Annotated in this window: 95 protein-coding genes and 1 pseudogene (1 of these 96 cut by a window edge); 38 read left to right on the top strand and 58 right to left on the bottom strand. The window is 70.7% G+C overall.

The annotated features are described in order from the left end of the window. Positions 1-52: 52 nt before the first annotated feature. From Q0Z83_RS48975 to Q0Z83_RS48960, 4 genes are all read right to left on the bottom strand, one after another. Positions 53-1,060, bottom strand: coding sequence for a hypothetical protein (locus Q0Z83_RS48975; protein WP_317790436.1), 1,008 nt, complete (start codon positions 1,058-1,060; stop codon positions 53-55). A gap of 118 nt (positions 1,061-1,178) precedes the next feature. After that, positions 1,179-6,626 (bottom strand): peroxidase family protein, encoded by a 5,448-nt coding sequence (locus tag Q0Z83_RS48970; RefSeq protein ID WP_317790435.1) that lies wholly within the window; start codon positions 6,624-6,626, stop codon positions 1,179-1,181. A gap of 145 nt (positions 6,627-6,771) precedes the next feature. Next, positions 6,772-7,509, bottom strand: coding sequence for a hypothetical protein (locus tag Q0Z83_RS48965; RefSeq protein WP_317790434.1), 738 nt, complete (start codon positions 7,507-7,509; stop codon positions 6,772-6,774). After that, a complete protein-coding gene (locus Q0Z83_RS48960) occupies positions 7,509-9,179 on the bottom strand; it encodes a multicopper oxidase family protein (RefSeq protein ID WP_317790433.1) in 1,671 nt (556 codons plus the stop codon). The genes Q0Z83_RS48965 and Q0Z83_RS48960 overlap by 1 nt, the downstream gene beginning before the upstream one ends. Before the next feature lie 133 nt (positions 9,180-9,312). On the opposite strand from Q0Z83_RS48960, the gene Q0Z83_RS48955 reads away from it, so the two are divergent. Continuing rightward, entirely contained in the window at positions 9,313-11,028 is a 1,716-nt protein-coding gene (locus Q0Z83_RS48955) for an AfsR/SARP family transcriptional regulator (protein ID WP_317790432.1), read from the top strand. 85 nt (positions 11,029-11,113) lie between these two features. On the opposite strand, the gene Q0Z83_RS48950 is transcribed toward Q0Z83_RS48955, so the two are convergent. The 4 genes from Q0Z83_RS48950 to Q0Z83_RS48935 all read right to left on the bottom strand — a co-directional run bounded on the left by Q0Z83_RS48950 (position 11,114) and on the right by Q0Z83_RS48935 (position 16,674). Beyond that, a complete protein-coding gene (locus Q0Z83_RS48950) occupies positions 11,114-13,237 on the bottom strand; it encodes a PKD domain-containing protein (RefSeq protein WP_317790431.1) in 2,124 nt (707 codons plus the stop codon). Between the two features lie 256 nt (positions 13,238-13,493). Beyond that, a complete protein-coding gene (locus Q0Z83_RS48945; protein WP_378078782.1) occupies positions 13,494-14,333 on the bottom strand; it encodes a carbohydrate ABC transporter permease in 840 nt (279 codons plus the stop codon). An 11-nt stretch (positions 14,334-14,344) separates the two neighbouring features. Next, positions 14,345-15,325 carry a carbohydrate ABC transporter permease gene (locus tag Q0Z83_RS48940; RefSeq protein WP_317790429.1) on the bottom strand — a complete coding sequence of 327 codons (981 nt, stop codon included), beginning with the start codon at positions 15,323-15,325 and terminating at the stop codon, positions 14,345-14,347. Between the two features lie 65 nt (positions 15,326-15,390). Continuing rightward, positions 15,391-16,674, bottom strand: a complete 1,284-nt coding sequence (locus Q0Z83_RS48935; protein ID WP_317790428.1) for an ABC transporter substrate-binding protein — start codon at positions 16,672-16,674, stop codon at positions 15,391-15,393. A gap of 283 nt (positions 16,675-16,957) precedes the next feature. On the opposite strand from Q0Z83_RS48935, the gene Q0Z83_RS48930 reads away from it, so the two are divergent. Then, positions 16,958-17,971 (top strand): LacI family DNA-binding transcriptional regulator, encoded by a 1,014-nt coding sequence (locus Q0Z83_RS48930; RefSeq protein ID WP_093618989.1) that lies wholly within the window; start codon positions 16,958-16,960, stop codon positions 17,969-17,971. Here the strand turns inward: Q0Z83_RS48930 and Q0Z83_RS48925 are convergent. Next, positions 17,968-20,439 (bottom strand): putative bifunctional diguanylate cyclase/phosphodiesterase, encoded by a 2,472-nt coding sequence (locus Q0Z83_RS48925; protein WP_317790427.1) that lies wholly within the window; start codon positions 20,437-20,439, stop codon positions 17,968-17,970. The genes Q0Z83_RS48930 and Q0Z83_RS48925 overlap by 4 nt on opposite strands. Positions 20,440-20,602: 163 nt before the next feature. On the opposite strand from Q0Z83_RS48925, the gene Q0Z83_RS48920 reads away from it, so the two are divergent. The 3 genes from Q0Z83_RS48920 to Q0Z83_RS48910 all read left to right on the top strand — a co-directional run bounded on the left by Q0Z83_RS48920 (position 20,603) and on the right by Q0Z83_RS48910 (position 23,933). Beyond that, entirely contained in the window at positions 20,603-21,004 is a 402-nt protein-coding gene (locus Q0Z83_RS48920) for a PH domain-containing protein (protein ID WP_317790426.1), read from the top strand. An 85-nt stretch (positions 21,005-21,089) separates the two neighbouring features. Next, the gene (locus Q0Z83_RS48915; RefSeq protein WP_378078779.1) at positions 21,090-22,226 is read left to right on the top strand and encodes a PQQ-dependent sugar dehydrogenase; all 1,137 of its coding nucleotides are present in this window, start codon (positions 21,090-21,092) and stop codon (positions 22,224-22,226) included. 48 nt (positions 22,227-22,274) lie between these two features. Further along, on the top strand, positions 22,275-23,933 hold the full coding sequence (locus Q0Z83_RS48910) for a metallophosphoesterase family protein (RefSeq protein ID WP_317790424.1): 1,659 nt from the start codon (positions 22,275-22,277) through the stop codon (positions 23,931-23,933). A 56-nt stretch (positions 23,934-23,989) separates the two neighbouring features. Here Q0Z83_RS48910 and Q0Z83_RS48905 read toward each other — a convergent pair whose 3' ends face one another. Both Q0Z83_RS48905 and gatB read right to left on the bottom strand, forming a co-directional pair. Continuing rightward, the gene (locus tag Q0Z83_RS48905; protein ID WP_317790423.1) at positions 23,990-24,964 is read right to left on the bottom strand and encodes a hypothetical protein; all 975 of its coding nucleotides are present in this window, start codon (positions 24,962-24,964) and stop codon (positions 23,990-23,992) included. 321 nt (positions 24,965-25,285) lie between these two features. Continuing rightward, positions 25,286-26,785 (bottom strand): Asp-tRNA(Asn)/Glu-tRNA(Gln) amidotransferase subunit GatB, encoded by a 1,500-nt coding sequence (gatB, locus tag Q0Z83_RS48900; protein ID WP_317790422.1) that lies wholly within the window; start codon positions 26,783-26,785, stop codon positions 25,286-25,288. A gap of 95 nt (positions 26,786-26,880) precedes the next feature. Between gatB and Q0Z83_RS48895 the strand changes: the two genes are divergently transcribed. Beyond that, on the top strand, positions 26,881-28,323 hold the full coding sequence (locus Q0Z83_RS48895; RefSeq protein ID WP_317790421.1) for a M1 family metallopeptidase: 1,443 nt from the start codon (positions 26,881-26,883) through the stop codon (positions 28,321-28,323). 36 nt (positions 28,324-28,359) lie between these two features. Here Q0Z83_RS48895 and gatA read toward each other — a convergent pair whose 3' ends face one another. From gatA to Q0Z83_RS48850, 9 genes are all read right to left on the bottom strand, one after another. Continuing rightward, positions 28,360-29,823: an Asp-tRNA(Asn)/Glu-tRNA(Gln) amidotransferase subunit GatA gene (gene gatA, locus Q0Z83_RS48890; RefSeq protein WP_317790420.1), complete on the bottom strand. Its 1,464-nt coding sequence runs from the start codon at positions 29,821-29,823 to the stop codon at positions 28,360-28,362. A gap of 3 nt (positions 29,824-29,826) precedes the next feature. Further along, positions 29,827-30,126: an Asp-tRNA(Asn)/Glu-tRNA(Gln) amidotransferase subunit GatC gene (gatC, locus tag Q0Z83_RS48885; RefSeq protein WP_317790419.1), complete on the bottom strand. Its 300-nt coding sequence runs from the start codon at positions 30,124-30,126 to the stop codon at positions 29,827-29,829. Then, positions 30,099-32,168 carry a putative bifunctional diguanylate cyclase/phosphodiesterase gene (locus Q0Z83_RS48880; protein ID WP_317790418.1) on the bottom strand — a complete coding sequence of 690 codons (2,070 nt, stop codon included), beginning with the start codon at positions 32,166-32,168 and terminating at the stop codon, positions 30,099-30,101. The genes gatC and Q0Z83_RS48880 overlap by 28 nt, the downstream gene beginning before the upstream one ends. 125 nt (positions 32,169-32,293) lie before the next feature. Then, positions 32,294-34,588 (bottom strand): NAD-dependent DNA ligase LigA, encoded by a 2,295-nt coding sequence (ligA, locus tag Q0Z83_RS48875; protein WP_317797334.1) that lies wholly within the window; start codon positions 34,586-34,588, stop codon positions 32,294-32,296. Positions 34,589-34,629: 41 nt separating this feature from the next. Beyond that, positions 34,630-35,625, bottom strand: coding sequence for a uroporphyrinogen decarboxylase/cobalamine-independent methonine synthase family protein (locus tag Q0Z83_RS48870; RefSeq protein WP_317790417.1), 996 nt, complete (start codon positions 35,623-35,625; stop codon positions 34,630-34,632). After that, entirely contained in the window at positions 35,618-36,706 is a 1,089-nt protein-coding gene (gene mnmA / locus Q0Z83_RS48865; protein ID WP_317790416.1) for a tRNA 2-thiouridine(34) synthase MnmA, read from the bottom strand. Before mnmA ends, Q0Z83_RS48870 begins: the two co-directional genes overlap by 8 nt. Before the next feature lie 9 nt (positions 36,707-36,715). Beyond that, positions 36,716-37,891, bottom strand: coding sequence for a cysteine desulfurase family protein (locus Q0Z83_RS48860; RefSeq protein ID WP_317790415.1), 1,176 nt, complete (start codon positions 37,889-37,891; stop codon positions 36,716-36,718). Positions 37,892-38,144: 253 nt separating this feature from the next. After that, positions 38,145-39,077: an electron transfer flavoprotein subunit alpha/FixB family protein gene (locus tag Q0Z83_RS48855; protein ID WP_317790414.1), complete on the bottom strand. Its 933-nt coding sequence runs from the start codon at positions 39,075-39,077 to the stop codon at positions 38,145-38,147. 20 nt (positions 39,078-39,097) lie between these two features. Then, complete coding sequence (locus Q0Z83_RS48850) at positions 39,098-39,874, bottom strand: electron transfer flavoprotein subunit beta/FixA family protein (RefSeq protein WP_317790413.1); 777 nt, start codon at positions 39,872-39,874, stop codon at positions 39,098-39,100. Between the two features lie 412 nt (positions 39,875-40,286). Here Q0Z83_RS48850 and Q0Z83_RS48845 point away from each other — a divergent pair, with 412 nt between their 5' ends. Genes Q0Z83_RS48845 through Q0Z83_RS48835 form a run of 3 tightly spaced genes read left to right on the top strand, consistent with a single transcriptional unit; the run spans position 40,287 to position 41,392 of the window. Further along, complete coding sequence (locus tag Q0Z83_RS48845) at positions 40,287-40,661, top strand: YidH family protein (protein WP_317790412.1); 375 nt, start codon at positions 40,287-40,289, stop codon at positions 40,659-40,661. Beyond that, entirely contained in the window at positions 40,662-41,015 is a 354-nt protein-coding gene (locus Q0Z83_RS48840; protein ID WP_317790411.1) for a DUF202 domain-containing protein, read from the top strand. Positions 41,016-41,053: 38 nt separating this feature from the next. After that, complete coding sequence (locus tag Q0Z83_RS48835) at positions 41,054-41,392, top strand: PLDc N-terminal domain-containing protein (RefSeq protein WP_317790410.1); 339 nt, start codon at positions 41,054-41,056, stop codon at positions 41,390-41,392. A 37-nt stretch (positions 41,393-41,429) separates the two neighbouring features. On the opposite strand, the gene Q0Z83_RS48830 is transcribed toward Q0Z83_RS48835, so the two are convergent. Together Q0Z83_RS48830 and Q0Z83_RS48825 are read right to left on the bottom strand one after the other, a co-directional pair. Beyond that, positions 41,430-43,709 carry an Hsp70 family protein gene (locus Q0Z83_RS48830; protein ID WP_317790409.1) on the bottom strand — a complete coding sequence of 760 codons (2,280 nt, stop codon included), beginning with the start codon at positions 43,707-43,709 and terminating at the stop codon, positions 41,430-41,432. A 42-nt stretch (positions 43,710-43,751) separates the two neighbouring features. Then, entirely contained in the window at positions 43,752-44,525 is a 774-nt protein-coding gene (locus Q0Z83_RS48825; RefSeq protein WP_317797333.1) for an enoyl-CoA hydratase/isomerase family protein, read from the bottom strand. Between the two features lie 94 nt (positions 44,526-44,619). Between Q0Z83_RS48825 and Q0Z83_RS48820 the strand changes: the two genes are divergently transcribed. From Q0Z83_RS48820 to Q0Z83_RS48795, 6 genes are read left to right on the top strand one after another with little or no spacing between them, the layout of a single operon-like run. Then, positions 44,620-45,081, top strand: a complete 462-nt coding sequence (locus Q0Z83_RS48820; RefSeq protein WP_317790408.1) for a DUF6232 family protein — start codon at positions 44,620-44,622, stop codon at positions 45,079-45,081. After that, the gene (locus Q0Z83_RS48815) at positions 45,078-45,431 is read left to right on the top strand and encodes a DoxX family protein (RefSeq protein WP_317790407.1); all 354 of its coding nucleotides are present in this window, start codon (positions 45,078-45,080) and stop codon (positions 45,429-45,431) included. Before Q0Z83_RS48820 ends, Q0Z83_RS48815 begins: the two co-directional genes overlap by 4 nt. Positions 45,432-45,482: 51 nt before the next feature. Further along, positions 45,483-46,025 (top strand): PAS domain-containing protein, encoded by a 543-nt coding sequence (locus Q0Z83_RS48810; RefSeq protein ID WP_317790406.1) that lies wholly within the window; start codon positions 45,483-45,485, stop codon positions 46,023-46,025. Beyond that, positions 46,022-46,942, top strand: a complete 921-nt coding sequence (locus Q0Z83_RS48805) for a methyl-accepting chemotaxis protein (protein WP_317790405.1) — start codon at positions 46,022-46,024, stop codon at positions 46,940-46,942. Before Q0Z83_RS48810 ends, Q0Z83_RS48805 begins: the two co-directional genes overlap by 4 nt. 36 nt (positions 46,943-46,978) lie before the next feature. Further along, on the top strand, positions 46,979-47,521 hold the full coding sequence (locus Q0Z83_RS48800; RefSeq protein ID WP_317790404.1) for a PAS domain-containing protein: 543 nt from the start codon (positions 46,979-46,981) through the stop codon (positions 47,519-47,521). Beyond that, positions 47,518-48,540 carry a methyl-accepting chemotaxis protein gene (locus Q0Z83_RS48795; RefSeq protein WP_317790403.1) on the top strand — a complete coding sequence of 341 codons (1,023 nt, stop codon included), beginning with the start codon at positions 47,518-47,520 and terminating at the stop codon, positions 48,538-48,540. Before Q0Z83_RS48800 ends, Q0Z83_RS48795 begins: the two co-directional genes overlap by 4 nt. 75 nt (positions 48,541-48,615) lie before the next feature. Here Q0Z83_RS48795 and Q0Z83_RS48790 read toward each other — a convergent pair whose 3' ends face one another. From Q0Z83_RS48790 to Q0Z83_RS48780, 3 genes are all read right to left on the bottom strand, one after another. Beyond that, positions 48,616-49,509 carry a ribokinase gene (locus Q0Z83_RS48790; protein WP_378078777.1) on the bottom strand — a complete coding sequence of 298 codons (894 nt, stop codon included), beginning with the start codon at positions 49,507-49,509 and terminating at the stop codon, positions 48,616-48,618. Continuing rightward, entirely contained in the window at positions 49,509-50,384 is an 876-nt protein-coding gene (locus Q0Z83_RS48785; protein WP_378078776.1) for an ABC transporter ATP-binding protein, read from the bottom strand. The genes Q0Z83_RS48790 and Q0Z83_RS48785 overlap by 1 nt, the downstream gene beginning before the upstream one ends. Positions 50,385-50,499: 115 nt before the next feature. Beyond that, entirely contained in the window at positions 50,500-51,678 is a 1,179-nt protein-coding gene (locus tag Q0Z83_RS48780; protein WP_317790401.1) for an ROK family transcriptional regulator, read from the bottom strand. A gap of 172 nt (positions 51,679-51,850) precedes the next feature. Between Q0Z83_RS48780 and Q0Z83_RS48775 the strand changes: the two genes are divergently transcribed. Then, a complete protein-coding gene (locus Q0Z83_RS48775; protein ID WP_317790400.1) occupies positions 51,851-53,347 on the top strand; it encodes a glycoside hydrolase family 3 N-terminal domain-containing protein in 1,497 nt (498 codons plus the stop codon). A gap of 311 nt (positions 53,348-53,658) precedes the next feature. Here the strand turns inward: Q0Z83_RS48775 and Q0Z83_RS48770 are convergent, their stop codons facing one another. Next, on the bottom strand, positions 53,659-58,533 hold the full coding sequence (locus Q0Z83_RS48770; RefSeq protein ID WP_317790399.1) for an NAD-glutamate dehydrogenase: 4,875 nt from the start codon (positions 58,531-58,533) through the stop codon (positions 53,659-53,661). Positions 58,534-58,699: 166 nt separating this feature from the next. Here Q0Z83_RS48770 and Q0Z83_RS48765 point away from each other — a divergent pair, with 166 nt between their 5' ends. Continuing rightward, positions 58,700-60,607, top strand: a complete 1,908-nt coding sequence (locus Q0Z83_RS48765) for a penicillin-binding transpeptidase domain-containing protein (protein ID WP_317790398.1) — start codon at positions 58,700-58,702, stop codon at positions 60,605-60,607. 2,084 nt (positions 60,608-62,691) lie between these two features. Here the strand turns inward: Q0Z83_RS48765 and Q0Z83_RS48760 are convergent. The 4 genes and pseudogenes from Q0Z83_RS48760 to Q0Z83_RS48745 form a co-directional block, all read right to left on the bottom strand. Next, positions 62,692-63,595, bottom strand: a pseudogene (locus tag Q0Z83_RS48760) (arginase family protein); the annotation flags it as partial. 29 nt (positions 63,596-63,624) lie between these two features. After that, positions 63,625-64,590, bottom strand: a complete 966-nt coding sequence (locus Q0Z83_RS48755) for a tetratricopeptide repeat protein (protein ID WP_317790397.1) — start codon at positions 64,588-64,590, stop codon at positions 63,625-63,627. A gap of 153 nt (positions 64,591-64,743) precedes the next feature. Continuing rightward, entirely contained in the window at positions 64,744-66,417 is a 1,674-nt protein-coding gene (locus Q0Z83_RS48750; RefSeq protein WP_317790396.1) for an acyl-CoA mutase large subunit family protein, read from the bottom strand. Between the two features lie 185 nt (positions 66,418-66,602). Beyond that, on the bottom strand, positions 66,603-67,808 hold the full coding sequence (locus Q0Z83_RS48745; RefSeq protein ID WP_317790395.1) for an FAD-dependent oxidoreductase: 1,206 nt from the start codon (positions 67,806-67,808) through the stop codon (positions 66,603-66,605). A 53-nt stretch (positions 67,809-67,861) separates the two neighbouring features. On the opposite strand from Q0Z83_RS48745, the gene Q0Z83_RS48740 reads away from it, so the two are divergent. Further along, positions 67,862-68,443 (top strand): PadR family transcriptional regulator, encoded by a 582-nt coding sequence (locus tag Q0Z83_RS48740; protein WP_317790394.1) that lies wholly within the window; start codon positions 67,862-67,864, stop codon positions 68,441-68,443. Between the two features lie 3 nt (positions 68,444-68,446). On the opposite strand, the gene meaB is transcribed toward Q0Z83_RS48740, so the two are convergent. Further along, complete coding sequence (gene meaB / locus Q0Z83_RS48735; RefSeq protein ID WP_317790393.1) at positions 68,447-69,454, bottom strand: methylmalonyl Co-A mutase-associated GTPase MeaB; 1,008 nt, start codon at positions 69,452-69,454, stop codon at positions 68,447-68,449. Continuing rightward, on the bottom strand, positions 69,451-70,641 hold the full coding sequence (locus Q0Z83_RS48730) for an acetyl-CoA C-acetyltransferase (protein ID WP_317790392.1): 1,191 nt from the start codon (positions 70,639-70,641) through the stop codon (positions 69,451-69,453). The genes meaB and Q0Z83_RS48730 overlap by 4 nt, the downstream gene beginning before the upstream one ends. Positions 70,642-70,717: 76 nt before the next feature. On the opposite strand from Q0Z83_RS48730, the gene mce reads away from it, so the two are divergent. From mce to Q0Z83_RS48710, 4 genes are all read left to right on the top strand, one after another. Continuing rightward, positions 70,718-71,185, top strand: coding sequence for a methylmalonyl-CoA epimerase (gene mce / locus Q0Z83_RS48725; protein WP_317790391.1), 468 nt, complete (start codon positions 70,718-70,720; stop codon positions 71,183-71,185). A gap of 279 nt (positions 71,186-71,464) precedes the next feature. Continuing rightward, the gene (locus tag Q0Z83_RS48720; protein WP_317790390.1) at positions 71,465-72,805 is read left to right on the top strand and encodes a coiled-coil domain-containing protein; all 1,341 of its coding nucleotides are present in this window, start codon (positions 71,465-71,467) and stop codon (positions 72,803-72,805) included. A 243-nt stretch (positions 72,806-73,048) separates the two neighbouring features. Next, a complete protein-coding gene (locus Q0Z83_RS48715; protein ID WP_317790389.1) occupies positions 73,049-74,449 on the top strand; it encodes a Laminin subunit beta-1 in 1,401 nt (466 codons plus the stop codon). Positions 74,450-74,529: 80 nt separating this feature from the next. After that, on the top strand, positions 74,530-75,660 hold the full coding sequence (locus tag Q0Z83_RS48710) for an AI-2E family transporter (protein WP_317790388.1): 1,131 nt from the start codon (positions 74,530-74,532) through the stop codon (positions 75,658-75,660). Here Q0Z83_RS48710 and Q0Z83_RS48705 read toward each other — a convergent pair. Further along, a complete protein-coding gene (locus Q0Z83_RS48705; RefSeq protein WP_317790387.1) occupies positions 75,657-76,439 on the bottom strand; it encodes an alpha/beta hydrolase in 783 nt (260 codons plus the stop codon). The two genes, Q0Z83_RS48710 and Q0Z83_RS48705, sit on opposite strands and share 4 nt — an antisense overlap. 55 nt (positions 76,440-76,494) lie before the next feature. Beyond that, positions 76,495-76,755, bottom strand: a complete 261-nt coding sequence (locus Q0Z83_RS48700) for a hypothetical protein (RefSeq protein ID WP_378078781.1) — start codon at positions 76,753-76,755, stop codon at positions 76,495-76,497. Between the two features lie 119 nt (positions 76,756-76,874). Between Q0Z83_RS48700 and Q0Z83_RS48695 the strand changes: the two genes are divergently transcribed. Genes Q0Z83_RS48695 through Q0Z83_RS48685 form a run of 3 tightly spaced genes read left to right on the top strand, consistent with a single transcriptional unit; the run spans position 76,875 to position 80,509 of the window. Then, positions 76,875-78,368, top strand: a complete 1,494-nt coding sequence (locus Q0Z83_RS48695) for an aldehyde dehydrogenase family protein (protein ID WP_317790386.1) — start codon at positions 76,875-76,877, stop codon at positions 78,366-78,368. 9 nt (positions 78,369-78,377) lie between these two features. Then, on the top strand, positions 78,378-79,028 hold the full coding sequence (locus Q0Z83_RS48690) for an ABC transporter ATP-binding protein (RefSeq protein ID WP_317790385.1): 651 nt from the start codon (positions 78,378-78,380) through the stop codon (positions 79,026-79,028). Beyond that, a complete protein-coding gene (locus tag Q0Z83_RS48685) occupies positions 79,025-80,509 on the top strand; it encodes a DUF6297 family protein (RefSeq protein WP_317790384.1) in 1,485 nt (494 codons plus the stop codon). The genes Q0Z83_RS48690 and Q0Z83_RS48685 overlap by 4 nt, the downstream gene beginning before the upstream one ends. Positions 80,510-80,597: 88 nt before the next feature. Here the strand turns inward: Q0Z83_RS48685 and nucS are convergent, their stop codons facing one another. Further along, positions 80,598-81,257: an endonuclease NucS gene (gene nucS, locus Q0Z83_RS48680; RefSeq protein ID WP_317790383.1), complete on the bottom strand. Its 660-nt coding sequence runs from the start codon at positions 81,255-81,257 to the stop codon at positions 80,598-80,600. Positions 81,258-81,328: 71 nt separating this feature from the next. On the opposite strand from nucS, the gene Q0Z83_RS48675 reads away from it, so the two are divergent. From Q0Z83_RS48675 to Q0Z83_RS48660, 4 genes are read left to right on the top strand one after another with little or no spacing between them, the layout of a single operon-like run. Beyond that, positions 81,329-81,949 carry a DUF4126 domain-containing protein gene (locus Q0Z83_RS48675; RefSeq protein WP_317790382.1) on the top strand — a complete coding sequence of 207 codons (621 nt, stop codon included), beginning with the start codon at positions 81,329-81,331 and terminating at the stop codon, positions 81,947-81,949. Continuing rightward, the gene (locus Q0Z83_RS48670; RefSeq protein WP_317790381.1) at positions 81,946-83,283 is read left to right on the top strand and encodes a hypothetical protein; all 1,338 of its coding nucleotides are present in this window, start codon (positions 81,946-81,948) and stop codon (positions 83,281-83,283) included. Before Q0Z83_RS48675 ends, Q0Z83_RS48670 begins: the two co-directional genes overlap by 4 nt. 38 nt (positions 83,284-83,321) lie before the next feature. After that, positions 83,322-85,784: an FtsK/SpoIIIE domain-containing protein gene (locus Q0Z83_RS48665; RefSeq protein WP_317790380.1), complete on the top strand. Its 2,463-nt coding sequence runs from the start codon at positions 83,322-83,324 to the stop codon at positions 85,782-85,784. A gap of 39 nt (positions 85,785-85,823) precedes the next feature. Next, complete coding sequence (locus Q0Z83_RS48660; protein WP_317790379.1) at positions 85,824-86,579, top strand: hypothetical protein; 756 nt, start codon at positions 85,824-85,826, stop codon at positions 86,577-86,579. 113 nt (positions 86,580-86,692) lie between these two features. Here Q0Z83_RS48660 and Q0Z83_RS48655 read toward each other — a convergent pair whose 3' ends face one another. Next, a complete protein-coding gene (locus tag Q0Z83_RS48655) occupies positions 86,693-87,541 on the bottom strand; it encodes a 3-hydroxyacyl-CoA dehydrogenase family protein (protein WP_317790378.1) in 849 nt (282 codons plus the stop codon). A 118-nt stretch (positions 87,542-87,659) separates the two neighbouring features. Here Q0Z83_RS48655 and Q0Z83_RS48650 point away from each other — a divergent pair, with 118 nt between their 5' ends. Further along, positions 87,660-87,995, top strand: a complete 336-nt coding sequence (locus Q0Z83_RS48650) for a hypothetical protein (RefSeq protein WP_317790377.1) — start codon at positions 87,660-87,662, stop codon at positions 87,993-87,995. A 5-nt stretch (positions 87,996-88,000) separates the two neighbouring features. On the opposite strand, the gene murA is transcribed toward Q0Z83_RS48650, so the two are convergent. Beyond that, a complete protein-coding gene (gene murA, locus Q0Z83_RS48645; protein ID WP_317790376.1) occupies positions 88,001-89,287 on the bottom strand; it encodes a UDP-N-acetylglucosamine 1-carboxyvinyltransferase in 1,287 nt (428 codons plus the stop codon). A 42-nt stretch (positions 89,288-89,329) separates the two neighbouring features. Between murA and Q0Z83_RS48640 the strand changes: the two genes are divergently transcribed. Beyond that, a complete protein-coding gene (locus Q0Z83_RS48640) occupies positions 89,330-89,908 on the top strand; it encodes a cob(I)yrinic acid a,c-diamide adenosyltransferase (protein WP_317790375.1) in 579 nt (192 codons plus the stop codon). Next, positions 89,905-90,288 carry a VOC family protein gene (locus Q0Z83_RS48635; protein ID WP_317790374.1) on the top strand — a complete coding sequence of 128 codons (384 nt, stop codon included), beginning with the start codon at positions 89,905-89,907 and terminating at the stop codon, positions 90,286-90,288. Before Q0Z83_RS48640 ends, Q0Z83_RS48635 begins: the two co-directional genes overlap by 4 nt. 13 nt (positions 90,289-90,301) lie before the next feature. On the opposite strand, the gene Q0Z83_RS48630 is transcribed toward Q0Z83_RS48635, so the two are convergent. From Q0Z83_RS48630 to Q0Z83_RS48565, 14 genes are all read right to left on the bottom strand, one after another. Further along, positions 90,302-91,117 (bottom strand): PhzF family phenazine biosynthesis protein, encoded by an 816-nt coding sequence (locus tag Q0Z83_RS48630; protein WP_317790373.1) that lies wholly within the window; start codon positions 91,115-91,117, stop codon positions 90,302-90,304. Between the two features lie 65 nt (positions 91,118-91,182). Continuing rightward, positions 91,183-91,650 carry a DUF2550 domain-containing protein gene (locus Q0Z83_RS48625; RefSeq protein ID WP_317790372.1) on the bottom strand — a complete coding sequence of 156 codons (468 nt, stop codon included), beginning with the start codon at positions 91,648-91,650 and terminating at the stop codon, positions 91,183-91,185. Between the two features lie 8 nt (positions 91,651-91,658). Further along, positions 91,659-91,940 (bottom strand): F0F1 ATP synthase subunit epsilon, encoded by a 282-nt coding sequence (locus Q0Z83_RS48620; RefSeq protein WP_317790371.1) that lies wholly within the window; start codon positions 91,938-91,940, stop codon positions 91,659-91,661. A 115-nt stretch (positions 91,941-92,055) separates the two neighbouring features. Continuing rightward, positions 92,056-93,150 carry an LCP family protein gene (locus tag Q0Z83_RS48615; protein ID WP_317797330.1) on the bottom strand — a complete coding sequence of 365 codons (1,095 nt, stop codon included), beginning with the start codon at positions 93,148-93,150 and terminating at the stop codon, positions 92,056-92,058. Positions 93,151-93,294: 144 nt separating this feature from the next. Next, complete coding sequence (gene atpD / locus Q0Z83_RS48610) at positions 93,295-94,737, bottom strand: F0F1 ATP synthase subunit beta (protein ID WP_378078771.1); 1,443 nt, start codon at positions 94,735-94,737, stop codon at positions 93,295-93,297. After that, positions 94,737-95,672 (bottom strand): F0F1 ATP synthase subunit gamma, encoded by a 936-nt coding sequence (locus tag Q0Z83_RS48605; protein ID WP_317790369.1) that lies wholly within the window; start codon positions 95,670-95,672, stop codon positions 94,737-94,739. The genes atpD and Q0Z83_RS48605 overlap by 1 nt, the downstream gene beginning before the upstream one ends. Positions 95,673-95,674: 2 nt before the next feature. Further along, the gene (atpA, locus tag Q0Z83_RS48600) at positions 95,675-97,222 is read right to left on the bottom strand and encodes a F0F1 ATP synthase subunit alpha (RefSeq protein WP_317790368.1); all 1,548 of its coding nucleotides are present in this window, start codon (positions 97,220-97,222) and stop codon (positions 95,675-95,677) included. Between the two features lie 75 nt (positions 97,223-97,297). Further along, positions 97,298-98,122 carry a F0F1 ATP synthase subunit delta gene (locus tag Q0Z83_RS48595; RefSeq protein ID WP_317790367.1) on the bottom strand — a complete coding sequence of 275 codons (825 nt, stop codon included), beginning with the start codon at positions 98,120-98,122 and terminating at the stop codon, positions 97,298-97,300. Further along, positions 98,122-98,667, bottom strand: coding sequence for a F0F1 ATP synthase subunit B (locus tag Q0Z83_RS48590; protein ID WP_317790366.1), 546 nt, complete (start codon positions 98,665-98,667; stop codon positions 98,122-98,124). Before Q0Z83_RS48590 ends, Q0Z83_RS48595 begins: the two co-directional genes overlap by 1 nt. Before the next feature lie 26 nt (positions 98,668-98,693). Then, on the bottom strand, positions 98,694-98,927 hold the full coding sequence (locus tag Q0Z83_RS48585) for an ATP synthase F0 subunit C (protein WP_317790365.1): 234 nt from the start codon (positions 98,925-98,927) through the stop codon (positions 98,694-98,696). 77 nt (positions 98,928-99,004) lie between these two features. Continuing rightward, positions 99,005-99,790 carry a F0F1 ATP synthase subunit A gene (atpB, locus tag Q0Z83_RS48580; RefSeq protein WP_317790364.1) on the bottom strand — a complete coding sequence of 262 codons (786 nt, stop codon included), beginning with the start codon at positions 99,788-99,790 and terminating at the stop codon, positions 99,005-99,007. 15 nt (positions 99,791-99,805) lie between these two features. After that, positions 99,806-99,967 carry an AtpZ/AtpI family protein gene (locus tag Q0Z83_RS48575; protein WP_317790363.1) on the bottom strand — a complete coding sequence of 54 codons (162 nt, stop codon included), beginning with the start codon at positions 99,965-99,967 and terminating at the stop codon, positions 99,806-99,808. Between the two features lie 280 nt (positions 99,968-100,247). Next, a complete protein-coding gene (locus Q0Z83_RS48570; RefSeq protein ID WP_317790362.1) occupies positions 100,248-100,679 on the bottom strand; it encodes a hypothetical protein in 432 nt (143 codons plus the stop codon). Positions 100,680-100,819: 140 nt separating this feature from the next. Beyond that, complete coding sequence (locus tag Q0Z83_RS48565) at positions 100,820-102,130, bottom strand: serine hydroxymethyltransferase (protein ID WP_317790361.1); 1,311 nt, start codon at positions 102,128-102,130, stop codon at positions 100,820-100,822. Positions 102,131-102,211: 81 nt separating this feature from the next. Between Q0Z83_RS48565 and Q0Z83_RS48560 the strand changes: the two genes are divergently transcribed. Then, on the top strand, positions 102,212-103,672 hold the full coding sequence (locus Q0Z83_RS48560) for an SDR family oxidoreductase (RefSeq protein WP_317790360.1): 1,461 nt from the start codon (positions 102,212-102,214) through the stop codon (positions 103,670-103,672). A 19-nt stretch (positions 103,673-103,691) separates the two neighbouring features. Here the strand turns inward: Q0Z83_RS48560 and Q0Z83_RS48555 are convergent, their stop codons facing one another. Genes Q0Z83_RS48555 through prmC form a run of 4 tightly spaced genes read right to left on the bottom strand, consistent with a single transcriptional unit; the run spans position 103,692 to position 106,808 of the window. Beyond that, positions 103,692-104,657, bottom strand: coding sequence for an L-threonylcarbamoyladenylate synthase (locus tag Q0Z83_RS48555; RefSeq protein WP_317790359.1), 966 nt, complete (start codon positions 104,655-104,657; stop codon positions 103,692-103,694). Next, positions 104,654-105,250: an arsenate reductase/protein-tyrosine-phosphatase family protein gene (locus tag Q0Z83_RS48550; RefSeq protein WP_317797329.1), complete on the bottom strand. Its 597-nt coding sequence runs from the start codon at positions 105,248-105,250 to the stop codon at positions 104,654-104,656. Before Q0Z83_RS48550 ends, Q0Z83_RS48555 begins: the two co-directional genes overlap by 4 nt. 1 nt (position 105,251) lies before the next feature. Next, the gene (locus Q0Z83_RS48545; RefSeq protein ID WP_317797328.1) at positions 105,252-105,896 is read right to left on the bottom strand and encodes an L-threonylcarbamoyladenylate synthase; all 645 of its coding nucleotides are present in this window, start codon (positions 105,894-105,896) and stop codon (positions 105,252-105,254) included. 24 nt (positions 105,897-105,920) lie between these two features. Continuing rightward, positions 105,921-106,808, bottom strand: a complete 888-nt coding sequence (prmC, locus tag Q0Z83_RS48540) for a peptide chain release factor N(5)-glutamine methyltransferase (RefSeq protein WP_317790358.1) — start codon at positions 106,806-106,808, stop codon at positions 105,921-105,923. Between the two features lie 67 nt (positions 106,809-106,875). On the opposite strand from prmC, the gene Q0Z83_RS48535 reads away from it, so the two are divergent. Further along, positions 106,876-108,378: a GGDEF domain-containing protein gene (locus Q0Z83_RS48535; RefSeq protein WP_317790357.1), complete on the top strand. Its 1,503-nt coding sequence runs from the start codon at positions 106,876-106,878 to the stop codon at positions 108,376-108,378. Then, on the top strand, positions 108,375-109,742 hold the full coding sequence (locus Q0Z83_RS48530; RefSeq protein ID WP_317790356.1) for an outer membrane protein assembly factor BamB family protein: 1,368 nt from the start codon (positions 108,375-108,377) through the stop codon (positions 109,740-109,742). Before Q0Z83_RS48535 ends, Q0Z83_RS48530 begins: the two co-directional genes overlap by 4 nt. Here the strand turns inward: Q0Z83_RS48530 and prfA are convergent. Together prfA and rpmE are read right to left on the bottom strand one after the other, a co-directional pair. Next, the gene (gene prfA, locus Q0Z83_RS48525; RefSeq protein WP_317790355.1) at positions 109,726-110,817 is read right to left on the bottom strand and encodes a peptide chain release factor 1; all 1,092 of its coding nucleotides are present in this window, start codon (positions 110,815-110,817) and stop codon (positions 109,726-109,728) included. The two genes, Q0Z83_RS48530 and prfA, sit on opposite strands and share 17 nt — an antisense overlap. Before the next feature lie 79 nt (positions 110,818-110,896). Next, entirely contained in the window at positions 110,897-111,121 is a 225-nt protein-coding gene (gene rpmE, locus Q0Z83_RS48520) for a 50S ribosomal protein L31 (RefSeq protein ID WP_093619065.1), read from the bottom strand. 196 nt (positions 111,122-111,317) lie between these two features. Here rpmE and Q0Z83_RS48515 point away from each other — a divergent pair, with 196 nt between their 5' ends. Genes Q0Z83_RS48515 through Q0Z83_RS48505 form a run of 3 tightly spaced genes read left to right on the top strand, consistent with a single transcriptional unit; the run spans position 111,318 to position 113,886 of the window. Then, positions 111,318-112,364, top strand: coding sequence for an RNA ligase (locus Q0Z83_RS48515; protein WP_317790354.1), 1,047 nt, complete (start codon positions 111,318-111,320; stop codon positions 112,362-112,364). 6 nt (positions 112,365-112,370) lie between these two features. Further along, positions 112,371-113,267, top strand: coding sequence for a phosphatase domain-containing protein (locus Q0Z83_RS48510; protein WP_317790353.1), 897 nt, complete (start codon positions 112,371-112,373; stop codon positions 113,265-113,267). A gap of 1 nt (position 113,268) precedes the next feature. After that, positions 113,269-113,886 (top strand): RNA ligase family protein, encoded by a 618-nt coding sequence (locus Q0Z83_RS48505; protein ID WP_317790352.1) that lies wholly within the window; start codon positions 113,269-113,271, stop codon positions 113,884-113,886. Here the strand turns inward: Q0Z83_RS48505 and Q0Z83_RS48500 are convergent. Further along, positions 113,870-114,960: the 3' portion of a nitric oxide synthase oxygenase gene (locus Q0Z83_RS48500; protein WP_317790351.1), read on the bottom strand. 70 nt of this gene lie beyond the right edge of the window; the window shows 1,091 of its 1,161 coding nt (coding positions 71-1,161); the start codon falls outside the window, past its right edge — the gene reads right to left on this strand; its stop codon occupies positions 113,870-113,872. The genes Q0Z83_RS48505 and Q0Z83_RS48500 overlap by 17 nt on opposite strands.

Here is a 114,960-nt window from a genome sequence, read left to right as displayed (position 1 = left end):
TCCATGGGGCGACGTCACCGACGCCGACGTCTCCCCGGCCGCCTGAACCGGCTCACTTCCACTCGGGGAACGGCTGTCCCGGAATCTTCTGGGCCAGGTAGCGCAGCACCTCACGGCAGTCGATGTTCGGCGAGCTGTAGGTGTTGCCCTTCAGCGCCTCCAGCAGCGGACGGTCGCCGGACAGCTGGTCGTCCTCGTTGTGGCAGGTCAGTCTGGTGTCCACCGCCGACTGCGGGATGCGCATGACGTAGCGGGTGTCGGCGTGCAGGACCGTCACCCACTCGTCGGTCTCGGCGATCGGATAACCCACGAACCGGCTCTGCGGCACCACCTGGAGCTGGTTGACGCCGTCCGACAGGTTCTGGGTGGCGGGCACCACCGGGGTGTTGAGCAGGAACGCCTGCGCGGACACCCATGGCGCGTCGAGACTGTGCATGAACTGGAAGGCCAGCGCGGCGGCACCGACATAGACGACCGACAGGCCCCGCCAGCCGGCCATGGCCCGATGCCGGCGGGTCAGACGCTCGTCGGTGGAACCGGCCCACCGCCGGCGCAGATGGCGCATGGCCAGCTCGACGACGAGAGCGACGAGCACCACGGCCAGGCCCTGCAGAAGGTACCGGAACGGCGAGGCCAGAGCGGTCACACCGGCGACGATCAGGATCAGGGGCCAGAGAGCCGGCTGGATCCTGGCCCGGAACCGGACCGCGAACCACAGGGTCCCCAGCGCGATGGCGGGCAGGATGTAGTACGCGTAGATGGTGACCGTGCCCAGCGCCACCTGGATCGGTGTCGCCGCGAGCAGGGCCGTCGTGGTGGTCAGCGAATACCGCCCCACCCCGTAGATCTTGATCAGGAACAGCAGCAGGAGCAGGGCGGATCCGACCGCGAGCAGCTCCCGCGAGGTGATCTTCGGCTCCGGCCGCTCGACGGTCGCGTCGACATCGACCGGCGCGGCCGGATCGTCGTCGGCGGCGCGGCGTGGGGCCGGCAGCGGATTTCGCGGCTCGACGGGCGGACTGTACGGGTGGATACGGGAACGCTTCCGGGGGTTCGCCATCGCCGCACAGCCCTTCGTCAGCCCGGTGTCCGCGCGCCTAGCGTAGGCACCGCCGACAACGGCCGGAAACGCGGACGCCGCCGTCCGATGCGGACGGCGGCGCCTGCGTTCTCCGGGGTCAGCGGACGGTGGTGGACACCGCCGCTCCGGGGCCCGCCCCGGCCGCGTTCACGGCCTGGACGGTCGCCCGGTACCGGGTGTTCGTCGGGATCTCGGCCGGCGCGGTGAGGCTCGCCGACCCGGCCCCGGCCGGGACGGTGGTCACCACCGCCGCGCCCTGGGCGTTGCCCTTGGCGTTCAGGCGCTGCCAGGTGATCCGGTAGCCGGTGATCTTCGAACCGCCGGTGGCGGCGGGGGCGGTCCAGCGGATGGTGGTGGTCAGCTTGCCGCCCCTACCGCCGGGCTTGGCGGTCAGGTCACGGGCCTTTCCGGGTACGGTCCGCGGCGTCACCAGGGTGCTGGAGTCGGACCACGGGCCGGCGCCGAGCGCGTTGACCGCCCGGACCCGGAACCGGTAGGCCGTGCCGTTGACCAGATCGGTCACCGTCTGCACACCGGCCGCGGCCGGGGCCGTGCGCAGCGCGCCGGACTGGCGGCCGTCACCCTTCGACACCTGGATCTCGTAGCGCCGGATCGGGCTTCCGCCGTTGTCGATCGGGGCCGTCCACCTGACCACCGCGGCGCCCTCGGCGGGAGCCGGCCGGCCGATCCGGGCGGCGCCGGGCACGGTCCGGGTGTCCGGAGTGGAGCCGGGTCCACTCGGGGTCGGCGTGACACTGCCGGTGGGGCTGGGCGACGTCGGGCCGGGCGAGGTGGTGCGGGTCGGCGACACGGTCGGGCCGGGAGTGGCCGTGCGGGTCGGGGTGGGAGTCGGCGTGACGGTGGTGGTGACCGTGGGCGTCGGAGTGACCGGTCCGGTGGTGGTACCGGGGTTACCGGTACCCGGGTTACCAGTACCGGGATTGCCGGTACCGGGGTCGGTCGTGCCGGGGTCGGTGGTGCCAGGGTCGGTGGTACCGGGGTCCGTGGTACCGGGGTCGACCGAGGCGGCCGGGACGACCGTGTTGGAGATGCCGGAGTAGGCGCTGGCACCCGCCGCGTTCACGGCCCGGACCCAGAAGGCGTAGCCCATGCCGTTGGTCAACCCGGTCATGGTCATCTCGGTGGCTCCCGCGTCGGCCACGTCGACACCGATCACGATGCCGGTCTCCGCGTCCAGCGCCTGAACCTCGTACCCGTAGATCGGGGTTCCACCGTCGTAGAGCGGAGTGACCCAGCGGACCAGGGCACTCTCGTCCCCGCCGGTGGCCGCCCCGATGGCCGGAGCGTCCGGGGCGACGGGGGTGACCGGCCGAGGCGGCGTGACGACCGGCGGCGTGGTGGTCGGCGGCGCGGTGGTCGGGGTGACGACCGGCGGCGTGGTGGTGGGCGTGACGACCGGCGGGGTGGTGGTCGGCGTGACGACCGGCGGCGTGGTCGTCGGGACCGGGTTCGGAGCGGGCTCCTCCTCGTTCTCGCCGGGCTCGGCCGGGTCGTCGTCACCGGGGACGGCCGCGACCGGAGTGACCGGGCCGAACGGCGCGGTGAAGACGCCCGGGCCGGCCGCGGTGTCGGCGCGGACCCGGAACGTGTAGCCCTCGCCGTTGGTCAGTCCGGTGACGACCAGGCTGCGGGTGCTCGGGTCGAGGCTGGTCGACACGGTTCCGCCGGTGCCGGTGCGCTCCAGCGTGAGGCCGGTGATCGGCTCGCCGCCGGTGGCGTCCGGAACCGTTATCAGGACGGTGGCCCGACCGTCGCCGGCGAACGCGCTGACGCCCAGGAAGGCCGACATGCCGGCGATGTCCACGATCTCGTCGTCGAAGTGCAGCAGCTCGACGTTGCGGACGAGGTCGTTGCCGTCGGGGCCGGAGACGAGCACGCCACCGGAGATCGGGGTGATCGAGTACTCGGCCCGGGCTCCGGCGAAGACCGCGGTGTCCCGACCCGGCGTGGGCGAGGACGCGATCTCCCGTACCACCGTGATGTCGTTGGGGTTGATCTTGCCGGCGAAGACGTCGGCGCGGAGCTCGGCCAGTGAGGACGCGGTGATCGAGGTGCCCCGGACCGCGAGCCGGGCCGTCAGATGGCGGTCGCCGTCGATGATGTCGTCGCCGAGACGGCCCTGGATCAGGTCGTCGCCGGCGCCGCCGAGCAGGATGTTGCCCTCGCCCCAGACGTTGCCGATGAGGTCACAGGGACGGCCGGTGCGGTTGACGACACCGGTCGCGGGCATCGGCAATTCGGTGACCACCTGGTCGAGGCCGCGGATCCGGGCGATGCCGGTGGCGTCGAGGGCGTCGCAGCCGATCGCGCCGTCGGTGGCGGGCACCGAGTCGTCGCCGCGCAGGACGTCGTCGCCGGGGCCGCCGGAGAGCGACTCGACCTCGTCGTAGCGGTCGCGGACGCCGGTGTCGAGGCCGTCGAGGCCGAGAAGCGGCAGGTCGAGGTCGGAGTCGATGGTGTCGGTACCCGCGATGGACCAGTCCCAGCCGGAGCCGCCGGCGTTCTTCTCGATGCCGGGGCCCTGGACCCCGATGTCGTCGCCGCCCTCCATGTCGTAGTCGTCGTCGCCGCCCTGGCCGATCAGCACGTCGTGGCCGGGCTTGTTGGAGTCGTCCCGGAAGAACAGGTTGCCGCTGTCGCCGGAGAGCAGGTCGGGTGAGTCGCCGCCCTCCATCCAGTCGTGGCCCGAGTCACCGAACGCGCTGTCCTCGCCGTCCCCGGCGATGATCATGTCGTCGCCCTCGCCGCCGAACGTCTCGTTGGCGTTGGCGCCGCCGTTGGTGAAGTCGCGTCCATCGCCGCCGAGGATGATGTCGGCGCCGGGGCCGGCGTCGATCGCGTCGTTGCCGGGACCGCCCATGGAGAAGTCGGCGCCGCCGGAGTCGGTGAGGATGTCGTCGTCCTCGCCGCCGACCGTGACGTCGTCACCGGCGCCACCTTCGAGCACGTCGTCGCCCTCGGCACCCCAGATGGTGTCGTTGTCGTTGCCGGCCAGGATCCGGTCGGAGTTCTCGGTGCCGTTGAAGACCGACTGGGCGTTCATGCCCGCCTTGTCGACGCTGTTACGGGCCCGGTACGCGATGGTGCCGTCCGGGAGGCGCATCAGCAGAGCGCGTTCGTTGCACTCACTGGCCGGGTCGTCGTCGACCAGGTTGCCCTGCCGGCTGTACCCGTTCGTGGTGCCGTCGAGCGCGGCCATGTCGAACTTGCAGTCGGCGGTGGCGAAGACGTCGGCACGCAGGCCACCGGCGGTGGTGTTGCGGCTGATCAGCTCGGCGAACGTGTTGCCCTCGAGTTGGCCGCGCAGGTTCATGCCGGGGGTACGGGCCAGGTAGTACAGCCGGTCGCCGTTCTGCAGGGCGGTCAGCTGGGTCTCGAAGACGTAGTCGAAGGTGCTGCCGAGCAGCCCGCCGAACGGCTCGGTGGTCTCGGCGAGCCCGCCGATCCACAGGTCGATGTCGTCGAGCCCGGAGTTCGCCGTAGTCCAGGTGCCGGTGGCGTTCAGGAAGTCGGCGCCGGCCGGGGTCTCCAGCAGGTTCCGCGCGGCGGCCCGCTTCGCGTCCACCGTCGTCGCACCCAGAATCGACGGGTGCCGGCCGTACGCGGCCACGAAGTTGACGAGTGACTCGGGGTGCTTGAGGTGCTCACCGAAGTCGATCCAGCTGACGTACGGCCGCAGCCGCCCGTCGTTCGTCGTCGAGTGCAGCACCCGGCGCAGGTTGTTCAGTGTCGGGATGCCCTCGGACCGGCCGCGGGCGATGTTGATCGCGCCCAGGTCCATCGGCAGGCCGAGCAGGTTGCTGCGCAGCGTGTCGGTCATGAACTCGTCGAGGTCGTTGCCGACCTGCTCGGTCATGCCCATGACGATCTCGCCGGCCGCGGCCTCCGGGGACAGGGTGCCGCCATTGGTGAACGCGGGCGGGTTGAGGAAGCCGTCGAGCAGGGAGAGGTTCCCGGCGGTGGGCCGCTGGATGGTCTCGGTCAGCATCGAGTGGCCGAACCGGTAGACGGCGTGCGCGAACTCGGCGTAGACGGCCGGGTCGAGCTCGGTCTGGGTGAACGCGGCCGGCTGGAAGGGGTTGATCGCCGGCTGGATCTTGCGGGCGAACTCCTCGAAGACGAGATGCTGGTACTCCATCTCGTTGATGAACTTGGCGGCCTGGAAGATCCGCTCGCCGGTCCACTCCGGGTTCCCGTCGATGATCCGGGTGATGTCGCCGACCAGGCGGTTGTGCTCGGAGTGGAAGATCTGGTGCACCGCGGTGAGGCCGATGTTCTCGTTGGCCCGGCCGTCACCGGCGATGTAGTGGGCGGCGAGCATCTCGTCGTCGTAGGTGCCGGCCGGCTGAGACGCGAAGTCCGCCGAGGCGACCGTGTCGGAGTCCGGGGCGAGCGTCTTCGACGGGGTGGCGTTGTGCGCGATGTCGGTGAGGAACGGGGTGTCGAAGTGCACCACGTCCGCGGGCACCGCCACCGGGTTCGCGAGGTCGCCCTCGACCAGGCCGGTCGCGGTGACGTACTGCGGGAGGCCGCGGGCCGGGCCGGGGACGAGGTTGCCGTACGCGTCGGCGAGCACCATCGGCACGTTCAGAGCGTCCAGGTCGCTCAGCGCGAGACCGAGCACGTCACGGGCCTGCCGCTTGACGTCGGCCCAGGTGGGCAGACCACCGGCGGCACCGCCGAGCAGGTTGCCGGTGGCCTTCGCGCCGGTGCCGTATTCGCGCAGGAACACCTGGTGGGCGGCGTGCGACGTGTAGGTCTGCGAGTTGTCCACGTACGGGGTGTCGGTGTTCTTCGACGGGTTCGCGGCCCGGGTGAGCATCATGAACCGCATGGCCGGCGGTACGAACTTCGCGTCACCCGGCTTGGGGTCGTCGGCGGTCCCGGCGGTCCGGTCCGGTCCGGCGACCAGCGGGTCGTCGGCGCGCAGCGGCACCATCACGATGTCGTTGCCCTTGACCGTCTGGTCGATGCCGTGGTCGAAGAACTGCCCGAAGAGCGTGAACCACGAGTTGTACGGCGCGGACAGCCCGAAGTCGGTGGTGACGTTGGGGATGAACAGCGTGACGCCGTCGGTGTTGCCGCCGGAGACCGCGACCGCCGCCGGGTTGGCCGCGGTCTGGTCGGCGATGATGTTGCTGATCTGCCGCGGCGCCGCGTCGACCGGGCGGGTGCCCTGGTAGACGCCGCTGTACTGGGCCGGCGCGAGACGCGGGAACTCCTGGTCGGCCGCGCCGTACCTCTCCTGTCCCGGCGTGAGGTGGTTGCAGGTCCCGTCGACCGTGCGCAGGCCCATCGAGAGCATGGGGCTGCCGAGCTGGTCCAGCAGGGCTCCGCACGGACCGGTCTCGCTGGTGGTGCCGGCGACGTGCGCCTCAGCGATCTTGATCTGCTTGAGGATGTACGACAGATCGGCCTGGGTGATCGTGAAACCCTGGCCGATCGGGGCGGCCTGGGCGGGAACGACCATGACAGTGGTGGTGAGCAGCGCACCGAGCGCGGCGGCGGACCAGACTCTACGCAAGGGGGGACCTCATCCGGAGAGCGCGAGTGCCCGTTTAGGTGGGCTATTTCGGCATATGTTGGGGTGGCGAGCAGTGGTCCACCTGAAGAGATCCTGAAAACAGAAAAGGCCCCCTCTCAGCGAGGAGGCCTTTCCATCGGTTCGATCAATGTCCGCCGTGCGGTTCATCCGTGATGTCGGGTACGCCGTGCGACAGGTCCACACCCGGTCCGGGCAGGTTCGCCGTCACGTGGACCCGGTCCGGGGGCACCCCGGCGGCCCGCGCCATCGAATCCCGTACCGCGGCGATCTGCGGGTCGCCCAGCACCGCCCCGAAGTAGCGGACCGTCACCCCGTCCGGCTGCACATCGGTGACATAGCGGTTCAGCGAGTCGCTCAGCACACCCTCGTCGTCCTGCCGCTGCGACACCTGCGCCGGCGTGACCCCGTCGGCCGGAACCACACAGAACGTCAGGTCGTGCACGAGCACCGGCTGGACCAGGTAGAACGCGACACTGGCGGGCTGGTGGTCACGCATCAGCGCCTCGGCGTCGTAGACCCGGACGTCCTCGTCGAGCACGAACGTCATCTCCGGGACCAGGTACTCCAGCATGTCCGCGGAGAAGACCGCGAACGAGGCGTCGGTCAGCGAGCCGAGTTTCGCCTCGGTGGCCAGCGCCCGCAGCTCCTTCGCGATGGCGGCCCGGTCCGCGCCGGGCGCCGGGTGGATCGCGATGGCGGCCCGCCGGCGCACCATCGGGCCGTCGAAGGACGTGCCGGCCAGTTCGTCACCCTTGTCGCCGGCGACGACGTGGGCGACCGGGGTGGGCGGCTCGGCCGCGGGGTACGCGTACCACGCGACCCCCGCGGCGGCCACCAGCAGTCCGGCGAGAACCCGCCTCATCAGCTGCCCAGCGGGTAGCTCGGCGCGTACGCCACGGGCATCTCGGCCGAGTCGTCGGGGTAGGCCGGGTCGGCGTGGATCGGGTCGTTGTTCATCATGTCGCCGACCGCGAACTGGATCATCATGTCGCTGTCCTCGTGCACCAGGTTGTGGCAGTGCAGCATGTACCGGCCGCCGTCGTTGCCGTCGCCGGTGGTGAACTGCATGAGCACCGACGCGGTCTCGTTCTCGCCCAGGTAGAAGACGTCCTTCGGACCGTTCTCCCAGGCGAACGGCTTGTTGCCGGACGTGTTGTTGCGGGAGAGCAACTGCCCGTCGATCAGGTGGATGTGCACCGGATGGAACCAGCCACCCGACTCGTTGACCAGGTCCCAGATCTCCACGTCGTACGGCTTCGGGTTGCCGAGCACCCGCTTGAAGTCGCTCTTCTCGACGTCGTCCCAGGTCTCCCCGTTGACGGTCCAGAGGCCGTGCTTGCGCTCGACGCGCACGGTCCGGCGGGCCACCGCCATCTCCGGCTTCAGCTTCATCACGTCGAGCGCGCCCCGGTCGGCCCACGGCACCGGGCCGGCGTCCAGGGTCGTCGGGATCACGTACGTGTCCGGCGCCCCCGAGTCGGCGACCACCTCGAACTGCATCACCTTGTCGGTGTTCTTGAAGTCCTCGTTGTTCTTGTTGCTGAGGTTGCGCAGCTCGATCTTCTGTCCGACCTTGTACTTCCGGAAGTCGATCAGCACCTCGTACCGCTCGGCCGCGCCCTGCCGGAACGACTCGACCGCGGCCACCTTCGGCACCATGCCGCCGTCGGTGCCGACGACGTGGAACGGGTCGCCGGTGCTGAGTCGGAACCGGTACGAACGGGAGATCGACGACACCAGGAACCGGAAGCGGTAGACACGCGGCTTGACCCGCATCTTCGGCCACGGCACGCCGTTCACCATGATCACGTCGCCCATGAAACCGGCGTGGTCCTCGTCGTCGAAGGCCACCGAACCGTCCGCCTTGAACGCGATGTCGCTGACCACGATCGGTACGTCGTACTGGCCCTGGGGCAGCTGGGCGGCCTCGTACGCGTCGGTCAGGTGGTACTGGGCGGCCAGACCGGAGTAGGCGTTCGCCGCGGTGGTCCGGTGGTTGTGGTCGTGGTACCAGAGGGTCCGGGCCGGCTGCCAGTTCGGGTACTTGTACGTCTTGCACTGACCGGGGTGGGTGTGGTCGTTGGCGTATCCGTCGTACTGCGGCAGCGACGCCGAACCGTGCAGGTGGGTGACCGTGCTGAACGGCTGCCCGTTGATCTTGTTGACGGTCAGCGAGTTCTTGATCCGCACCTCGGAACGGGTGCCCCGGGGGACCCGGATGGTCGGGCCGGGGAAGATCCCGTTGTAGCCGGCGATCGTGGTGGTCAGTCCGGGCACCAGGCTCGCCTGCCCGAACTTCTGGGTGAGCCGGTACTTCTGGAACGGGCCCTGGTCGTCGGTGCCCTCCTCGTACGGCATCAGCACCGGCGGGCGGCGGAACATGTTGGTGAACGGCGTCGGTGTGTTCTTCGAGGCCAGGCTGCTCGACTGCGCGATCACCGCGCCACCGCCGGCCGCGATGACCAGGCCGCCACCACCGAGAGCGATCGCACCTTTGAGCAGGTCACGCCGGCTCAGACTTCCCCGTGTCATCGAACTCCCTCGCGCTTCTCGTCATCAGTCGGCAGCGAAGCTAGGAGCAGGCCCTTTGGTAATCCTGTGGAAAGCCTCAACCCGGTGCCGCCGAGCGCCGAAACGTCCTCGGAAGAACCCACGAGGAGGCCACATGCGCGTCAGCGTGCTCGGGCAGCTGACCGTCACCGGCGACTCCGGCGAGGCGCTGCCCGCCGGTGAACTGCCCCGCCGCGCCCGTCAGGTGCTCGCGGTCCTGGCCGCGCGACACGACCGGATCCAGTCGAAGGACGCGCTCGCCGACTCGGTCTGGGGCGACGACCTGCCCGGCAACCATGTGGCCGCGCTGGAGCACTACGTCTCGGTGATCAGGCGACGGCTCCAGCCGGACGGCAACTCGGCGAACTGGTTCATCGTCACCCGCAGCGGCGGGTACCTCTTCGACACCGCCCGGGCCGGTCTCGATCTGGCCGACCTGCGCACGCTGATCCGACGGCTGGACGCGCCCACCCCGGGTTCCCCCGAACGCCTGGCCGTGCACGCCGACATCCTGGCCCTGGCCCGGCAGTTGCCGTTCCCGGAGGACCCGTACGCCGAATGGGCCGAACCGGTCCGCACCGAGGTGCAGATCGCGGCCGTGAACGCGCTGCTCCAACACGCCGCGGCGACTCTCGGTGACGACCCGGCCCGGTCGCTGCGGCTGGCCCAGGAGGCGATCGAGCTCAACCCGTTCCTGGAGTCCGGCTATCGGGCGGCGATGACCGCGGCGATCGCGATGGACCGGCAGGACGACGCGCTGCGGATCTTCGAACGCTGCCGGCAACTCCTCGACGAGGAACTCGGCGTGGCACCGTCGGCCGACCTGGTCCGGTTGCAGCGTGAGGTGCTGGCCACCCGTACCGCTCCGGTCGAGCTGCCGGTGCCGCCGTCGGCACAGCCGGGTGTGCTGCCGGAACCGATCCGGGAACGGTTCCTGGGCCGGATCACCGAGCTGCGGCTGCTGCTGGAGCCGGATCCGCCGCCCGTGGTGCACATCGTCGGCCCGTCCGGTTCCGGCAAGTCCGCGTTCCTGGCCGAGCTGGAACGGCACGCGCCGCGCCGGGTCGGTGTCGGGCACGGCGCGTCCTCGGTCGGGGTGCTGCGGCACGCCTGGCTGCGGGCCGTCCTGACCGACCTGGGTGCGTCCGGCGAGGTGCTCGCGGTCGTCGACGAGGCCGGGCCGGAGCAGCCGCTGCTGCGACCCGATCTGGAGCGCATCGGCACCGCGCTGGACGGACCGGAGCCGATCTTCGTGGCCATCGACGACGCCGCCGACCTGGACGCGGCGAGTGTCGCCGAGCTGTCCTGGCTGGGGCGGCACTGCCCGGCGCTGCGGATCGTGCTCACCTACTGCTACCCGTCGGAGATCGCCGAGCGCCCGCTCTCCGGGCTCGGCTCACCGGTGGTGCTGCGTCTGGAACCGCTCAGCGAGGACGACCTGGGCGTCCTCGGCGACAAGGAGTTGGCGGAACGCACCGGCGGCATCCCGGCACTGGTCGGTGCGGCGGTGCGGCCCACCGAGGTGTCGCATGCCGTGGCCATGCAGATCGCCCGCCAACGCACCCGCTGGATGCCCGATCCGTCGTGGGAGATCCTGCGGTTGTGCGCGGTTCTCGGCCCGCTCAGTGTCGGCGAGCTGTCCACGCTCACCGGTTACCCGATGCCGGAGTTGCTGACCTGCGTCGACCACCTGGTGCACGCCCACCTGCTCACCGAGAACGAGGACGGCCGGGTCCGGCACCGCAGCTCGCTGATCAGCGAGGCGGTCTCCGGCCAGGTCTCCGCGGCCTCCGCCCGCTATCTGCGCCGCCGCCTGGCCGCCGACAATTAGAAAACGATGCGGCGGGCTCCGGTCGAGGAGCCCGCCGCATCTTTCCTGTTGTACGGCTACGTGCGCCGAGGTCGAGCTGAGGCGGTCAGTTCGTCACGTTCACCGGGAACGCGAGCACCTGCCCACCGGTCGAGCTGACCAGACTGATCGTGCGGATGGTGCCCGGGGTGGGGCCGGTCACCCGGATGCTGAACGCGCCCGCCGCGTCGACGGTCACCGGGGTGCCGATGACCCGGCCGGTCAGCGCGTTGCCCAGAACCGCGGTGACCCGCTGTCCGGCGAGCAGGTTGCTGGTGCCGGAGATGCGCCATTCGTTGTTGCCGGTGCGGTACCGGACGGTCAGTCCGGTGAAGGTCTCCGCCTGCGGCCGGATCGTCACCCGCGAGCTGCTCGAACCGGACGGGTTGCGGGTGGTCAGTTCCAGCACCACCGGCTCGTTGTCGTAGACGAAGGCGGCGTTCGGGCCGGGGGCGGCCGGCATCGCCTGGTTCGGGTAGACGAACGTGGGCTTGGAGCTGTTCGCCCCGGTCAGGGACACGGTCGGCCCGGACACCTGGGTCCACGCGAAGGTCTCCACACCTGTCGACGCGGAGCCGTCCAGGTTGACCGTGCGACCGCGGACGACCGTCTGGTCGGGGCCGGCGACGGCCGCCGCCGGTGCGGTGCCGGTGACCGTCACCGGGACGGTGAGCGGGGTGGCCGCGCCACCCGGGCCGGACACGGCCAGGCGGAACGTGTAGGTGCCGGCCTGGACCGGGACGAACGAGGCGATCGGGGTGGTCGCGCCGGTCAGGATGACCGCCGGTCCACCGGTCTGTACCCAGGAGTACGTGTCGATCGCGCCGGTCGAGCCGCTGCCGTCGAGGGTGACCTTCTGGCCGGCGACCGCGCCGGTGGTGGCGACCGCGCCGGCGACCGGCAGGTCGGGGGTGAAGGCTCGGCCGGAACCGGTCAGCGGGACGGTGGTCGACCCACCGCTCGACGAGGTGACGGTGACCGTGGCGGGCGGCGCGACGACCCCGGTGAACGGGCCGGCGATCGGGCCGTACCCGGTGACCGACAGCTGCGGCGGGGTGGAGTCGGTGTCGCTGGAGGTGGCGGCGACGGTCAGGGTGCCGGCGTCGGCGTCGTACCTCGCGTCGGTGACCCGGACGACGTCGACCAGTTTGCGGGACTTCTTCGCGACCGGGCGGTCACCCGAGTTGACCACCTCGATCGTCGCGCCGGTGGCCGGCACCGAGCCGGTCACCGGGAAGCGGCCGTAGTAGTGGCCGTTGCTGCCGCGCAGCTTGGTGGTGCGGAAGCCGAGCTGCGAGTTCCCGGTCACCTCGATCGACTGGCCGGGCTCGCTGCTGGCGTACACCTCGATGACGCCGGTGCCGTCCGAACCGACCGTGTAGGTGGCCTGGTCGATGTCGACGCCGGAGTTGGTGGCGTACCGGCCCTGCACGCTGAACAGGTCGGTGAACCCGAGGTCGGCGATCACCGCGCCACTGGCCGGGTCGAGCTGCTCGACCCGGACGAAGTTGGTGGCGTACGGGCTGCCGACGACCCGGTGGTCCACACCCGGGTCACCGGTGTAGCCGGCCGGCGCGGCCGGGGCGACGGTCGGGTCCCACTTCAGGAAGGGACCGATCCGGCTGCCGATCGCCTGACCGAACGCACCCGGCGTGGTCCCGATGTCCTCGGTCATGTTGACGCCGCGATCGGTGGCGGTCAGATCGTCCACGCCGTACGGGTGGGTGATCCGGTAGCGGGTGCCCTCGACCGCGTCGAACCGGATCCGGACCCGGCCGAACACCATCTGGTCGCCGTCGCGCACCTCCTCGGCCGCCCAGGCGCCCTCCAGGTCCAGCCCGATGCCGAAGTCGACACCGTTGGACAGGGTCATCTCGGCCCCGGCCAGCTGGTAGAAGAACTCACCAGGGAAGTTGTCCGGGTACGAGACCGGGGCGTCCGGGTTCGGTACCTCGTCCGGCAGGGTCGAGCAGAGCGGGTCGTCCAGCGTCGTGCAGGCCTCCAGCCGCAGCCCGTTGCTGTCCCGGTACCAGGCCGGGAAGCCGTGCTCCGCCAGCGGGCCGGCCTGGGTGAGGCTGCCCTGCCGGGTGGCGGTGGTGACCACGACAGCGGCCGCGGTCCCGGCGAGGGGCGCGATCACCGCCACGGTCACCCCCGCGGTGACCGCGAAACGGCGCAGTTTCTTCTTCATCGAACTCCTCAGGGTTCTCCGGACGGCTCGACGCGCACCCTGCCTGGACGACCCTTGGTCCGCCTGAGTTCACCTGCGCATGGGCTTAGCTTTCGCTGAAAAAGTAGTGTGAGTTCCACGCCGGTAGCCGCCGGAGGCGGGGAACGGGGCGCATTGTTTCCGAGGACTGCGTGGCCGTACCACCGTGCGGGGTTGAAGAAACGGTGAGGCCCGCTCACCGTGAGTGGTGAGCGGGCCTCGCTGTAAATACGCTCTGTTACTTGAGTGCGCCCTCCATGATGCCGCGGACCAGCTGGCGCCCGCCGACCAGCAGCAGGATCACCAGGGGGACCGTGGCGACGAAGGCGCCGGCCAGAACGCGGCGGTAGACCACGTAGTTGCCGCTGGCCAGGTCGGACAGGGCGACCATCGACGTGGGGAAGTCGGTGCCGTTCAGGGTGATCAGCGGCCACTGGAAGTCGTTCCAGGTCGCCACGAAGGTGAGCAGGCCCAGGACGGCGAGGGCGGGTCGGATCGCCGGGACGACGACGGTCCAGTAGATGCGCAGCGTGAGGGCGCCGTCGATACGGGCCGCCTCGACCAACTCGTCCGGAATCGCGTGCCCGATGAACTGGCGCATGTAGAAGACGCCGAACGCGGTGACCAGGCCGGGGGCGATGACCGCGAGCAGGGTGCCGTTCCAGCCGAGCTCGTTCATCACGATGAAGAGCGCGACCACGCCGAGCTGGTTCGGCACCGTCAGGGTCAGGATGACGATGAACATCAGCACGTTGTTGCCCCTGAACCGCAGCTTGGCGAAGGCGAAGCCGGCCAGCGAGCAGAAGAACAGCGTCGACGCGGTCACCGCGACGGCCACGATCAAGCTGTTGATCAGCGAGGCGGTGAAGAAGACGTCCTGCATGGTGAAGACCTCACGCAGGTTCACCATGAGCTGATCGCCGGGGATCAGCGCCGGCGGCGACGACATCACGGCCTCGTCGCTGCTGGTCGCGATGACGAACATCCAGTACACCGGGAAGGCCGAGACCAGCAGGATCGCGGCCAGCCCGAAGTACGACTTCCAGGTGCCGGGGGTGTCCTGGGGCGCCCGGCTCAACAGGCGGCTGCTCACTTTCCGCCTCCGAGGCGCCGGGTGACCAGGGCGTTGATACCGGCCACAATCAGGATGATCAAGAACAGCGCCCAGCTCATCGCCGCGGCGTAGCCGAGGTTGAGGTCACTCCAGCCGACCCGGTAGATGAGCTGCGAGATGGTCCGCCACTGGTGGTCGTAACCACCGTTGGCCTGTGCCGGGTTCTCGTCGAAGAGCATCGGCTCGGTGAAGAGCTGAAGACCGCCGATGGTGGAGAGGACGACGGTGAACAGGACCACCGGCTGGATCATCGGCACGGTGATCTGCCACAGCTGGCGCCACGGGCCCGCGCCGTCGACCGCCGCCGCCTCGTAGACGTCCTTCGGGATCGCCTGCATCGCGGACAGGTAGAGCAGCGCGTTGTAGCCGATCCACTTCCAGTTGACCATGACGGCGATGGCGATCCAGCTGCTCCAGGTCCCCGCACGCCAGTCGAGGGGCTGCTCCTGACCGAAGCCGACCAGGGACAGGAACCAGTTGGCCAGACCGTTGTCGCGGCTGAAGAACACCGCGAAGACCAGCGACGACGCGGCCACCGGCGTGACGTACGGCAGCAGGATCCCGATCCGCCAGAAGGTCGCGCCACGCAGTTTGCGGTTCAGCAGGTTCGCGATCATGAGAGCGAGCAGCAGCTGCGGCACGGTCGAGAGGATGAAGATGCCGAACGTGTTGACCAGGGCGTCCCAGAAGTCGGTGTCGCCGGCCAGCTTGGTGAAGTTGTCCAGCCCCACCCAGCCGTTCTTCTCCTTGTCGATGAGGTGCCAGTGCCGCAGCGACACCACCGCGTTGAAGATGAGCGGGAACAACCCGAAGATCGCGAACAACACGAAGAACGGCGCGATCATCAGGTACGGGAAGGTCTTGGTGTCGAAACGGTGGAGCCAGAACTTCGGCCGCTTCGGCGGCGCGTGCTTCGGCTCCTCTTTGTGTGCGACGCGTACGTCGGTGAGGGCCACGGATAACTCCTCAGGGCCGGACGGCGGGACGGCTGTGGCCGCCCCGCCGTTCTTTTCGGGATGGGTCAGGAGTTCGCGGCCTTCTCGGCTTCCTTGACCGCCTCGGCCCAGGCGTCAGCGGACTTGAGAGTGCCCTGGCCGACGCGGTTGATCACGTTCTCCACGGCGAGCCGGGTCGGACCGTTCTTCTTGCCCAGGTACTGCGGCTTCAGGTTCTCCGCGGTGGAGGCGAAGATCTGGCCGGTCGGGGCGTTGGTGAAGAACTCCTTCTTGTAGTCGAGGACGGCCGGGTCCTTGTAGAGCGCCGGCTGCGACGGCAGGTTGCCGACCGTCTTGAAGACCTCGATCTGCTGCTCGGGCTGGATCAGCCACTCGACGAACTTGTAGGCCTCGTCGACGTTCTTGCCCTGCTTGGGGATGGTCCACCAGGAGCCGCCCCAGTTGCCGCCGCCGCCCGGGATCGCGGCGATGTCCCACTTGCCGGCCTGGTCGGGCGCGGTCTTCTGAATGTGTCCGAGCATCCAGGCCGGGCAGGCCAGGACGGCGAACTGGTCCTTCTTGAAGCCCTGGTCCCAGTTCGGCTGGAAGCTGGCGAGGTTCGCCGAGATGCCGGCGTCGAGCGCCTTCATCGCGATGTCGAAGCCGACCTTCGGGCCGCCCTCCATCTGGAGCTGCTCCTGCTCGTTGTAGAAGCCGACCGGCTGCTGCGAGAGGATCGGGTTGAACAGGTTGGTGGCGGAGTCGATGAACTTCTTGCCGGTCTTCGTGGTGTAGTCCTTGCCGACCTGGAGGAAGGAGTCCCAGTCCTTCCAGAGCGCGGAAACCGCGTCGCGCTCGGTCGGCAGGCCGGCCGCCTTGAACAGGTCGGTGCGGTAGCACATGGCGAGACCGCCGACGTCGGTGCCGAGACCGATCTGCTGTCCGGCGGCGGACTTCGAGGCCTGCCACTTCCACGGCAGGTACTTCGACTCCAGCGAGCCGGCACCCTTGTCGGTCAGGTTGACGAACTGGTCGGCCTGCTCCCGGAACTGAACGATGAAGCCCTCGTCGACGGCCGAGATGTCCGGGGCGCCGGAGCCCGCGACGAGCTTCTTCTGAAGATCCTGGTGCTGCGCCTGGTACTCGCCGGTGTTCAGCGAGATCTTGACGTTGGGGTGGGCCGCCTCGTACTTCGCCTTCAGCTGGTCCAGGCCCATGTCGCCCCAGAAGTTGACCTTCAGGGTGATCTGGGAGCTGCCGCTGTCGCTGTTGCCTCCCTCCAGGTCCTTGCCGCTACAACCGGTTATCGCCAGCGCGGCCACGAGGCCGGCTGCGCCCACGCGCAGGGCGCGTCGTCCGAACTGTTCCATGTCATTTCCTCCGCAAGGAGATCCGCATCACTGAACCGGGTAAGTTGGGGGAACCGTAAGCCCGCCTTTCAGCGGTGTCAATACCCGGTTACGGGCGCGCTCCCAGTACGTATCAAGCCGGATTTTTCGGACGGGCAGAAATCGACGGTTTACATCACGAGCCGTGTGCCGTAACACTTAACCGATCAAGCGAGCGTTCAGCGAGGGTCCAACGTCGAGGGAGCCCGGCGGCCACTGCCCCGCGCCCGATAAGCTCGGCAGCAGTGGGGACAGAGGAGATTGAGTGAAGCGGCCCACGATCGCCGACATCGCACGGCGGGCCGGCGTGTCCAAGGGCGCCGTGTCGTACGCCCTCAACGGCCAGCCAGGTGTCTCCGAGGCGACCCGCAAGCGCATCCTGTCGATCGCCGAGGAGATCGGGTTCAACGCCAACAGCGCGGCCCGGGCCCTCTCCGGCGCTCGCGCCCGCGCCGTCGGCCTCACCCTGTGCCGCCCCGCCCGGATCCTCGGCATAGAACCCTGGTTCATGGGCCTGATCAGCGGTTTCGAGGCCGAGCTGGGCGCCCGGTCGTACGCGCTGACCCTCCAGGTGGTGGCCACCCCCGAGCAGGAGGTCGAGGTCTACCGCCGCTGGTGGGGCGAGCGCCGGATCGACGGCGTGATCGTCACCGACATCCGCGAGGACGACATCCGCATCCCGGTCCTCCAGCAACTCCAGCTACCGGCGGTGGTGATCGGCGGCCCCGGCGACACCGGCCCGATCGCGCAGATCTGGTCCGACGACGCGGGCGCCATCACCGAGGCGGTGCGCTATCTGGTCGCCCTCGGCCATCACAAGATCGCCCGGGTCAGCGGCGTCGCCGACCTGCTGCACACACAGAACCGGACGAAGGCCTTCGAGAACGTCTGCGCCGCCCTCGGGCTGGACAACGCGATCACCATCCCGGCCGACTACACCGGCGAGGAGGGCAGCCGGGCCACCCGACGGCTGCTGATCGGCGGCGACCGGCCCACCGCGATCATCTACGACAACGACGTGATGGCGGTCGCCGGCCTGGCCGTCGCCCAGGAGATGGGGCTCTCCGTCCCGGGCGACCTGTCCATCGTGGCCTGGGACGACTCGCCGCTGTGCAGTCTCGTGCACCCCCCGCTCACCGCCCTCAGCCGGGACATCTCGGCGTATGGGGCGCAGGCCGCCCTGGAGCTGCTGAACGCGATCGACGGCCGCACCGTGGGCAACGTCGAGGCCGGCCGGGTCCACCTCACCCCGCGCGGGAGCACCGCACCACCCCGCTAGCCGCGGTGGCTGTCCAGATATGCCTCGACCCGCTCGGCCGGGCCCGGATGACCCAGTGCGAAACCCTGGCCGTACCGGCAACCGGCCTCCTTGGCGCGGGTGATGTCCTCGTCCGACTCCAGACCCTTGGCGACGATGTCCAGGCCGAGCCGCCGACCGAGACTGACCACCACGTCGACCACTGATCGGTCGGACATCAGCGCCGGGCTCAACTTCAGCATGTCCACCGGCAACCGCCGCAGGTGCGACAGTGACGTCTGACCCGAGCCGAAGTCGTCGAGCGCCGCCTTCACCCCGAGCTTGCGCAGCCCGGCCAGGGCGGCCACGATGGCCGGCACATCCTCGTCGATCCACGTCTCGGCCACCTCGACGATCAGGCGTTCCGGGGCCAGGCCGTGCCGGCGCAGGGTCGAGCCGACCCGATCCGGGAACCGGGCGGTCAGCAACTCCCGCGGGCCGACGTTCACCGACAGCCAGAACTCGTCGCCCACCGACCAGCCGGCCAGCCGCCGACAGGCCTCCTCCAGCACCCACTCGTCCAGCTCGGCGGTCATTCCCAGCGCCGCCGCGATCGGCAGCAACTCCTTCGGCGGGATCGGGCCCAGCTCCGGATGCCGCCAGCGCAGCAGCGCCTCCACCCCGGCCGGGCGACCGTCGGCCAGCCCGGACACCGGTTGGAAGACCAGGTCCAGCTCACCGCGGGCGGCCGCGCCGAGCAGTTGCTGCTCCAGCTCCATCCGGCGGTGCAGCTGGATCTCGACGTCCGGGTCGTACCACTCCACCCGGTCCCGGCCCAGCTGACAGGCGCGCTGCCGGGCCAGGTCGGCGTGCCGCAGCACCTCGTCCGAGTCGGCGCCGCCGGCCAGTTCGGCCAGGCCCACGCTGGTGTGCAGATCGACGGTCGCACCGGGCAGCGGATACGGCTCGGCCAGCTTCGTGACGATCCGGCTGGCCAGGGCGTAGGCGGGCACCGACGAGTCGGGGGTGAGCACGGCGAACTCGTCGCCGCCGAGCCGGGCCGCCACGTCGTCGCCGCCGATCAGCGCGCGCAGCCGTCGAGCCACCTCGATCAGCACCGCGTCACCCACCTCGCGGCCCCGGGCGTCGTTGATCTCGGCCAAGCCGTGCAGATCGATCACCAGCAGGGTGCCGCGCCGGCCCGGCTGCCGACGCAGGGCGAGCAGGTCCCGCATCAGCGCCTGCCGGTTCGCCAGGCCGGTCAGCTGGTCCAGGTAGGAGAGGCGGTGCAGGGTCCGTTCCAGATGACGGCGTTCCCCCACATCGCGTACGTGTACGACGAGCGCCGCCACCTCCGGGACCCGGCGCAGATCGGAGATGGTCGACTCGGTGTCCCGCCACATCTCGGCACCGTCCCGCAACCGGGCGCTGACCAGCACCGGCGGTCCGCCCTCGGGCTCACCGGCGAGCACCGACCCGATCACCGCGAGAGCGTCCGCCACGTCGTCGGGGTGGATCAGCTCGCGGAACTCCCGACCGATCACCTCCTGGTCACGCAGCCCGAACAGTCGCGCCGCCGCCGGTGACTGCCAGCGGACGGTCAGCCGCTCGTCGAGCACCAGGGTCAGGTCGGTGGCCCCGGCCACCAGCGAACGGAAGTGCGCCTCGGTGACCCGGAGCCGACCGGCGTACCGGCGGATGTCGCGAACCACCAGCAACTCTCGGAAAACCAGCACACTGACCATCACGAGACCGAAAACGATCGCCTCGGTGCCGAACTCCTCGACGGCCAGCAGATGCCAGATCGCGGCCACCACACCCACCGCGGCCGGCACCGCCAACAGCGGATAACTGGCCAGGTACTGATCCGGGTTGCGTGGTTCCAACGGCGGCAACGGCAGGTCGCGGCGCGAACCGCCCCACGCCGACGCGCTCAGCCCGGCCACCACGCCCACACCGGCCGCCAGCGCCGCCGGGCCGGTCGCCTCGAACGCCAGCACACCCAGGCAGAACATCACCAGCGAGGTGCCCGCGCCGCACCAGGCGGCCGCCCGCGGGCGGGGCCGGGCGCGCAGCACGATCACCGTGACGATCGCGATGCCACCGGCCGCGACCAGCAGCGCCGGCACCGCGGCCGGGCGGCTCGACGCGGCCGGGATCAGGTAGACCGCGAAACCCAGACTGACACCGAGACCCACCCCGTCGTACGCCCGTCGGAGCCGGACCACCCAGTTGCTCGCCGCACCCGGCAGCAGCGACGTGCCCGCCACGAAACAGGCCGCGGCGGCGGTCAGGCCGACGGTGATCCAGGCGGACGGATGCGCCGGTGCCCACCAGGGGACCAGCCCGGTGAGCCCGGTGACGAGGGCGCCCATGCCGACCAGGCCGGCGCCCCGGCACGAGGCGAAAGCCTTCTCGGCACGGTGCAGCGCCAGGGCGGCGCGGATGAGGACGGCGCCCGCACACAGACCGGCGGCGCCGATCGCCCCCGCGAGCAGCACGGCGATCATCGACGAGTCCTCTGCTTCAGGGAACTGCACCGGGTCAACGACGGTCCCCGGATCGGGTTACGGCACGGCGTGTCGCCGTCCCACGAACGGATCGTCGACCATCCAGCGATGACGGTCAACAGCTACCGGTCCGGCACGACCGCCGGCCGGACCGGGTGGGAGGATGGGAGACGTGAGCAGTAGCCCCGTCCTCCGCGTCCGCAAGTCCGGTGCCGTGCTGGTCGCCGCGTTGATCGCCCTCGTCGGCACAGCCCCGGTCGCCGGCTCCTCGTGGGCTCTGAGCCCGCTCTTCCTGATCCCGATCGCGATCCTGGTGTGGGCGTGGCGGGCCGGCACCGACGTCTACCCGGAGGAGCTGCGGGTCCGCGCCCTCTTCGGCGGCAGCCGGGTGCCGTTCACCCGGATCACCGAGCTCGCGCCGGACGAGCGCGGCCGGGTCTCGGCGCTGCTCGACAACGGCAATGTCATCCGGCTCACCGGGGTGACCCGAGACAATCTGCCCCGGGTGCTGGAGGCCAGTGGCCACCCGATCGCCGCCGGTCAGCGGGACGCCGCCGATCAATGAGCCGGTTCTGTCAGACCGCGCGGCTACCCTGGTCGGCATGACCGGAGGGGGTGGTTGGGCCGTGCGATTCCGCCGGAGCCGTGCCATGGCCGCGAGTTCGGTGGCGCTGCTGGCGCTGACCGCCGGGTGCAGCTTCGGGCCACCCGGGCCGGACCAGGCCGGTTCCCCGCCCAATCTGCCCCGTCCCTCGGCCGCGCCGACCGCCGGTGGTGACGACACCTCGCGCGAGCTGGCGATCACCGTGCTGGCGAAGAATCTGGAGATCCCGTGGGGCATCGCGTTCCTGCCCGACGGCGGCGCGGTGGTCACCGAGCGAGACACCGCCCGGATTCTGAAGGTCGGCCCCGAGTCGGCCTCGGGCGCTCTCAAGGTCACCGAGCTGCGGCGGCTCGACGAGGTCCGCGCCGCCGGTGACGGTGGCCTGCTCGGCATCGCCGTCTCCCCCGGTTACAAGACCGACAAGACGCTGTTCGTCTACTACTCCACCGATCGGGACAATCGGATCGGCAAGCTGGTCGGCGACGGTGAGCTGGAGCCGATCCTCACCGGCATCCCCCGATCGCCCGACCATAACGGCGGTGCCCTGGCCTTCGGCCCGGACGGGTTCCTCTACGCCGGCACCGGCGACGGGACGCCGGACGGCAGCCAGGCGCAGAATGCGAAGAGTCTCGGCGGCAAGATTCTGCGGATCACCCCGGCCGGTGGGCCGGCGCCCGGCAACCCGGTCAAGACCTCACCGGTCTGGACCTCGGGTCACCGCAACGTGCAGGGCCTGACCTGGGACAAGACGAAGAGGATGTATGCGACCGACCGCGGCCAGCCGGTCCACGACGAGCTGAACGTGGTGGTGAAGGGTAAGAACTACGGCTGGCCCAAGGCCGATGGCGCGAGCACCGACGCCAAGTTCACCAACCCGCTGGCCACCTCACCCGCCGAGACGTCGTCGTGCGCCGGGGTGGCCGTCCTGGAGGGCACGGTCGCCACCGCCTGTCTGCTCGGCCAGCGGCTGCAGCTACTCGACGTGACCAGCACCGGCACCGTGCTGGGCAGCCCGCAGGAGATGCTGACCGGCGAGTTCGGACGGCTTCGGGCCGTGGTCACCGCACCTGACGGGTCATTCTGGGTGAGCACCTCCAACCAGGAGGACGCCGGTGACCCGGGCCCGGAGGACGACCGTGTCATCCGGCTGGTCTTCTCCGACGGCGGCGCCGGCCGGAGTTGACGGCCATGACTGTTTCGTCCCGAGCCCGATAGGGCAGGTGAGGCCCCGATGACAGAAGAGCTGCCCTCATGGCGACAGCGGTGGCGGTCGGCGGTCGCGTATGTCTTCGCCTTCTCCGGCCCGGCCTTCGCCTTTCTCCGCCGGACCTTCGCCTTCTCCGGGCGGGTGTTCCGGCACCGCTGGGCCCGGCGGGTACGGGTGGCCACCGCTGTCGGGCTGACCGGGGTGGCCGGCTCTCTCATCGGGGTGATGCTGTTCGCGCGGGCCGACATCAACGTGGGGCCGTTCAGTGCCGAGATGTCGGTGGTGCCGTCGGTCACCGGCGGCACCGAGATCAACATCCCGCCGCTCGGGTCCCTGCATCTGGACAGTCATCGAGGCCCGGTCCACCTGCGGGTCGCCCTCGGTTCGCTGGACCAGAGTCGCACCGAGGCGCTCATCGACAACCCGTCGGCGATCAGCTCGGCCGGTGACCGGGCGGTCGACGAGGTGGTCGCCGGGGTGTCCCGGCTCGGGCTGCGGACCATGGGTCTGGCCGTGCTCGGCGCGCTGCTGCTGGCCGCGCTGACCTTCCGCGACATGCGGCGGACCGCGGCGGCCGGGGTGACCGCGTTGGTCGTCACCGGCGGCAGTCTCGGCCTGGCCGCCGGCACCCTGCGGCCCGACTCGATCAGCGAGCCGCGCTACGAGGGCCTGCTGGTCAACGCGCCGGCCGTGGTCGGTGACGCCAGGCGGATCGCCGACAACTACGGGCGGTATGCGGAGCAGCTCCAGACCATCCTCGGTAACGTGAGCCGGGTCTACTCGACCATTTCGGCGCTGCCCGTCTACGAGCCGGCCGGCAACACCACGCGCCTGCTACACGTCTCCGACCTGCATCTGAACCCGGCGTCCTGGGGCCTCATCCGGACCGTCGTGGAGACCTTCGAGATCGACGCGGTGATCGACACCGGCGACATCGTCGACTGGGGCAGCAGTGCCGAGACCGGCTATGTGTCGTCGATCCCGTCGATCCAGGTGCCCTACATCTACGTGCGCGGCAACCACGATTCGGTCGCCATCCAGGCCGCCGTCGCCGCCCAGAGCAACGCGGTAGTCCTGGACAACGGTCTCACCGAGATCGACGGGCTGACCATCGCCGGTATCGGCGACCCGCAGTTCACGCCGGACAAGAGCGAGACCAACGAGGCGGGCGACGACTCCGGCCCCGAGCTGCTGGCCACCGCCGGGGAGAACCTGGCCCAGACGATTCGCGGCTCCGGCAAACAGGTCGACATCGCCCTCGTCCACGATCCGGCCATGGCGCAGCCGCTGTCCGGCCTGGTCCCGCTGGTCCTCGCCGGCCACCAGCACGCCCGGTCGGTCGCCATGCTTCCCGAGCCCACTCCGCCCACACCCGACGCGTCGGCGTCGGCCTCGCCCGACCCGTCCCCGTCGGCGTTGGCCCTGATCCAGCCCGCGGTCCCGACCCGGCTGATGGTGGAGGGCTCGACCGGCGGCGCCGGCCTGCGCGGTCTGGAACACGAGGATCCGACCCCGCTGAGCCTGTCGGTCCTCTACTTCGACGAGAACCGCGAGCTCAAGGCCTACGACGACATCCAGCTCGGCGGCACCGGCCAGTCCAACGTGGAGATGCAGCGAAACGTGATCGGCCTCGAAGACGCGGCCACCCCGACGCCCACCCCCTCCACCCAGTCGAGCAACTGACCCACCAGCCGCCTTCCGCGATCTTGTGAGGTTCTACCGACCTGCCGACCGCAAGATCACGAAGGGGTCGGGAGACGGCGTAGGTCCACGGCCAGGGTGCCGGTGTCCAGGCCCTCCGGGTCGATCTCGATCGTGTAGGTGCCTTCGGAGGAGCTGAAGGCCAGCGCGACGGTGGGTTTAGCGGCGGTCAGGGTGGCGTCCACGACGTCCAGGCCGGCCGGAGTCCGTACCTTGACGAGGGTGTTCGAACCGGTGGTCAACGTTTCCGGCCGGACCGTCAGGCGGAACTGCTCGCCCTCGACGGCCCGGAAGGTGACGTAGGCACGCTCCCCGGGCTGAGCGAACGCGATCCGGGCCGGCTTACCCGGGGCCAGGACGGCGGTCACCGAACCGGTCAACTGCACCGTCAGGGTGCCGGTCCGGTCGGTGTCCGGGTTGATCTCGATGGTGTGCCGGCCGGTTTCGTTGACGTCGAAGTCCAGCGTCCGATAGTCGGACTCGTAGCCGACCGCACCGGACGTGTTCAGTTCGCCGGACGGGCCTCGGATATCGAGATTGGTGTACTCGTCCTTGGACAGGGTGCCGCGCCGGGCCACCACGGTGAGGTGCTGCCCGGCCTTCGCCGGAAAGGTCAGGAACGCGCGTTCGCCCGGGCGGCCGATGGTGATCTTCCGGGCCGGCCCGCGCGGGATCAGCGTCCCGGTGGTCGCTCCGACGAGGCTGACCAGCAGCGTTCCACGGTCCTTGGTGGTGCGGGGGTTGATCCGCACGGTGTACGACCCGTCCGCCGGCGCGGTGAAGTCGACGCTGACGCCGGCCCACGTGACGATCAGCGTGCCCTCGGCCACGGTCCTACCGTCCCGGACGATGGTCAGGTCGGTGTTGTCGACGGCGGTGAGGGTCCGGCGCTGGGCGAGCACGGTGAGGCGCCGGCCCGCGGTGGCCTGGAATCCCAGGGTGGCGGGCCCGTTCAGATCGAGCAGCGCGCCGGGCCCGCCGACGGTGAGCTGCCGGTCGGCCGGAGCGGGCATCCTCGCAGCCCCACCGGCGTCCGGCGAGCCGAAGGCCGATGCCGGCGATCCGAAGGCTAGAGCGGTCGCCAGTGCGACTACGAGCCGGAGGCGGCGGATAGCCGCGGAGTGCACTGCCACCGAGGCAGATTAGGCCCTGCATGCTGCGAATTCCGAACTAACGGGGCAAATTCCCTCGCCCGGCGAACGCGGCAGCCTGGAGAGCGAAAGATCAACCCCGCTGGACCCGGCCGGTGGCCGCGCAGCGCTGACTCGCATGCGCTGAAGAAACGGCGCCCACTCCCGTGTCATGGGAGTGGGCGCCGGCCGTACCGAGAAGATTCAGGAAACGCCGAGCCGGGCGAGGATGAGCTCGCGGACGGTCTTGGCGTCCGCCTGGCCTCGCGTGGTCTTCATGACCGCGCCCACCAGGGCGCCGGCCGCGGCGACCTTGCCGTCACGGATCTTGTCGGCGATGTCGGGGTTGGCGGCGATCGCCTCGTCGACGGCCGCGGTGAGCGCACCGGTGTCGTTCACCACCTCGAGCCCGCGGGCGGCCATCACCGCGGCTGGGTCGCCCTCGCCCGCGACGACACCCTCCAGGACGGTCCGGGCGAGCTTGTCGTTGAGCTTGCCCTCGTCGACCAGTTTCTGCAGGGCGGCGACCTGCGCGGGAGTGGCACCGACCGCGGACAGCTCGATGTCCTGCTCGTTGGCGCGGCGGGCCAGCTCGCCCATCCACCACTTGCGAGCCCCGGCCGGGGACGCGCCCGCGGCGATGGTCTCCTCGATGAGCTCGACGGCGCCGGCGTTGGCCACCGACTGCATGTCGAGCTCGGAGATGCCCCAGTCCTCGCGGAGCCGGGCCCGCTTGGCGCTCGGCCGCTCCGGCAGCTCGGTCTTGAGCTGGGCGACCCACGCCGGATCGGGCGCGATCGGCACCAGGTCGGGCTCCGGGAAGTAGCGGTAGTCGGTGGCGGTCTCCTTGGAGCGGCCCGGCCGGGTGTCGCCGGTGGTCTCCTGGAAGTGCCGGGTCTCCTGGAAGATCCGGGTGCCGACGTCGAGGAGGCCGGCCTGCCGAATTACCTCGGACCGGACGGCACGCTCGACCGAGCGGAGCGAGTTGACGTTCTTCGTCTCGGTACGGGTACCCCATTCCTCGCCCGGCTTGTTGAGTGAGGTGTTGACGTCGCAGCGCAGCGAACCCTGCTCCATCCGCACGTCGGAGACGCCGAGGGAGCGGATGATGTCGCGCAGCTCGGCGACGTAGGCCTTGGCGACCTCGGGGGCCAGCGCGCCGAGCCCGGGAACCGGCTTGGTGACGATCTCCACCAACGGGATGCCGGCCCGGTTGTAGTCGACGAGCGACTCGGTGGCACCGTGGATGCGACCGGTGGCCCCGCCGACGTGCAGGGTCTTGCCGGTGTCCTCCTCGATGTGCACCCGCTCGATGCCGATCCGATACTCCTGGCCGTCGACCACGACGTCCACGTAGCCGTCGACGCAGAGGGGTTCGTCATACTGCGAGGTCTGGAAGTTCTTCGGCATGTCCGGGTAGAAGTAGTTCTTCCGGGCCATCCGGCACCACTCGGCGATGTCACAGTTGAGCGCGAGGCCGATCCGGATGGTGGCCTCGATGGCCGCGCCGTTCATCGCGGGCAGCGCGCCGGGCAGGGCGAGGCACACCGGGCAGACCTGGGTGTTCGGCTCGGCGCCGAAATCGGTCTTGCAGCCGCAGAACATCTTGGTCTGCGTGCCCAGCTCGACGTGCGTCTCCAGGCCGATCACCGTCTCGTAACGGCTGGTGGCGTCTTCGTAGGACGGCAGCGCGATGGTCGTCATGTGCGTGCGGCTCCGGCTTCAAGGACATCGGGTCAGGGGCCAAGCCTAGTCGCCCGGTCTGACAGACTTTGCATCCGCCCAGGAAGATCTACCGCATGCGCCGCACCTCGACCGTCGCCGCACTGGCCGCGACACTCCTCATCACCGGCTGCACGAAAGCCGACGACGACAAGCCCGCGCCGACGAAGTCCACCGCCGACGAGGTGAAGATCGACTACAGCCCCTGGGCGGCGGGCCGTTCCACCCCGGTGGCCGACCGGCTCTACCCGGAGAAGGGCAATCCCGGCCTGGACGTTCTGCACTACGGGCTGGAACTGGACTGGAAGCCGGACACCAAGGTCCTCACCGGCACGGCCACCGTGCGGATCCGGCCGGTCGCCGACGCGAGCGAGATCAAGCTGGACTTCACCGGCCTGACCGTCGACAAGGTCACCGTCGACGAGAAGGCGGCCGCCGGCACGGTCGAGAAGGAGAAACTGGTCGTGCCGACCGCGGTCACCGCTGATCGGCCGGTGACGCTGACCGTCGCCTACCACGGCACCCCGAAACAGGTGGAGATGCCGTCGCACCGCGGGGACGCGTCCGAGGGCATCGGCATGCGGTCGTCGAAGGACGGCGTGCTCTGGACCATGCAGGAGCCGTGGGGCGCACTCACCTGGTACCCGGTCAACGAGCACCCGTCCGACGAGGCGCTCTACGACCTGGCGGTGACCGTCCCGGCGGGCTGGGCGGCGGCGGCGAACGGCACACCCGGCAAGGTCGAGGGGAACACCTACCACTACTCCAGCGCGGATCCGGTGGCGGCGTACGTGACCACCCTGGCGGTCGACAAGTACAAGAAGATCGAGCAGACCGGGCCGCACGGACTGAAGATCACCAACTTCGTGGTGCCGAAGAGCGACGACCGCTACCTGAGCACCCTGAAGAAGACGCCGAAGCTGATCGAGTGGCTGGAGGAGCGGTTCGGGCCGTACCCGTACCCCTCGGCCGGCGCTCTGATGAACGGCTCGATCTCGGCCATGGAGACGCAGCAGATGCTGAGCATGGGCCGGGAGGCGTTCAAGGCGAGTGACCTCAAGGAGTTCGAGGCGGTGCTCGTCCACGAGTACGCCCACCAGTGGTTCGGCAACGCGGTCACCCCGGCGACCTGGACCGACCTGTGGCTGAACGAGGGTTTCGCCACCTACGTGCAGTACCTGTACGAGCAGGAGCTGTACGGGTTCGACGACGTCTACCTGGAGAAGTACCTGCGAGAGAGCGACGCCAAGCTGCGTAAGCGGGTCGGCCCGCCCGGCAAGCCGACCGCCGGCACGTTCGCCGAGAGCAACGTCTACGTGTGCCCGGCGGCCATGCTCAAGGAGTTGAACGACGCGCTCGGTGACAAGAAGTTCTTCGCGCTGGCCACCGCCTGGGTGGAGAAGAACCGCAACACCAACCAGGACCGGGCCTCGTTCACCGCGTTCGTCAACGCGGAGACCGGCAAGGACTTCACCAAGCTGATCGACGCCTGGCTGGACTCGCCGACGACCCCCGCGTGATGTCGCGAGGGGGCCGCGCGGCCCCCTCGCAACGCGTCAGAGCGCCGGCGGCGTGAAGGTGCCGACCGCCGACTCGAGAGCGGCCGCGACCCGGTACATCCGGTCGTCGGCCATGGTCGGGGCCATGATCTGGAAACCGACCGGCAGGCCCTCGGAGAGACCGCACGGGACCGAGATGGCCGGGCCGCCGTACAGGTTCGTCGGGATGGTGAACAGGTCGGCGAGATACATCTGGTACGGGTCACTGGTCCGCGACCCGAACGGGAACGCCACGAACGGGGTGGTCGGCGAGACCAGCACGTCCACCTGCTCGAACGCGGCCTGGAAGTCCCTGGTGATCAGGGTCCGCACCTTCTGCGCCTGGCCGTAGTAGGCGTCGTAGTAGCCACTCGACAGCGCGTACGTGCCGAGGATGATGCGCCGCTTGACCTCGGGGCCGAAGCCCTCGTCACGGGTCAGCGACATGACCTCCTCGAGCGACCGGCTGCCGTCGTCGCCGGTGCGCAGGCCATACCGCACGCCGTCGAAGCGGGCCAGGTTCGACGAGCACTCACTCGGCGCGATCAGGTAGTACGCCGGCAGCGCGTACTGGAAGTTCGGGCAGGACACCTCGACGACCTCGGCACCCAGCTTGACCAGAGCCTCCAGCGACTCCCGGAACGCGGCGGTCACGCCGGGCTCGGAACCGTCCCCGGCGAACTCCTTGACCAGACCCAGCTTGACCCCGGTCAGGTCACCCGTCGCGCCCCGGCGGGCGGCGGCCACCACGTCCGGCACCGGCTGCGGGATCGAGGTCGAGTCCCGCGGGTCGTGGCCGGCGATCACCGCGTGCAGCAGGGCGGTGTCCTCGACGGTCCGGCCGCAGGGGCCGGGGGTGTCCAGCGAGGAGGAGAAGGCGATCAGGCCGTAGCGGGACGTGCCGCCATAGGTCGGCTTGGCGCCGACCGTGCCGGTGACCGCGCCCGGCTGGCGGATCGAGCCGCCGGTGTCGGTGCCGATCGCGAGCGGCGCCTCGTAGGCCGCGAGGGCGGCCGCCGAGCCACCACCCGAGCCACCCGGGATGCGGCCCAGGTCCCACGGGTTGTTGGTCGGGCCGTAGGCGCTGTACTCCGTGGAGGAGCCCATCGCGAACTCGTCCATGTTGGTCTTGCCGAGGATCGGCATCCCGGCTGCCTTGAGCCGCTCGACGATCGTCGCGTCATACGGCGGCCGCCAGCCCTCGAGGATCTTGGAGGCGGCCGTGGTCGGGATGCCCTTGGTGGTCACCACGTCCTTGACGGCGATCGGCACACCGGCCAGCGGCCCGGTGATCTCACCCCGGTCGACGGCTGCGGCGGCCGCAAGCGCACCCTCACGATCGACGTGCAGGAACGCGTGGACCCGCTCGTCGACTGCGGCGATGCGGTCCAGGTGGGCGGTCGCCACCTCGACGGCGGAGACCTCCTTCGTCCCGATGAGAGAGGCCAGCTCGGTGGCGGAGAGCCTGGTCAGGTCACTCACAGGTCAGTCCTCCTCGTCCAGGATGCGCGGCACGCGGAAGCGGCCCTCGTAGGCGTCCGGCGCGCCGGACAGCGCCGCGTCCTGCGCCAGGCTCGGCGTGGGGACGTCCTCGCGATACACGTTGGTCAGTGGCACCGAGTGCGAGGTCGGCGGAATGTCCTCCGCGGCCACCTCACCGACCCGGGCGACCGACTGGAGGATCACGTCGAGCTGACCCGCAAAGCGGTCGAGCTCCTCCTCGGTCACGGCGAGCCGCGACAGGCGCGCCAGGTGCGCTACCTCTTCGCGGGAGATGGCGGCCATCCTGCCCCCTCGTTGTTCGACGTTTTAGATGTGCCCACAGAGTCTATTTCGCCGCGAATCCCGGGTCGGACCGGGCGGTACCGCCCCAGCCACTCCCGCAGATCGGCGGCCGGCATCGGCCGGGCGTGGAACCAGCCCTGCGCGGTGTGACAGCCGGCGGCGGCCAGAAGACGCCAGGTCACCTCATCCTCGACACCTTCGGCGACGGCACGGAGGCCGAGGGCCTCGGCCAGACCGACCACCGATCGTACGATCGCCGCGTCCCCGGAGTCGCCGGCCATACCGAGCACGAACGAGCGGTCGATCTTGACCTCGGACAGCGGCAGCCGTCGCAGATGCTGGAGCGAGGAGTAGCCGGTGCCGAAGTCGTCGAGCGAGATCGCCACCCCCATCCGGGACAGCCTGGTGGTCGTCTCCAGCACCCGGTGCGGATCGGCCATCAACGCGCTTTCGGTGATCTCCAGTTGCAGCAGGTCGGCGGGCACCGCGTAGCGATCGAGGAGGGCGCCGACCCGGTCCGCGATGTCACCGGCGTGCAGGTCGCGAGCGCTCACGTTGACCGCGGCCCGCAGCGGCGCCCCGGCGTCGCGCCACGTCGCCAGCTGGGCCACCACCTCCTCCAGCACCCGGGCGGTGAGCAGGCGCATCACGGGCGTCGGCTCGGCCGCCCGGAGCAGTTCCTCCGGCCCGATCGTGCCGCGTCGCGGGTGCCGCCAGCGCAGCAGCGCCTCCACTCCGACCACCTCGCCCGTCGCGATCGCGATCTGCGGCTGGTAGTAGAGGACTATCCCGTCGTCGGGGGGCTCCCGGCGCAGCGCGGTCCGCAGATCGGCGACCAGACTCAGCCGGTCCGGGGTGTGCTTGGCGGCGTCCGGCCCGTGCACCGCCACCTGGTCGCCACGCTGTTTCGCCTCGTACATCGCCGACTCGGCCTCGCGCAGCAGGGTGCTGCTGTCACGGCGGCCGGATTGGAGGGCTATCCCGATCGAGGCGCTGAGCTCGACCGGGGTGCCGTCCAGCGGGAACGGGCGGCTCAGCGCCTCGGCCAGGTGCTGCGCGATCCGTCGGGCCGACGCCGGGTCCTCGACCCGGGTGGCGAGCACCGCGAACTCGTCGCCGCCGAGACGCACCACCAGGTCGTGGGCGGGCACCACCGCGGTGAGCCGGTCGGCGACCCGGGTGAGCAGCCGGTCACCGGCCCCGTGGCCGAGCGCGTCGTTGACGGTCCGGAACCGGTCCAGATCGAGCAGCAGCAGCGCCCGCCGCCGATCGGCCGGGCGTTCAGCCATCGCGGTCTGCAGGGCGCGCCGGTTCGGCAGACCGGTGAGCGGGTCGAACCGGGCGGCCCGCTCCGACTCGCCGGCCCAGCGGACCATCCGGTGCACGGCGTGCAGGGCCAGCAGGGCGAGCGGCAGCAGGGCCGGGCTGACCAGGGCGGCGACCAGCACCACCGGGCCGAGCAGCAGCAGCGCGGCCGAGGCCAGCAGGTCGGCGTGCCCGCGGCGGCGCCGGGCCGGGACGCGGCCCTCCGAGGTGAGGCCGCGGACCAGGCCGGCGACCGCGTGGCGGGCGGTGATCCACGCGACCGCCGCCACGCAGATGACCATGGCGTCCCACCAGTCGGGGCTCGGGTCGATGCGCAACCGCCCCAGGTCGGCGACTCCCGCGGCCGCACCGAGCGCGGCCACGTGCTGCAGGGCCAGATGCACGGTACGCCGCAGCGAGTGCCGCATCCGGGCCCCGGCCACGGCGACCGCGACCAGTTGCACCGCGATCGCCGGAGCGGCGCCCCAGGCCAGCGCCACCGCGAAGGTGAAGCAGATCGAGGGCAGGATCACCGCGCTGGCCCGGCGCCCGGGAACCACATAGGGCCGGGCGTCGACCACCACGGCGAGCAGGGCCATGGCCCAGAAGGCCGGTGGCAGCGCGTCCGCCGGGCCGAGCAGCAACAGCGCCAGGGCCGCGACGCCGGCCGAGGCCGTGGAAACGATCACCGTGCGCCGGTGCCGCCGGCCGTCCGTCCGTGGGCGAGCGGCATCCATGCGACCTCCACGATGGCCTCGATCACCAATCGCATACACCATAGATCCATATGGCGCTTTTTGCCGTAAAGCACCTATACGTAGTTAGAAGCCCTTAATCTCCTGAACGTAAGATCCGTCACGATTCACCCTTCCGGGGTGGCCTCGACGCCCGCGCTCTCCGCATCCGGAGAGCTCTCGGCGACCGCACGGGCCGCCTCCGGACCCTCGGCGAGAAGCACCCCGAATCCGGCCTCGTCGAGCACCGGCACCTTGAGGGCCATCGCCTTGTCGTACTTGCTGCCCGGGTTCTCGCCGACCACCACGAACCCGGTCTTCTTCGACACCGAGCCGCTGACCTTGCCGCCCCGGGAGGTGATCTCCTCGGCCGCCTTGTCCCGGGTGTAGCCGGCCAGCGTGCCGGTCACCACCACGGTCAGGCCGTCCAGCGTGCGCGGGCCGGTCTCGACCCGCTCGTCGGCCATCACCACGCCGGCCGCCCGCCACTTCTGGACGATCTCGCGGTGCCAGTCGACGGCGAACCACTCCCGCAGACTCTGCGCGATGGTCGGCCCGACCCCCTCGACCTCGGCGAGCGGGTCGACGATCTTGGCGGTTCGCCGTTTGGTCGTGGTCTCCTCGACGACCCCCTCGTCGGTCGCCGCACCGGACTTGAGGTCCGTCTCCTCCGACAGGTCGGCGTCAGCCGATGCCGAGCCCGCAAGACCCGGCGCCGGATCACCCGTGGCGGTGTCCGCCGACGTCCTCTCGATGACCTCCTCGATCGCCGCCATCGAGCCGAACTCCAGCGCCAGCGCCCCCGCCGCATCCGGCCCGACATGCCGGATCGACAGCCCACGCAGGATCCGGGCGAGCGGCCGCGACTTGGCCTCGGCCAGGCCGGCCAGCATCTTGGCGGCGTTGGCGCCGAGCGTGCCGTCCTTCTTCACGAAGAACGGTGCCCGCAGCAGGTCCTCCTCGGTGAGGTGGAACAGGTCACCCTCGTCGAAGATCACCCCGGAGTCGATCAGCGCCCGCGCCGATTTCTCCCCCAGCACGTCGATGTCGAGCACGTTGCGCTGACCGACATAGGTCAGCCGCTCCCGGCGCTGCCCCAGGCAATACCGCGAATTGGGGCACCTGATGTCGATGTCGCCCTCTTTGGCCGGCGCCAGCGGGGTGCCGCAGTCGGGGCACTCGGCCGGCATCACGAACGCCCGCGCGTCGGCCGGCCGCAACTCCAGCACCGGGCCGAGGATCTCCGGGATGACGTCTCCGGCCTTGCGCAGCACCACGGTGTCGCCGATCAGCACACCCTTGCGGACCACCTCCTGCGCGTTGTGCAGGGTGGCGAACTCGACCTCGGACCCGGCCACCACGACCGGCTCGACCACGGCATAGGGGGTGACCCGGCCGGTGCGCCCCACGTTGACCTTGATGTCGACCAGCTTGGTGGTGACCTCCTCGGGCGGGTACTTGAAGGCGATCGCCCAGCGCGGCGCCCGACTCGTCGAGCCCAGCCGCCCCTGGATCGCCACCTCGTCGATCTTCACCACCACGCCGTCGATGTCGTGCTCGACGTCGTGTCGGTGCTTGCCGTAGTAGTCGATGAACTCGCGCACCCCGGCCAGGTCGTCGACGAGCCGCCACCGGGAGCTGACCGGCAGCCCCCACGCCTTCATCGCCGCGTAGGCCTCCGACTGGGAGGCGGGCGTGAAGCCCTCGCGCGCGCCGAGACCGTGCACCACCATGCCCAGCCCACGCGCGCCGGTGACCCGTGGATCCTTCTGCCGCAGGCTGCCGGACGCGGCGTTGCGCGGGTTCATATACGTCGGTTTGCCTTGCTCGACGAGCATCGCGTTGAGCGCCGCGAACGCCTCCGCCGGGAAGTAGATCTCGCCCCGAACCTCGACCAGGTCGGGCACGTCGTCGCCGGTCAGCCGCTCCGGGATGTCACCGATGGTCCGCACGTTGGGCGTCACGTCGTCGCCGACCCGCCCGGTGCCCCGAGTGGCGGCACGGACGAGCACGCCCTTCTCATACGTCAGATTGATCGCCAGTCCGTCGATCTTGAGCTCGCAGAGGAACCGCACCGCCCCACCGGCGTCACGCACCGCCCGCTCGGCCCACGTGGTCAGCTCGTCGAGGCTGAACACGTTGTCCAGCGACATCATGCGCTCGGCGTGCTCGACCTTGGGGAAGTCGCCGGAGACCGTGCCGCCGACGGTCTGGGTCGGTGACTCGGGGGTGCGCAGCTCGGGGAACTCCGCCTCCAGCGCCTCCAGCTCGCGCAGCAGCAGGTCGAACTCGGCATCCGACACCGTGGGCGCGTCGAGCTGGTAGTAGCGGTGCTGGTGCTCGCGGATCTCGTCGGCCAGCTCGGCATGCCGGGATGATGCCTCGGGTGTAGCCACTGAACCGAACCTCCGTGTCAGGAATATCTAGGTGGCACGGTAACCCCACCCCCCGACACTTTCCGCCCTCAGACCTCGGCGATCCGGCGTCCGGCCTCCGTGCATGCCTTGAGCAACGCGCGAACGTGGGCGGGCGGCGCGCCGGCCAGCCCGCACGCCGGGGTGATCACCACCTGCTCCGGTAGCCGGGCCGCCGGGAAGCCGAGCCGCCGCCACAGGGTGCCCACCCGCTCGGCGATCTGCTTCGAGTCGGGCGGCCGCGCCCCGGTGGGCAGGGCCGGCGCCGCGCCCGCAAAGATCCCCAGCCCGGCCTCGATCGCCTCACCCAACGGGTCCAGGTCCTTGACCAGCGACAGGTCGAGGGCGACGGCCGCGGCCCGCGCGTCCCGCACCACCTGGAGCGGCACCTGCGGGGCGCAGCAGTGCACGATCACCGGCGCGTCGACGGCCTCCACCACGGTCCGCAGCCGGGACGCCGCGTCCGGACCGTCGACCTCCCGGTACGCACTGAGGCCGCTCTCGGTCGGCACCCGCCCGGCCAGCACGGTCGGCAGCGACGGCTCGTCCAGCTGCAGCAGGACGGTCGCCCCGGGCACACGTTTGCGCACGTCGGCCACGTGCCGGCGGAGCCCCTCGGCGAGCGAGTCGGTCAGGTCGCGGACGGCGCCCGGGTCACGCAGCATCCGGCCGCCGATCGGCAGGTCCAGGCTCGCGGCGAGGGTCCACGGCCCGGCCGCCTGGATCTTGAGCGGCCCGGCGTAGCCGTCGGCCTGCTCGGTGAGCTGGTCCAGGTCGCGTTCGAGCAGGTCGGCGGTCCGCCGGAGGTCCTGCCCGGGCCGGGCGGCGATCTGCCAGCGACCGGCGTAGAGCTGCACCGGCAACTCGACCAGGAACCCGGCGCTCCGCCCGATCATGTCCGAGCCGGGGCCACGGGCCGGCAGCTCGGCCAGGTGTGGCAGGCCGGGCAGCTCACCCAGGACGATCCGCTGTGCCTCGGCGATGTCGGCGCCGGGCAGCGATCCGATGCCGGTGGCGACGCCCGGCCCCCACGGGAAGTCAGGCATGTGTCGACGCCCGTGAACCGGCCGTGATCGTCGCCGAGCCGAGCACGATGTCACCGGCCGGGTCGGGCCGGTAGGCCACGATGGCCTGACCGGCGGCGACGCCCCGGGCGGGGGTGACCAGCCGCGCGGTCAAAACGTCATCCTCGACGGAGACCGATGCGCCGACGACCTCACCGTGCGCCCGCAACTGCACCTCGCAGGACAGATTGTCCGAAATGTCATGCCAGATCGGGCGAGAGGCGCTGACCACGTCCACTTCAAGATCCTCACGGGGCCCGACGGTCACCGTGTTGGAGACGGGCGTGATCGACAACACGTACCGTGGACGACCGTCGGCGGCCGGAACCCGCAGGTCCAGGCCCTTCCGCTGACCGATGGTGAAGCCATACGCCCCGTTGTGGGTCCCCAGTTTCTCCCCGGTCCGCCCGTCGACGATGTCACCCGGCGCCGACCCGAGCCGGCTCTCCAGGAACCCGCGGGTGTCGCCGTCGGAGATGAAGCAGATGTCGTGCGAGTCGGGCTTGTCGGCGACGGCCAGGCCACGCTCGGCCGCCTCGGCCCGGACCTGCTCCTTCGTCGAATCGCCGAGCGGGAAGATCGCCCGGTCGAGCTGCGCGCGGGTGAGCACGGCCAGCACGTAGGACTGGTCCTTGGGCAGGTCGACGCTGCGGCGCAGCAGGCCGTCGGCGCCCAGCCGGGCGTGGTGACCGGTGACCACCGCGTCGAAGCCGAGCGCGACCGCCCGGTCCAGCACCGCGGCGAACTTGATCTTCTCGTTGCAGCGCAGGCACGGGTTGGGGGTGCGGCCCGCCGCATACTCGTTCACGAAGTCGTCGACCACGCTGTCGTGGAACTCCTCCGCCATGTCCCAGACGTAGAACGGGATGCCGATCACGTCGGCGGCCCGGCGCGCGTCGCGCGAGTCCTCCAGGGTGCAGCAGCCGCGCGCCCCGGTCCGGAAGGTCTGTGGATTACGGGCCAACGCCAGGTGCACACCGGTGACGTCGTGGCCGGCATCCCGGGCGCGCGCGGCGGCGACCGCGGAATCGACACCACCCGACATGGCCGCAAGAACTCGCATGACGCAAGCCTATCCGGGCGTCTTCCAGGCTCCCGCTCGCCTGGCCCGCTCGACCGCGCCCGGCAGGGCCACCAGCAGCGCGTCCACATCCGCCTTGGTGCTGTCGTGCCCGAGGCTGAACCGCAACGACGATCGGGCCCGCCCGTCGTCGGCGCCCATCGCGAGCAGCACGTGACTGGGCTGGGCCACCCCGGCCGAGCACGCCGAACCGGTCGAGCAGTAGATCCCCTGCGCGTCCAGGAGCAGCAGCAACGCGTCTCCTTCGCAGCCCGGGAAGGAGAAGTGCGCGTTGCCCGGCAGCCGATCGTCGGGGTCCCCGTTGAGGATCGCGTCCGGGATCGCGGCGCGCACCCGGCCAACCAGGTCGTCACGCAGCGCGGCGACCCGGGCGGTGTGCTCCTCGCGCTCGGTCACGGCGGCCTCGACCGCAGTGGCGAACGCCACCACACCCGGCGTGTCGAGTGTCCCCGAACGCACGTCCCGCTCCTGGCCACCGCCGTGCAGCAGCGGCGTGCACGCCACGTCCCGCCCGAGCAGCAGCGCACCCACCCCGACCGGCCCGCCGACCTTGTGCCCGGTGAGCGTCAGGGCCGCGGCACCACTGCCGGCGAAGTCGACCGGAACCTGCCCGACCGCCTGCACCGCGTCGGTGTGGAACGGCACACCGGCACCGGCCGCGATCGCCGCCAACTCGGCCACCGGCTGAACGGTGCCCACCTCGTTGTTCGCCCACTGCACGCTGACCACCGCGATCTCGTCGCCGTGCGCGCTGATCAGCTCGGCGAACCCGGCCGGATCGACCCGCCCGGCCGCGTCCACGGCCTGCAGGATCACCTCGGCGTCCTCGTGCCGCCCGAGCCACTCGACCGCGTCCAGGACGGCGTGATGCTCCACCGCGGACGCGACCACACGCCGCTTCCGCGGATCGGCATCCCGCCGCGCCCAGAAGATCCCCTTGGCCGCAAGATTGTCCGCTTCGGTGCCACCACCGGTGAACACCACCTCGGACGGCCGGGCACCCAGCGCGGCGGCCACCCGCTCCCGGGACTCCTCCACCAGCCGTCGAGCCCCCCGCCCCGCGGCGTGCAGCGAGGAGGGATTGCCAAGCTCACGCGCCGCCGCGACATAGGCGTCGAGCGCGGCGGGCAGCATCGGCGTGGTCGCCGCATGATCGAGGTAGGCCATCGCCTTCAAGCTTAGGCCGTCCCCTCGCCGATTCCGTTGCCCGTCCTACCCCAAAAGATCAACACCACATCCCCGCTCCGGTACGCCGTGGCCCGCCCCCGACCGCAATCGACGCCATCCCGTCCGTCCCGCGCGAGGCAGGCGGCCCTCCCGGCCGAAACGCGACCGCCGGGCTGAATCCGGTGGCACGCGAACACCATGAAAAGAGACGGCCCGGCGGAAGACCGCCGGGCCGTCACCGAACGTGCTGGGATTACTTGCGCTTGCGGATCTCCTCGGCGGCCTGCGGGACCACCTTGAAGAGGTCGCCGACGACGCCGAAGTCGGCGAGCTCGAAGATCGGAGCCTCGGCGTCCTTGTTGACCGCGACGATCGTCTTCGAGGTCTGCATGCCGGCCCGGTGCTGGATCGCGCCGGAGATGCCGAGTGCCACGTAGAGCTGCGGCGACACCGTCTTGCCGGTCTGCCCGACCTGGAACTGGTGCGGGTAGTAACCCGAGTCGACCGCCGCACGCGACGCGCCGACCGCACCACCGAGCAGGTCGGCCAGCTCCTCGACCAGCTTGAAGTTGTCCGCGTTGCCGACACCACGGCCACCGGAGACCACGATGCCGGCCTCGGTCAGCTCGGGACGCGAGCCCTTCTGCTCGGCGACCCGCTCGACGACCTTGGCCAGCTTGTCACTGTCGGTGGCGGCGACGGTCAGCTGCTCGACCGCGGGGGTGGCCGCGGACGCCTCGGGGGTGACCGAGTTCGGGCGGATCGTGACGATCGGCAGGCCCTTGGTGACCTTGGACTTCACGATCGCCGAACCGGCGAAGATCGCCTGGGTGGCGGTGCCGTCGGCGTCCAGCGCGACCGCGTCGGTGAGCAGGCCGTTGTCCAGCTTGACGGCCAGCCGGGCGGCGATCTCCTTGCCCTCCTGAGTGGAGGCCAGCAGCACGGCGGCCGGCTCCACGCGGCGAACCAGCTCGGCCACCACCGTCGCCTTGGGAGCGACCAGGTAGCCGGAGACGTCCTCACCGGACGCGACGTAGATCTTCTCGGCACCGAACTCGCCGAGCTTGGCGGTGTCGGCCTCACCGAACACCACGGCCGAGACCGACCCGAGACCACGGGCGATCGTCAGCATCTCGAGGGTGACCTTCTTGACGCCGTTCTCGACGACGACCAGTACTTCAGCCATTTTCCGCTATCCCCTCGGGCTCAGACGAACTTCTCGGTGGCGAGGTACGAGACGAGCTGCTCGCCACCGTTGCCCTCGTCGACGACCTTGGCGCCACCGGTCCGCGCCGGGCGCTTGGTGAACTCCAGCACCTGGCTGGTCGCGCCGGCCGAGCCGACCTCGTCACCGGCGATGCCCAGGTCACCGAGGGACAGGCTCTGCACCGGCTTCTTCTTGGCGGCCATGATGCCCTTGAAGGACGGGTACCGCGGCTCGTTGATGGTGTCCCACACACTCACGATCGCCGGGGTCGCGGCCGTGACGACCTCGTACCCCTCGTCGGTCTGCCGCTCGACGGTCAACTGCGAACCGTCCACGGTGAGCTTGCGGGCGCCGGTCAGCGCGGCCACCCCGAGCAGCTCGGCCAGCATGTGCGGAACCACCTGGACCCGGCCGTCGGTGGACTCGGCGCCACTGATGATCAGGTCGGCGTTCAGCGTGCGCAGCGCGGCGGCGAGCACCTTGGACGTGGCGACCGCGCAGGAACCGTGCAGGGCGTCGTCCTGAACGTGGACGGCCTTGTCGGGTCCCATGGAGAGGGCCTTGCGGATGGAGTCGGTCGCGCCCGCCGGACCGACGGTCAGGACGGTCACCTCGCCACCGTGCGCCTCTTTGATCTTCAGCGCTTCCTCGATGGCGTACTCGTCCATCTCGTTGATGACATTGCTCGACGAGGCCCGGTCCACCGAGAAATCAGAGCTCAGGGTGCGCTCGGCACCGGAGTCGGGTACCTGCTTCACCAGTACGACGATGTTCATCGCGCTCCTACGACCCTCCTGTATTGAACGCACCGTTGCGGTCGACCCTGTCCTTGGCGCCGGAACGATGCCGGGGCGGCGGACATGTCAGCCAGGTTACCCGCCAGTAGCTTCACTGTTGCCGGCCACCCAGAGTGACACACCTCACCCGCGTGGCGATCTCGATCGCTACAGTGGGCGATGAGGAGGTGTCAGACATGTCCGGTCAAAACGTCTCACTTGTGGAGGGCATGAGCCCAGCCACGACCCATACTCCCCCACGCCCCGATCATCTGGAGCCGCAGTCCCATGGTCGAGCGGGCCCCGACTCTCCGTGGTGCCGGTGCGGACGGCCCCGGGAGGCCTGCGTGAGTGACGAAGTCCGCAATCTCTGGCACCACCTTCTTGACCCATTAGGTCAATAATCGGCAGCGTGTTCGGTCAGTTGAGGCAATGGTTCGACTCGTCACAGACCGGAAAGACGCCCGACTACCGTTTCTCGCTCGCCAACGAGCGGACCTTCCTGGCCTGGATCCGCACCGGCCTGGCCCTGATCGCCGGTGGCCTGGCCTGTGCACAGTTCCTGCCGCCGCTGCCGGTCGCCCACCTGCGGGAGATCATCGCGATCCTGCTGCTGGTGCTCGGCGGTCTGGTGGCGCTACGGGCCGTCGATCACTGGGTGCGCACCGAGCGGGCCATGCGGCTGGGCACCGATCTGCCCCGGTCCCGGTTCCCGGCGGTGCTGGCGATCGCGGTGGCGGCCGGCGCTGTGGTGATCATCATCGCGGTCCTGATCCAGGTGTTCTGAGTGAGCGGGCCCTGCCCCGAGCACGTCCGGGATCCGGGGGCGTGTGCGGAGGTGCGCCGTGACCCGGGTGCCTCGGCCGTGCGGACCCGGCTCGCCTGGCGGCGGACCGGGCTGTCGGCGGCAGCGGTGGGGTTGCTCGCGATCCGACCGGCGTTCCGGCCCGGCGCGGGCCCGGCCGAGTGGCTCGTCGCCGCCGCCGCGATGGTCACCTGGGCCGCGGTGATCGGCATCGCCCTGCACCGGGCGGCCGAGCTACGGACCCGGTTCCCCGGTCCGGCGCCACGGGCGATCCGGGCCTACGCCGTCCTGGTCGCCGCCCTGGCGGTGCTCGGCTGTTGGGTTGTCATGCTCTGATCGTCGCCGTCCCGGCGCGGGAGAGGCATCATTGCGGCATGGTCCGGTTGTTCATCCTCCTGGCCGGGGCGGCGCTCGTGCTGCTCGTCCTGGCTCTCATCAGCGTCCTGTCGGCCGATCGGGTGCGTAACGCGCCCCGCGCCGTCTGGGTCCTGGTGGTCCTGCTGCTACCGATCGCCGGCCCGATCGTCTACCTCGTCGCGGGCCGCCCCATCGACCGGACCGGCCGGCAGTCCCGGCGCCCGGCCTCACCCGACGACGATCCGGACTTCCTGCGTTCGATGGGCGGCGACGACCAGGCCCGTCGCGACCGTGAGCAGCTCGCCCAGTGGGAGCGCGAGCTACATCAGGACGACGAGCAGGGCGACCGCCCATGACTCGCGGTCCCGCCACGCCCGGCGTGGCGGCTCCGGTTCAACGGAGACCGACCAGCTCCGCGATGTCCCGGAACACATTCACCGCGTCCTGCTCGAACGACAGGCCATTGCGGTACCCGTAGGCGAGGATCAGCGCCGTGACCGGCACCGTGATCATCACCAGGAGACTGGCCAGGATCTGTAGCGTGCGCCGCAGCCGGCCACGTTTGCGCGGCCGGCGGACCAGCGCCGGTTCCGGTTGGTGCGGCTGCGGCTGCGGCACGGCGGCCGTCGCCCGCGACGGCTGCGGCGGCGAGACCGGCCGGGCCGAGCCGACCGCCGGCGAGACCGGCCGGGAATGGATCACCACAGGTTGCTGGGCACGCTGCGGACGCTGCGGTGGTCCGGGTTTCCGCTGCGGTGGTACGGGCGTCCGGCTCTCATACTCCGGAGGGCTGGTGGCGACTGTCGCGTCCGGATCAGGACGCCAGGTCACCGAGGCGGCGTGCGGCCACGGGTCGACCGGCGGGCGCAGGTGCGGCGGGCTGTCCGGGGCCGATGGCCGAGACGGACGACCGGGACCACGCCCGGGTCCGGAGCTCTGCTCGGAGTTCGGGCGGGAGGGCGGCCCGGGCTGTCGTTTCGGCAGCGCCTCGACGTCGTTCTCACCGACCGGAGTCGCCTGCGCCGGAACGGTCCGGGCCGGCGACTTGATCGTGTCGTCGGTCGGCGGGGCGGGGCTCGCGGCATCGGCCGGAGTCTGCTGGGACGGCACGGCCGGTACCGGCGTGGTCGCGGGCAGCGGGAGCGGCTTGTCCACCAGCGCGGTCGGCCGGTCCGCCTCGATCTCCGCCTTCGACGCGACCACCGTGGCCCGGTCGTCGACCGGAAGCTTCCCGGCCACCATCGTCGGCCGGTCGTCCAGCGGAAGCTTGCCGGCCACCATCGTCGGCCGGTCGTCCGACGGAAGCTTCCCGGCCACCATCGTCGGCCGGTCGTCCGACGGAAGCTTCCCGGCGATCACCGTCGGCCGGTCGTCGAGTAGCGGCTTGCCCGCGACGACGGTCGGCCGGTCGGCCGGCACCGATCTCGCGGCGACCACCGTGGGCCGGTCGTCCAGCAGCTGCTTGGCGGCCACCACGGTCGGCCGGTCAGCCACCGGCGCCGGGTGCTCGCCGGACGGCTCCCCCTCGGTCGTGACCGGCAGATACTTCGACGGCAGACGCAGTTCCCCGGTCGGCCCGGGCGCCGCCGGCTCGGTGGTGAGCAGGGCCGCGCCGGCCAGGATGCTGCCCTCCGCGACGACCAGCTCGGGCTGCTCGATGACCACCGGCGGGTCGCCGAGGGCACGGTGCAGCAGAGTGGCCACCAGCGGGATCCGGCTGGCCCCGCCGACCAGGAACACCCCGGCCAGCCGGCCCTCCGGAAGATCGGACAAGCGCAGGAGATTTTGCGTGATCTGAACCGTCTGCTCCAGCACCGGCCGGGCGACCGTCTCCAGTTCCTCGCGGGTCAGGTGCGCCTCGACGTCGAGCAGCGGCACCACGAAGTCGGCGGACTGCGCGCGGGAGAGCCGCTCCTTGGCGATCCGCACATCGTCCCAGAGCTGGCGGCGGGCGCGGCGCTCCTCGACGGTGGCCGGCTCCATCAGGCGGGCCCACTCGTCGGTGCGCAGATGCTCGACGATCGCGGCGTCCACGTCCAGGCCGCCGAGGTCGTCGCGGCCGTCGACGGCGAGCACCTCGAACCCGGTGGCGGTCCGGGCGACCACGCTGGTGTCGAAGGTGCCGGCCCCGAAGTCGTGCACCATCACGACCGAGCCGATCGGCACGTCGCGTCCGAGGACCTCGGCGAAGTAGGTGGCCGCGGCGACCGGCTCGGCGACCAGGCGGGCGCCCTCCAGCCCGGCCCGGGCGGCGGCGTCGGCCAGCAGCGTGCGGCGGGTCGCGCCCCAGGTGGCCGGGCAGGTGAGGGTGACCTCCGGACGGTACGGTCCGACCGCCCGGTGCCACTCCTCGGCGACCCGGGCCAGGACCGCCGCGATCAGCTCGACGGTCTCGAACTCACGCTCGCCGAGCAGCACCAGGCCGTCGTCGACGCGGCGTTTCGGGTTGGGCTCGAACTTCGCCGGGTCGAGCCGGGCGCTGTGCACCGCGTCCCGCCCGACGAGCAGGTTGCCCTCCGAGTCGGCGAAGACGGCGGACGGCAGCAGCGGGGAACCGTCGACCAGGATCGGCCGGGCGCGGCCGTCCGGCCATCGCGCCACGGCGACGGTGTTGGAGGTGCCGAAGTCGACGCCGAGGGCGTACCGCTTCGGACCACCCTGGTCGATGGGCATGTCCGCAGTCTAGGCAATGACTGCCCGCATCCGAGCGATCCACTACCGTCCGGTGAACTCAGGTGCGCGCTTCTCGACGAACGCGGTAGTCCCTTCGAGCCGATCGTCGGTGGCGAAGAGCCCCGCGAACAGGTGCGACTCGAGCGCCAGGCCGGAGGCCAGATCGACGCTCAGCCCCCCGTCGACCGCCTGTTTCGCCGCGCGGAGGGCCAGGGCCGGGCCGGTCGTGTACTGCCGGACCAGGTCGACGGCTGTGGTGTACACCTCGGCGGCCGGGACCACCCGGTCGGCCAGGCCGATCCGCAGCGCCTCGTCACTGTCGACCATCCGACCCGAGAAGATCAGATCCTTGGCCTTGGCCGGGCCGATCAGCCGGGCCAGCCGCTGGGTGCCGCCGGCTCCCGGGATGAGACCGAGCTTGATCTCCGGCTGGCCGAGTTTCGCGTCGTCGGCGATCACCCGCCAGTCGCAGGCCAGGGCCAGCTCGCAGCCGCCGCCGAGGGCGAAGCCGGTGATCGCGGCGACGACCGGCTTGGGGATCCTGGCGACCGCGTCGAAGGCGCCGGAGAGCGCGTGCACCCGGGCCACCATCTCCTGGTACGTCACGCTGGTGAACTCGTTGATGTCGGCGCCCGCCGCGAAGTGCCTCCCGGCGCCGTGCACGACCACCGCCCGCACCGAGGCGTCCGCCTCGGCAGCGTGCGCGGCGGCCCGCAACTCCTCCTGGACCTGGGTGTTCAGCGCATTCACCGGTGGCCGTTCGAGCCGGATCGTGCCGATGCCGTCCGTCACTTCGAGCCGCACGAACTCGCCCAGCCGCTCGCCCACCCGGACCTCCCTGTCATCGAGTCGTTTCGCCGCCAGCCTACGACGGGTAGGCATTACATTGGGTCCCCTGGGGAGGAAGAAGATGACCACGTACTACCGGGATCCGGAAGTGCTGATCACATCGTCCGGCGTCTGGATGAACGGCAACGAGTTCCGGCTACCCGAGCTGATTCAGGTCTGGTACACGAAGGGCGCCCGCTCCTGGGGCGTCATCGCCTGGCGCGGCGCTCTCGGCCTGGCCGTGCTGCTGCCGCTGCTGGTGGGCGCGCTCGCCGTCACGGTGGCCCTGCTGCTGGACATGCCACTGGGCACCACGGTGGCCATGGTCGTCGGCGGCATCCTGGTCGGCCTGGCCGTGGTGCCGGTCGCCGACCTGATCCTGGAGAGCGTCGACAGGTCGTACGACCGCGGCACCCGCACCCTGGAGATCTGGGGCCGGGTCCGGGGCGGTGACGTCCTGCTGATGCGCACCGACAACGCGCAGCGGTTCGGCCGCATCTACCGGGCGCTCCAGCGGGCCCTCGAGCCGGCGGTGCGTCGGTGAGTAAGGACGCGGCCGGGCTGGCCGGGCTGCTGGCCACCACGGGGGTGCTGCATTTCCTGGCGCCGAAACCGTTCGACGGCATCGTGCCGCGGTCCCTGCCCGGGTCGCCACGCACGTGGACGTATCTGAGCGGGGTCGCCGAACTGGCGGTGGCCGCCGCGGTCGCGCACCCCCGGACCCGTCGGGCGGGCGGGCTGGCCGCGGCGGCCCTGTTCGTCGCGGTGTTCCCGGCGAACGTGAAGATGGCCGCCGACTGGCGGCACGCGTCTCCGGCGAAACGAGCCGTCGCGTTCGGGCGGCTGCCCCTGCAAGCCCCGTTGATCGCGTGGGCGCTGCGAGTGGCCCGCTGATTCAGGCATTCGCCGGTGCAAAAAGCCCTGATTGGCGACGATCAGGGCATCATGAAAGCCACCGAGGTACGGCCCACCGGAGTCGAGCGCACGTTCGGCGAGAACGAACTGATCGTGTCCAAGACCGATCCGCGCGGAGTCATCACGTACGCCAATGACGTCTTTCTGCGGGTCTCCGCCCTGTCGGAGGCGCAGGCGGTGGGTAGTCCGCACAACCTGATCCGGCATCCGGACATGCCTCGGGCCGTGTTCAAACTCCTCTGGGACACCCTGGAACAGCGGCAGGAGATCTTCGCGTACGTCCTGAACCTGGCGGCCGACGGTGCCCACTACTGGGTGTTCGCGCATGTCACGCCCTCGTTCGACAGGTCCGGGCGGCTACTCGGCTACCACTCCAACCGGCGTCGCCCGGCCCAGTCGTCGATCACCGCGATCCGGGAGGTGTACGGCCGGATCCTGACCGAGGAGCGACGACAGTCCCGTACCCCGGACGCGGTCGCCGCCGGGGTGGCCGCGCTGCAGGGGATGCTCGACGAGCGCGGGCTCACCTACGACGAGCTGGTGTGGCGGATCACCGACGGCGGCGGCGCATGAGGGCCAAGCCGGAGACGGTCGACGCGGCCGCCATCGATCAGGCGGTACACCTGGTCACCGATGTGTGTGAACGTGCCCTCAGCGGCGATCTGGAGGCCCGTGTGCCGGTGATCGGCGGCTCGGAGCGGGCGGCCCGGATCCGGACGGCGATCAACGGGCTGCTCGATCATGTGGACGCGTTCGTCCGGGAGGCCGGTGCCGCGTCGGCGGCCGCCTCCGAGGGGCGGTTCCACAGGCGGTTCCTGACCCAGGGACTGGACGGTGTGTACCGGGCGGCGGCCGAGAAGATCACCCACTCCAACCAGGTGATGAGCCGGACCGCGGCCCAGTTCGCGGAGGCGGCCCGGCAGCGGCAGGCGCTCGCCGACGAGTTGGAGTCGGCGGTGCTGACCGTTTCCGAACAGGTCGCCACGGCGGCCACCGAGATGGGCCGGTCGGCGAACGGGCTCGCCGACTTCGCCCGGGTCGCGGTCACCGACGCCGAACGCGGCCTGGGCACGGTGTCGTCGTTGCGTACCTCGTCGGACGAGATCCGGCACGCCGTCGACCTGATCAACCAGGTGGCCGCGCAGACCCGACTGCTCGCCCTGAACGCGACGATCGAGGCGGCCCGCGCCGGTTCGGCCGGGCGCGGCTTCGGCGTGGTCGCCAACGAGGTGAAGAACCTCGCAAACGAGACCAGCTCCTCCAGCGAGCAGATCATGAACCAGGTCAACACGGTGCAGCAGTCGGCGGCCGACGCGATCGCCGTACTGGAGGCGGTGACCAACCGGATCCGCGAGATGAGCGAGCTGGTTGAGGGCATCGCACAGGCCGTCGACGGCAGCCGGCACACCGACAACGCCGGGTTGTCCCAGCTCGCCGAAGTGCTCCGGGCCGAGGTTTCGCGATTCGTGACGACGATCCGCGATTCATGATTTTTACGGCTTTAAACCTGCAAAATTAACATCATCATGAAAACCACTCGGGTACGGCCCACCGGTCGCGAACGCACCTTCAGCGAAGGTGAGCTGATCGTCACGAAGACCGATCCGCGGGGTGCCATCACCTACGCCAACGATGTCTTCCTGCGCATCTCCGCCCTCGACGAGGACGACGCGGTCGGTCGACCGCACAACCTGATCCGCCACCCGGACATGCCCCGGGCCGTGTTCAAACTCCTCTGGGACACCCTCAAGGACCGGCGGGAGATCTTCGCGTACGTGGTGAACCTGGCCGCCGACGGCGCCCACTACTGGGTGTTCGCGCACGTCACGCCGTCATTCGACGACTCCGGTCGAGTGGTCGGCTACCACTCCAACCGGCGGGTCCCGTCCCGGGACGCGGTCGCCGCCGCCGACGACCTGTACCGGGTGCTGCGGACCGCCGAGGGCCGTCATCCCCGCCCGCAGGACGCGGTCATCGCCGGGTACACCGCACTCCAGCAGGTCCTGGCCGAGCGCGGGCGCACGTACGACGAACTGGTCTGGGACCTGTCCGCCGGAGGAACCCGATGACCCCGACGACCGCCCGGGCCGCGACCGGCGCGGACCGCGCTTCCGGCCGTCCTTCCGAGAGCGGCGGTCGCTCCTCCACGGCGACCGGCAGCCTCTCCACCACCAGAACCGGCAACCCCTCCATCGCCGGGGGCGGTGACGACGAGGCGATGTATGCGATCGCGGACGTCTGTCGGCGGGCCGCGAGTGGGGATTTCGAAGCGCGGGTGCCCCGGCTCGGCGACTCGGATGCCGAGATCGAGGCCCGCCTGGCGATCAACGAATTGCTGGACCGCACCGACGCGTTCGTCCGGGAGGCGGGTGCGGCGTCCGCGGCCGGTGCGGCCGGGCACTTCTATCGGCGGTTCCTGGCCGGGGGGATGGGTGGGGCGTACCGCCGGGCGGCCGAGGAGATCGGCCGCTCCGGCGACGCGATGAGCCGCAACGCCGAGCAGATCACCGCGGCCGCCGAGTCCCGGATCGCCTTCGCCGACGAGTTGGAGTCGGCGGTGCTGGCCCTCTCCGAGCGAATCGCCGCCGCGGCCGGTGAGATGGGGCGGTCGGCGAACGGACTGGCCGGGTTCGCCCGGGCCGCGGTCAGCGACGCCGAACGCGGTCTCGGCACCGTCAACGACCTGCGCCGTGCGTCCGGTCAGATCCGCAACGCCGTCGACCTGATCAACCGGGTGGCCATGCAGACCCAACTGCTGTCCCTGAACGCCTCCATCGAGGCGGCCCGGGCCGGTGCCGCCGGACGCGGGTTCAGTGTGGTCGCCAACGAGGTGAAGACCCTGGCCAACGAGACCGGCGAATCCAGCGGCGAGATCATCGACCAGGTGGACGCGGTTCAGTTGGCCTCCGAGGACGCGGTCCGGGTCCTACGCGCGGTGACCGACCGGATCCGCGAGATGAGCGGCCTGATCGACGGCATCGCGGCCGCGGTAGACGGCGACACCGAGAGCGAGATCACCGGCCTCTCCGAACTGGCCGCCATCCTCCGAACCGAGGTCCAGCGCTTCCTGACCGCAGCCCGAACCTGACCGGTCCCCGTAGATCCGGCCGGCCATCAGGGCTGCCCCAAGACCACCGAAACAGCACCCGCGACCAGCCCGGGGTCAGGGCTGGGCGTACAGGGCTTCGATGTCGGCCCGGGCCGGGAGCGCGTTGCTGGCGCCGACTCGGCGGACGCAGACCGCACCGGCGGCATTGGCCCAGCGAACGGCGTCGATCAGGTCGCGGCCCTCGCCCCAGGCCACCGCCAGCGCGCCGGTGAACGCGTCACCGGCCGCCGTGGTGTCGGCGACCTCCACCCGGAACGCGGGCACATGCACGTCGGCGCCGTCCCGGTCGGCGTAGCGGGAGCCGTTGCCGCTGAGCGTCAGCACCACCCGGGGCACCAGGGCCAGCAGCGCCCTGACGTCCGGCTCGTCGCCGCCGGTGATGGCCCGGGCCTCGGTCTCGTTGACGACCAGCAGGTCCACCTCGTCGAGCAGGCCGGGCGGCAGCACCCGGGCGGGTGCCGCGTTCAGGATGGTCCTGGTCCCGGCGGCCCGACCGGCCTTCAGCGCGGCCAGCACGGTGGCCATCGGGATCTCCTGCTGGCAGAGCAGCACGTCGGCGGCGGCGACGGCGGCCGACTCCTCGTCGGTGAGACCGACGAAGGTACGGTTCGCGCCCGGGCTGACCAGGATGGAGTTCTCCCCGGCCCGGTCCACCATGATCACCGCTACACCGGACGAGCCGTAGCTGGTCCGTACCAGATCGACGCCCACGCCGGCCGCCGCCAACCGTGCGTTGAGGGTGACGCCGAAGGCGTCGGAGCCGATGGCGCCGAGAAAGACCGTCTCGCCGCCGGCCAGCGCGGCCGCGATCGCCTGGTTGGAACCCTTGCCACCGGGCGTCATCACGAAATCGTCGCCGAGCACGGTCTCCCCCGGCCGAGGGAGGCTCGGTGCCAGCCCGACCAGGTCCATGTTCGCGCTGCCCGCGACGACGACCCGGGTGGCCATCAGCCGGCCCGAGCCGTGAACCGGTCGCCGAACCGGTCGACGATCAGCGGCAGGCCGAAGGTCTTCGTCAGGTTCTCCGCGGTCATCACCTCGCCGAGCAGACCCGCCGCGACCACTGTGCCCTCGCGCAGCAGCAGGCCGTGGGTGAAGCCCGGCGGGATCTCCTCGACGTGGTGGGTGACCAGCACCATGGCCGGGGCGTCGGGGTCCAGGGCCAGCTCGGTGAGGTGGCCGATCAGCGTCTCCCGGCCGCCCAGGTCGAGACCGGCGGTCGGCTCGTCGAGCAGCATCAGCTCGGGGTCGGTCATCAGGGCGCGGGCGATCTGGGTGCGCTTGCGCTCCCCCTCGGACAGGGTGCCGAACTCGCGGTCGGCGAACGCACCGATGCCGAGCTGGTCGAGCAGCTCCCGGGCGCGCGCCTCGTCCTGCGGGTCGTAGCTCTCCCGCCAACGGCCGACCACCGACCACGCGGCGGTCACCACCACGTCGAGCACCCGCTCGGACGGCGGCACCTGGTCGGCGAACCGGCCGGTGGTGATGCCCACCCGGGTCCGCAGCTCGGTCACGTCGGTCCGGCCCAATTTCTCACCCAGGACGTACGCGTTACCGCGTGTCGGGTGCATCCGGGCCGACGCCAGGTTGAGCAGAGTGGTCTTGCCCGCGCCGTTCGGGCCGAGCACCACCCACCGCTCGTCCAGCTCGACCTGCCAGGACAGGTCGCGGATCAGGTAGTTGCCACCACGCACCACGTTGACGCGGTCGAAGGCGATGACGATGTCCTCGTCGGGCGGAATCGATACGGCAGCCTCGCGCACGCGTCCATCCAACCACGTCCGCCCTCGGCGACCGGACGGCGTGCCGGTGACCCGCCCCACCGGGGTGAACCAGCTGGTCCCCAGTGCTGTCCCAGCCCTTCTCCGACAGCCCTCACACCCGGCCGGAAAACCCGGCGGCCGGCCCCGGACCCGTCCGACAGCCCGGACGAACGGCTCAGTCGGTGGTCGAGCCGAAGACCTCGTCGCGGACGGCGTCGAGGGCCGTACGCAGGGCGCCGTGCAGGACCGGCTCGGAGGCGACGCCGGTGACCACGACCTTGGGCGAGACCAGGGTGATCGCGGCGACCTCGCGTTCCACCCGGTCGGCGAGAGCGGGGCCGCCGGCCCGGCTGACCTCGCCGGCCAGCACGACCAACGGCGGGTCGAGGACCGCGCAGGTGGCGGCCACACCGAGCGCCAGTCGGCGGGCCAGCTCGTCGAGGACCGGTTCACCGGCCGGGCCGGCCGCGACGGCGGCGCGGACCACATCGGCGGCCTCGGCACCTCGGAAGCCGAACTGCTTGCCGATGGCCTTGACGGCGTCGGCGCCGGCGATCGCCTGGAAGGCGCCCTTCACTCCACGACGGGACGCGTTGTGCGGCACCTCGGCGCCACCGACCGGCAGGTAGCCGATCTCACCGGCGGCGCCGGTGGCGCCCTGGTGAAGACGGCCGTTGATGACCGTGGCGAGACCGACGCCGCGGCCGATCCAGACCAGAGCGAAATCGGTCACACCGGTAGCGGCGCCGGTGCTCGACTCGGCCACCGCGGCCAGGTTGACGTCGTTGCCGAAGAAGACCGGGATGTTCAGGTCGCGGCGCAGGTCGGCGAGCAGGCCACGGTGCCAGCGGGGCAGGTCGTGGGCGAACGAGATCTCCCCCGACTGCGGGTCGACCAGGCCCGGGGTGCCGAGCACGACACGGCGGACCGAGGACATGTCGGCGCCGGCCTCACCGGCGGCCTGGACCACGGCGTTGTGTACGACGCCGACCGGATCGTCGGTGTCCTTGGTGCTCTGCTCGACCCGGCTGATCACGGTGCCGGTGATGTCGGCGCAGGCGGCGACCACACCGTCCGGCCCGACCTCGGCACCGATCACGTGGGCGCTGCCCGGGGTGACCGCGTAGAGCTGCGCGTTCGGCCCGCGGCCACCGGCCTGCTCGCCGACCCGGCGGACCAGTCCGCGTTCCTCCAGGCGTTCCACCAGCTGGGAGGCGGTGACTTTGCTGAGGCCGGTCATCTCGCCGAGCTGGGCCCGGGTGAGCGGACCTCGAGTGAGCAGCAGGTCCAGCGCGGCGCGGTCGTTGAGAGCGCGCAGCAACCGGGGCGTGCCCGGAAGGCGAGTGGCGGCCATAACGTAGTCCCCTAATACTAAGGATTCTTTCCTGTTACAGTGTCGACGCACGACACGCAGCCGCAGCGTAACGGTAGGCAATGATGCCGGACCGGAAGGTGGCTATCGACTCCGAGCGATCATGGCAGCTCCCGGGCCCCCGCGGCCAGAGTTGCGTCATCGGAAGGAAACCATGGCGATCGACCCGGGCCTCCGCCGACTGGCCCTGCGCACTCTTCTGGCCGCCTTCGCCGGAGCCGCCGCGCCGCCGTGGGCGGTGGACCTGCTGCACGACGGGCTGGCCGGGCACACCCTGTTCGGGGGCAACGTGGTCGATCCCGGTCAGGTCGCCGATCTCACCGCCCAACTGCGGTCGGCCCGCTCGGACGTTCTGATCGCGATCGACGAGGAGGGTGGCGACGTCACCCGGCTCGGACACCGGACCGGTAGCGCGTACCCCGGAAACGCCGCTCTCGGCGCGGCCGGCAACCTCGAACTGACCCGCCTGGTGTACGCCGCGATCGGCGCCGATCTGGCCGCCGCCGGCATCAACCTGGACCTGGCGCCGACCGTCGACGTCAACACCGCCGACGACAACCCGATCATCGGGACCCGCTCGTTCGGGGCCGATCCGGCGCTGGTCGCCCGCCACACCGCGGCCGCCGTCACCGGCCTCCAGTCCAGCGGGGTCGCGGCCTGCGCCAAGCACTTCCCCGGGCACGGGGCCACGGTCTCCGACTCGCACCTCGAACTGCCGACCGTCGACGTACCACTGTCGCTGCTGCGCTCCCGGGACCTGCCGCCGTTCGCCGCCGCCGTCGAGGCCGGGGTCCAGGCGGTGATGAGCGCCCACATCCGGGTGCCGCAGCTGACCGGGGACGGGCCGGCCACCTTCAGCCGGTCCGCGCTGAACGGGCTGCTCCGTGATGAACTCGGGTTCCGGGGCGTGATCGTGACCGACGCGCTGGAGATGCGCGGCGCGTCCGGTGCGGCCGGCAGCATCCCGCGGGCCGCGGTGGCCGCCCTGGCCGCCGGCGCCGACCTGCTGTGCATCGGCGCGGTCGTCGACCTCGAACTCGTCGAAGCGGTTGCCGCCGAGATCGCCGCCGCCACCCGCGACGGACGTCTCGCCCTGGACCGCCTGGAGAACGCGGCCGAACGAAACGCCGCGCTCGCCGCCTGGAGCACTCCCGCCGTGGAGACGGCCGCATGGACCGGCCGCCGCCCCGATTCCGAACTCGGGGTCGAGGCCGCCCGGCAGGGGATCCGGTTCGAAGGGTCGGACGACCGGCTGCGTAATCCGCTGGTGGTGCGGTTCGTGGCCGGCTACTCGATCGCCGAGGGCAAGGTGCCGTGGGGCCTCGCGCCACACCTGGCGACCGCCGAGGAGATCGAGGTGGTGGCCGCCGACACCACCGTCGAGTCGATCACGGAGCGTGCCGGTGACCGGCCGATCGTGCTGGTCGGCCGTCGCCTGCACAACTCGCCCGCGGCCCGGACGCTGATCGAGAAGCTGGCCGCCGACCGCCCGGTGGGCGTGGTCGAGATGGGCTGGCCGTCGGCGTGGCGGCCGGCCGGCGTGGACGCCTTCGTGATCACGCACGGCGCCAGTCTCGCCAACAGCCGCGCGGCGGCCGAAGCCCTCGGGCTGGTCACCAGTGCCGTCCCGGTGCAGCTGGGACGGCACTGAGAACCGGCCGGAATCAACCGGGACCAGCAGGTAACCGGGCGACATCACTTTGTGTTACCGGACGGGTTCTTCGTGTCACCAGTGTCCAGTTATGGGCGAAACTTCTGGGCGAACCGGACCAACCGAACGGGCAATCCGCCTACGCTGCGCTTCCTCCACGCTCCCCCGTCACCTAGCGTGATGGCCAGAAGGTGGGTCTGGGGAACGTCGCGGAACTCGGCTCGGGACCAGTTCGATCCGCGACGCAGACGGTGTGCCGGACTTCGGCAGGGCTTCGGGAGCTGCCCGCTGAAGTCCGGCACGCCAGAAAATCAGGCCGCCGACGAGGTCTTGACCAGGGTTCGGATCTGGCGCAGCAGCACCGACAGCGCCGCCAGTTCGGCCGGAGTGTCCTCCACGTTGCCCATCGCGTTCGACGCTCGGGCGATCGAGGCCGCGTTCACCTGCTCCCACTCCGACACCCGGTCCTCTGGAGCCGCGGTCGACGGGGTCGACTGGAGCACCTCGGCGGTCAGTGCGGCCAACGCCGCGTACAGGTCGTAGCGCAGTGCCATCCGGGCCAGGGTCTGCCAGCGGTCACCGCGCGGCAGCCGGGAGATGTGCGACAACAGCGCGTCCACCCCGAACCGCTCGGAGAGCACGAAGTAGACCTGCGCCACCTCGGCCGGATCCCGGTCGATCGAGGACGCCGACTCCAGGATGTCCAGCAGGCCGAAGCCGTAGAACACCCGGGCCACCGCGGCGGCCAGATGCTCCGGCACACCCTTGCCGGCCAACTCCTCGGCCCGGTTCTCCAGGGAACGCCGTTCCGCGCCGACGAGCACCTCCGGCAGGCGCGGCAGCAGGTCGGCGATACCCGGGCGCAACTTGGTGATCTCGCCGGCCACGTCGATCGGCGAACGGCGGGTGCTGACCAGCCAGCGCACCGCCCGGTCGAGCAGCCGTCGGGTCTCCAGGAACACCAGCGTCTGCGCCGGCGTCGGCACCTCGTTGTCCAGCGCCTCGCCGGCCGCCCAGATCTCCGGCAGCCCGTAGACCTCGCGAATCACCACGTAGGCCCGGATCACGTCGGCCGCGGACGCGCCGCTCTCCTCCATGGCCCGGTAGACGAACGACGTACCCCCGCGGTTGACCACCTCGTTGACCAGCGACGTCGAGATGATCTCGCGCCGCAGCCGGTGTCCGGCCATCCGGCCGGCGAACCGCTCGCGCAGTGGGGTCGGGAAGTACTCGGAGAGAACCTCGCTGGTCCAGGCCTCGTCGACCAACTCGTCGGCGAGCACCTCACGCTCCAGGCTGATCTTGACGTACGCCAGGAGCACCGCGAACTCGGGAGCACTGAGCCCTTCGCCGTTCTCGTAGCGGACGGCGAGCTCCTTGTCCGTCGGCAGGGCCTCGAGTTCCCGGTTCAGCTCACCACGCTGCTCCAGCGAGTTCAGCATGCGCCGGTGCACCGGGAGCAGCGAGTGCGCCTGCGAGCGGGCATTGCCGAGTGCCATCGCCTGCTCGTAGTTGTCGCGCAGCACCATCTCGCCGACCTCGTCGGTCATCGCGGCGAGCATCTCATCGCGTTCCGGGATGGTCATCTCGCCGTCGACGACCGCGCCGCCGAGCAGGATCTTGATGTTGACCTCGTGGTCGGAGCAGTCGACGCCGGCCGAGTTGTCGATGAAGTCGGTGAAGACCCGGCCACCGGTACGGGCGAACTCGATCCGCCCACGCTGGGTCAGACCCAGGTTGCCGCCCTCGCCGACCACCTTGACCCGCAGGTCGGCGCCGTTCACCCGGATCGCGTCGTTGCCCTTGTCACCGACCTCGGCGTGTGACTCGGACGCCGCCTTCACATAGGTGCCGATACCGCCGTTGAAGAACAGGTCGACCGGTGCTTTGAGGATGGCTCGCATCAGGTCGCCCGGGCTGACCACCGTGGCCTCGCCCAGTTGCAGCCGTTCCCGGACCTGCGGGCTGACCGGGATCGACTTGGCCGACCGCGGGTAGACGCCGCCGCCCTCGCTGATCAGGGACTTGTCGTAGTCGTCCCAGGAGGAGCGGGGCAGGTCGAACAGGCGCTTGCGCTCCGCGTACGAAATCGATGCCGTCGGATCTGGATCGAGGAAGATGTGCCGGTGGTCGAAGGCCGCGACCAGCCGGATGTGCTGCGACAGCAGCATGCCGTTGCCGAAGACGTCGCCGGACATGTCGCCGACGCCGACCACCGTGAAGTCCTCGCTCTGGGTGTCGGTACCCAGGTCGCGGAAGTGTTTCTTGACCGACTCCCACGCGCCGCGGGCGGTGATGCCCATCTTCTTGTGGTCGTACCCGGCCGAACCGCCGGAGGCGAACGCGTCGCCCATCCAGAAGTCCTTGCCGACCGAGATCTCGTTGGCGATGTCGGAGAACGTGGCGGTGCCCTTGTCCGCCGCCACCACCAGGTACGGGTCGTCGCCGTCGTGCCGGACCACGTCCTTCGGCGGGACGATCTTGCCGGCCAGGATGTTGTCGGTGACGTCGAGCAGCGCGGTGATGAATCGCTTGTAGCACTCCACCGCCTCGTCCCGGTCGCCCGGTTTCTGCTTGAGGACGAAACCGCCCTTGGCGCCCACCGGGACGATCACCGAGTTCTTCACCATCTGGGCTTTGACCAGGCCGAGCACCTCGGTACGGAAGTCCTCGCGCCGGTCCGACCAGCGCAACCCACCACGCGCGACGGCGCCGAACCGCAGATGCACACCCTCGAAGCGAGGCGAATACACGAAGATCTCGAACCTCGGCCGCGGCTGGGGCAGATCCGGAATGGCCTGCGGGTCGAGTTTGAAGGCCACGTAGGACTTCGGCCGGCCCTCCGGACCGCGCTGGAAGAAGCTGGTCCGCAGGGTCGCCTCGATCAGCGTCAGGTAGGACCGCAGAATCCGGTCCTGGTCCAGGCTCTCCACCTGGTCGAGCAGCTCGGTGATTCGGTCGCGGACCTCGCCCGCCAGCCGACCCCGCTCGCTCTCGCCGACGGTCAGGCTCGGCGAGAACCTGATCTCGAAGAGCTTCACCAGCAGGCCGGCGATCTCCGGGTACTGGGTGAAGGTCGACTCCAGGTAGCGCTCGGAGAAGACGTTGCCGGTCTGCCGCAGGTACTTCGCGTAGGCGCGGAGCACCACCACCTGCCGCCAGGTCAGACCGGCCAGCAGCACCAGCTCGTTGAAGCCGTCCACCTCGGCCTCACCCCGCCAGGCGGCCGCGAACGCGTTCTCCACCTGCGGGCGGACCTCGGCCAGCTCGCGGTGGCCGGCCGGCGGCAGCAGGCCGAAGTCGTACAGATAGATGACACCGTCCGGGCGGCGGATCTCATACGGCCGCTCGTCGGTGACCCGGACACCCAGCGAGTGCAGCACCGGCAGCACCGCGGACAGCATCATCGGCTCGCCGTACCGGTACACCTTGAATCGCACGTCGCGCTCGTCCGGCTCGGGGGTGCCGTCCGGGCCCAGTCGGCGCCGCCGGAACAGATGCATGGACAGCTGACCGGGCTCCTCCAGCAGCTCCAGCTTCGCCAGGTCCTGCATGCCCTCGTACGGCGTATGCGTGTTCTTGTAACTCTCCGGGTAGGCCGACGAGTACCGCAGGAACAGCCGGCGGGCCTGCTCGTCGCCGAGTTTGCGCTCCAGCACCAGGGAGAAGTCGTCGTCCCACATCCGGGTCGCGTCGGCCAGCAGCTCGGCCAACTCGTTCGGCTCCAACTGACCGGGCGGGGCGGCCGGGTCGGTCCGCACGATGAAGTGGACCCGCGCCAGCATCCGCTCGGTGACCCGGGTGGTGTAGTCGACGCCCACCCCGTTCAGCTCGCGGAGCAGGATCTCCTGCATCCGCAGCCGGTTGCCGGTGGTGAACCGGTCGCGCGGCAGGTAGATCAGGCACGAGATGAAACGGCCGTAGCCGTCGCGCCGCAGGAACAGCCGGAGCTGCCGGCGCCCGGCCATCCGGAGCACGCCGATGACCGCCTCGTACAGATCATCGGTCTTGATCTGGAAGAGCTCGTCGCGCGGGTACGTCTCCAGGATCTGCAGCAGGTCCTTGCCGGAGTGGCCACGGGGGGACAGGCCGGACCGGTCCATCACCTCCTGCACCTTGCGCTTGACCACCGGCAGTTGGCGGACGCTCGTCCGATACGCCGAACTGGAGAACAGGCCCAGGAACCGGCGCTCGCCGACCACCTCACCGGCGTCGTTGAACAGCTTCACACCGATGTAGTCGAGGTACGCCGAACGATGCACGGTGGCGCGCGAGTTGGCCTTGGTGATCACCAGGAGCCGCCGCTCCATGGCACGCTCGTAGATCTCGGCGGCCATCTCGGCGGCCAGCCGGCGCGGTTTACTGGCCCCGCGCAGGATGCCCAGACCGGTGCCCGGGACCGCGGTCAGGACGCCGTCGTCCAGCCGGTACTCCCGGTAGCCCAGGAAGGTGAAATGGTCGTCGGCGAGCCACTTCAGCAGCTCGATCGAGTCGGTGACGTCCTTGTCGGGCACCGGCAGGCCCCGCTCCGAACCGCGGGCGGCGGCCAGCTCGTCGGAGATGACGACGGCCCGCTGGCGCATCCGCGGCCAGTCCTCGACGGCGTCGCGCACGTCGGTGAGCACCCGTCGCACCTCGTTGAGCAGCTGCTCACGGGCCTCCGGCCGGCGCACCGGGTCGATCTCGATCCGGATCCAGCTCTCCACCAGGTCGCCCTCGATGGCGTCGTCGGCCTCGACGTCCGCCTCCAGCTGGGCGAGCGCTCCGAGCGGCTCGCGTCGCACCACGATCAGCGGGTGCACCATCAGGTAGACCTGCAGATTGTGGGCGGTGAGCAGGGCGATGACCGAGTCCACCAGGAACGGCATGTCATCGGTGACGACCCGCAGGACGCTGTGCGCCTGGGGGCCGCTCGGCTCGGTGATGGCGAGCTTCAGCTCACCGGGCAGACGATTGCGGGCCAGCTCGCGGTGCTCGACCGCGGCCGCATACATCTCGTCGGGCGTGTATCCGATCAGTTCCTCGTCGGGGGCGAACCGCCAGAAGCGGCTCACCAGCGAGGCGGTGTTGTGATCGTCGCCCGCCCGCTCGACGGCGTGGGCGACCAGCCGCTCGGCGTTGGGGACCTCGTCACTCAACAACGCGGTCTGATCAGAATCGGTCGCTGCCTCGTCGGCGACAGCCATGGTCCGGCGCTCCCCTCACCCACGGCACTGTGGGCTCGAACGTGTCGAGGACAGCCTAGAGCCAGCCCCCCATACCTCTCACACCCCCGGTGTGCCCGATACGCGGGACAGCCGAACGGGCATCTGTTTATTACGGTTCGTTGAGCTACCCACCGAGAGGACCCTCATGCGCCGCTCCCCCGCCGGCCTGGCCGCGCTGCTGCTCGCCGCCTCCTGCGGGCTCACCGCCTGCTCCTCGGACCCCGCCGAGGACACCGTCACGGCGTTCCTCAGCGGCTGGACCGGCGGCAAGCTCGACGACGTCGGATTCGTCACCGCCGCCGGCGGCAAGATCGCCGCCGACGAGGTGCAGAGCCAGCTCACCGCCCTCTACGGAGACCTCGCCGGGCAGCCGATCGCCGTCACCACGGCCGGCGCCACCGAGGAGACCGGTGACAACGCCAGCACGCCGATCACCGTCAAATGGACCCTGCCGGGCGACGTCGAATGGAGTTACCCGAGCACGGTCCGCAGCACCAAGGCCGGCAAGGACGGCTGGAGCGTCGTCTGGGAACCCGCGGTGGTCCAGCCCGACCTGGCCGCCGGCGAGAAACTTCGGCTGCGCCGCGTCGCCGCCACCCGCGCCGGCATCCTCGACGCCAAGGGTCAGGTCCTGGTCGGCCCGCAGAAGGTGACGATCGTCGGGGTCAGTCCGGAACGGATCACCGACCTGCCGAAACTCCAGCAGGACCTGGCCACGTTGTTCCGGCGGATCAATGTGGACGTCGACATGAGCGACCTCAAGGATCGCGTGGACAAGGCCGATCCCGGCGCCTTCCTCGACCTGATCAGCCTGCGGCAGTCCGATTATCAGAAGATCCGCTCCGAGGTACGGCCACTGCCCGGCACCGTCTTCCGGGACGAGACCAGGCAGCTCGCACCCACCCGGGCCTTCGCTCGCGCCCTGCTCGGCACCGTCGACCCGGCCACCGAGGAGGACATCGCCGCCAAACCGGGTGTCCTGCTGGCCGGCGATCAGACCGGACACGGCGGCCTCCAGCAGAGATACGACGACACCCTGCGCGGTACGGCCGGACTCTCCGTCGTGATCGCCCGTGAGGCGGCCGACGGCGCCACTGAGGACACCAAGCTCTTCACCAGCGAGCCGGTCGCCGGCAAACCGATCAAAGTGACGCTCGACACCAAGGTGCAGAACGCCGCCGACGCCGCCCTCGCCGCCGAGAAGCAGCCCAGCTCGCTGGTCGCCATCCGGGTCAGCGACGGCGCCGTACTGGCCTCCGCCAACGGCCCCGAGCCGGGCGGGGTCAACACCGCCTTCACCGGCCAGGTCCCCCCGGGGTCGACGTTCAAGATGGTCTCGGCGTACGGACTACTCGCTCGCGACGTCATTACCGCCGACACGGCTGTCGACTGTCCGAAAACGGTCACAGTCGACGGGCGGGAGTTCAAGAACTCGCACGATCAGGCGCTCGGCAAGGTGGCGTTCCATGTGGACTTCGCCAAGTCCTGCAACACCGCGTTCGCCGGTCTCGCCCCCAAGCTGACCTCGGCCGGATTGCAGGAGGCGTCCACCGCGCTCGGACTCGGCGGCAAGTGGGATCTCGGCGTCGACGCGTACCCCGGCCAGGTCTCCGACGGCGGCACCGCCACCGAACTCGCCGCGGCCGTCTTCGGCCAGGGCAGCACCGTGGTCAGCCCGCTCGCCATGGCCGGTGCCACCGCGGCCGTCGCCAAGGGCCAGTTCCAGCAGCCCAAACTGGTCCTCGACCCGGCGCCCGCGGCGGCGCTTCCGCCCGGCCCGCAACTCGACCAGGAGGCGGTCGGCGCGCTCCGCGACATGATGCGTGAGGTCGTCACCGGCGGCACCGCGACCGCGCTGCGCAACGTCCCGGGCGGCGCCGTCCACGGCAAGACCGGAACCGCCGAATTCCAGACCGGCTCCGAGGACACCCACTCGTGGTTCATCGGATATCAGGGCGATGTCGCCTTCGCCGTGATGGTCCAGAAGGGCGGCGCCGGCTCCGAGGCCGCGGTCCCGGTGGTGCAGCGTTTCCTGACCGCTCTCAGCCGGTAGCCGGATTTCGGCGGGGTGCTCACCGCCGCTCACGACGCGTGAGACGACGGTGAGCACCGCACCGAGGAGACCCGGCTCAGACGGCGCCCGACGAAACCGGCCCGGCCGAAACGGTGGCGCCGCTCAGACGACGCCCGGCAAACCGCCCGGCCGAACCGAAACGGTGGTCCCACTCAAACGACGCCCGGCAAACCGCCCGGCCGAACCGAAACGGTGGCCCCACTCAAACGACGCCCGGCGAAACAGCCGCGACAGAGGCGCCGCTCAGACGACGCCCGGCAAGAACAGCCGCGACAGAGGCGTCGCTCAGGCGACGCCGGGAGGGAAACCGGGGAACGAGCCGGGGCCTGCGGCCGGCGGGCTGAAGCCGCCGTCGGCGGGTGGGCGCGGACGCAGCATCCCCGGCCGGGTCGCGGGCAGTGGCTCGGAATCGAGCAGCGGGGCCGAACCGAGCGGCCTGGACAATAGGCGCACCTCGGCACGTTCCGGTTCGGCGGGAGGCTGCTCCGGTCGCGGCTCGTCGGCGGTCTCGGCCACCGGCTCGGACTCGTCGCCGACGTAGTCGGATTCGGCGTCGCCGACGGAATCGGACTCGGCCACATCGGAATCCGAGCCGGCATCCGCCGCGTCACCGGATTCGGCCGCGGGCGCGTCGGATCCGGTTTCGTCCTGGACATCGGTGGCATCTGGAAGATCGAGAACGACGAGGTTCGACCGGGCACCGTTCGAGGTCTCCGCACCGGGTTCCGCCGCGATCTCCTCGGCCGCGCGATCCCCGTCGGCCGACTCGGCGGACACCTCGTCCACAGGGCCTGTGGATTGCCTCGGCACGGCCGAATTCGTCCGGTCGCCGCGGTCCGCCGGTGGCTGCTCGGTGGCACGCGCCGCGACCGACGGCATCGGTGCATGACCGGTGGCGAGTGCCACGGCCAGCATGAAGTCGGCATCGGACCGAGCCAAACCGGAAAGACCACCCCGAACCGGCCCGGTCGCCCCATCCGTGGCAGCGGCCACGCTCGCAACGGCCGGCTCAGCTCGACGACCGGAGACGCCGGCAGCATCGGCGGCCTCGACAGCATCCGCGATCCCGACACCGTCCGCGGTCTTGGAAACATCCGCGGCCTCGACAGCCTCCGCGGTTTCGGAAGCATCCGCGGTTTCGGAAGCATCCGCGATCTGGGCAGCATTCGCGGTTTTGGAAACATCCCCGATCTGGGCAGCATCCGCCGCCTTGGAAACATCCCCGATCTGGGCAGCATCCGCGGTCTTGGAAACATCCGCGGTCTCGACAGCGTCCGCGGACTCGGCTTCGGCTTCCGGATCCGACCCGGCTCCCGCGTCGCGAACGCCGCCACCGGGATCCGGATCGCCCGCCGCGCCGTCGGAATCGGTGCCGGCCACGGGCTCGGAAACCGCCACGTCCGATTCCGGAACGGTCCGGTCAGCAGCGGCGACCGAGTCCGAAAAGGCCCCATTCGTGGTGCTGTCGGGGGTCCGAACCTGATCCGGAAGGCCGCCGCCCGGAGTGCGGACGAGGGCAGCAGCCGAGGCCTCGGGACGGTCCCGGAGAACAACCGGATCCGGGGCAGCGACAGGTGTGAAGTCGCGGCCCTGGATCTCTATCGATATCCGCGTGACGGGTGGTTCGGCGAGACCCGGATCGGTGTCGGTCTCGACCGATTCGTGATCTTCGCCGTCGGTGTGGTCCTGCGGATCCGGTGAGTCGGCCGGAGACACATCGCCGGAAGCCGCAGTCGGTCCCGGAACAGCAGACACCGGAACAGCGGACACGGGAACAGCCGAGGCCGAAACAGCGGACGCAGGCACAACCGAGGCCGGAACAGCAGACACGGGAACAGCCGAGGCCGGAACAGCAGACATCGGAACGGCCGAGGCAGGGACAGCGGACACCGGCACAACGGGGGCCAAGCGGGCCGCCCGGTCCTCCGGGTCGGCGACGCGGCCCGGGATGGCCGGATCATCCTGCGGGATCGCCGGAGCGGGACGGCCCGAGCCACGGCGGAAAGCGGGCTTGTCGAGATCGCGGCGGGCGGCGACCAGGTCCGGGCGGGGGGTCGTGGTCCGTACCGGCGAAAGACCGCTGACCACCGCGGACGTTATCTCGGACGCATAGCGGCCGTCCGGATCGTAGTCCGGGTCGAAGACCGTGATCTCGACGCCCAGGCAGTGCGGGGACTCGACGAGGCCGGTGAGGAGGAGTTCCAACTCGGGGAAGGCGATGCCACCCGGATCGGGCGCGTCGACAGCCGGCATCACCGCCGGGTCGAGCACGTCCACGTCGATGTGCACCCAGTAACCGGCGCAGTCGACGAGTTGGTCGCGGGCCCACTGGGCGCTGCGGGCGGCACCCTCGGCGCGGAGCGCGGGGACCGGGCGGGTCACGATGCCGGCGGCCTGGAGGTCGAGACGGTACTCGTCCTGGGCGCGGATGCCGAGGACCACCACGTCGATGTCTCGGAAGTAGGGCCGGCGGGACTCGATGGCCGCCAGATCGGCCTGGCCACGACCGGTGACCAGGGCCAGGTCCTCACCGGCGGCGGCACCCACGTAGGACGCGTTGCCGGGGTGCCGGAAGTCGGAGTGGCCGTCCACGAAGACCAGCCCGATCCGGCCGCCGACAGCGTCGCCGAGGCGGTGCATGGCGATGCCCGCGCCGATCAGTATCGAGCAGTCGCCGCCGAGGATCACCGGGAACTCGCCGCCGTCGATGATCGCCCCGATCCGGTCGGCGAGCGCGCGGGAGTAGGCCGCGATCTCGGCCGCGTGGGCGACCCCGTCGCCCGGGCGCCAGTCGCCCGGGTCATATCGCGGCGGGGTGAGACAGCCCGCGTCGCGGGCCCCGAGTCTGGTGAGCAGACCCTGGTCGCGGAGGGCGCCGGGCGCCTTGGCGCAGCCCGGCACCGACGTCGCGGTCGGCGGGCGCAGGCCGAGATTGGACGGTGCGTCCAGAACGGCGATGCGGCGCACGACGCCCCCCTTCGTTGTGAAGCCGCAGCTTAGAAGAGTGCGCTGGCCAGTGCACGTCTTGCGCCGGCGACCGCGGGGTCGTCCGGCCCGGCAACGGCGAACAACGACAAAAGGTGCTTGCGCACCGCGTCGCGGTCGTCACCGACCGTCTTCTTGACGAGGGCGATCAACCGGGCGTACGCCTCGGCGGCCTGCCCGCTCAGCACCTCGATGTCGGCGGCGAGCCGCTGCGCCTCGAAGTCCTCCGGGTCGGCGTCGGCCTTGGCCAGCGCGGTCGACGGGTCGACGCCGGCGATCCGCCGGTACAGCTCCACCTGGGCCAGGCCGGACTCGGCGGCCGCGTCGGCGGGCGACTCGGCGAGGATCTTCCGGTACGCCGCCTCGGCCGCGTCCAGGTCGCCACCCATCAGGGCGTCGTCGGCGGCGTCGAGACGGGGGTCCTCCGGCGCGGCCACACTCACACCGGCCGCCTTGAGGACGGCATCGACATACTGCCGGACCTGGGCCTCGGAGAGGACACCGCTGAAGCCCTCGACCGGCTGCCCGCCGATCAGGGCCGTCACCTGCGGGATGCCCTGCACCCGGAAGACCTGCGCGAGACGCGGATTGAGGTCCACATTGACCTTGCCGAGGATCCACGAGCCGCCATACTCCACGGCCAGCTTCTCCAGCACCGGCGAGAGCTTCTTGCAGGGCTCGCACCAGTCGGCCCAGAAATCCAGCAGGATCGGCGTGGTCAGGGACTGCTCCAGAACGGACTGGAAATCAGCCTCGGTGACGTCGATGATCACGTCCGGCGTCACACCGGGCACGTTGCCGGGAACACCACCGGACGCTGAGCCCGGTACGGCGCCGGGAATCCCGTCGGCCGGGGAGGCCGGGGCGGCGGCGGGACGGCTCGGCGCGGCCGGTCTGGCCGACGTCGAGGGGCGCAGCGCGCTGAGATCGACCGCGCCGCGGGTGAAGATCGACGGAGTGGTCCGTGGGTCGCTCATGGTTACCTAGTCTCGCACGCTGTCACGGCTGTTCGCGCCGCCACCGGCCGCCGATATCGGACGTCACACCCCACATCTCCCGCGCTCCGACCCCCTCGCCCGCCGCGATCCCGCGAGGTCCGCCGACCCCACGAGATCGCACCGGGGTACGGGTCAGAAGCGCGGCGGCTCGCGGTAGATGCCCCACTCGGATTTGAGGATGCCGCAGATCTCGCCGAGGGTGGCTTCGGCGCGGGCCGCGTCGAGCATGGCCGGGATCATGTTCTCGCCGGTGCGGGCCACCGTGATCAGATGTTCCAGGGCGGCTTTCACCCGTACCCCGTCGCGATTGTCCTTGCGGTCGGTGAGGTCGCGGACCTGGACCTGCTCGACCTCGTGGGACACCCGGAGGATCTCCAGGTCCTTGGCGACCGTGCCGGTGTGCGCGTTGACCCCGACCACCTTCTTGGCGTTCTTCTCCAGCGCCTGCTGGTACGCGAACGCCGCCTCGGCGATGTGCGAGGTGAACCACCCGTCCTCGATGCCGCGCAGGATGCCCGCGGTGATGGTGCCGTCGTGGCCGAGCTCGCGGATCCGGGTGAAGATCTCCTCGGCCTCGGCCTCGATGCGGTCGGTGAGCGCCTCCACATACCACGATCCGCCGAGCGGGTCGGCCACGTTGGCGACCCCGGTCTCCTCCATCAGCACCTGCTGGGTACGCAGGGCGATCTCGGCGGACTCGTCGGTGGGCAGCGCGAGGGTCTCGTCGAGGGCGTTGGTGTGCAGCGAGTTGGTGCCGCCGAGGACCGCGGCCAGGGCCTCGACCGCGGTCCGGACCACGTTGTTGACCGGCTGCTGCGCGGTCAGTGAGACACCGGCGGTCTGCGTGTGGAACCGCAGCCACAGCGCTTTCTCACTGGTGGCGCCGTAGTCGTCGCGCAGGTGCCGGGCCCAGATGCGGCGAGCGGCGCGGAACTTGGCGATCTCCTCGAAGAAGTCGACGTGCGCGTCGAAGAAGAAGCTCAGGCCGGGGGCGAAGGTGTTGACGTCGAGGCCGCGGGACAGGCCGAGTTCGACGTAGCCGAAACCGTCGGCGAGGGTGTACGCCAACTCCTGCGCGGCGGTCGAGCCGGCCTCCCGGATGTGGTAGCCGCTGACCGACAGCGGCTTGTACCTGGGGATCTCCCGGGCGCAGTACTCCATCAGGTCGCCGATCAGGCGCAGGTGCGGCTCCGGCGCGAACAGCCACTCCTTCTGCGCGATGTACTCCTTGAAGATGTCGGTCTGCAGGGTGCCGTCGAGTTTCGAGAGGTCGGCGCCCTGCCGCTCGGCGGCCACCAGATACATGCAGAAGACCGGAACGGCGGGTCCGGAGATGGTCATGCTGGTGGTGACGTCCTGCAGCGGGATGCCCTCGAAGAGCACGTCCATGTCGGCGGCCGAGTCGATGGCGACCCCGCAGTGGCCGACCTCGCCGAGCGCCTCGGGCTCGTCGGAGTCGCGGCCCATCAGGGTGGGCATGTCGAACGCGACGCTGAGCCCGCCACCGCCGGCGGCCAGGATCATCTTGTAGCGCTCGTTGGTCTGGCTGGCGTTGCCGAACCCCGCGAACTGCCGGATGGTCCAGGTCCGCCCGCGGTAGCCGGTCGGGTGCAGCCCTCTGGTGAACGGGTACTCACCGGGCCATCCGATGCGCTCGAAGCCGGGGTAGGCGATGCCCTCGGGTGGCCCGTAGACCGGTTCCACCGTGGCCCCGGAGAGCGTGGTGAAGTCGGCGTCCCGCTTGCGGGCCGCATCGTAGCGTCGTTGCCAGCGCTCTCGGCCGGAGTGGATCTCGGCTGCATCCATACCTGCCATGTTAGATCAGAACTGAACGATCGCTAAGGCCTCTGGACCGGCTCACCGCAAGGGTTTTCCCCGTTGCCGCCCGACCCGCCGGTAACGAGAGTGGAGGGCAGGCAGTTCCCCAGAGGCCCCGGTGGCGCCCGCCAACGCCGCCGGGGCCCCCACGACCTCACCGCGACACCGACGACTCACCGCGACGACTGCGCGAGCATCGGCACCCGGTGCTCGAAGATCCAGGCCTGCGGGTCCCCCTTCCGGTGCAGCATCCGCATCACCAGCGGCGTCATCGCGTCCCGGATCGCCGCCCCGACCGGCCCGGCGACCTTGGTGCTGCTGGTCCGCCGCCCGTGCGCGACCACCTTCTCGACCCGCGGTCGACGCGCGGCCTCGTAGGCAGTCAGCCCCGCCGCCTGATCGCGGTGCGCACGCAGGCTGTGCCCGAGCACCACGGCGTCCTCCAGCGCCTGCGAGGCGCCCTGCCCGGACGACGGCGCGACCGCGTGCGCCGCGTCGCCGACCAGCACCATCCGGTCGCTGTGCCAGACCGGCACCCGGGGCAGGTCGCGGGTGCTCCACGGGCCGAGGATCTCGCCGGTGGCGCGGATCAGGTCGGCGCCGGGCTCACCCTCGAGCAGGTCCAGCAGGTGGGCGCGCCAGGTTTCGGCGGTGAACTCACCGGACTCGACCGGGCGCTTGCGCGGTGGGTTGGCGAACCACCAGACCCGGCCGTCCGGGCCCGCGGTCCAGCCGAAGAAGGCCTTCCGACCGAACGACATCTGCATGATCCCGGGCGGCGGGACCGACGCGGGATCGACCGGTGCGTCGGTGAAACCGCCGGTGTCGAGGAGGCCGAGGAAGTGCGGCGCGGGCGAGGACGGATCCAGGGCGGTACGGGTACGCGAGTTCAGCCCGTCCGCACCGACCAGCAGCTCTCCGGTGACCGAGCGGCCGTTGGTGAACTCCGCGGTGACGCCGTGCGGCCCGGAGCGGGCGGTGGTGAGTCGGTGGCCGTACACGATCTCGACGCCCCGCCGTTCGGCCTCGGCCCGCAGCGCCGCGTAGAGGTCGGCGCGCCGGATCGTGGTGGTGACCGTCCCGTCCGGCTCCGGGCCGCCGAGCGGCAACTCGGCCAGTAGCCGGCCGGAGGCGCGGCGCAGCGCGAGCCGGGGCGTGGCGAACCCGGTGGCCAGCACGACCGCCGGGTCCGCGCCGAGGGCCCGCAGCGCGTTCACCCCGTTCACCGCGATGGTCAGGAAGACGCCACGCTCGGCCGCACCCGGCCGGTGGGCCTCGTGGATCACCGGGGTGCGGCCGGCGAGCTTGAGGGCGATGGCGGCGGCGGTCCCGGCGATGCCGCCACCGATGACGATGACGTCCTGCTCTGCTTTAGTCATAAAATAACTATTGATGAGATGACTATGAACCGTCAACCCCTAAGCTGACCCGCATGAAGCGGTCTCCCCTGGCGATGGTTCTGCTGGCTCTACTGGTGGAGGCGCCGATGCACCCGTACCGGATGCAGCAGGTGATCAAGGAGCGCGGTCAGGACCAGCTGGTCAACGTCGCGCAGCGCAACAGCGTCTACCAAACCCTCGATCGGTTGGTACGGGAGGGACTGGCCCGCCCCGGTGAGACCAGCCGCGAGCCCGGCCGTCCCGAACGGACCGTCTACGAGGTGACCGAGGAGGGCGCGGCCAGCCTGCGGCGCTGGCTGCTGGAGATGCTGCCGGAGCCGGCACGCGAGTTCCCGGAGTTCCCGGTGGCGCTCGCATTCCTGCCGATGCTCACCCCGGCCGAGACGCGCGAGCTGCTGGAACGCCGGGTGGAGAGGCTGACCGAGCGGGCCGGGGCGGTCGACGCGCAGGCTCCGCCCGGGCTGCCCCGGCTGTTCCTGATCGAGGACGAGTACCGGGCCGGCATGCTGCGCGCCGAGATCACCTGGCTGCGCGCGCTGATCGCCGAGCTGGACGACGGCACCCTGCACTGGGACCGCGCCCTGATCGAGCAGACGCTGGCCCGCTTCGGCTGACGGCTAGAGGCTCGCCAGCAGCTCGGCGGCGGCGGCGTGCGGGTCGATCTCCCCGTTCGCGACACGGGTGGCGAGGGCCGGCAGCGCCGCACCGCCGCGCAGGTCGCCCATCCGGGCCCGCAGCGTGCCCAGCGCCAGCGCCGAGATCTCCGCGGCGGCCCGCTGCTCACGCCGGTTCTGCAGGTTGCCGGTGCTCTCCAGCCACTCGCGGTGCTTGCCGATCGCGGCCACCACGTCGTCGATGCCCTCGTTCTTGACGGCGACCGCGCGGACCACCTGCGGCCGCCACTCACCCGGGCCGCGCTCGCCGAGGGCGAGCATGCCCTGGATGTCACGGTAGGTGGCGTCGGCGCCGGGCCGGTCCGCCTTGTTGATCACGAAGACGTCGGCGATCTCCAGCACGCCCGCCTTCACGGCCTGGATCGCGTCACCCATCCCGGGCGCCAGCAGCACCAGCGTGGTGTCGGCGAGCGAGGCGATCTCCACCTCGGCCTGGCCGACGCCGACCGTCTCGACCAGGATCACGTCGCAACCGGCGCCCTCCAGCACCCGGACCGCCTGCGGCGTGGCCGCCGACAGCCCGCCGAGCTGGCCGCGGCTGGACATCGAGCGGATGTAGACCCCGGAGTCGGCGGTGTGGTCCTGCATCCGGATCCGGTCGCCGAGGATCGCCCCGCCGGTGAACGGGCTGGACGGGTCGACCGCCAGCACACCGACCCGGTGTCCGGCCGCACGCAGGGCGCGGACCAGCTCGTTCGTGGTGGTCGACTTGCCCACGCCGGGTGCGCCGGTGAGCCCCACGACCTGGGCCCGCCCGGCGTGCGACGCCATCGCGGCGGCCACCTCAGGCAGGGCCGGATCGTCGTTCTCGACCAGGCTGATCAGGCGGGCCACCGACCGGGCGTCGCCCTCCCGGGCCCGGGCGACCAGGGTCGGCACGTCACGCGACCGCCGGCCGCCGCCGGTGCCGCCGGACGCGGCACCGACCGGCGGCGAAGACGGAACCGTCACGCCGCGGGGACCTTGATGATCAGCGCGTCGCCCTGGCCACCGCCGCCGCACAGGCCGGCCGCGCCGAGACCGCCGCCGCGCCGCTGCAGTTCGAGAGCCAGGGTGAGTACGAGCCGGGCGCCGGACATGCCGATCGGGTGGCCGAGCGCGATGGCGCCGCCGTTGACGTTGACGATCGACTCGTCCACCTTCAGCTCGCGGGTAGACTGGATGACCACCTGGGCGAACGCCTCGTTGATCTCGATCAGGTCGAGGTCCTCGACGGCGAGGCCGGCCTTGTCGAGCGCGTGCCGGATGGCGTTGGCCGGCTGGGACTGCAGCGAGCTGTCCGGACCGGCGACGTTGCCGTGCGACACGATCTCGGCGAGCCAGGTCAGGCCCAGCTCCTCGGCCTTGGCCCGACTCATCACCACGACCGCGGCGGCGCCGTCGGAGATCGGCGAGGAGCTGGCGGCGGTGATCGTGCCGTCCGGGGTGAAGGCCGGGCGCAGCCTGGCCAGCGACTCGCCGGTGGTGTCCGGACGGACGCCCTCGTCACCGTCGACCGGCCCGGTGGCGTTGCGGCCACCGGCGGGGACCGGCGCGATCTCCTCGGCGAACCGACCCTCCCGCTGGGCGGCGGCGGCCCGCTGGTGGCTCTGCGCGGCGAACGCGTCCTGCTCCTGCCGGGTGATGCCCAGGCGCACGCCACTGGCCTCGGTGGACTCACCCATCGAGATGCCCGCCCACGGGTCCATCAGGCCGTCGAAGGCGGTGTGGTCGCGCACCAGCACGTCACCGAACTTACGGCCCGCGCGCTGGTCGGTCAGCAGATGCGGCGCATTGGTCATCGATTCCATGCCGCCGGCCACCACGACGTCGAACTCGCCGGCCCGGATCAGCTGGTCGGCCAGGGCGATCGCGTCCAGGCCGGAGAGGCACACCTTATTGACAGTGAGCGCCGGAACCGACATCGGAATGCCGGCGGCGACGGCGGCCTGGCGGGCCGGGATCTGACCACAGCCGGCCTGGAGCACCTGGCCCATGATCACGTACTGCACACGATCGGGCTCGATGCCGGCCCGGCTGAGGGCGGCCGCGATGGCGTGCCCACCGAGGGCGGTGGCGGGCAGGTGTTTGAGGTTTCCGAGAAGGCGCCCCATCGGGGTCCGGGCGCCGCTGACGATGACGGAGCTGGTCACGGTCATGATTCCGATCTGCGGGAACGGGCGCGGGGAACACCCGGAGTGGCCTTAACGATGGGTCAGGTCCGAGACTAGCCCCATGACTGACGACACATCGAGCGGCAACGCGGCTGAGAATGTCACATTCTCCGATGTCGGCCTCCTCAAAATCGATCATGTCGGGATCGCGGTGGCCGATCTGGACGAAGCGCTCCGCTTCTATGCCGAGAACTTCGGTTTGCACTGTGTGCATCAAGAGACGAACGAGGAGCAGGGCGTCCGCGAGGCGATGCTCGCGGTGGGCGACGGCAGCGGCCCGCGACTGCAACTGCTGGCCCCGGCCCGGCCCGACTCGGCGATCGCGAAGTTCATCGATCGCAGCGGCCCCGGCCTGCAACAACTCGCCTACACGGTGGCCGACGTGGAGACCGCCGCGGACGCGTTGCGGGCCCGGGGTCTGCGGCTGCTCTACGACACGCCGAAACGGGGCACGGCGGGTTCCCGGATCAACTTCGTGCACCCCAAGGACGCCGGGGGTGTGCTGGTGGAGCTGGTGGAGCCGGCGTGAGGCGTACCTCTCGCGGGTGATTCGACCTGACGCGGACCCGCCCGCCTGGCAGGATCGGGGGCATTGAGCAGGGCCGACGACCCCGGCGACAGGCCCGGAATCCCCCGAAGCCCCGAGTGGGCTGGTGACAGCGGGACGACGCCGGACCGGCCGGTGAGTCAGCGGTCCTCCCCGAACGGCCCGGGGGCGGTCTGCGCTCCAGGTCGAAGCTGATCTACGATGCGGTTCGGATGCCCATCGGCTCTTGCATGTCCGATTCCTCTTCGCCAGGATGGCGCAATGCCCCAGCAGCAGGATCAGAACCTGGCCTTCTTCGAGACCGCCAACTCCCAGCACGACTTCACCGTCGTACTGCGGGGATATGACCGCGGACAGGTCGACGGACACATCGGCCGGCTGCTCGCCGCGCTGAACCAGTCCGAGGCGGCCCGCGGCGAGGCCGAGCAGCGGATGAACGACGCGCAGCGTCGCCTGCGCCAGGCCGAACAGCGGCTGAACGCGCTCGAGCAGAAACTCGCCGACAGCAACAAGCTGCTGGAGGAGAACAACAGGCCGACGCTCTCCGGGCTGGGCACCCGGGTGGAGCAGATCCTGCGGCTCGCCGAGGAACAGGCGAACGATCACCGCAACGAGGCGAAGCGGGAGTCCGAGGGCATTCTCTCCGCGGCTCGTCTCGAGGCCCGCGAGATCACCGACAAGGCGCGTGCCGAGGCCGCCGCCATGAAGGCGACCGCCGAGCGTGAGGCCGGCCAGGTCCGCACGCACGCCGAGCGCGAGGCCGCCGAGGCCCGGGTCCAGGCCCGCCGCGAGGCGGACACCCTGCGGTCGGACGCCGACCGCGAGACCAAGCAGTTGCGTACCGTGACCGCGCACGAGGTCGCCGAGCTCAAGTCGACCGTGGAGCGTGAGGTCGCGTCGCTGCGCGCCACCGCCGAGCGGGAGATCACCCAGGCCCGCGCGAAGGCCGGCCGGGAGGCCGAGGAGAAGCGCGCCGAGGCCACCAAGCTGCTCGCCGACGCCCGCGACAAGCGCGAGAAGGACCTGCAGGCCCTGGCGCTGGAGATCGCCGAGCGTCGGGAGAAGGCCGAGGCCGAGGAGTCGCAGCGGCACGCCGCCCAGGTCGCCGCCACCCAGAAGATGGTGGCCGAGGCCGAGGAGCGGGCTCGCGCCGCCGAGGACCGGTCGAAGGAGATCGAGCAGCGCGCCGAGAGCCGCCGCATCGAGTCCGAGCGTCACTCGTCCGAGACCGTCGAGAAGGCGCGGGCGCTGGCCGACAAGACCGTCACCGAGGCTCGCCAGGAGGCCAACCGCCTGCTCGGCGACGCCCGCCAGGAGGCGGAGCTGACCACTCAGGCGGCTCGCCGCGAGGTCGAGGACCTGACCCGTCAGAAGGACGCGGTCACCAACCAGCTGGGTCAGATGCTGTCCGGCCTGTCCGGCCTGGTGCCGGGCGTCGGCGGGGCCGCTGCCCCAGCTGCGGCGGCCGCCGCGGTGGCCGCTGCCGCCAAGCCCGCCGAGGCACCCGCGCAGCGTGCTCCCGAGCAGGTCACGGCCCAGGACGAGCTCGCCGAGGCGGATGACGACGAGGACGAGCCGGTCGCCGCTCAGACGAATTCCTGACGCGAGACCATCGTCTCTCTCCGGTTGCGGAGCCGCCGCGAGTGCGCGACGGTTGACAACGGCCGGGGCATTCGACGACGAAATCAGGCCGTACCGGAGTTTCTCCGGTACGGCCTGACTCGTTTCGCGCTTGCCTGGGTTAATCAAGCCGAGGTCAGACAGATCACAACTACCCGGATCGTCTCTGCCAAACCGGTGTGTATCGACACGCCACGGGACGATGCGTATGTGAGGATGGAAAGCATGTCGCACGGCGGTGAAATTCTCGGTCTCGGCGGAGATTCGGCCACCGAACCCAGCTTCGAGACCGCCCTGCGGGGTTACGAGCGCAAGCAGGTCGAGCGATACGTGACCCGGGCGGAGAACGAGATCGCTGCCCTCCTCGCCGACCGCGAGCAGGCCTACTCGCAGATGCAGGCGATGACGGCGCAGATAAAGGGTCTCCAGGCGGAGTTGGCGCAGGCGCGGCGTGACTCCGGGGTCAGCGGTGAGGTGTCGTTCCGGCACCTGGGCCCCCGGGTCGAGCAGATCCTGGCCCTGGCCGAGGAGCAGGGCGAGGCGATCAAGGCCTCAGCCACCGACGACATCGCCTCCCGGCTGGCCGAGGCGGAGCGGATCCGGGCCGAGGCCGAGGCGCACGCCCACAACGGCATCCGTGACTTCGAGATCGCCCTGGCCGCGCGCCGGGCCGAGGAGGAGAAGGTCGACACCGCCAAGCGGGTCGCCTCGGACAAGGCACTCGCCGCCGCTCGCCAGGCCGGTGAGCAGATGCGCAAGGAAGCGGAGGCGGTTCTGGTCCGCTCCCGCAACGAGGGCAAGCACCTGGTCGAGCAGGCCACCCAGGATGCCGCGCGCCAGCGGGCCGAAGTGGACGGATATGTGCAGTCCACCCGGATGCAGGCCGAGCAGGAGCTCAAGGCGCTCCGGGAGAAGACCAGCCAGGAGATCGCCGCGAAGCGGGCCGAGGCCGAGCGCGAGCTGGCCGATCTGAAGGCGTCGGTCGAGCACGAGCTGGCGCTGCGCCGGCACTCGGTGATCGAGGAGCTCGGCCAGATGCGGGCCGGTGTCGAGAAGCAGTGCGCCGACCTGCGCAGCGAGGCCGACAAGTATGCCGAGGAGGTCCTCCGGCGGTCCGACGATCAGGCCACGGCCGTCCGCAAGGAGATCGCCGCCCAGCAGGAGAGGATCGCCCAGGCCGGCCGGGAATTGGAAGCCGCCAACAGCGAGGTGGCACAGGCCGAGCAGCGGCGGGTCACCGCGCAGGAGCAGGCCCAGGCCGCCGAGACTGAGGCCGAGCGGGTCCGTCAGCGTCTCGCCGAGACCCAGCAGCAGCTGGAGTCGGAGCTGAAGCGGGTGGCCGAGGCCAAGCGCTCCGGTGAGGCCGCCGAGCGGCACGCCGCCGAGGTTCGCCGCCAGGTGCAGAAAGAGGCGAAGCGGGTGGCCGAGCTGGCCGCCGCCGCGGTGCTGGCCGCCGCCGCCGACCCGAGTGACCCGGGCGAGCCGGAGGCGCCGGCCGAGAAGCCGGTGGAGCCGGTGCCGGTGGCGGTCCAGCCGCAGCCCGCGGAGAAGCAGCCCGGCAAGGTGACCGCGTCGGCGAAGGTGACGGTTCCGCAGGCGACCCGGGTCCCGGCCGACGCCGAGTGAGTTCAGGGTCGTTCCCGGTGGTGGGCCGGGCTCGGCGGCGATAGCCTCCGATCGCCGGATTCGGCGATCGAGGAGGTCTGATGTCCGCCGAGCCACCCGCCGAGGTGAAACCGCCGACCGAGGACGAACCACCGGCCGAGGGGAGACCGCCGGTCGAGGAGAAGCGGTTCGGTGAGCCCGGACCGCCGCTGAACCGGCGCAACCCGTTCCTGGTCGGCTTCCTCTTCGGGCTCGGCCTGCTGGTGGCGTATTCGCTGTTCCTCGGCATCCGCAACGCCACCTCGATGCTCATCCTGATCTTCATCGCGCTGTTCCTGGCGATCGGCCTCAATCCGGCGGTGGTCCGGCTGCGCAGCTGGGGCCTGCGCCGGGGCGTGGCGGTGGCGATCGTGGCGCTCAGCGTGGTCGGGTTGCTGGCCGGCGGCATCGTGGCGCTGATCCCGCCGCTGGTCACCCAGACCACCGAGCTGATCAACAATGCGCCGGACGTGGTGGAGAGCCTGCGCCGCAGCCAGACGGTCAACGAACTGGTGCAGCGCTACGACATCGCGAACCGGGTGCAGGGCGCGGTGAACGCCGGGACGATCACGAACGCCCTGGGTGGTGTGGTCGGCGGTGCCCGGCTGCTGTTCGGCACGATCTTCAACATCCTGACCGTGCTGGTGTTGACGATCTACTTCATGGCGTCGTTCGAGCGGCTCAAGTCGACCGGGTACCGGCTGGTCCCGGCCTCCCGGCGGGAGCGGGTCACGCTGATCGGCGACGAGATCCTGACCAAGGTCGGCGCGTACATGGTGGGTGCGCTGGCGATCGCCGTGCTGGCCGGGGCGAGCACCTTCGGGCTGGCTCTCGCGCTGGGTCTGGCGTACCCCTTCGCCCTGGCCGTGGTGGTCGCGGTCTGTGACCTGATCCCGCAGATCGGGGCCACCCTCGGTGCGATCGTGGTGAGCCTGGTCGGGCTGGCGTCGTCGGTGTCCGACGGCATCGCCTGCATCGTGTTCTTCATCATCTACCAGCAGCTCGAGAACTATCTGATCTACCCACGGGTGATGCGCCGCTCGGTCCGGGTGAGCGACGTGGCGGCGCTGGTGGCGGCCCTGCTCGGGGTCGGCCTGTTCGGCGTGATCGGCGCGCTCATCGCGATCCCGATGGTGGCCGCCATCCAGCTGATCATGCGGGAGGTCATGCTGCCCAGCCTGGAGGAACGCTAGCGCTGGTCCCTGTCGAAGGCGGCGACGGTCCGGTCGGCGTAGGCGGTGGCGTCGCCGGTCTCCATCGGGCCGTCCCAGGTCGTCGGGAGCGGAGTGGTCACCCCGGGGGCCACCCGGCGGACGATCTCGTCCAGGACCTTCTCGGCGTCGCCGACCCACAGGTGCTTGGCGCCGGGCATCGGCACGACCTCGGCCTGCGGGATGGCGGCGAAGCGTTCGGCGGCCTCGACCGGGCGCAGGTAGTCGTCGAACTCGGGGATCAGCGCGGTGACCGGCTTGCCGTTCTCGGCCCAGGCGGCCAGGTGCTCCGGCTGGGAGAACCGCAGCGGCGGGGAGAGCAGGACCGCGCCCGAGACGGCCGGGTCCAGCCCGTACATCAGGGTCAGGTCGGTGCCGAAGGACCAGCCCACCAGCCAGATGTCCGGCAGGTCGGCGAACTCCGCATACTCGATGGCGGCGGCCACGTCGAACCGCTCGTCGACCGCCTTCGAGAACGAGCCGCCACTGGTACCGCGGACGCTGCTGGTGCCGCGGGTGTTGAAGCGCAGCACGGCGAGCCCGGCCAGGGCGGGCAGGCGCCACGCCGCCTTGCGATAGACGTGGCTGTCCATCATCCCGCCGTGGGTGGGTAGCGGGTGTAGGCAGACGAGGGTGGCCACCGGCTCGCGGTCGAGCGGTCGGGCCAGCTCACCGACGAGGGTGACGCCGTCCGCGGTGTGCAGCTCGATGTCCTCCCGGTGGGCGGGCAGGATCGAGTTGGCCCGGATCTGGTTGCTCATGGGAAGAGGTTTTCACTTCCGTTTCGAGGGCGGTGGGCGGGGCGGTCGGATGGCTTCACCCATACCTCGGAGCGTTGCGCGAGCGCTCCACCCCCGGGGTGCGCCGGTCCCGGCCGCGCCAGCACCCGGTGTGCCAGTGACGGCGGTCGGCCATGTCGCCCCAGCCGTCGGCCGGCCACGCCACCACGTGCGCCACCCCGGGACGGATCTCCTGCATGCAGCCCGGACACCGGTACGTCTTGGCGGCCGCCGCACCGAAGATCGACCGCACCATCCACTCGCCGTCCTGCCACTGCTGGACGCGCTGCTCGGTGATCCCGGGACGGTCCGGGCTCGGCTCGTCGTCGGACGGGCGGCGGGGGCGGTTACGGCGGGGGCTCACGAGGTCAAGCGTACGTAGTGACTCGCCGGTAACAATCACCCTAGACTCGGGACATGACGGCGACTCACGTTCCCGGCCTCCCCGTGATCGATGACGGCTGGCTGATCTCCACCAACCCGGCCACCGGCGAGGAGGCCGGCCGCGTGCCGGTCGCCGACGAGAAGGCCGTGGTCGCAGCCGTCGAACGGGCCCGGGAAGCCGCCGTGTGGTGGCAGGGGCTCGGCTTCGACGGCCGCAAGACCCGGCTGCTGCGCTGGCGCTCCCTGATCGTCCAGCGGATCGAGGAGCTGGCCGAGCTCGTTCACAAGGAGTCCGGCAAGCCCCTGGCCGACGGCACGATCGAGGCGGTCGCCGCGGTCGAGCACCTGGACTGGGCGGCCCGCCACGCGAAGAAGGTGCTCGGCCCGCGCCGGGTCCGCACCCGGATCCTGGTCGCCGAGCACTCCGGCCACCTGGAGTACCAGCCGTACGGCGTGGTCGGCGTGATCGGCCCGTGGAACTATCCGATCGTCACGCCGGTCGGCCCGATCAGCGGCGCCCTGGCGGCCGGCAACACCATCGTCTTCAAACCGAGCGAGTACACCCCGATCGTCGGGCAGTGGCTGGCTGACACGTTCGCCGAGGTGGTTCCGGAACACCCGGTGCTGCAGGCGGTGCACGGCCTCGGTGACGTCGGCGGGGCGCTGTGCCGGTCCGGGGTGAACAAGGTGTCGTTCACCGGCTCGACGGCCACCGCCAAGAAGGTGATGGCCGCCTGCGCGGAGAATCTGGTGCCGGTCGTGCTGGAGGCGGGCGGTAAGGACGCGCTGATCGTCGACGCGGACGCCGACGTGAACGCCGCCGCCGAGGCCGCGGTCTGGGGCGCCATGACCAACGCCGGGCAGACCTGCATCGGCATCGAGCGGGTCTACGCCGTCGAGCCGGTCTACGACAGGTTCGTCGAGGCGGTCGTGGCCAAGGCCGGCAAGCTGCGCACCGGCGAGGAGATCGGCCCGATCACCATGCCCAAGCAGCTCGACATCATCCGCGACCACATCGAGGACGCGCTGGCCAAGGGCGGCAAGGCGGTGCTCGGCGGCGCCGAGGCGGTGCAGGCGCCGTTCGTCGCGCCGACCGTGCTGGTGGACGTGCCCGACGACTCGGCGGAGATCCGTGAGGAGACCTTCGGGCCGACCCTGACGATCACCCGGGTGCGCGACGCCGACGAGGCGGTGCAGAAGGCCAACGACACGCCGTACGGCCTGGGCGGCTCGGTCTTCGGTAAGAAGAACGCGATCCGGATCGCCCGGCGGCTGCGGTCCGGGATGGTGGCCGTGAACGGGACGCTCACCTTCGTCGGGATGGGCAACCTGCCGTTCGGCGGGGTCGGCGAGTCCGGGTTCGGACGCATCCACGGTGAGGACGGCCTGCGCGAGTTCGCCCGGGCCAAGGCGATCACCGTACGCCGCGGCCCGTCCCTGCTCCCGGCCATGACGTTCGAACGCACCCCGGCCCAGGTCCAGCAGATCGTCAAGGCGCTGCGCCTGCTGTACGGCCGCAAGCCCTAATCTGTGTGGGTGGTTGATCACCCAGCGGTCGAGGTCAATGGTCTGTACGTGAGTTACGGCTCGACGCCGGTGCTGGTGGATGTGGGACTGACCGTCCCGGCCGGCACCGGCGTCTGTGTGACGGGCGAGAACGGCATCGGGAAGTCCACTCTGCTGCGTTGCGTGAGCAGCCTCCAGCAGGCCGACGAGGGCACCGTTCGGGTCTTCGGCGCGGCACCGGGCGACAGTCCCGAGTTCTGGCGCGCGGTGGCCACCACCGTCGAGCCGCCCACCTGGTACCCCGGCCTCACCGTCCGCGAGCACGCCGAACTGGTGTGCCGCGCGCATGGCCAGGACCCCGACGAATCCGGCATCGACGAGGCGCTGGAGAAGTTCGGGCTGGCCGGGCACGCCGACGCCATCCCGCCGTCGATGTCATCGGGCCAGAAACAGCGGCTCACCCTCGCACTGGTGCTGCTGCGGCCCAGTTCGCTGCTCATCCTGGACGAGCCGGAGCAACGCCTCGACCCGGAGGGCCGGGCGATGGTCGCCGGGATGCTCGCCGACTACCTGTCCACCGGCGGTTCGCTGCTGCTGGCCAGCCACGACGACAAGTTCGCGGTGGCGTCCGGCGCCGAGATGGTGTCGATGGAGCAGCTGACCGGGCCGGGCCCCGCGTGACCGCCGTCGTCGCGCTGCGGCCGGTCCGCCGATGGATCCGCAAGGCCCAGGCCGCCCATCGGGACCGCGGGGACGCGCTCGCCACCATCTACACGGTGGTGTTCTCGATCGCCGTGCTGTCGGTGATGGCCCAGGACACCCTGCGGGCCGTCTTCAGCCCGCTCGTCCCGCACCTCAGCGGGGTCGGCGCGCTCGCCACGGCCGCCTGCGCCACCGGTCTGATCCACCTGACCCTGCGCCGACTCGGGCCGGTCTCGGTCACCCGGCCGGCCGCGTACTTCCTGCTCACCGCACCGGTCAGCCGGCCGAAACTGCTGGCCCCGTCGTTGCTCGCGACCGCCTTCGGTGCGGCCGTCGCGGGCGGTGCGGCGGCGTTCGGCGTCCTCGGCAACACGGTCGCGAGCGGATCTCCGATCCTGGTCGTCACGGGCGCGCTGTTCGGCGTACTCCTCGCGCTCCTCGCCTCGGCCGCGCAGTCGCGGCCGCGACTCGCGTCGCTCACCGACACCGTCGCCCGGCTCGCGCTCGCGATCGGCCTGGCCGGTCTGGTCGCCGAGGCGACCGGCTGGACGCCGCCCGCTCTCGGCGGAGAAGCCGCGGCATCCGTCGTGGTCACCGTCACCGGTGCCCTCGCGGCGCTCACCGTCCTGGCGTTTCTGCTGGGGGTACGCGACCTCGCGCGCACACCCAACGACGCGATCCTGGAGTCCGCCAAGACCGCTGGAACACTCGCCGACTCGGTCTACGGCATCGAGCCGTCGTTCCTCTCCGAGATGCTGGAGCGCCGCTACTGGGCGACCCGGCGACTGCGGTCGACCCGGCTGCCCCGCCGCCTGCCGCCGCTCACCGGCCAGGACCTGCTGCTGGCCCGGCGCCGCCCGGCTCGTCTGGTGTGGACGGCCGCATCCACCGCACTGCCGCTGCTGCTGATCTCGGTACCGCGCTGGGTGCTGGTGATCGCGCTGCTCGCCGGGATGGTGATCGCGGCCAAGGCCACCAGCGCCACGATCAAGACCGACGCCGGCAACCCGGTGCTGCTGCGGATGCTCGGGCTCGACTCGCGCCGGGTGGTCGGGCAGCGGCTGTGGGTGCCGGCCGTCCTCGGGGCGATCTGGGCCACGGCCGCGCTCGGTCTGCTCCAGGCGGCCGGTGGGCTGCCGCCGGGCCAGTGGTGGGCGATGGGCCTGGCGCTCGGACCGGTCGGCGGTGTCGTCGCGGTGCGGGCGGCCCGGGCCGGGTTCGTCCGCAACGACCTGATCCCGGTCGACACCCCGATGGGTTCGGTGCCGACCGGGCCGATCGTCTACGCCTTCGCCGGGCTGGATCTGCTGATCCTCGCCCTGCCCGCGGTGATCACCCTGCTCGGGGACCGGCCGGCCACGTGGACCGCGATCGCCGTGCAGGCCGGGGTGGCGGCACTGGGCATCCGCGCCTACCTCTCCTGGAGCACCGACCCGTCCCGGGTGGGCCTGGCGAAGTGACCGGCCGCTTCCGCCCGAAAGGCGCGTTGGCGGGCGTGCGGCACGCCCGCGTCGCGGTGTAGGGAACGGTGCTTTGGTGGCCGTACGATCAGAAAAGGGTTAGTTCGTCTTTTTTCATGCCCCGGAGGGCGTCGTAGTCGACGACCACACAGCGGATGCCGCGGTCGGTGGCCAGCACCCGGGCCTGGGGTTTGATCTCCTGGGCGGCGAAGACGCCCTGGACCGGGGCGAGGAGCGGATCGCGGTTCATCAGTTCGAGGTAGCGGGTGAGCTGCTCGACACCGTCGATCTCGCCGCGGCGCTTGACCTCGACCGCGACCGATTTGCCCTCGGGATCCTTGAGGAGCAGGTCGACCGGGCCGATCGCGGTCATGAACTCGCGGCGCACCAGGGTGTGCCCCTCGCCGAAGGTCTCCGGGTGCTTGGCCAGCAACTCCTGGAGATGCGCCTCGACACCGTCCTTGACCAGCCCGGGGTCCACACCCAGCTCGTAGGAGTAGTCCTGGAAGACCTCCTCCAGGGTGATCCGCAGCTCCTCACCGGCCTTGTTCACCACCTTCCACACACCGGGGGCCTCCTGCAGCTTGCAGGGCGGGCTCATCCAGTTGAGCGGCTTGTAGGCACGGTCGTCGGCGTGAATCGACACCGACCCGTCGGCCTTGACCATCAGCAGCCGCACCGCCGGGGGCAGGTGGGCGGAGAGACGGCCGACATAGTCCACGGAGCATTTCGCGATGACCAGACGCACCGCACGACGGTACCTGACGATCCGCGCGGACCCGGCGGGCGGCACGTGCGCGGCGGTGCGATCCTGAGATCGTGTTCGAAGTATTGACCGGTACCGGTCTCGCCGCCTCCGCCGGGCTCAACGCCTACATCCCGCTGCTGACCATGGGTCTGCTGGCCCGGTACACGTCGGCGATCGATCTGCCGTCCGGTTCGGCGTGGCTGGCCGACGGCTGGACGCTGACGATTCTCGCGATCCTGTTCGCCATCGAGGTGGTGGCCGACAAGGTGCCGGTGGTCGACCACTTCAACGACGTGGTGCAGACGTTCATCAGGCCCACCGCGGGCGGCCTGGCGTTCGGTGCGGGCTCGGCCTCGGAGACGGTGACCGTCACCGACCCGGGCGCGTTCTTCACCTCGAACCAGTGGGTGCCGATCGTCGCCGGGGTGGTGATCGCGCTGATCGTCCACATTCTGAAGGCGGCGTCCCGCCCGGTGGTCAACGTGACGACCGCCGGATTCGGCGCGCCGGTCGCCAGCACCGCCGAGGATCTCGGCAGCGTGGTGATGTCGGTGCTGGCCATCGTGCTTCCGGTGCTCGTCCTGATCGGTCTCGGGGTGCTCGTGTGGGCGGCCGTCTGGGTGGTGCGGCGGCGGAGTCGCCGTAAGCGGGAGCGGGCCGGGAGTGTCGAGACCCGTCACCTGTTTGGTTGACTCTCGGGGTGATCGCGATCGCCGTACCCGCCTTCGCCCTGAGTTGCTGGCTCGCGTGCTACCTGATCGGGCGTGATCCGAGCCGGGCCACCCTGCGGTGGACGGCGACGGCGCTGGTGTCGTACGCGCTGGGTGTCGCCGCCTGGACCGTGTCGCCCGGCTCGGCCACCGCCGAGGTGCTGCTCTGCATCCCGGCCCTGTGCTGGGCCGGCGCCGTGGTGTCGCTGCTGCCGCTGACCCCGGTCGAGCGGCGGCCGATCGACCGGGGCGCCCTGCTGCTGGGCGCCGCCTTCCTTCTGATGATCATCTTTCTGCCGCAGGCGGGCCGGCTCGTCGTGCTCGCCCCGATGGTCGGCGCGCTGAGCCTGATGTGGCGGCTGCGCGAGCAGGTGGTGCCGAAGATGCTGCCGCTCGCGCTGACCGTGATGGCGCTACTCGGCACGGCGTCGCTGGTGCTGCTGCTGTTCACCACATCCGGCGAGCTGGCCGCGATCGCCGCGCTCGGCCTCGACCTGCTGGTGGTCGGCTACCTGATGGCGGTGGCGCACGCCGGGGAGACCGGTGAGCGGCTGCGGCCCGACCTGCGGCGCTCGCTGGTCGCCCAGATCGCGGTGCTGGTGCTGGCCGGGATCCCGGCCGGGGTGACGCTGTGGCTGGTTCCCGGACACGACGGGGTGGCGCTGCTCCAGTTCGCCGTGCTGGCCGCCGGGTCGGCGCTGGCCGGGCTGGGCTCCCAGGTGCGCCGGGCGCTGGACCGGGTGGCGCTCGCCGACGATCAGCCGCTGCGCTCCGACCGGTCGGCGCTGTTCCTGAACGCCGACGCCCTGCTGCGTCGGCGGGAGCAGCGGCGGCTCAACACCATCGGCGAGCCGGAGTTCCTGCGGATGACCAGGCGGGCGCTGAACGACTTCGGTGACCTGAACCGGCTGGCCCGGAGCCCGCTGACCGACCTGCCGTCGGTGGATCGGCGGGTGGCCGGCAAGGAGGACCAGCCGCGGGCGCGGGCCCGGGAGTTGCGGGCGGTGCTGCGTGAGTGCGTGTCGTCGATGCGGCCGCCCGGGCCGTTCGGGACGACCGAGGAGTGGCGGTACTACAACGTGCTCCAGTTCTGCTGTGTGCTCGGGCTGAACCCGTATTCACGCCGGCTGCGGACCGACGGGGTGAGTCGGGAGGCGCGACTCGCCGTCGACTGGTTCAAGCGGTACGTGCCGCAGGACATCACCAAGCAGTGGCAGCGGGAGGCGGCCATGCTGGTGGCCGAGCAACTGTGGATCGATGTGGTGGGCCGGCACCGCGCCCTCCCCTCTGCCGAGATCACGACACGCACCACCTAAACCCCATAAAAGGTCATTTAGGGCTAATATCCCCGACCATGAGCCACCGCAACGCGCTGGTCGCCGCGGTGCGGCAGGAGCTCGCCGAGGCCCGCGGCACCGCCCGCGCGGTCCTCGCCGCCGCCGAATCGGCCCGTGGCGAGGCACAGCAGCGACGGCAACTGGTCCGGGAGGCGTACGCCACCTGCCTCAACCAGCTCGCCGCCGCCCGGGAGTCCGCACGCCAGGAGGTCCAGCAGCGCTACCGCGGTGAGGCCAACCGCCTCGCCGGGCATCTGCGCGGCCTCGCCACGATGAGCGCCACCGGGGCGGCCGGAGCTCCGTGGCGGTTCTGGGCGCCGAGCGAACCCGAACCGGGCACCACACCCGGACTGCTGCGGATCGGGACCATCACCTTCGACGAGACGTCCGCGCTGCCCGCGCTCATCCCCCTGCTCGACCGGGCCCACCTGCATCTGAGCGGGCCGGCCGCCACCCTCGACGAGGTGATCACCGGGTTGCTGCTGCGGGCGCTCGGCAGCACCCGGGCCGGTGACGTCGACCTGATCGTCTACGACCCGGAGAGCCGGGGCGCGTTCGGGCAGCTCGGGCCCCGGTTCGTCGGGCCCGGCGGGTTCGGGGCGCTGCTCGAGGAGCTCTGTCACGCCGAGGATCACGACGCCTGGCGGCTCGTCGTACTGCTCGCGGACCGGGCCACCGGGGACGAGATGACCCGGGCGCAGCGGGCACAACTGGACCGGATCACGCGTACCGGGGTGGATCGTGGGGTGCACCTGGTCGTTCGAGGCCTGGACCTGCCGGACGACCCCGCGGTGGAACGGATCGTGGTGCACGACCGGGTCGCCGCGTGCGCGTCGCTCGGCCGCCTCGAGATCCACCTCGATCCGCCGCCGCCCGCGGCGCTCTGCCGCGACGTCGCCGAACGGCAGCGCCAGGGTCCGCCACCGGCCCGACTCGCCGACCTGGAACCGGCCCGGCTGTGGGAGGAGTCCGCCCGGTACGGCCTGCCCGCCCCGATCGGCGACAGCACCGACGGGACACTCGTCGAGATCCCGCTCGGCGAGGACCTGCCACACGTGCTGATCGGCGGGCCGTCCGGCTCCGGCAAGACCAACCTGATCTACACCTGGCTGGGTTCCCTCGTCACCCGGTACGGTCCCGGCGAGCTCGCCCTCTACCTGCTCGACTTCAAGGAGGGCGGGTCGTTCGCCAGGTACGCCCCCGGCCCCCGCGACCCCAGCTGGCTGCCGCAGGTCCGGCTGGCCGGCGTCGACGTCCGCAACGACCGGGAGTTCGGCCTGGCCGTGCTCCGGCACCTCGGTGAGGAACTGCGCGCCAGGTCCGCCCGCCGAGCCGACCCGGAGGACCGGCCCCGCGTGGTCGCGGTCCTCGACGAGTTCCCCGTGCTGCTGGACGGCCGGGACACCCTCGCCGACGAGGCGGCCGGCCTGCTCGAGGACCTCGCCCGGCGCGGTGGCGACCACGGCATCCACCTGGTCCTGGCCACCCGCGACACGGACGGGCTGCGGGCGCTGCAGGGCCGGCCCACCCTGATCGCCCCGTTCACCCTGCGGATCGCCCTGCCCAAGGCGAGCCGGATCCTCGCCGACGACAACCTGGCCGCCTCGGTCATCCCGGCCCGGCACGCGGTCGTCAACACCGAGTCCGGCCTGGCCGGCGCCAACCGGGTGGTACGGCTACCGGACGCCGGCGACCCGCTCGGCTGGCGCGCCACCCAGCGCCGGTTGTGGCGCTCCCGACCCCTCGGCTGCGAGGAACCACGGATCTTCGACGGGGAGGCGGTGCCCCGACTGCCGTCGGCGTACCGGCCGTCCGGGCGGGTGCCGGTCGCCGGCGCGCCGGTCGGCTCGTCACCCGGGGCGGTCCTCGGCGAACGGATCGACGTGTCGGCGCGGCCGGCCCGCGTACGGCTCGGCCGGATGCCCGGACGCAACCTGGCGGTCATCGGCACCCGCGCCGACGAGGCCTGCGACGTGCTGGCCGCGGCCGCCCTGTCGCTCGCCGCGCAGGGACCGGCCCACTTCAGCATCGTCTGCCTCGACCCGACCGCGGAACGGTCGGCGGCCCGCCTGGTCGCCGAACTCCCGGCCGCCGACTGGTACGACACCTCCGACGTCCACTTCGACCCGCCCGCCTCCGACGTGCCCAGATACCTGATCGGATACGGACTCGAAGCGGCCGGGCCGCGGCACCGCCCGGCGTTGCGCGCCCTGCTCGACACCGGCCCGTCCCGGCGGGTGCACGTACTCGGCTGGTGGCGGGCCGTCAGCCGGCTCCGCGACGACCTGGCCGGCCGGTTCGACCCGATCGGCGCCTGGGTGGCCCTCGACGTGCACGGCACCGACCTGGCGCCGCTGTACCCGCAGCCGGGCGGGCCGGTCTGGCGCCCACGGCCGCGGCGCGCCCTGTTCTTCGACCGGTCCGTGCACCGCACCCCCGAAGTGATCATCCCGTACGAGGTGAACAGTGACCACACGTGATCGATTTCGGCCCACCGTCCGCAGCCGCCGAGGTGTCCAGTGAGCACACGTGATCGTCAGCCGCTCGGCCGTGACTATCAGCTGATGGTGAGCGCGCTCGCCGACGTCACCCGCCGCCGTGACGCCGAACTCGACGACGCCGAACAGGCCTACCAGGACAACGCCGCCCGGGCCGCCGGCGAACTCGCCCGGGCCGAGGGTGAGGCCCTCGCCGCCGACCGCTGGGCCGGCGCCGCCGCCGCCCAGGTGCTCGACGTCGACCGGGAGGCGGCCCGCCTCTGGGACCAGCTCCGTCGCGCCCGCGGCCTGCGGATCCGCGCCATCGGCGAGGTACCCGAACCGGCCTCGGTCGAAGCCATGCCCCGAGTCGCCCTGCAGCGCCGGCCGGAACCGGGCGAGGACGTCGTCCCGGTCGGCCGGCAGTCACCACGGGTGTTGCTCTCCCGCGCCGCCGACCGTATCGACGTGACCATCCACCCGGCCGGCAACGGCACTCTCCCCCGCTGGGCGCTGCCGTTACTGCCGCTGATCGGTGCGCTCAGCGCCTTCGCCACCGGGCTGGTCGCCGCCGGACTGGTCACCTTCGGTGACAACGCCCTCTGGGGTGGCCCGATCATCCGCGGGCTCGGCTGGCTCACGTTCCTGATCGCGCCGTCGGCGGGGGTGCCGCTGGCCGCCTACCTCACGCACAGCCGGATGCGCGCCCGGATGGAGATCGGCGGCATCGGCTTGACCCTGCTCGGCGGCATGCTCGCGGCCACCCTGCTGTCCCTGTCCTTCGCCGCGACGCGCTGATCAGCTCCCACACCCGGCCGGCCCGATGATCGGCTGGGCGTGGGAGCTGCCGCGGTCGCCGCCGAAGGCGGGGTTCGAGGTGGTGCGGTTGTGGGAGTCGTGGCCGTACCGGATCAGTAGCTGTAGAAGCCCTTGCCGGTTTTCCGGCCGAGGTCGCCGGCGGTGACCATCCGCTGGAGGAGCTCCGGCGGGAAGAACTTCTCGTCGGCGGTGTCGCGGTAGATGTTGCTGGTCGCGTTGAGCATGACGTCGAGGCCGGTGAGGTCGACGGTGGCCAGCGGGCCCATCGCGTGGCCGAAGCCGAGCTTCATGACCGTGTCCAGGTCGGCGGCGGAGACCACGCCCGACTCGACGAGCTGGATGGCCTCGACGAGGATGGCCGAGAAGAGCCGGTTGGAGACGAAGCCGGCGACGTCGCGCTTGACTTCGACGCACGTCTTGCCGACCTCCTCGGCGTAGTTGCGGGCGGCCGCCAGCGTCTCGTCGGAGGTCTGGTAGCCACGAACCAGCTCGACCAGCTTCATCATCGGGACCGGCGAGAAGAAGTGGATGCCGACGACCGATTCGGGCCGGCTGGTGACGGTGGCGATCTGGGTGATCGGAATGGCCGACGTGTTGGTGCCGAGGACCGCGCCCGGCTTGCAGATCTTGTCGAGGGCCTTGAAGACCTCGTGCTTGGCCTCCACCTTCTCGTAGATGGCCTCGACCACGACGTCGGCGTCGGCGGCCGAGTCGAGGTCGGTGGTGGGGGTGATCCGGGCGAGGGTGGCCTCGACGTCGGCCTCGGCGATCTTGCCCTTGGCGGCGAACCGGCTGAGTGAGTCCTTGATCGCCGACATGCCGCGGCTGAGCGAGGCGTCGTCGACGTCCCGCATGGTGACCTGCCAGCCGGCCTGCGCCGACACCTGGGCGATGCCGGAGCCCATCAATCCGGAACCGATGACCGCGAGACGTCCTGCCATGATCCACTCCTTCGTGAGAGGACGTCAGTTTACCGGCGTTCCTTAACGGAGGTTCAGCCTGGCTCCCGTTCGGGGCGAATCACCGGAAAACCGACGACCGCGGTGCCAGACTGTGCCCATGGCCACGAGCGACGGCTGGTACCTCATCGGACCGCTGATCGCCGTCGGTCTGGTCGGCTTCCTCGGCGCCGTGTTCTGGCGCATGGGCCTGCAACCCACCGTCGCACCCGAGACGGCTCCCGACGGTCTGACGATCTTCGGAGAGCCGGACGACTACGGCCTGCTGTGGCCGGCCGCCGTCACCGACGAGCCCGAGGTCGCCGACGAGATCCGGCGACTGCTGTCCGACGCGGGCATCCGAACCACCACGGCGATCCGGCGCGACGGCCGGGTCAGTGTGCTGGTCTTCTCCGAAGAGGTGGAGGAGGCCCGCCGCCTGGTGGCCTCCCTGTGAGGACCTCAGAAATCGAACGTCGGCTCCGGCACGTCGGTCCGCTCGACCTCCACCCCCAGGCTCTCCAGGTCGGAGACGAAGTCCGGGTAGCCGCGGTCGATGTGGTGCACCTCGCCCACCTCGGTCACCCCGTCCGCGCACAGCCCGGCGATGACCAGACCGGCACCGGCCCGGATGTCGGTGGCCCGCACCGGCGCCCCGGACAGCTTGTCCCGCCCGTTCACGACGGCGTGGTGCCCGTCGGTACGGATGTCGGCACCCAGCCGCACCATCTCGTTCACGAACATGAACCGTCCATCGAAGATGTTCTCGGTGATCAGCGACGACCCCTCGGCCACCGCGGCCAGCCCCAGCGCCATCGGCAGCAGATCGGTCGCGAACCCCGGGTAGGGCAGCGTCACGATGTCGACACCGCGCGGCCGGTCGTCCATCCGCACCCGGAACCGGTTGTCCCCCGGCTCGACCGTCGCACCCGCGGTCACCAACTTGTCCAGTGCCAGGTCCAGGAACTCCGGCCGGACCCCGTGCACGGTCACGTCGCCACGGGTCATCGCCGACGCGAACGCCCAGGTGCCGCCGACGATCCGGTCACCGATCGTCTGGTGGCGCACCGGCTTGAGGGCCTCCACCCCCTCGACGATCAGGGTGGACGAACCGGCGCCCTCGATCTTCGCGCCCATCGCGGTCAGCATGTCGCAGATGTCGACGATCTCCGGCTCCCGCGCCGCGTTGTCGATCTCCGTGACGCCCTTGGCCAGGACCGCGGCCATCAGAATGTTCTCGGTGGCGCCGACACTCGGGAAGTCCAGCCAGATCTTCGCCCCGTGCAGCCCACCGGGCGCCGACGCGATCACGAAGCCGTGCTCGCCGGAGATCTCCGCACCCATCCGGGCCAGGCCCGACACGTGCATGTCGAGACCACGGGAGCCGATCATGTCGCCACCGGGCAGCGCCACCCGCACGTAGCCGCGGCGGGCCAGCAACGGACCGAGCACGCAGATCGACGCGCGTAGCCGCCGCACCAGGTCGTAGTCGGCCTCGCTGCCCGGCTCGGCGGGCACGTCGATGACCGCCTCGGTGCCGTCGAGCGTGACGTCGCAGCCCAGCCGCCGCAGCACCTCGGCCATGATGGCGATGTCGGTGATCCGGGGCACGTTCGACACCACGCTGCGCCCCTCGGCCAGCAGCGCGACCGCCATCAGCTTGAGTGCCGAGTTCTTCGCGCCGCCCACCTTGACGTCGCCGGCGAGGCGTGCCCCGCCCTTCACCCTGATCACATCCACGCGGGCCATCGTATGGTCCCCGGCCCACTCGCGCCTCGTAGGGTGGGGCGCATGGCTGTGCATCTCACCCGCATTTACACCCGGGCCGGCGACGGCGGGCAGACCAGGATGGTCAACAACGAGCTCGCGCCGAAGACCTCACCACGGATCGCCGCGTACGCCGACGCCGACGAGTGCAACGCGTCCCTGGGCGCCGCGATCGCCCTCGGTGACCTGCCCGACGACGTCCGGCAGGTGCTCGCCACCATTCAGAACGACCTGTTCGACCTGGGCGCCGATCTGGGCAATCCGCTGAGCGACGACCCGCCGTACCCGCCGCTGCGCATCACCGAGGCCTATGTGACGAGGCTGGAGGGCTGGTGCGACGAGTTCAACGAACGGCTGGCGGCGCTGGACAGTTTCATCCTCCCGGGCGGCACTCCGGGCGCGGCACTCCTGCACGTGGCCCGTACCGTCGCCCGCCGAGCCGAGCGCACCGCCTGGGCCCTCTATGAGCTGGAGCCGTCGACGACCAGCGTGCTGCCGCTGAAATACCTGAACCGTCTCTCCGATCTGCTGTTCATCCTGTCCCGGGTGGCCAATCCGTCGGGCGACGTGAAATGGGTTCCCGGCGGCGCACGCGGGCGATGATCCACCACATCGAACTGTGGGTGCCCGATCTGGCCGGCGCCCTCCGCCCGTGGGGCTGGCTGCTGGACTCCCTCGGTTGGACGCCGTTCCAGGAGTGGCCGGCCGGCCGCTCCTGGAAGTACGGCGCCCTCTACCTGGTCCTGGAGCAGTCCCCCGCCCTCTCCGGCACCACACACGACCGCCTCGCCCCCGGCCTCAACCATCTGGCCTTCCAGGCCGGCCCACCGACCATGGTCGACCGCCTGGCCACCGAATCGGCCGTGCACGGGTGGTCCCCGTTGTTCGCCGACCGATACCCGCACGCGGGCGGGCCGGACTGCTACGCCGCCTACCTGACCGACGCCTGGGGCTACGAGGTCGAACTGGTCGCCGACACCTGACCGGGGCGGCGGGTCAGGGCAGGAGGTCGCCGTCGATGGTGGTCACCGCGTGGCCGCTCAGGTGGGTCCGGTCGCCGTGCAGGCTCACGCGGACCAGGCCGCCCCGGGGAGACGCCTGGTAGCCGGTCAGGTCGGTGCGGCCCAGCTTCCCCGCCCAGAACGGTGTGAGGGCCGTGTGAGCGCTTCCGGTGACCGGGTCCTCGTCGACCCCCACGGCCGGGGCGAAGAAGCGGGAGACGAAGTCGTAGCCCGATGCCGGGTCTTCGGCGGCCGCCGTGACGATGACGCCGCGCCGGGTCAGCCGGGCCACCGTCCGCAGATCGGGGTCGAGGGCACGGACCGCCTTCTCGTCGGCCACCTCGAACAGCAGGTCGTCGGTGTTGGGGCCGGTGTGCAGGACGGTCCGGGAGTCCACCCCGAGGGCGGCCACGAGCTCCGGGTCGGCGTCGATCGGGCGGAGCGGGGCGGTCGGGAAGTCGAGGGTGATCAGCCCGCCGTCGCCGACGGCGGCGGTCAGGACGCCACTGAGCGTCCGGTAGCCGGCCCGCCCGCTGATCAACCCGGCCCGGTGCAGCACGTGCGTGGTGGCCAGCGTGGCGTGCCCGCAGAGCGCCACCTCGACCGCCGGGGTGAACCAGCGCAGCGCCCAGTCGGCCTCGGACCCCTCCGGCAGTCGCCGGACGAACGCCGTCTCGGCCTGGTGGACCTCGGCTGCGACCTGCTGCATCCACTCTTCGGCGGGGAACTCGTCCCCGTCCAGGACCACCACTCCGGCGGGGTTCCCGGCGAACGGCCGGTCGGTGAAGGCGTCGACGATTCTGATCCGCATGAACCGACGTTACGAAACCGGCGGGCTCGAAACGACGGCCAATCCGAGGAACGCGGCCGGGAAAGTCAGCCCTCGATGGGGCGGGGGCCGAACACCGGCCGGCCGCGCAGGCTGCCCGGGTCGCGGGGCGGGCCGGCCTCGAGCCAGGAGAGGAAGCCGGTCACCGTGGTGTCGGCCATCGCGATCTCGATCACCGAATCGGCGGTACGGCAGCGGAGGACCACCCAGTGCCCCGGCATGGTGAGACGCTCCGGACCGGCCGGCAGGCGCCGCTCCTCCACCGTGAGGAACCGTCTGTCGAGGACCCGCTTGGGCCGGATCGCCAGGCTGAACATGCGGTGGAACCGGAGCTCGTCACCGACGAACTGGCCGAGGCCGGGCGACCAGCCGCGGCCGGGCACGATCGTGTTGATGTGCACCTGGAGGCGAATGGTTCCGCCGCCGAGCATGAGCAGCCGGCGGCGGAAGAAGATCGAGAAGAGTAGTGCGAGCAGCGCGACGACGCAGATTCCGGCGACTTCCAGAATCCGCATCGCCGGAGTCAGCGGGACTCGGGCGTGGCGGGCGTCGCGCTCTCGGCGAGGACTGTCACGCCGTTCGCGTCGATCGAGAGGAAGCCACCGGCGACGTCGTAGGTCAGCTGGTCGCCACCGGCGAGCTTGACCCGCACCTGGGACGGCTCCTTCAGCAGACCGAGCAGCGGCGCGTGGCCCGGGAGCACACCGATCTCGCCCTCGGTGGTGCGCGCGACGAGCATCTCGGCCTCTCCGACCCAGACCTTCTCCTCGACGGCGACGACCTCGACGTGCAGCTGGTTGGCCACGCTGTTCCCCTCAGGTGCGACGAATCCCTCAGGCGCCGGGAATCCCTCAGATGCTACGAACCGAACGGGTGAAGTCTAATCGGCGACGAACGTCGACGTGGTACGGGGTACCGCCTCAGCCGTCCTGAGCAGCGTAGGTCGGATTGTCGAGCAGGAAAGCCCCGATCCGGTCCTCGGCGACGGCCTGGAAGAACCGGGCGGTCGACGGCTCCAACTGCTCCCCCAGATACGTCCCGTTCTGGAACAACCCCCCGCCAGGCAGCTTGATCAACGTCATGTCGCCGGTATCGATGCCCTTGAGCGCGAGCCCCCAGTCGACGACGCTGCTGCCACCGCCGTCGAAGGTCAGCGAATCGCCCGCCGCGTCGAGCACCGCGAGCAGCTTGGTCGGGTCGGTCACCACGTCCCTGCTCATCGCCTGCTCGGCCATCGCCTTGATGAACTGCTGCTGGTGCCGCTGCCTGTCGTAGTCGCCGTTGGGCAGCCCATACCGCTGGCGCACGTAGTCGAGCGCCTCCCACGCCTGCAGGTGGTAGGTGCCCTTCCGGTAGACCTTCTGCGGCCCGATGTACGGATGGTCGCATCCACCGCCGGCACAGGCCGCACTCTTCGGACGGGCCCTGCCATCCGGCTGGAGGTGCTCGGACCGCACGTTCTGGTCGATCGTCATGGTGACGCCACCCATGGCCTCGACGATCTTCTTGAACCCGCCGAAGTTGATGATCGCTCCGGCGTCGAACGTGTGGATCCCGGTGAAGGCGCTGACCGTCTGGGCAAGTAACTGGAAGCCCTGCTTGACGTCGTGCGTGCCGTTGCCGACGTCGCTGCCGTACGACATCGCGGAATTGATCTTGGCGGTCGTGCCGCCGAAGCCGGTCTTGGCGAACGGCGGAATCTGCACATACAGGTCACGGGGGATGGAGAACAGGTAGATCCGGTCCATCGAGGCCGGCACGTGCGCCACGATGATCGAGTCCGAGCGCGGGGCCTGCGAGTCGTCGCGCGGATCGATCCCGGCGAGCAGGATGTTGAGCGGGCCCCTGATGTCGGCGTCGGCACGCGGCGCACCCGACGCCGGGTCACCGATCAGGCTGCCGCCGGCGTCGACCGCACCCGTGTAGCGCGCGAGGAGAGCCTGCCCGGTGACCAGGACACCGCCGCTGCTGACCATGAGCACGCACCCGAAGGCGGCACAGAGCCGCGCCCACATGGGCGCACCGCGGCGTTTCCTCGACTGTGGCACCGCGCAAGCATACCCACGTTGACCTGCGCGAATGCTGTGGAAGGGGTACCCGGGAACGCGAAAGCCGCGCCGGTATTCACCGGCGCGGCTCCCTGAACGACCGACGGATCGTCAGCCCTTCATCAGCTCGTGCGCGTTCTTCTCGAGGTCCTCGAGGCCACCGCACATGAAGAAGGCCTGCTCCGGGTAGTTGTCGTACTCACCCTCGGCGATCTTCTTGAACGCCTCGATGGTCTCCTTCAGCGGGACCGTCGAGCCGGGGACGCCGGTGAACTGCTCCGCCGCGTAGGTGTTCTGCGACAGGAACCGCTCGATGCGGCGAGCCCGCTGCACCGTGACCTTGTCCTCCTCGGAGAGCTCGTCCATACCGAGGATGGCGATGATGTCCTGCAGGTCCTTGTACTTCTGGAGGATCCGCTGGACCTCACGGGCCACCGTGTAGTGCTCGGCACCGACGAACTCCGGCGCCAGGATCCGCGAGCTGGAGGCCAGCGGGTCCACGGCCGGGTAGATGCCCTTGTCGGAGATCGACCGCTCGAGGTTGGTGGTCGCGTCGAGGTGGGCGAAGGTGGTGGCCGGCGCCGGGTCGGTGTAGTCGTCAGCGGGCACGTAGATCGCCTGCAGCGAGGTGATCGCCTTGCCCCGGACCGAGGTGATGCGCTCCTGGAGCTCACCCATCTCGTCGGCCAGCGTGGGCTGGTAACCCACGGCGGACGGCATACGGCCGAGCAGGGTGGACACCTCGGAACCGGCCTGGGTGAACCGGAAGATGTTGTCGATGAAGAGCAGCACCTCCTGGTTCTGGACGTCCCGGAAGTACTCCGCCATGGTCAGAGCGGTCAGGGCGACCCGGAGACGGGTACCCGGCGGCTCGTCCATCTGGCCGAAGACCAGGGCGGTCTTGTCGAGAACGCCACCCTCGTCCATTTCCAGGATGAGGTCGTTGCCCTCACGGGTGCGCTCGCCGACACCGGCGAACACCGAGGTGCCACCGAAGTTACGGGCGACCCGGATGATCATCTCCTGGATGAGCACGGTCTTGCCCACGCCCGCGCCGCCGAACAGGCCGATCTTGCCACCACGCACGTACGGCGCGAGGAGGTCGAGCACCTTGATGCCGGTCTCCAGCATCTCGGTCTTCGGCTCCAGGTCGGCGAACGCCGGGGGCTTACGGTGGATCGCCCAGCGCTCCTGGATGTCCAGCGTCGACGGGTCGACGTTGAGCACCTCGCCGAGAGCGTTGAACACGTGGCCCTTGGTCACGTCACCGACGGGCACCGAGATCGGCGCACCGGTGTCGGTGACCCCGGCGCCACGGATCAGGCCGTCGGTCGGCTGCATCGAGATGGCGCGGAGCAGGTTGCCACCCAGGTGCTGGGCGACCTCCATGGTCAGCGTCTTGGTGCCCTCGGAGAGGGTGACGTCGACCTTCAGCGCGTTGAAGATCGCGGGCATGGCGTCACGGGGAAACTCGACGTCGACGACCGGGCCGATGACCCGGACGACGCGGCCGACAGCGGTCTCCGCCTTGGTGGGCTCAGCTACAGCAGTCATCACACATCACTTCCCGCCTCGGCCAGCGCGTTGGCGCCGCCGACGATCTCACTGATTTCCTGGGTGATCGCAGCCTGCCGCGCGGAGTTCATCTCGCGCGTGTACCGCTTGAGAAGGTCGTCGGCGTTGTCCGACGCGCTCTTCATCGCCCGCCGGCGCGAGGCCGACTCGCTGGCCGCCGAGTCCAGCAACGCCGCGTAGATACGCGTGTTGAGGTACTTCGGCAGCAGCGCGTCGAGCAACTCGTCGGCGTCCGGCTCGAACTCGTACGCCGCCTTGAGCTCGGAGGACTTCTCCTCCTGCGGCTCCTCGACCTGAACCGGGGCGAGCGGCTTCGCGTTGGCGTTCTGCGTCATCAGGGACTTGAACTCGGTGCTCACGATGTGGAGCTCGTCCACACCCGCGATGCCCTCCGGCCCGAAGGTCCCCTCGGTCGCCGAGCCGGCCTGGAAGCCCTCGATCAGCCCGTCGCCGATGCGCTTGGCGTCGGCGAACGACGGGCGCTCGGAGAAACCGGTCCAGCTCGCGGCCACCGGCCGGTTGCGGAACGTGTAGTACCCGTAGCCCTTGCGGCCCACGATGTACAACGCCACTTCCTTGCCCTCCGACTTCAGCTGAGCGATCAGCTGCTCGGCGGTGCGGATGGCGTTGGCGTTGTAGGCGCCGGCCAGGCCCCGGTCACTGGTGATCAGTAGGACCCCCGCCCGCTGAACGCGCTCACGCGCGGTCAGCAGCGGGTTGTCGACCGAGGCGTTCGACGCGAGAGCGCCGAGCACCTTGGTGATCGCCAGCGAGTACGGCCGGGAGGCGTTGACCCGTTCCTGGGCCTTCGCGATCCGGCTGGTGGCGACCAGTTCCTGCGCCTTGGTGATCTTCTTGGTCGACTTGACGGTGCGAATGCGCCGACGCAGCGCCGATACCTGACCGGCGGCCATGCCTAGCTACCGCCCTGGAACGACTTCTTGAACTCGACGACGCCCGACTTCAGGCTCTCGATGTTGTCGTCGCTCAGCAGGTTCGTCGACTCGATCGAGGTGTAGACGTCGCTGTTGTGCTGCTTGAACCACTGCAGGAACTCCTGCTCGAAGCGCCGCACGTCACCGACGGCGATGTCGTCGAGCTGACCCGTGGTGCCGGCCCAGATCACGATGACCTGGTCGACGGTCGAGTACGGGGAGTACTGCGGCTGCTTCAGCAGCTCGACCAGGCGGACGCCCTTCTCGAGCTGGGCACGCGAGGCGCGGTCCAGGTCGGAGGCGAAGGCCGAGAAGGCCTCCAGCTCACGGAACTGGGCCAGGTCGAGACGGAGCCGGCCGGAGACCGTACGCATCGCCTTCACCTGCGCCGAACCACCCACGCGGGACACCGAGGTGCCGACGTTGATGGCGGGACGCACACCCGAGGCGAACAGGTCGGTCTCGAGGAAGATCTGACCGTCGGTGATCGAGATCACGTTGGTCGGGATGAAGGCCGAGATGTCGTTGGCCTTGGTCTCGATGATCGGCAGACCGGTCATCGAGCCGCCACCCAGCTCGTTGGAGAGCTTGGCGCAACGCTCCAGCAGGCGGGAGTGCAGGTAGAAGACGTCACCCGGGTACGCCTCACGGCCCGGCGGACGGCGCAGCAGCAGCGACACGGCGCGGTACGCCTCGGCCTGCTTCGTCAGGTCGTCGAAGACGATCAGGACGTGCTTGCCGTTGTACATCCAGTGCTGTCCGATGGACGAGCCGGTGTACGGGGCGATGTACTTGAAGCCGGCCGGGTCCGACGCCGGCGCCGACACGATGGTCGTGTACTGCAGCGCGCCCTGCGCCTCCAGGGTGCCCCGGATGCTGGCGACGGTGGAGGCCTTCTGGCCGATCGCCACGTAGATGCAGCGAACCTGCTTCTCCGGGTCGCCGGAGTCCCAGTTCGCCTTCTGGTTGATGATCGTGTCGATCGCGACCGTGGTCTTACCGGTCTTACGGTCGCCGATGATCAGCTGGCGCTGGCCACGGCCGATCGGCGTCATGGCGTCGATCGCCTTGATGCCGGTCTGCAGCGGCTGCTTCACCGGCTGCCGGGCCATCACGTTCGGCGCCTGCAGCTCGAGCTCGCGGAAGCCTTCGTTCGGGATCTCACCGAGACCGTCGATCGGCTTGCCCAGGGCGTCGACCACGCGGCCCAGGAAGGCGTCGCCGACCGGGACCGAGAGGACCCGGCCGGTGCGCTTGACCGGCTGACCCTCTTCGATGTTCGCGTAGTCGCCCAGGATCACGGCGCCGATCTCACGGACGTCGAGGTTCGACGCGACGCCCAGGGTGCCGTCGGCGAATTCGAGCAGCTCGTTCGCCATCACCGAGGGGAGACCCTCGACGTGCGCGATGCCGTCGCCTGCGTCGGATACGACGCCCACCTCTTCACGGGTGAGGTCGCTCGTGGCGGACGAGACGTAGCGCTCTAGCGCCCCCCGGATCTCGTCCGAGGAGATGGTCAGCTCGGCCATCCTCTGCCTTCTCTGTCTAGCTCGGGACGTCACCGCCGCCGAGGGGGCTTCTCGATGGGAATCGAGGGGAAAAAGCTATTTGGCGAACGCCTGCTTGGCTGCGTTCAGCTTGCGCAGGACCGTGCCGTCGTAAAGGTCGGAACCGACCCGGACGCTGACACCACCGAGAACGCCTGGTACGACGTCCACCTTCAGCGACACGCCACGGCCGTACACCCCGGACAGCTTCGCGGCCAGGGCCTGCTCCTCGGCGTCGGTGAGCGGCTTGGCCACCGTCACATACGCCACCTCACGGTCGCGCTTGGCGGCGGTCGCCTCGACCAGGCGGGTGAGCGAGGCCTCGAAGCCACGGCCACCGAAACCGGTGAGCGCCACTTCGACGAGCCGGACGGTGACGACGTGGGCCTTGCCCTTGAGCAAGTCCTCCACCAGCTTAACCCGGCCCCCGAGCGAGGCGTTCGCGTCGCTCAGGGCACTGGTCAGGGCGTTGTCGCCGGCGACGATCTGGCCGAACCGGAACAGCTCGTCCTCGACGTCGGCGAGCTTGCCGTCGCGCTCCGCCGACGCGAGAAGCGCGTCGACGCCCAGGTGTTCCGTCGCGTCCAGCAGCTGACCCGGACGGGCGAACCGACCGGCCACCAGCGTGCTCACCGCGTCGACAGCGGCCTTGGAGACCTTGCCGGCCAGCAGCGACTCGATCAGCCCGGCACGGTCGGAACCGGGCCGGGACGGGTCGGTCAGCGCCCGACGCAGACGAAGGTCGGACCGCAGCAGGCCGGCCACCGACAGAATCTCGTCGGCGACCGTCACCAGCTGCGGAGCCGTGATCGACGCGGTCTCGGCGACCAGCCGGTCCGACGCCGCGCCGTAGGCCTCGCGGCTTACGCTCGGGGACGTCATCAGCGCTGTCCCGCCGTGTCGAGGTCGGCGATGAACCGCTCGACGGTGCCACGGGTACGGGCCTCGTCAGCGAGCGACTCGCCGACGATCTTGCCGGCCAGGTCGACCGCAAGCGTGCCGACCTCGGAGCGGAGCTCCCGCACGATGGACTCACGCTGGGCGGCGAGCTGCTCGTTGCCGGCCGCGATGATGCGGTCCGACTCCTCGCGAGCCTTCGCCAGCACGTCCTGACGGATGCCCTCGGCGTCGGCCCGGGCCTCGTCGCGGATGCGAGCGGCCTCGGTCCGGGCCTCGGCGAGCTGCGCCTTGTACTGCTCGAGCAGCTGGTTCGCCTCGGCCTGAGCGGTCTCGGCCTTCTTGAGGCCACCCTCGATGGCCTCCACCCGCGCCTGGAACGTCTTCTCCATCTGCGGGAAGACGAACTTGATCAGCACGAAGCAGAGCACACCGAAGGCGACGGTGCCGATGACGAGCTCTTGCCAGATCGGGACGATCGGGTTGTGCTTCGCCTCTTCCGTGGCCGCGGCCAGGTAAAGCTCGATCATGAGAACCTCCTAGTCGAGGTCGACGATCAGACGTTTCCGGCCCAGATGAAGCCGAACGCGATGCCGAGAAGCGCGAGCGCCTCGATGACGGCGAAGCCGATCCAGACGAACGGCAGGGTCAGGCGGGACGACTCGGGCTGACGCGCCGTGGCCTGGATGTAGGCGGAGAAGACCAGACCGACACCGATGCCGGGGCCGATCGCGGCGAGGCCGTAACCGATGGCGGCGGTGCTGCCCTCAACGGCGGCGAGAAGAGCCATTGCTAATTCCTCCTGGTATCTCGCGTGACGATCACGCGGGACGAACAACGGGTGTTACGTGGAGATCGGGTTACTGCTCAGTGCTCGTCGGCGAGCGCGCCCTGGACGTAGCTCGCGGTCAGCACCGTGAAGACGTAGGCCTGCAGGCAGATCACCATGAACTCGAGGAAGGTGATCGCGATGGTCAGCACCCACGACAGCACGGAGACCGGGGCCAGGAAGACGTTCGCCTGGATCATGGCGAAGCCGCCGAGCGTGAACACCAGCAGCAGCATGTGGCCCGCGAACATGTTGGCGAAGAGACGAACCGCCAGCGAGAACGGCCGGACCAGGAAGTTGGAGAAGATCTCGATCGGGACCAGCAGCGGCAGGATGCCCACCGGCGCGTTCGGCTTGACGGCGTGCACGAAATACGCCAGGCCGTGCTTCTTGACACCGACCCAGATGAACATCACGTAGCTGATCACCGCGAGCACCGCGGGGAACGCGATGTGCGACATCGGCGAGATCTGCACGAACGGCAGGATGCCGAAGAAGTTGTTGACCAGGATGAACATGAAGAGCGTCGTCAGGTACGGCGCGAAGCGCACGCCCTGCGGCCCGATCATGTCGACCGCCACGTTGTTCCGCACGAAGCCGTAGATGCTCTCGGCGAGCCACTGCTTCTTCGTCGGCACCAGTTGCGGTTTCCGGTACGACGTCAGGAAGAAGATGATGATCGCGGCGACCGCCACCCAGACCAGGACCGTGATCTTGGTGAACCAATAGCTCTCATGCTGGTTCCACGGCAGGATGCTGGGCAGGTAGAAGTCCTCGACGCTGGGCGGGAATGCCGCCGCGAGGACCGTCGACTGACTGATCACCTTGGCCCTTTCCTGTCAGGCGCCGAGACGGCGCACGATGAGGTACACACCGCCGGCGACCCCGAGGACCGCGCCGATTCCGGCGAAGATGCCCTTGGTCCCGACGAAGTGGTCGACGAGCCAGCCGATCCCGCCCCAGGACAGAATGCCCGCGATGAGATACGACAGTGCGGTCATGCCCGCACCTGAGTCAGGAGGCGGGTTTGAACCGTCGTCACCGCGAGATTCGGGGGGAGGTTTCTGGCCGGTCATGACGGCCCGAACGATATCAGCAGGAAACACGAAGCTAAGCGGGACCCCCCGCACAACCGCAGTTGTCCAGGCGTCAGGGGTCTCGCAACTGACTGGACACGGTACTCCTGTCGCGCCAAATCGGAACACGGCACGAGCCAAGGGGTCACCGGATAGTGGCGTCTTGCCCGGTTTTCACTTCACTGACCAGGGAAGATGAGGTGCTCTAGATCACTTTTCGAGTGACCCGCCGGTGCACCCACCAGGCCTGCACCCCGGTCCACACCACGACACCGGCGACGATCCCCCAGCCGAGGGCGGTCCATCCGGGCCACTTGATGCCGACACCGATCGCCAGAATGACTCCCAACAAGGAATATTTCACCACATAAGTGAGCATTCCGAGGGGCATCAGCAAAGCCGGCCGAACCGTGTCCGCCCAGGCGATGACCAGCGTCGACATGGTGAAACTGACGGTCACGACCAGCACGCCGGCCGCCGCGCCCAGGGCCGAGTCGGGGCCGCCGGTGAAGAAGCCCACCGAGCCGGCACAGAGCAGCAATGCCATCGAGACCGTGGACAGCAGCGGCAGATGCTCGATCCGCCAGGCCGGATTCGCCGGTGGGGCCGGACGTTCCTCGGTCGGCACCTGACTCACCACAACCCCCAGAAGAGACGACCCGCAGCGCGCCACGCTATCACCGCGCCCGGATCACCCCGCGAATCAATCCACCGCCGGTTAAGGCTCGTTAAGGCGGCGTTCCCGGAAATCCCCCCGGAAATCAACCTGCGTCCGATTCAGCGCACGAACGCGGAATCGACGGGCGATTCCGTGTCGAGCGGATAGGGCGGGAAGCCGCCGACGATCTCGGCCACCTCGGCGGCCACCGCACGGATCACCGCCTCCCCCGCCACGGTGTCCGTCCCGTCCCGCACCACCCGGCCGATCAGTCCGGCGATCCGTCGCATCTCGCCCTCACGCATGCCCTGCGAGGTGACGCTGGGCGTGCCGACGCGGATGCCGGACGCCACCGCGGGACGCTCCGGGTCGTACGGCACCGGATTCTTGTTGAGGGCGATGCCCGCCTTCGCGCACCGCGCCTCGGCCTCCCGCCCGGTCACGCCCGCCTCGCGCAGGTCGAGCACCGCGAGATGGTTGTCGGTGCCGCCGGTGATCGGCCGCAGTCCCTCGTCGGTCAGGCCCGCGGTGAGCGCCCGCGCGTTGCGCACCGTCTGATTGGCGTAACCACGGAAGGCCGGTGTGCCGGCCTCGCGGAAGGCGACCGCCTTCGCCGCGATGGCGTGCATCATCGGCCCACCCTGGGCGAACGGGAAGACCGCCTTGTCGATCCGCTGGGCCAGATCGGCCCGGCAGATGATCATGCCGCCACGAGGACCGCGCAACGCCTTGTGTGTGGTGCCGGTGATCACGTCGGCGTGCGGCACGGGCGACGGCAGCGCACGGCCCGCCACCAGACCGATGAAGTGCGCCGCGTCGACCATCAGATACGCGCCCACCTCGTCGGCGATCTCCCGGAACCGGGCGAAGTCGATCAGCCGCGGGTACGAGGTGGCGCCACAGATGATCAGTTTCGGACGGTGAGCCAGCGCGAGGTCGCGTACCTCGTCGTAGTCGATCAGCTCGGTGGTCGGGTCGACGCGGTAGGCGATCGGGTGGAACCACTTGCCGGAGAAGTTCGCCCGGCTGCCGTGAGTGAGGTGTCCTCCGTGCGGCAGGCCCATCGCCAGCACCACGTCGCCGGGCTCGGCCAGCGCGGCGTAGGCGGCCAGGTTCGCGCACGCACCGGAGTGCGGCTGCACGTTGACGTGCTCGGCCGCGAACAGGTCCGTCGCCCGCTCCACGGCCAGCGCCTCGGCCCGGTCCACATGCGCGCAACCACCGTAATAGCGCTGCCCCGGATAGCCCTCGGCGTACTTGTTGGCCAGGGTCGACCCGAGCGCCGCCAGCACCGCCGGCGACGTGAAGCTCTCGCTCGCGATCAGCTGGAGCGTGTCCCGCTGGCGTGCCACCTCGTCGAGGAGCACGGACGCGATCTCCGGATCCCCGCGTTCGAGCATCGCGAAGTCCGGCCCCCAGAAGGTGCCCACGCTGGCCTCCCGAGATCGAGGAGCCTTCCGTTTCCGAGCATATGGCTTGTGACCCCTCGTTCGTGGGCACAGTCTGCAGTTATGCGGTGCTTGGTGACCGGCGCGACCGGCTACATCGGGGGGCGACTCGCCCCCAGACTTCTCGAAGCGGGACACCAGGTGCGATGCCTGGCACGGAGCGCCGGGCGGCTGCGGGACGTGCCGTGGGCCGGGCGGACCGAGATCGTCGAAGCCGACCTCTCCGAGCCGGACACCCTGCCCGCCGCGTTCGAGGGCGTCGACGTCGCCTACTTCCTGATGCACTCACTCGGCCGGCCGGACTTCGAGCGTCTCGACCGGGAGGCAGCGGCGAACTTCGCGACGGCGGCGCGCGCGGCGGGCGTACACCGCATCGTCTATCTCGGCGGCCCGGAGCCGCCCGCGCACGAGCGACCCTCCGCCCATCTGCGTTCCCGCGCCGAGGTGGCCCGGATCCTGCTGGGCAGCGGTGTGCCGACGGTGGTGCTCCGCGCTCCGGTGATCATCGGTTCCGGCTCGGCGTCGTTCGAGATGCTGCGATACCTCACCGAGCGTCTTCCGGTCATGGTCACCCCGCGGTGGGTCAACAACAAGATCCAGCCCATCGCGGTACGGGATGTGCTGCGTCACCTGATCGGCGCGGCCGGTCTCCCGCCGGAGGTCAATCGCGGGTTCGACATCGGCGGTGCCGACGTGCTGACCTACGCCGAGATGATGCAGCGGTACGCCCGGGTGGCCGGCCTGCCCCGACGGGTCATCGTGCCGTTGCGCCCGCTCAGCCCGTGGTTGTCCGCGCACTGGGTCGGCCTGATCACCCCGGTGCCGAACAGCATCGCCCGGCCCCTGGTGGCCAGCCTGATCCACGAGGCGGTCGCCCACGAGAACGACATCGCCGAGCTGCTGCCCGGCCCGCCGCCGCTCGGTTTCGACGAGTCGGTGCGGCTGGCCCTCGGCAAGATCCGTGACGCCGACGTGGAGACCCGCTGGTCCACCGCGTCCGGACTCAACCCGTCGGCCGAGCCACTGCCCAGCGACCCGGACTGGTCCGGCGGGAGTGTCTACGTCGACGAGCGGTCCCGCCCGGTGCGGGCCAGTGCCGGCGAGTTGTGGCGGGTCATCGAGGGGGTCGGCGGTGAGAACGGCTGGTACTCGTTCCCGCTGGCCTGGTCGGTACGCGGCTGGCTGGACCGGCTGGCCGGCGGCGTCGGGTTGCGCCGGGGCCGCCGCGACCGGGACCGGCTGCGGGTCGGCGAGGCGCTCGACTGGTGGCGGGTCGAGGAGATCGAGCCGGGCACGCTGCTGCGGCTGCGCGCCGAGATGCGGGTACCGGGTCGGGCCTGGCTGGAGATGCGCGCCGAACCCGACGGTCAGGGCGGCAGCGTCTACCGGCAGCGGGCGGTGTTCCTGCCGCGCGGGCTGGGCGGGCACCTCTACTGGGCGTCGGTGCTGCCCTTCCACGGTGTCGTCTTCAACGGAATGGCCCGCAACATCACCCGGACCGCGGAGACGTCCGGCCGCGCGTGACGACGGCCGGGTGGAGACGTCAGGCCGCGGCGCGGGACAGGCGGTCGCGGACGGCCAGCCAGTCCTCGGTCCGCGGCGGCTCCTGGATCAGGATGGTGGGATAGCCCTCGTCGTCGAGCCGGTGCAGGGCCGCGTAGAGATCCGCGGCGTACTCCCGAGGGTCGGCGGAGAGGATCTCCGTCCCGTCCGTGCCCTCGTAGGACAGCACCGCGATCGGCTCGGTGAGGCCCGAGCGGTCGGCCGAACCGACGTCCTCGCAGAGGACGACCGCGGCCCGCGGCGCGTAGTGCCGGCGGCTCATGCCCGGTGAGGGGCGCTCCGCACCGTCCTCGACACCGGAATCGGGCAGCGCGATCGGGCCGACCGCCTCACGCAGCACCCGCAGGCCGAGCGCGCCCGGGCGGAGCAGACGCGGCACGTCACCGGTCAGGTCGAGCACGGTCGACTCGATGCCCCACGAGCACGGGCCGCCGTCGAGCACCATCGGCACGTCCGGCAGGCTGCGGACCACGTGTTCGGCGGTGGTCGGGGAGATGCTCTCGGACCGGTTCGCGCTGGGTGCGGCCAGCGGGAGACCGCAGGCCCGGAGCAGCTCGAGGGCGACCGGATGGGCCGGCACCCGGACCGCGACGGTGTCGTTGGCCGCGCCGATCCCGGGCAGGTGCGGCGCCCGGCGGACCACCAGGGTGAGCGGCCCCGGCCAGAACCGGGCGGCCAACTCCTCGGCCCTGTCCGGCCACTCGGCGGCGAGAGCGCGGGCCGCCGCCACGTCCGCGACGTGCACGATCAACGGGTTCCAGCTGGGTCGCTGCTTGAGCCGGTAGATCTCGCCGACCGCCGTCTCGGAGAACGCGTCGGCGCCCAGGCCGTAGACCGTCTCGGTGGGGAAGGCCACCACCGACCCGGCCCGCAGGATCTCCACCGCCCGAGCCAGGCCGTTCGCGTCCGGAACGGCGACCCGGTCCTTCCACACGGATGCGGTCACGGGAGCAGCAGGGCGGCGAGCGGCATCGTGGTGTCCTCGATCTCGTCGGCCACCCGCTGGAACGTCTGGTCGCCGCGGCCCCACGGGTCGTCGAGATCGTCACCCGGCTGCGGGGCATCGGTGCCGCGCAGCCGCGCCACCGCCGCCACGATCGCCGTGCCGCGGGCGTGCAGCACATCCGGTTTCGGCTCGGCCGGCGGCAGCGCCGCGTTGTCGACGGCGCCGAGGAGGCGGCCGAACTCACCCAGGACGAACGTCCGGGCGGCGGCGTCGGGACGCAGCGCGACCACGTAGTCATACTGGTCGGCGGTGGCGGTGAGGATCAGGTCGGCCTCGTCGATGAAGTCACCGCGCAGCTTGCGGGCCAGGAAGTTCTCGTCGGAACCGCGGCGGGCGCGGACCAGCCGGGCGGCCGGCGGGTTCATCTCCTCGCCCTCGTGCCAGCCACCGGTACCGGCGCTGACACTGCGCAGCAACCGGCCGTCGTCGGTGCCGCCGGCCCGCTCCCGGACCGCCCGGGCCAGCAGGCGCTCGGCCATCGGCGACCGGCAGATGTTGCCCATGCAGACGTGCAGAACGGTGAACGGAGCCAAGTCAGTCCTGCCCATCGAGGATGTCCGGAACCACGTCGCGGAGTTTCTCGAGCGGGATCGCCCCGGCTCGCAGAATGCGGGGGACGTCGCCGGTGACGTCGACGATCGTGCTCGGCGCGGGGTCGGCGGCCGGGCCGGCCTCCAGGTAGACGCGCACCGCATACTCCAACTGGTCGCGGGCCTCGTCGGCGGTCAGCGGGGCCGGTGAGCCGAGCTTGTTGGCGGTGGTGACCGCCATCGGGCCGACCTCGCGGAGCACCTCGAGCGCGACCGGGTGCAGCGGCATGCGGACGGCCACCTGCCCGCCGGTGTCCCCGAGATCCCACTGGAGGCTGGGCGAATGCTCCACGATGATGGTCAGCGCGCCGGGCCAGAACGCGTCGGCCAGCTCACGGGCCGCCCGCGGCAGCGAGTAGACCAGACCGTCCAACGTGTGGCGCGAGCCGACCAGAACCGGCGGCGGCACCCGCCGGTCCGAGCCGCGGGCGTGGTGCAGCTGGGTGATCGCATGGTGGGCGAAGGCGTCGGCGCTCACACCGTAGACCGTGTCGGTGGGGAAGACCACGAGCTCGCCGCTCTTGGCCGCCTCGACGGCGGCGGCGATGCCGCGGTCCCGGTCGGCGACGGTGGCGCAGTCGTAGAGCATCACGAGATGCAGTCTGCCATGTGGCTAACCGCTGTCCCACCGGCGGCGGGCGGTCGCGTATCGAGGGCGGCCGGTGAGGTCGTCGTGTGCGGTCACCTCGATGAACCGGCCGTCCGCGCGGAGCAGCTCCGGGACCGCTTCACCGTGCACGTCGTCGTGCTCGATACCGACTGATCCGCCCGGTTTGAGCAGCACCGCGGCCAACGCGACGACGGGCCGGATCACCGCCAGGCCGTCCGCGCCACCGAAGACCGCCTCGGCCGGGTCGTGGCCGGAGACCTCCGGCGGGACCACGGTGCCGTCCGGCACATACGGCGGATTGCAGAGCAACACGTCGACCGTACCGCGCAGATCGGACAGCAGCCCGGGGTCGGTGACGTCGCCGGCGACCACCTCGACCACCGGATACGCCGCGGCGTTGCGGTGCAGCCAGGTCAGCGCGGCGGGGGACCGCTCGACGGCGATCACCCGGCCGGCCTTGGTCTCGTCGGCGATCGCGATCGCGATGGCACCGCTGCCGCTGCACAGGTCGACCACGAGTGCTCCCGGACCGGTGCGCTCCACGCCCCAACCGGCCAGCAGCTCGGTCTCCGGCCGAGGCACGAAGACCCCGTCGCCGACGGCCGGCTCCACGTGCCGGAACGCGGCGGTGCCGAGCAGATGTTGCAACGGGATCCGGCCGGCCCGCCGCGCGACCAGCTCGCGGAACCGGGCCAGTTCCTCGGGACGGATCGAGTCGATCAGCAGCAGCCGTCCGCGGTGCACGCCCAGCACGTGCGCCACCAGCAGTTCGGCATCGACCCGCGGTGATGCCACGCCGGCTCGGGCGAGATCGGCGGCGGCGGATGCCAGCTCCGGCGCCAGGCGCGCCCGATCCGTACCCTCGCGGGGGTGTTCGTGTCGCGGTGTCACGGCATAATCATGGGACGTCGCGCACGCGGGCCCGCCGGCGACCCGCCGATGCCGTGGGAGGCGCCTGGTGAGTTGGTTGGACCAGCTCGCGGAACATGTCGATGAGCTGCGCCACGCGGGAGTGCTCCAGCAGAACGGGCAGTCGGCGACGGCCCTGCCGATCCTGGACCGCGTGCTCGCCGCCGCCTCGGATCCGGCCACCCGGGCGTACGCACTGGTCCAACGCTTCGGTGCGCTGATCAACCTGGGCCGGATCGGTGAGCTGGCGGCCGCGATGGCGGCCGCCGCCGAGGCGGTCCGTGAGGTGCCCGATCCGTACCTGCGCGGGCAGATGCACGCGTTCGCGGCGCTCGGCGCCCACCTCCAGAGCAACCTGGACCGTGGGGTGACCCATCTGGTGCAGGCGGCGCGTGCGCTGGCCGCCGTACCGCAGCGTGACTCGGAGACCGCCTGGGGCTGGCACGACCTGGCGATGGCCTACTCCTATCTGGGCTTCCACGGGCAGGCACTGACCGCGGTGGAGCAGGCGCGGGAGATCGGGGCGGCGGCCGGGCTGGCGCCCGAGGTGTTCGCCGCGCCGGGTATCCGGCTGCGCAACGCGGTCGCCCTCGACCACCACGGTGACACCGACGGCTGCCTGCGGGTGCTGCGCGACATGGATGCCGAGTTGTCCCGCTACCTCGCCACCGACCGGCTGCGGCCCGGTAGCCGGACGGTCTACGGCTATGCGCTGGCCCGCCGGGCCGCGCTCGGTGAGCCGACCGGGCCGGAGGCGGCTCGCTGGCTGACCGGTGGCGGCGACAGCGCCCGGACCCGTGACCTGCGGCATCTCGGTTCGGTCTGCCTCTCCATCGCGTCCGGTCGACCGGATCAGGCGCTGGCCATGCTGGCCGCGGTGCCGGTCTCGGCCGAGGTGCTCGGACCCGCCGAGCCGGCCCGGCTGCGCAGCATCTGCCACGCCAGCGCGGGTGATCACGCCGCCGCGCACGCCGCCGACAGGTATGCGTTCCGCCTCGCCGCCCTCCGCATCGACCAGCTGCGGGACGGTTATCTGGACGGGGTGGCCGCCCGTCTCGACGCCCAGGAGACCCATCGCGACCCCGGGCGGTACGGCGACGAGACGCTCACCGATCCGCTGACCGGACTGCCGAACCGGCGTCAGCTGGAGCGGTATGTGGAAACGCTGCTGTCGCGTGGCGAGCGGGCCGCGGTCGGCGTCTGTGACGTGATCGGTTTCACCACGGTCAACCTGCGGCACGGCCGGCACTGTGGCGACCTGGTGCTACAACGGATCGCCGGTGTACTGCACCGCGTGATGCGGCGTGGTGACTTCGTGGCCCGGTTCGCCGGCGACGAGTTCGTGCTGGTCCTTCCGGGGGCCGGCCCGCACCAGGCGGCCGAGGTGGCACGGCGTATCGGCACGGCCGCCACGACCGAGAACTGGCAGGCCCTGGTGCCGGGCACGTCGATCGGCCTGGCCTCGGGCTGGTCGGAGGTCGGCGCCAACGGGCGGGGATTGAGCGCGGCACTGGCGGCCGCGGCGGCGAGCAGGAAACCGACGACGACATGACCACGTCCGTGATCGACCTCGGCGACGTCAGCTACTCCCCCGACGAGCCGGAGGTCTATCCGGACGGGAGCCGCGAGTTCGACCGGACCCGGCTCGGCCGGCTGGTCAAGGCCGCCGTCGCGGTGCTGGCCGCTCTGGTGCTCGGCGGTTCCGGGCTGCCCGGCCCGCCGGTGCTGCGCCAGGTGTGGTCGATGCCGTATTCGCAGGTCGAGTCGATGACCATCGGTGCGGGCACGCTCTACGTGCGCCGCAACGAGGGCGGCCGGACCGACTTGACCGCGTATGAGCTGGCCACCGGTGCCTTCCGCTGGACCCGGGACACCGGTGAAAGTCAGGCCTGGTCGGGCGTCACCGTGCAGGCGGGGGTGCTGCTGCTGCCCGGCGACGAGAAGACGATCGAGATCACCACGGACGACGGCGGCATGATCGGCTACTCCTACGCCGGTTTGACGATCGCCGTCGACCCGGCTACCGGCCGGACGCTGTGGCAGCGGCCCGGCTCGCATTACGGCGAGGCCATGGCCGACACGCTGCTCATGTACGAACGAACGGCGGCCGGGCGACTCACCTGGATCCGGCTGGTCCGGGTCCGGGACGGCTCGACCGTCTGGGAGCGGCGCGCGCCGGAGAAGACCGACACCGTGCTGGTCCAGATGGACGGCGGGGTCCCGGCTCGGGTCGTCACCGGCACCGAGGAGGGCGACCTGACGGTGCTGCGGTACGACGACGGCACTCAGGTGTTCGCCGGATCCGTGCCGTGGCGGCCGATGTCGTACACCACCGGGGCGGGCAGCAATCTCGGCTCGGTGACCGGCCGGCTCGTGCTGATCGACAACGGCCTGGACGTGAACACCGACCGGGGCCGGGTGACCGTCTACCGGACGGACGATCTGACCCCGCTCTGGAGCCGGGACACCAACGGTTGGGCGAACGTGCAGGACTGCGGCCCGCTGGTCTGTCTCAGCACCATGGCGGGTGGCCTGGAGGCGGTCGATCCGGAGACCGGCACGAAACGCTGGGCGATGGACGGCCAGTACGCCGCCGAGGTCGGTGGCGGCGAGCGCCTCCTGGTCAGCGGCAGCGACGACAGGCCGAAGGAGACCCTGGTGGACGCGGCCACCGGGGAGGTGATCGGGTCCGGCGGCAGCGGCGGTGTGCTCTACCAGGACGCCGAGCGGGGCTCGGTGACGCTGCTGCGGGACCTCGACGTGTCCCGCAGCGCGGTGAACCGGATCGACACCACCACCGGGCGGAGCATCACGCTCGGTGGGATGGGCGGCGGCATCCGGCGGTTCTGCGTCGGGGAGCAGGACCGGATCGTCTGCACCACCGACGACCGGCTGGTCGTCACTGCCGTCGGCTGAACTCCGTGTCGCCGGCCAGGCGGGCGGTCCGGTCGGCACTGGCCAGCGCGTCGAGCACGCCGTCCAGTTCGCCGCCGAGCACCAGGTCCAGGTTGTAGGCGGTGTAGCCGATGCGGTGGTCGGTGATCCGGTTCTGCGGGAAGTTGTAGGTGCGGACCCGCTCGGAGCGGTCGACCGTACGCACCTGGGCCTTGCGGGCGTCGCCGGCCGCCGCGTCCGCCGCCTCCTGGGCCACCGCGAGCAGCCGGGAGCGCAGGATGCGCATCGCCGACTCCTTGTTCTGCAGCTGGCTCTTCTCGTTCTGGCAGCTCACCACGGTGCCGGTGGGCAGGTGGGTGATCCGGACGGCGGAGTCGGTGGTGTTGACCGACTGGCCACCGGGACCTGACGACCGGAACACGTCGATCCGCAGGTCGCCCGGCTCGATCTGGATCTCGACGTCCTCGGCCTCGGGCAGCACCAGCACGCCGGCGGCCGAGGTGTGGATGCGGCCCTGCGACTCGGTGACCGGGACACGCTGCACCCGGTGCACGCCACCCTCCCACTTCAGCCGGGACCAGACGCCGTGACCGCCCTCGGGCGCGCCCTTGGTCTTGACCGCGACCGAGATGTCCTTGACGCCGCCGAGGTCCGACTCCTGCGAGTCGATCACCTCGACCACCCAGCCGCGGCGTTCCGCGTACCTGGTGTACATGCGCAGCAGGTCGCCGGCGAACAGCGCGGACTCCTGGCCGCCCTCGCCCGCCTTGATCTCGATGATCACGTCCTTGGCGTCGCTCGGGTCGCGTGGGATCAGCATCTCGCCGAGCTTCTCCTCCAGGGCGGGCAGCGCCGCGGCGACCGCTTCCACCTCGGAGGCGAACGCCGGGTCCTCGGCGGCCAGTTCCTCGGCGGCGGCCAGGTCGGCCCGTGCGGCCTCGAGTTCGTCGTACGCGGCGTTCAGCGGCGCCAACTCGGCGAACCGGCGGCCGATCCGGCGGACCAGCGCCTGGTCGGCGTGGATCGACGGATCCTCCATCCGCTTCTCGAGGTCCGCGTACTCGGCGAGAAGGGTGCTAAGACGGTCGTTGCTCATCGTTCTCTCCCAACCAGGACAGCGGACCACATGCGAACGGCGCCCGCCCCGGAATCCGGGACGGGCGCCGTTGAAGCGGTTACTTCTTCTTCGCGGCGGTGACCTTCGCGTACTTCGCCTGGAACTTCGCAACCCGGCCCGCGGTGTCGAGGACGCGCTGCTTGCCGGTGTAGAACGGGTGGCAGGCGCTGCAGGTCTCGACGCGGATCTCGCCGCCCTTGGCGGTGCTACGGGTGGTGAAGGTGCTGCCGCAGGAGCAGATGACCTCGGTGGTCGCGTACTCCGGGTGGATGCCGCTCTTCATGTCTTCTCGGTCCCTCTCGAAAGTGCGGGTCGCCGGGTCGCCTGTGATGAGCAGAGACGTGAACCGGAACCCTTACTGGCCGATGTACCAGTCTGCCATGCCTCCCGTACCGGCCGGAAATCAGGAGGCGCAACCCGATACACGCTGGTTAACGTGAGCGTCCCTCCCGGCATTCCCACCCTTGAAAGGCACTGCCATGACGCTGCTCCACGACGTCTTCGATCCGGCCGAGCTGGCTTCCGCGATCGACAGCGGACTGGTTCGCAAGCAGCGTCACCCCCGCCTGCCGCTGGAGATCTACAACTACACCGAGGCCTGCCAGTACTCCGCCGCCTGGAACCCGGTCACGCTGGCGTGCCGCGGTCTGATCGTGGACGCCGACGGCCGGATCCTGGCGCGGCCGCTGACCAAGTTCTTCAACCACTCGGAGAGCCACGCACCGGTCCTGGAACCGGGTGCGCAGGTCCGGGTGACCGACAAGATGGACGGCAGCCTGGGTGTGATCTACCACGACGGGTCGGGCTGGGCGGTCGCCACCCGCGGCTCGTTCGCGTCGGATCAGGCGTTGCACGCCACCGAGGTGCTGCGCGGCCGGTACGGCTCGTTCGTCCCGCCGGTCGGCCTGACCGTGCTGGTCGAGATCATCTACCCGGCCAACCGGATCGTCGTGGACTACCAGGGTCTCGACGACCTGGTGCTGCTCGGCGCGGTGGAGATCGCGACCGGCCGGACCTTCGGCCCGGAGGCGGTGCCGCGGTGGCCGGGGCCGGTGGTGGAGTCGTTCACCTACTCGACGTTCGCGGAGGCGCTGGCCGCTCCGCCGCGGGACGGGCGGGAGGGTCTGGTCGTCCACTTCCTCGACGCCGACCAGCGGGTGAAGATCAAGTACGCGGACTACGTACGTCTGCACCGCCTGGTGACCGGACTCACGCCGCGGACCGTGTGGGAGGTCCTGGCCAACGGCGGTGATCTGGACGCGTTGACCGAGCCGCTCCCGGACGAGTTCCACGTCTGGGTCACCGGCATCGCGACCGAGCTGACCGCCGAGGTCGACGCGCGGGCGGCGGCGGTCGAGGCCGCCTACGAGACGATCGTCACTTCGCTTCCGGAGGGCTGGGGCCGCAAGGAGTTCGCGGCGCAGGCTCTGCGCACCGAACACCGTGCCGAGCTCTTCCTGCGGCTGGACGGCAAGGACTACCGTCCCGGCCTGTGGCAGCGCGCCCGGCCGGCAGTCAAGGAGTAACCCCCGATGACACGACTTCTGATCACCCGGGGCCTGCCGGCCTCCGGCAAGACCACGTTCGCCCGCAAGCTCCAGCCGGACGTGGTTCGGGTCAACCGCGACGACCTGCGGCGGATGCTGCACGGCCGGCGGCTCGCCACGCAGCGCGCCGAGGCGCAGATCACCCAGGCGCAGCGGGCCGCCGTCGAGGCGCTGCTGCGTGCCCGCGGCAGCGTCATCGTCGACGACACCAACCTGCGGGCCAAGACGGTCCGTGAGTGGGCCGAGATGGCCGCCCGGCACAACGCGTCGTTCGAGGTGCACGACTTCACCGACGTGCCGGTCGACGAGTGCGTGCGGCGTGACGCCGACCGGCCCGAGGACGACCGGGTCGGTGAGGAGCCGATCCGGCGCATGCACCAGCGGTACCTGGCCGGTAGGAACCTGCCGCTGCCGATCCCGTTCGTCGACCCGGGCGGGTCGGATGTGGTCTACCGGCCCGATCCGGATCTGCCGAAGGCGGTGCTGGTGGACATCGACGGGACGGTCGCGCTGATGAGCGGCCGGAGCCCGTACGACTGGGGGCGGGTCGGTGAGGACGAGCCGAATCCGGCGGTGATCACCGCGGTCCGGGCGATGCACGCGGCCGGCCACGCGATCGTCTTCTGCTCCGGGCGGGACGCGGTGTGCCGCGCGGAGACCGAGGCCTGGCTGGATCTGTTCGTCGGGGTGCCGTACGAAGCGCTGTTCATGCGGCCGGAAGGCGACAGCCGCAAGGACTCGATCGTCAAGCGGGAGATCTTCGACCTCGAGGTCAGGGATCGCTGGCTGATCGTGGGGGTGTTCGACGACCGTCAACAGGTGGTACGTATGTGGCGGCAGCTCGGCCTGACCGTCTTCCAGGTGGCGGAGGGGGATTTCTAGGGTGAAGTACCCGCGGACGTTCCATCTGCCCGGCTCGCCCGGTGCGACCGCCGACGACCGGGTTCAGCACGATCTGTCCTGGCTGGACGGCGAGCTCGTGGTGACCGAGAAGATGGACGGCGGGAACCTCACCTTCACCCGTGACACCATGTTCGCCCGCTCTGTGGACTCCGGCACCCAGCCCTGGGACCGACCGGCCAAGGCACTGTGGGCGATGACGGCGTACCGGATACCCGACCAGTGGCGGGTCTGCGGCGAGTCCATGTGGGCCCGCCGCAGCGTGGCCTACCACGACCTTCCCGGCGTCTTCCTGGTCTTCGGCATCTGGGACGAGACGAACACACTGCTCGGCTGGGACGACACGGTCGACTGGGCACGCCGGCTGGAACTGCCGGTCGTCCCGGTCCTCTACCGCGGCGGCAGCCTCTCCGAGGCGTGCGCCGCGTGGGCCGCCCAGCGAGACGGCGAGACCTCCGAGGGGTACGTGGTACGCGCGGCCGGTCGTATCCCGGCCACCGAGTTCGACCGCAAGCTCCTCAAGTGGGTGCGGCCGGACCATGTCCGTACCGAGGCGTCCTGGCGTCACCGCGACGACTTCGCCGTCAACGAGTTCGCCTAGGACAGCCCCGCGCCAACTCGGCCGCCTCGGCGTCCAGGTAGAAGGCCGGGCGCTGGTCGAACTCGTCGTAGTAGCGATGGAAGACCGGCGTGATGCCGCCGGAGATCGGCGGGACGATCCAGCTCCAGTCGGCAGGCACCGCGCGGCCGGCCTTCTCCTCGTTGCGCAGGTGCGTGATGAACCGCTGCGACTCGGTGTGGTGGTCGCTCATCTTGACGCCGTCCCGTTCGAAACTGTGCAGGACCGCCCGGTTCAGCTCGACCAGCGCCCGGTCCCGCCACAGCGTCGACTCCCGGCTGGTGTCCAGACCCATCCGGGCGGCCATCAGCGGCAGCAGGTCGTAGCGGTCGACGTCGGCCAGGTTGCGGGCACCGATCTCGGAGCCCATGTACCAGCCGTTGAACGGGGCCAGCGGATAGTGCACGCCACCGATGGTGAGCCGCATGTTGGCGATCGCCGGAACCGCGTGCCACCGCAGACCCAGCTCGGCGAACCAGCCGAACTCGGGATGGCGCAGCGGCACCTCACGGATCGCACGTTCCGGCAACTCGTAGACGCGTACCCCCTCGGCCGGCGTCTCGATGATCAGCGGGAGCACGTCGAACGCCTCCTCCTTGCCCTGCCAGCCGAAGCCCCGTACCGCCGTGGTGAAGTCGATCTGCCGCGGGTCACCGACCGCGCCGCCGTCCTCGGTGCGGTATCCGGCGTACCGGATCAGCTGTTCGTTCCACACCCGGGCGTGCGGCCGGCCCGGCTGGGCCGGGGCGAAGACGCTGATCACCGGCCGGATCTGCCCGCCGCCCGCGGTCTGCAGGTGCTGGACCAGCAGCGAGTAGATCTCGTCGGCGGTGCGGGCCCGCCGACGGTCCAGCACCATCAGGCTGCGCCAGTAGAGCCGCCCGATACACCGGCTCGCGTTGCGCCAGGCCATCTTCGCGCCGTGGGTCAGCTCGTCCGTGGTGTGCACGTAGGTGCCGGTCGCGGCGATCTGGGCCCGGACGATGGCGAGCCGGGGTTCGACCGGGCCGAGCCGGGGGTTCTCGACGTAGCAGCGGCGCAGGAAGTCCTCGGCCT

Origin of the sequence: Actinoplanes sichuanensis (genome assembly GCF_033097365.1) — a bacterium.
Taxonomy (GTDB): Bacteria; Actinomycetota; Actinomycetes; order Mycobacteriales; family Micromonosporaceae; genus Actinoplanes; species Actinoplanes sichuanensis.
The sequence above is the reverse complement of the archived record's forward strand: the minus strand, read 5'-3'. Positions and strand labels throughout refer to the sequence as shown.

What these genes read in the sequence shown, in the direction of transcription:
- Q0Z83_RS48975 (WP_317790436.1), bottom strand. Translation starts at nt 1,060, where the DNA reads ATGGCGAACCCCCGGAAGCGTTCCCGTATCCACCCGTACAGTCCGCCC.
- Q0Z83_RS48965 (WP_317790434.1), bottom strand. Translation starts at nt 7,509, where the DNA reads ATGAGGCGGGTTCTCGCCGGACTGCTGGTGGCCGCCGCGGGGGTCGCG.
- Q0Z83_RS48960 (WP_317790433.1), bottom strand. Translation starts at nt 9,179, where the DNA reads ATGACACGGGGAAGTCTGAGCCGGCGTGACCTGCTCAAAGGTGCGATC.
- Q0Z83_RS48955 (WP_317790432.1), top strand. Translation starts at nt 9,313, where the DNA reads ATGCGCGTCAGCGTGCTCGGGCAGCTGACCGTCACCGGCGACTCCGGC.
- Q0Z83_RS48950 (WP_317790431.1), bottom strand. Translation starts at nt 13,237, where the DNA reads ATGAAGAAGAAACTGCGCCGTTTCGCGGTCACCGCGGGGGTGACCGTG.
- Q0Z83_RS48935 (WP_317790428.1), bottom strand. Translation starts at nt 16,674, where the DNA reads ATGGAACAGTTCGGACGACGCGCCCTGCGCGTGGGCGCAGCCGGCCTC.
- Q0Z83_RS48925 (WP_317790427.1), bottom strand. Translation starts at nt 20,439, where the DNA reads ATGATCGCCGTGCTGCTCGCGGGGGCGATCGGCGCCGCCGGTCTGTGT.
- Q0Z83_RS48920 (WP_317790426.1), top strand. Translation starts at nt 20,603, where the DNA reads ATGGGAGACGTGAGCAGTAGCCCCGTCCTCCGCGTCCGCAAGTCCGGT.
- Q0Z83_RS48915 (WP_378078779.1), top strand. Translation starts at nt 21,090, where the DNA reads ATGGCCGCGAGTTCGGTGGCGCTGCTGGCGCTGACCGCCGGGTGCAGC.
- Q0Z83_RS48910 (WP_317790424.1), top strand. Translation starts at nt 22,275, where the DNA reads ATGACAGAAGAGCTGCCCTCATGGCGACAGCGGTGGCGGTCGGCGGTC.
- Q0Z83_RS48905 (WP_317790423.1), bottom strand. Translation starts at nt 24,964, where the DNA reads ATGCCCGCTCCGGCCGACCGGCAGCTCACCGTCGGCGGGCCCGGCGCG.
- gatB (WP_317790422.1), bottom strand. Translation starts at nt 26,785, where the DNA reads ATGACGACCATCGCGCTGCCGTCCTACGAAGACGCCACCAGCCGTTAC.
- Q0Z83_RS48895 (WP_317790421.1), top strand. Translation starts at nt 26,881, where the DNA reads ATGCGCCGCACCTCGACCGTCGCCGCACTGGCCGCGACACTCCTCATC.
- gatC (WP_317790419.1), bottom strand. Translation starts at nt 30,126, where the DNA reads ATGGCCGCCATCTCCCGCGAAGAGGTAGCGCACCTGGCGCGCCTGTCG.
- Q0Z83_RS48880 (WP_317790418.1), bottom strand. Translation starts at nt 32,168, where the DNA reads ATGGATGCCGCTCGCCCACGGACGGACGGCCGGCGGCACCGGCGCACG.
- Q0Z83_RS48870 (WP_317790417.1), bottom strand. Translation starts at nt 35,625, where the DNA reads ATGCCTGACTTCCCGTGGGGGCCGGGCGTCGCCACCGGCATCGGATCG.
- mnmA (WP_317790416.1), bottom strand. Translation starts at nt 36,706, where the DNA reads ATGCGAGTTCTTGCGGCCATGTCGGGTGGTGTCGATTCCGCGGTCGCC.
- Q0Z83_RS48860 (WP_317790415.1), bottom strand. Translation starts at nt 37,891, where the DNA reads ATGGCCTACCTCGATCATGCGGCGACCACGCCGATGCTGCCCGCCGCG.
- Q0Z83_RS48855 (WP_317790414.1), bottom strand. Translation starts at nt 39,077, where the DNA reads ATGGCTGAAGTACTGGTCGTCGTCGAGAACGGCGTCAAGAAGGTCACC.
- Q0Z83_RS48850 (WP_317790413.1), bottom strand. Translation starts at nt 39,874, where the DNA reads ATGAACATCGTCGTACTGGTGAAGCAGGTACCCGACTCCGGTGCCGAG.
- Q0Z83_RS48835 (WP_317790410.1), top strand. Translation starts at nt 41,054, where the DNA reads ATGGTCCGGTTGTTCATCCTCCTGGCCGGGGCGGCGCTCGTGCTGCTC.
- Q0Z83_RS48830 (WP_317790409.1), bottom strand. Translation starts at nt 43,709, where the DNA reads ATGCCCATCGACCAGGGTGGTCCGAAGCGGTACGCCCTCGGCGTCGAC.
- Q0Z83_RS48820 (WP_317790408.1), top strand. Translation starts at nt 44,620, where the DNA reads ATGACCACGTACTACCGGGATCCGGAAGTGCTGATCACATCGTCCGGC.
- Q0Z83_RS48810 (WP_317790406.1), top strand. Translation starts at nt 45,483, where the DNA reads ATGAAAGCCACCGAGGTACGGCCCACCGGAGTCGAGCGCACGTTCGGC.
- Q0Z83_RS48805 (WP_317790405.1), top strand. Translation starts at nt 46,022, where the DNA reads ATGAGGGCCAAGCCGGAGACGGTCGACGCGGCCGCCATCGATCAGGCG.
- Q0Z83_RS48800 (WP_317790404.1), top strand. Translation starts at nt 46,979, where the DNA reads ATGAAAACCACTCGGGTACGGCCCACCGGTCGCGAACGCACCTTCAGC.
- Q0Z83_RS48795 (WP_317790403.1), top strand. Translation starts at nt 47,518, where the DNA reads ATGACCCCGACGACCGCCCGGGCCGCGACCGGCGCGGACCGCGCTTCC.
- Q0Z83_RS48790 (WP_378078777.1), bottom strand. Translation starts at nt 49,509, where the DNA reads ATGGCCACCCGGGTCGTCGTCGCGGGCAGCGCGAACATGGACCTGGTC.
- Q0Z83_RS48780 (WP_317790401.1), bottom strand. Translation starts at nt 51,678, where the DNA reads ATGGCCGCCACTCGCCTTCCGGGCACGCCCCGGTTGCTGCGCGCTCTC.
- Q0Z83_RS48775 (WP_317790400.1), top strand. Translation starts at nt 51,851, where the DNA reads ATGGCGATCGACCCGGGCCTCCGCCGACTGGCCCTGCGCACTCTTCTG.
- Q0Z83_RS48770 (WP_317790399.1), bottom strand. Translation starts at nt 58,533, where the DNA reads ATGGCTGTCGCCGACGAGGCAGCGACCGATTCTGATCAGACCGCGTTG.
- Q0Z83_RS48765 (WP_317790398.1), top strand. Translation starts at nt 58,700, where the DNA reads ATGCGCCGCTCCCCCGCCGGCCTGGCCGCGCTGCTGCTCGCCGCCTCC.
- Q0Z83_RS48755 (WP_317790397.1), bottom strand. Translation starts at nt 64,590, where the DNA reads ATGAGCGACCCACGGACCACTCCGTCGATCTTCACCCGCGGCGCGGTC.
- Q0Z83_RS48750 (WP_317790396.1), bottom strand. Translation starts at nt 66,417, where the DNA reads ATGGATGCAGCCGAGATCCACTCCGGCCGAGAGCGCTGGCAACGACGC.
- Q0Z83_RS48745 (WP_317790395.1), bottom strand. Translation starts at nt 67,808, where the DNA reads ATGACTAAAGCAGAGCAGGACGTCATCGTCATCGGTGGCGGCATCGCC.
- Q0Z83_RS48740 (WP_317790394.1), top strand. Translation starts at nt 67,862, where the DNA reads ATGAAGCGGTCTCCCCTGGCGATGGTTCTGCTGGCTCTACTGGTGGAG.
- Q0Z83_RS48730 (WP_317790392.1), bottom strand. Translation starts at nt 70,641, where the DNA reads ATGACCGTGACCAGCTCCGTCATCGTCAGCGGCGCCCGGACCCCGATG.
- mce (WP_317790391.1), top strand. Translation starts at nt 70,718, where the DNA reads ATGACTGACGACACATCGAGCGGCAACGCGGCTGAGAATGTCACATTC.
- Q0Z83_RS48720 (WP_317790390.1), top strand. Translation starts at nt 71,465, where the DNA reads ATGCCCCAGCAGCAGGATCAGAACCTGGCCTTCTTCGAGACCGCCAAC.
- Q0Z83_RS48715 (WP_317790389.1), top strand. Translation starts at nt 73,049, where the DNA reads ATGTCGCACGGCGGTGAAATTCTCGGTCTCGGCGGAGATTCGGCCACC.
- Q0Z83_RS48710 (WP_317790388.1), top strand. Translation starts at nt 74,530, where the DNA reads ATGTCCGCCGAGCCACCCGCCGAGGTGAAACCGCCGACCGAGGACGAA.
- Q0Z83_RS48705 (WP_317790387.1), bottom strand. Translation starts at nt 76,439, where the DNA reads ATGAGCAACCAGATCCGGGCCAACTCGATCCTGCCCGCCCACCGGGAG.
- Q0Z83_RS48695 (WP_317790386.1), top strand. Translation starts at nt 76,875, where the DNA reads ATGACGGCGACTCACGTTCCCGGCCTCCCCGTGATCGATGACGGCTGG.
- Q0Z83_RS48665 (WP_317790380.1), top strand. Translation starts at nt 83,322, where the DNA reads ATGAGCCACCGCAACGCGCTGGTCGCCGCGGTGCGGCAGGAGCTCGCC.
- Q0Z83_RS48655 (WP_317790378.1), bottom strand. Translation starts at nt 87,541, where the DNA reads ATGGCAGGACGTCTCGCGGTCATCGGTTCCGGATTGATGGGCTCCGGC.
- Q0Z83_RS48650 (WP_317790377.1), top strand. Translation starts at nt 87,660, where the DNA reads ATGGCCACGAGCGACGGCTGGTACCTCATCGGACCGCTGATCGCCGTC.
- murA (WP_317790376.1), bottom strand. Translation starts at nt 89,287, where the DNA reads ATGGCCCGCGTGGATGTGATCAGGGTGAAGGGCGGGGCACGCCTCGCC.
- Q0Z83_RS48640 (WP_317790375.1), top strand. Translation starts at nt 89,330, where the DNA reads ATGGCTGTGCATCTCACCCGCATTTACACCCGGGCCGGCGACGGCGGG.
- Q0Z83_RS48635 (WP_317790374.1), top strand. Translation starts at nt 89,905, where the DNA reads ATGATCCACCACATCGAACTGTGGGTGCCCGATCTGGCCGGCGCCCTC.
- Q0Z83_RS48630 (WP_317790373.1), bottom strand. Translation starts at nt 91,117, where the DNA reads ATGCGGATCAGAATCGTCGACGCCTTCACCGACCGGCCGTTCGCCGGG.
- Q0Z83_RS48625 (WP_317790372.1), bottom strand. Translation starts at nt 91,650, where the DNA reads ATGCGGATTCTGGAAGTCGCCGGAATCTGCGTCGTCGCGCTGCTCGCA.
- Q0Z83_RS48615 (WP_317797330.1), bottom strand. Translation starts at nt 93,150, where the DNA reads ATGTGGGCGCGGCTCTGTGCCGCCTTCGGGTGCGTGCTCATGGTCAGC.
- atpD (WP_378078771.1), bottom strand. Translation starts at nt 94,737, where the DNA reads ATGACTGCTGTAGCTGAGCCCACCAAGGCGGAGACCGCTGTCGGCCGC.
- Q0Z83_RS48605 (WP_317790369.1), bottom strand. Translation starts at nt 95,672, where the DNA reads ATGGCCGCCGGTCAGGTATCGGCGCTGCGTCGGCGCATTCGCACCGTC.
- atpA (WP_317790368.1), bottom strand. Translation starts at nt 97,222, where the DNA reads ATGGCCGAGCTGACCATCTCCTCGGACGAGATCCGGGGGGCGCTAGAG.
- Q0Z83_RS48595 (WP_317790367.1), bottom strand. Translation starts at nt 98,122, where the DNA reads ATGACGTCCCCGAGCGTAAGCCGCGAGGCCTACGGCGCGGCGTCGGAC.
- Q0Z83_RS48590 (WP_317790366.1), bottom strand. Translation starts at nt 98,667, where the DNA reads ATGATCGAGCTTTACCTGGCCGCGGCCACGGAAGAGGCGAAGCACAAC.
- Q0Z83_RS48585 (WP_317790365.1), bottom strand. Translation starts at nt 98,927, where the DNA reads ATGGCTCTTCTCGCCGCCGTTGAGGGCAGCACCGCCGCCATCGGTTAC.
- Q0Z83_RS48575 (WP_317790363.1), bottom strand. Translation starts at nt 99,967, where the DNA reads ATGACCGCACTGTCGTATCTCATCGCGGGCATTCTGTCCTGGGGCGGG.
- Q0Z83_RS48560 (WP_317790360.1), top strand. Translation starts at nt 102,212, where the DNA reads ATGCGGTGCTTGGTGACCGGCGCGACCGGCTACATCGGGGGGCGACTC.
- Q0Z83_RS48545 (WP_317797328.1), bottom strand. Translation starts at nt 105,896, where the DNA reads ATGCTCTACGACTGCGCCACCGTCGCCGACCGGGACCGCGGCATCGCC.
- Q0Z83_RS48530 (WP_317790356.1), top strand. Translation starts at nt 108,375, where the DNA reads ATGACCACGTCCGTGATCGACCTCGGCGACGTCAGCTACTCCCCCGAC.
- prfA (WP_317790355.1), bottom strand. Translation starts at nt 110,817, where the DNA reads ATGAGCAACGACCGTCTTAGCACCCTTCTCGCCGAGTACGCGGACCTC.
- rpmE (WP_093619065.1), bottom strand. Translation starts at nt 111,121, where the DNA reads ATGAAGAGCGGCATCCACCCGGAGTACGCGACCACCGAGGTCATCTGC.
- Q0Z83_RS48515 (WP_317790354.1), top strand. Translation starts at nt 111,318, where the DNA reads ATGACGCTGCTCCACGACGTCTTCGATCCGGCCGAGCTGGCTTCCGCG.
- Q0Z83_RS48510 (WP_317790353.1), top strand. Translation starts at nt 112,371, where the DNA reads ATGACACGACTTCTGATCACCCGGGGCCTGCCGGCCTCCGGCAAGACC.